Source organism: Aquimarina sp. I32.4 (assembly GCF_002924285.1).
Taxonomy (GTDB): domain Bacteria; phylum Bacteroidota; class Bacteroidia; order Flavobacteriales; family Flavobacteriaceae; genus Aquimarina.
Map to the genome: position 1 here is coordinate 1 of NZ_PGUB01000004.1, position 86,875 is coordinate 86,875.

An 86,875-nucleotide genomic window follows, 5' to 3' on the forward strand; every position below is an offset into this window, starting at 1 on the left:
TAGTTGTGACCGTGTAGGAAATAAGGACTTTAAAGTTGCTACATTAGGACGTATCAGTAAAAAAGACCTAGAAGAAACTTTAGATGGGAAATTAGATAAAGTAGAAACTATTTGTAGTGATAGCCATCGTAGTTACACTGCTTATGCTAAAGGAAAAGAGATTACTCATAAAAAGTTTAATGTTTCTAAAGGTCAAAAGGTTACTGATAAGATATACCATGTTCAGAATGTCAACAATATGGATATGAGACTGAGGAAGTTTATGGATTCTTTTAATGGTGTTGCTACTAAATATTTACAGAATTATCTCAATTGGTTTTTAGTGTTAGAAAAAGTAAAAAATGTAACCACGAAAATGGCAATGGTCACAGCAATTGCGTTCACTTCGAATCAAACTTGGATGAATTTTAAAAATATAGCACTAGATCATATGTATTTTAGAACTTAGCCTTCATAATTAATCCTGCTTCATTTGGAGCGGGATTTTTTTATCTTTAACCAAAACACATTTTTATGCAAAAGAATATTTTTATCATTTTGGTTACACTACTGTTTATCAATTGTAAACAGATGACAGTTGCACAGTCACAGGTAGAATCTGTAAATGACAGTGCTCTTGAAAAGACAAAGGTTTCTGAAGTTGCAGATATTATCAATTTTTTAGCGAGTGATGAATTAGGTGGGCGTGATACAGGAAGTGAAGGGCTAGAGAAGGCAGCACAGTTTATAGAGAATGAATTTAAGAAGTATGGGGTTGTTCCTTATTTTGATACTTATAGAGATGATTTTGATGTAAAAGGAGTAAAGACATACAATGTAGTGGGGTATCTTAAAGGAACAGATGAGAAACTGGCTAAAGAGACCATTATATTGGGAGCGCATTTTGATCATATAGGTACAGCGAAAGAGGTGAATGGAGATACAATTGCAAATGGAGCTAATGATAATGCAGCAGGAAGTTGTGCAGTGATTTCTTTGGCAAAGCAATTTGCTCAGTTAAAAAATAATAAGCGTAGTATCCTTTTTGTATTGTTTGGAGCAGAAGAAGTAGGGTTGCAAGGCTCCATACATTTGGCAGAAGTATTAAAGAAGAAAAATATCAATTTATATACAATGGTTAATTTTGAGATGATAGGGGTGCCATTGAATGATAAACCCTATAAAGCTTATATCACAGGGTATAATATGTCTAATATGGCTAAAAAGATGAATGAATATTCGGGTCAGGAACTTATAGGATACCTTCCAAAAGCTGAAGAGTTTCAGTTGTTTAGAAGAAGTGATAATTATCCTTTTTTCCAGCAATTCAATGTGCCATGCCAAACGATTTCTACATTTGATTTTACGAACTACGAATATTATCATCATGTAGATGATGAAGCATCTGAAATGAATTTTGAATTTATGGCAACCTTTATTAATGAATGTGTTCCTGTAATAACAAAAATAGCTAATACCACAGATAAAGAAATTAAGTTAACCAAATAGCGCTTTTTTATAGTATGAGTAAAAATATTATCATTACAGGAGCGAGTAGAGGAATAGGATATGAATTAGTAAAAATGCTTGCAGGTGAAGGGCATCAGGTTTTGGCTTTATCCAGAAATGAAAAACCTGTTGCAGCACTTCAATACAAAAATGTTCATACATTCCCTTTTGATATTAGCAAAGAGAAAGATTTGCAAAAGATGGTTGATTATGTTTCTTCTACATGGCAACAAGTAGATATTTTAATCAATAATGCAGGGAAACTATTAAATAAACCTTTTGGGGAGATAACTACAAAAGAGTTTGAAGAAGTGTATAAGGTAAATGTCTTTGGGGTTGCAGAGATTACAAGATTAGTTTTACCTTTTATGAAATCTGGGAGTCATGTAGTGACTGTAAGTAGTATGGGAGGGATACAAGGAAGTATGAAGTTTCCTGGTCTAGCGGCATATAGTTCTAGTAAAGGAGCAGTAATAACATTGAGCGAGTTATTGGCAGAGGAATATAAAGAAAGTGGAATAGCTTTTAATGTACTAGCCCTTGGGGCAGTGCAAACAGAGATGCTAGAAGAGGCTTTTCCTGGATACGAAGCTCCGCTCACAGCAATAGAAATGGCTACCTATATTAAAGATTTTTCTACTACAGGGAATAAATATTATAACGGAAAAGTACTTCAGGTATCTAGCAGTACACCTTGATGGATGTTTATCTGGTATAAGAGTTACAAGTTGAAAATAATAAGACTGATAAGATAAACTAGGTTAATTATTTTTTGATAGTATCAAAGGAAACCTTTGTAGTCGTCAATAATTCTCCGTCAATTTCAATTTTTGAAGTATTGATAATCGTCATGATGGTGTCAGTTTTTTGTTCTGTAACGACTTTTATTAGTACTTCTTTGATAGAGTCAGAAGTAGTTTTAATAGGGGTTATAAAATCGAGATATTTAATTTGTGTCCCTTCCGTGGTAAGAATAGAGGTGTTTCTGTCTGTTTCAATAGCAAAATCAGGATTAGATTTAGCTAAAGCTTTCCTGTCAAGATACTCTTGTAATTTTTGTTTAATAATTATCATATAGGCATCGCTATCAGAGAGTGCGGTTGTTTCTTTAGGAATATCAAGAGATACAGTTGTTTCCATTTCCATTCTTCTTGATTCATTATTGGCACAACCTATCAAGAATAAAATCGCTATGATAAATAGTAATCGTCTCATGATTTTATCTTGAATTTAAGTTTTACAATTTGCCCATTTGATCGTTTAGATTCAATAATTTCTACATTTTTTAAGCTCTGTGTTGGTGTAGTAAGTTTGTTGATGAAATCTTTTTTGGTATACATTTCAATACCTAATCGTTGTGGTAATACTTGAAAAATATGAGCATCATTTGCAATCATTTGTGATAACTCTTTCCTTCTGTTTTTCCAATCTTCAACTTTTCCATTCGCATAATAATGCAGTATAAGTGCATAGTCATCAGTTCGCACCTGTAGGTTTTCATTAAAATCAGAAGATGTTATTCTGTATATGGTGTCAGTTTTGTGATAAGGGGATCGTATTACAAAATGAATATAATCATCTTTTGTTTTCCATGCAAAACAGCCAGTACTATCGCTTTTTGAGTAAAAAGGAGATTCTTTGTCATTAAGTATAACAATATCTATAGGTACTTTGGTAATTACTTGATTTCTATCTTGATCTATAAAGCAAAATCTGAAAGTATTGTTAGTGGGGGTTAGAATGAATATTGAGGCAAACAAACTTAGAGTGATACAGGCTACCCATAGCCATAAGTTGTAAGATTTCTTTTTTATAGAAGGTGTTATTTGGGAGGTGCTCTTCATAAAATCATTCCAATTCGTATGCCCACAATATTGAGAAAGCAAATTAAGAATGTCAACACGAGGTAATTTTTCTGAAGAGTTTTTAAAATAACTATAAAAAGATTTTTCGCTTATACTGGTATTGACTTGTTTTTTTAAATCCTCCTGAAACAATATAATATCCTGCCCCTTCCAGTTAGCGATATCATCATTTGAAGCAGAATTACCCTTTAAAAACTGTTGGGTTATTGCTTTTTTAAGAAGATCGAATGCTATTTTTTCTTCGGAATCTATAGTTGTATTATTTTGATAATTAAGTATTTGTAGTTTGTAAAATGTTTTACAAACGTTTTACAAGAGCTTTGCAAAAGATAATGCATGACTCAATCTAAGTTTGTTTTTCAGTGTAACAAGATAAAACTATAAATAATGAAAACAAAGATGGTAAAAAAAAATAGAATACTAATACTAGGAGTATTACTTGTAATAGTAAGTTCATGTAATCAATATCATGATAAGCGCTATGATGTTCAAGAAACTATTGTGGTAGAATCTAAAACAGATGATATGAGTGGTAATGATGAAAGTTATAAGGAGATTATAGAAAATGGTTTTAAGGGGGTGTATACGGCTCCTTTATCTACTTTTTCAATAGATGTAGATAGAGCTTCCTATAGCAATATTCGTAGAATGATCAATAATGGACAAAGAGTGGCTGAAGATGCTGTTAAGGTCGAAGAGATGATTAATTATTTTAAATATGATTACAAATTACCGATTGATGAGCATCCATTAGCCATTCATGCAGAAGAGGGAAACACACCGTGGAACAAAGAAACTAAATTGATAAAAATAGGATTGAAAGGAAAAGAAATACCAACTCAGGATATGTTAGCTTCTAATTTGGTGTTTTTGATAGATGTTTCTGGCTCTATGTCTCAACAAAATAAATTGCCCTTGCTTAAAAAAGCATTTAGGTTATTGGTGGCAAAATTAAGAAAAGAAGATAAGGTATCTATAGTAGTATATGCAGGAGCAGCAGGAGTGGTTCTAGAGGCTACAAGTGGTGGTAATAAAGAAAAAATAATGAGTGCTTTTGATAATCTTACGGCAGGAGGAGGAACTGCAGGAGGAGAAGGTATAGAACTGGCATATAAAATTGCTGAAAACAACTTTATAAGAAATGGTAATAATAGAGTGATTTTGGCTACAGACGGAGATTTTAATATAGGCATGAATAGTGATAAAGAGATGGGGGTATTAATTAAAGAAAAAAGAGAGACAGGAGTATTTCTAACCTGTATGGGTTTCGGTATGGGAAATTATAAGGATAGCAAATTAGAAACTCTTGCAGATTTGGGTAATGGTAATCATGCATATGTAGATACTATGCAAGAAGCTCAAAGAATATTCGGATTAGAGTTTGGAGGGACATTGTTTACGATTGCCAAAGATGTAAAAATTCAGGTAGAATTTAATCCAAAAAAGATTAAAGCATATCGTTTAATAGGGTATGAAAATAGAATGTTGAAAGATGAAGATTTTATAGATGATACCAAAGATGCAGGAGAATTAGGGAGTGGGCATACTGTTACAGCTCTTTATGAAATCATACCAATAGGAGTAAAAAGTAAATATTATAAAGAAATGTCAGATTTGAAATACACAAAAAAAGTAATAAAAGATTCTGATGAGTTGTTTACTGTGAAATTACGATATAAAAAACCAAAAGAAAATCAAAGTAATAAACTGGAGTATGTATTTCTAGGAGATAAAGAAGAGGAGTCAACAGATTTCAAGTTTGCTGCTTCTGTAGCATGGTTTGGTATGAAATTAAGAGGCTCTGAATATATACAATATCAAAACTTAGAGGATATTATAGATTTAGCCAAAAGCAATAAAGGAAAAGATGAACAAGGGTATAGGGCAGAGTTTATAAGATTAATGAATAGTTATAAAGGAATTAGATAATATGAAAAAGGATAATTTAAAAATAAGGAGAATATTGATTCTAATAACATTGATAGTGTTAGGGTATTCTTGTTCTCGAAGAGAAAGAGATCATGTTTTTGAAACAGAGAATATTATGCTCAAAGATACAGAGGAAGCTCCTGTGTTAGCAACTGCCGTAATCGAAGAGGAATCAGCTCTAGATAGTGATGAAGCCAAAATAAGAAATAAGGGTGTTCATACAGTGCAAAAAATTATTAGAAATGCAAATTGCAGAATAAAGGTTAAAAATGTTGAGAAAGCAACAAAATTAGCAAGGAAGGTAGCGTTGAATTATCTTGGATATGTTTCTGATGAGCGATTTACAAATACAAACTATACAAAAGAGAATCATTTTACAATAAGGATTCCTAAGAATGAATTTAACATTGTTTTAGATAGTATTTGTGGATTGGCAGAATTTGTAGACTACAAGAATATAACCACTGTAGATGTGACAGAAGAATATATTGATATATCCTCTCGATTAAAAACAAAGCAAGAAGTAAAAGAGCGATATGAAACTATTTTGAGAAACAAGGCAAAAACGGTAGAGGATATTTTAAAAGCAGAAGAAAAATTAAGTGAGATTCAAGAAGAAATAGAATCAGCTCAAGGTCGATTAAACTATATGAGGAGTAAAGTTTCCTATAGTACAATTCAAATAGATTTGTATGAAACAATAATCCCAAAAGAAGAACCGGATACATATGAGCCAGATTTTTTGAATAAAGCAAAAAAAGGAATGTCCTTTGGTTGGTCTATTATAAAAAACCTGACATTATTGTTGTTTTATATTTGGCCACTTTTGATAGTAGGAACTTTTATTTTTACATACTTTAAATGGATTCGTAAGGCAAAAAAATAATGAATTAAGCGCGTCGTATCGATGCGCTTAATTTTGTATTTTGCGACGATGAAGGAAATACTGGCAAAATACATTCCTGAGCGAGCTTTAGAGCTGGCGTTTGAACTGATCCAGAAATGTAATGTGCATCTCAAAATTGTAAATGAAAGAGTAACTAGACATGGTGATTATCGAAAAATGTCTGATGGGAGTCATCAGATTACTGTAAATGCATCTCTTAATAAATATCGTTTTCTCATAACCTTGATTCACGAGATAGCGCATTTAGTTGCTTTTGAGAAGTATGGACGCTATATAAAACCACATGGAATTGAATGGAAAAAAACTTTTCAGCAATTAATGCTACCCTTTATTAATCCAGAGGTTTTTCCATCTAAAGTGTTACCAGTAGTAGCAAATCATTTTAAAAATCCCAGAGCAAGTAGTGATACTGACGAAAAATTATCAATTGCATTAAAACAATTTGATCCTGCTAATGATAAAAATTATATCTTTGAATTACCCCTCGGAAGTGTCTTCCGGTTATATAATGGAAAAATTTTTAAAAAAGGAAGTAAAAGAGTAAAACGATACGAATGCGTAGAACTCAATACAGGTAAAATTTACCTTTTTAATCCAAACGCAGAAGTCGAACTATTGAATTGATTATGGATAAAAATTATTATGCAATATTGATGGCAGGTGGAGTTGGGTCAAGATTTTGGCCAGTAAGCACCACAGAATTCCCTAAACAGTTTCATGACATGCTAGGAACTGGAGAGACTTTAATTCAACGCACATTTTCGCGTTTAGCTAAAATTATTCCTAAGGAAAATATATTTATTCTTACCAATGAACGATATAATGATTTGGTTTTAGAGCAATTGCCAGAGGCAAAACAAGAACAGGTAGTTACCGAACCAGCAATGCGCAATACAGCACCATGTATTCTCTATGCAGCGTTAAAAATTCAGAAAGATGATCCAGACGCTGTGATGGTAGTTGCACCCAGTGATCATTGGATAGAAGATGAAGATGCTTTTATAGGTAATCTAAAACAAAGTTTTGAGGCATGCGCAGAAAATGATATACTCATGACTCTAGGGATTCAGCCTACGTTTCCAAATACAGGATATGGGTATATACAGTATGATAAAGAGACAAAAGATGCAAGAAAAAAAGTTGCTCAGTTTACAGAGAAACCCAATTACGATACTGCCAAAAAGTTTTTAAGCGAAGGTAATTATTTGTGGAATGCTGGTATTTTTATTTGGAGTGTGAATAGTATTGTATCTGCATTCGAACAGTTTCAGGAAACAATGACTGTGTTATTTAAAAAAGGATCGTTCGTCTATAATACTGTGCAGGAGAACGATTTTATACAAGAAAATTATCCTTTAGCAGAAAATATATCAATTGATTATGCTATTTTGGAAAAAGCAGATAATGTATACGTGCTTCCAGCAACATTTGATTGGAATGATTTAGGAACCTGGGGTTCTTTATATGATAAGCTTGATAAAACACCAATGAATAATGCGGTTGTAAATGCACGAGTATTGCCTGAAAACGCATCAGGGAATATGATAAGAACATCCAATGATAAAATTGTGGTGGTTGATGGATTAAAAGATTACATTATCATAGATAAAGAAGAAGTGCTTTTGATTTATCCAAAACAGAAAGAACAGGATATAAAAAAGGTACTTCAAAAAGTAAAAGAACAATACGGAGAACAATACGGATAATAAACAATGACAGAGAATACAAATCAACAACCTGCTTCTGATAAGGAGGAAATGGCAGAATCAGTAAAAAGAGATGCCAAAGGGCTTTTTGAAAGTGTAAATACATTTATTAGGGAACTTCTGGATATACGATCTGAAACCGATAAAGATCAGACGATAGAAGATGTAAAAAAAGATATTCCCTTTAAGGGGCATAATGCTTGGATTCTTATTTTTTCTGTCTTTGTAGCCTCTATTGGTCTTAATGTAAGTTCTACCGCAGTAGTGATTGGAGCCATGTTAATTTCTCCTTTAATGGGACCTATTGTTGGTATTGGGCTATCAATAGCGATCAATGACATAGATACTTTAAGGAGGTCTCTGGTTAATCTTGGGGTAATGGTTGGGTTAAGTGTTCTTGCGGCAACACTATATTTCTGGGTTTCTCCTCTGACAGAATTAACCCCAGAATTAGAAGCCAGAACAGCACCGACAATACTAGATGTAATGGTAGCTGTTTTTGGAGGACTGGCATTGATTGTAGCTAAGTCTAAAAAAGGAACAATGGCTAATGCTATTGCAGGAGTAGCTATTGCTACCGCCCTGATGCCTCCTCTATGTACAGTAGGGTATGGTATTGCAGAATGGGAGCTAGGATATGCTCTAGGGGCATTGTATTTATTCTCAATCAATGCTACTTTTATAGCATTGTCTACATTTATTGTGTCTAAGTTATTACGTTTCCCGATGTTGCGCTATGCTAATTCAGTAAAAAGAAAACGTACAGCACAATTAGCTTCTTTATTAGCAATATTGGTAATGATACCAGCAAGTTATACTTTTTATGTAACGCTCAATGAGAGTAATGCAGAGAGAGATTATAAGTCTTTTAAGGCTAATGAAATTGATGCTAATGAAAATCTATACCTGAGGAAAGATTTTTATGATTATAACAATGAATCTATAAAGCTTTATTTTGATGGAGAAATTAATGAAGCGACCGTGAGTGATCTTCAAAATGAAATTAAAAAATATACCAGTATTAGTGATTTTACATTAGCTATAAATGGTAATAAATCACGAGGAATTGATCAGATTTCTAAAGCGTATGATAGATCTATTGTACAGCTAAATCGAGTAGAAAAAGAAAATGAAAAACTTCTTGATAAGATAGAAGATCTAAAAATACAAATCACTGGATTAGAAACACAGCTTAAAGAAGCTAGTAAAGTAGTTCCTGTAGCAGTAATACCATACGCTAGTATTGCAAAAGATGCCAAGATACGTTTTCCTGATCTAGCAGAATTAGGATATGGTAAGGTGCAAAGATCAAACTTCTTAAAGGTAGATACTGTACAAGTAATCTTTCCTAAATGGAAATTCCAAGTATCTGATAGCTTAGATAATGTAAGAATACATGCTTTACAAGAATGGATAACCAAAGAAATGAAAGCCGATACACTATATGTAGAATAAGAATTAATTATTGATTTTATCCTCTCTTTCAAAATAGTTCTCAATAAGATTGTTTGAGTGCAATAAAGTAATTTTTGAATCATCTTTGAGTGCGTTGTCATTTATTTTTGATTACAATTTTGTTATGTTTTATCATTAATTCATTAACTATATACTATGATGCGATTACAACTTTTTTTACTATTCTTGATAGGTAACTACTCATTTCTTATAGCTTCTCAGGTAGATACCTTGGCTATTACGAGTGTATCAATGAATAGAAGTGTTAACAACGTAGTGATTTTACCTGATAGTTATACTACTCAACAAAATAAATTCCCAGTACTGTACTTATTACATGGAGCTTATGGGGATTATAGTGATTGGGTAACAAAAGCTCCTATCATAAAAAAATATGCAGACAGTAATAACATTATTATTGTTTGTCCCTCGGGTGATGTAACAAGTTGGTATTTTGATAGCCCTATAGATGAGAAGATGAAATATGAAACCTACATATCAAAAGAATTGGTAAGAGAAATAGATGAAAAATATAGAACTATTTCTCATAGAAAGAGCCGAGCAATTACAGGCTTAAGTATGGGAGGGCATGGAGCGTTGTATCTTGCTTTTAAGCATCAGGATATTTGGGGAGCTGCTGGTAGTATGAGTGGAGGTGTTGATATTAGGCCTTTTCCTAATAATTGGGATATAAGTAAACGATTAGGTAGTTATGCTGAAAATAAAGAAGTCTGGGAACAAAATACAGTTATTAATTTGACTCATTTGTTAAACGGAGATTTGAAACTGATTATTGATTGTGGGTATGATGATTTCTTTTTTGATGCAAATAAAAGATTGCATCAAAAATTAGTGCAGAATAATATAGCTCATGATTATATAGAAAGATCAGGAGAACACAATTGGGTATATTGGGCAAATGCAATAAAATATCAATTGTTATTTTTTAATGATTTTTTTGAGGGAAATAAGAATATAGATAATAATAAATAGAAGGGAGTCATAACTTAATTCTGAAAATATGAAAATAAATAAAGTTTTACTATTGTTTTTGATGTTGGTTTTGTATGCAAAAAGTTATGGTCAAACAAAGACGATTCATGTATATGTTGCATTGTGTGATAATAAATTTCAAGGGATAGTACCTGTTCCTGAAAAAATAGGAAACGGCAAAGATCCTAGGCTTAATTTATATTGGGGAGCAGGATATGGTGTGAAATCATATTTAAAACTAAAAACAAAAGATTGGAAATTTATAAAACAATTAAAATCTTCAAACCCTTATATTTTGGATAGAATATTGTTTAAGCATGCTACAAAAGATGTGTATATATTAGCAGATGCTTATGATGGTGAGCAAATAAAACCATGTATAGAAGATTTTTTGAAAGCATCCAATACTCAAAATCCATTAAAAATAGGAGTAGATTCAAAAGACTTATGTTTTGGAGGAGATGCTGATTTATTAGCTTATATAGGACATGATGGGTTAATGGATTTTGATGTAAATGTGAATTATAAAAGAACGAATGAGAAGCAGAAGGATGTAATAGTTTTGGCATGTTATAGCAGAAACTTTTTCTCTCCTGAAATAAAAAAAGCCAATGCCAATCCAATTTTATGGACAACGCATTTGATGGCACCAGAAGCATATACCTTGAAATCAGCTATTGATGGATGGATCAATAATGAATCAGGAAAGCAAATTGATGAGCGGGCAGCTCAAGTATATAATAAATATCAAAAATGTGGAATAAAAGGAGCTAGGAATTTATTTACAACAGGCTTTAAAAAATAAAAATACTAGATGAAGCGTGTACTTTTTTTGATTGGCATTACAATGCTGATGCAGTCTTGTTTGGTGAGTAGATTAAGTAGACCAAAATTAACTGGGTATATCTATACTAAAAATAGCAACGAACCAATTGAGAAGTGTAAAGTAGGAGAATCATATACAGATGCAAGAGGATATTATGAATTAAGTAAAAAAAGATATAGAGAGGTAACCTTTATAGGATACGAAGCACCTCCTGTATTTGTAAGAGAACTGGTTTTGAAAAATGGGTATATTACAGACACTATAAAAGCATTTAACAAATACGGTGGAGCTGCTAGAAAGAATACACACTGGAAAATGGATACAATATTCCTGAAACCCAAATAATGATATAAGATAATTTCTACTATTTAGAGATTTGAAAAGGAAAGGTTTTTGTTTATTACAACCCTTTTAATTGAGCATCGCGTACTTTTTTGAATAAATTAGAAGAGTATACAAAATCTGTGACCGCGTCATTATCAGTTTTGAAAATTTGTGACTTATTACCTTCCCATTCCAAATGACCACTTTTAAGGAAAATAATTTTTTCTCCTATCTCCATTACCGAGTTCATGTCATGAGTATTAATTACCGTAGTAATATTATTTTCTTCGGTAATTTCTTTGATCAGATTATCGATTACAATAGCAGTTCTGGGGTCTAGTCCAGAGTTAGGTTCATCACAGAATAAATATTTTGGTTGCGTCACTATTGCACGAGCAATAGCTACACGTTTTTGCATTCCTCCACTAATTTCAGAAGGAAGTTTTTTCTCTGCATTTTCAAGATTTACCCGATCCAGCACTTTGTGAACCCTCTCTAGCATTTCTTCTTTTTTCTGTTTGGTAAACATCATCAAAGGAAACATTACATTTTCTTCTACAGTCATAGAGTCAAACAATGCACTACCCTGAAAAACCATTCCCATTTGTTCTCTCAGGTCTCTTTGTTCCTGCTCGTTAAGGTCTGAATATGTGCTACCATCATAACAAATAGTTCCTTTTTCTGGAGTAAAAAGCCCCAATAAACATTTTAAAAAGACCGTTTTACCACTACCACTAGTTCCAATAATAAGATTCGTTTTTCCTCGATCAAAAGTGGTGGTAACCCCTTTTAAAATTTCTTCTCCGTTAAATCCTTTATGTAGGTTTTTTACTTCTATCATTAGCTTAGTAATAATTGGGTGAGAACATAATTAGAGATAACAATAACTACCGTGGTCCACACAAAAGCAGAAGTACTTGCTTTACCTACTTCTAGTGCGCCTCCTTTCATATAATATCCGTGAAATGAAGGGATGGTAGCTAATAAAAAAGAATATAAGAAAGTTTTGATAAAAGCATACACAAGGTGATAAGGCATAAATTCTTCTCTAAGGCCTACCAAAAAATCATCAGTAGATACAAATCCACCATATACTCCAGCTACATATGCTCCAAATACTCCTGTAAACATAGCTATCGCAATTACAAAAGGATAAGTAAGCATTGCTATTATTTTTGGGAAAACTAAATAATTGAGAGAGTTAATCCCCATTACTTCGAGTGCATCAATTTGCTCTGTTACTCTCATTGTACCTATACTCGATGTAATAAATGAGCCCACTTTACCAGCCATTATTACAGAAATAAAAGTAGGTGCAAATTCAAGTATAACTGATTGTCTAGAAGCAAAAGCAATAAGCTTTTTCGGGATCAAAGGATTTGTGAGGTTAAGTGCTGTTTGTATGGCTACAACTGCCCCAATAAAAAAAGCAAGAAATACGGTAATTCCTAAAGAGCCAATAATAAGATCATCGATTTCTTTAAAAATTAGATTTCGTATAACAGATCCTTTAGTCATTCGACTAAAAACTCCTTTCAACATTAAAAAATAGCGACCAATATCGTCTAGATAAAACATTTGTTATAATTAGAAAGGCTAAAATAGAAAAAAAAATAGCCATAGCATTTAACCTTCTATTAAAGTTTTACATTTGCACAAATAGTATTTTAGCTCTTCAAAAGTAAAAAAGAATGATAAAAAAAATATTCTTACTCACATTACTTGTTATGTGTTGCGTGCCATGTAGCTCGCAAAAAGAAATTAAAATTAATAGCTTACCAAAATTGGTAGTTGGTATTGTAGTTGATCAGATGCGATACGATTATATTACTCGTTTTTATAATCGTTTTGAAAACGGAGGGTTTAAGCGTATGATCAATGAAGGTTTTAATTGCAAAAACAATCATTTTAATTATGTACCTACTTATACAGGGCCAGGTCATGCTTCTGTATATACAGGAACGACACCTAAAAATCATGGGATTATATCAAACAATTGGTATGATAAATTTGGTAAAAGAATGGTGTATTGTGCAAGTGACTCTTTGGTGAGTCCTGTAGGATCAGCTAGTCAATCAGAGCGGATGTCACCCCGGCGTATGAAAACCTCTACGGTAGCAGATCAAAATAGATTGCATACACAGTTTAAGGGAAAAACAATTGGTGTTGCGATCAAGGATAGAGGAGCTATTTTACCAGCAGGGCATACAGCAAATGGCGCATACTGGTTTAGAGGTAGGGATGAAGGGAAATGGATAACAACTTCGTATTATAGAAGTGAATTGCCAGATTGGGTAAAAAAGTTTAATGCTTCTGGTAAGGCAGCATCTTATCTAAAAGAATGGAATACACTATATGATATTAACACGTATGTAGAAAGTGGTACGGATAAAAATACATACGAAAGAGGTTTTAAAGGAAAAGAAACAGCTACTTTTCCGTATGATCTGGCGGCATTAAAAGACCAGAATTCTGGATATGATATTATAAAATCGACAGCATATGGTAATAGTTTGACTGCTGATTTTGCTATTGCAGTAATTCAAGGTGAGCAATTAGGGACTGATGATATTACAGATTTTCTTACCGTAAGTTTTTCTAGTACAGATTATGTAGGGCATAATTTTGGAGTAAACTCAAAAGAAATTCAAGATACATACTTGCGATTGGATAAAGATTTAGAACGCCTTTTTAATACGTTGGATAGCAAAGTAGGAAAAGGTAAGTATACAGTCTTTCTTACGGCAGATCATGGTGCAGTTCATGTACCTTCATATTTAAAATCGGTTAAAATTCCTGCAGGTTATTTTGATAGAAATGCATTTATAACGAAGGTTAAAGCATTTGTGAAAAAAGAGTTTGGAGTAGGAGGCTTAATTAAGAATATGTCTAATAATCAGCTGTTTTTTAATTATGAGAAGTTGAAAGAAAACAAAATAGTACCAGAGTTATTGCAGAGAACTATTGCTCATTTTGTACTTCAGGAAAAACAGATTGATAAGGTATTTACTAGGCATCAATTAGAAACGGGTGAATATACTTCTGGAATTGGTGCTTTGATACAAAAAGGATTTAATCAGAAAAGAAGTGGAGATGTGATGATTGTATTGGATCCAGCTACAATATCATATTCAAAAACGGGCTCTACCCATGGGAGTGGATTAACTTATGATACGCATGCACCTTTATTGTTTTTTGGTAACGGAATACAGAAGGGGAGTACAACACAGGAAACCTACATTACAGATATTGCACCTACGATTTCAGCTTTGCTTGGGATTGCTTTCCCTAATGGAGCTACAGGAAAAGTATTATCTTTTGTATTAGAGTAGATAAAAATATATTATAAAAAAGTCTGCTAAACTTAAGTTTAGCAGGCTTTTTTATAAATATTGATGAGGTAATTATATTTTTAATTCGCTAAGAATTTCTTTAAGCCTTGGTTCAGATGGTCTAGGAGCACTCGCGCTTACTATGTTGCCATCAGGATCTATAAGTATAAATCTAGGGATCCCTCGGATACCATAATCAGTAACAAATTGAGAGTTCCAGTTATTATCAGCAAACAGTTGAATTCCTCCTAATTCTTTTTGCTCAACCATTTTTTTCCATGCTTCATATTGCGGTCTTTTATCGATAGATATACTTACAAATTCTATATTCTTGTTATGGTATTCTTTTTCTATTTTTTTAAGATGTGGGATTTCAGCCTTACAAGGGCCACACCAAGTAGCCCAAACATCGATGTATACATATTTTCCTTTGAGATCGCTTAATGAGGTTTTTCCTCCCTTGTAATTCTCGTATTCGCTAAAAGTAGGAGAAACTTTTCCTTTGGTTAAACGTTTGATCTTTTCGAATTTGCTAGTAAGTTCTTTTTTGAATTCCTCATTATCAGAAGCTGCTATGACTAATTTGTATAACTCAGCGGCATCATCATTTCTTGGGGATATCTGAGTAGCTATGTTTTTTATAAAAGCGTCTTTTATGTCTTTGGTTTTAATTTGAGCCAGATTCTCCATTTGCGCTTTACTAAAAGAAATACTGTCTTTTTTAGCTTTTTCACTAGATAAATTGTCAAATATCCTAAGACTTAAATTACGATATTCCTCTGAATTTTTGAATTCTTCTGCATTATCCAGATCAAAATCATTTAATTCACTTGTAAATCCTTCTGGTGTTTTGTACTCTTGTTTTTGAGTATAATACGCATGAGTCATCTTAAAGTCACTAAGAAGAGCAAGATATTGATAATGGTTCTCCTTAGCTTGATTAGTAGCAAACTCAGCATCCATATTTTTGTATTTCTTCAAGAGGTTGTTTTTTGCCTGTTCTTGCTCAGAGATTAGATTCTTAAAGGTATTAGCTTCATTACTAAATAATTCTTTATAACTATTTTGGTCACTAAAGAAGCTTTCTTCTAGTAAAGCTTTTTTAGCCAGATAATTATTAACATCTGCTGCATTGCCAGTATATACAATGCTTTCGTCAAACTGATTAGGATCAATAGATAATTCTAATTGATCTCCTTTGTCTAGGTACATATTAGAGCGTTCTCTACCTATCATAAAGCTATAAATCCCTTTGGATTCAATTTTTAAGGTGTCAGAAAAGGTCCCGTCTTCATTAATTGGGATTGCTTTTTTGAAATTATTAACGTTGCCAAAAACGATAATCTCTGGTGCGGTTGTATTCTTTATTTTTCCTGAGAAAAGTGTGTAATCTACTTTTTCTTTCTTGCTTTCTTTATTACAAGCAGCTATAATAAGTATAGAACTTAGAGCTAAAAGAAGTTGTTTGATTTTCATGAAATGATTTTTTTTGAATGTCAATTAAGGATTCAAGATAAGAATATATTAACATGAATACGTTAAAAAGAAGTTATAGTAAAAAAAGATTGATGAATTCGTAAAACTAGAGAAGCTTTTTTTTTCATTTTATTCCAACGAAGTTTACGAATAAATTGCCCTTCGGTTTTAGATACTAGAAACGGTGTGTTTTGTCTTTGCGCTTTAAAATAGCCAATTAAATAATTTCTTATCAAGCTAGGGCGTTTTTTGAGTAACGCTAATTTTACAGATGCAATTAGAGTAATCCAGAAACCATATCGCATTGTGTAAAAAGCTTCTCCTTGTTTATATTTTGCTTTAGGGTTATAAGTGTTACCTGTTGGTTTAAGGTGTTTGACCTGTAATGATGTATCTGTTTGTATTTTCCAGTTATGATATTGGGCTATTAATTCATCTATGGTGTCCCAACCCATTGCGGATTTAAGGCCATTTATATCATTGAAACATGCTTTGCGATATGCTTTTAATGCACCTCGTATATGATCTTTATTGGTTAAATTTTCTAATACCCATTCTTGGTTTTTTTCTATGTAGCAAAAACCGCCAACCATTCCTGTAGTTTCGTCTTTTTTGAAATGAGCTGTTATTTTTTCAATGTAATTCAAGGGAAAAATAAGATCTGCATCAAATTTACAAAGTATGTCATATGTATCGTCTAATGTGTTTACTCCTTGGTTAAAAGCATTGATGACTTTACTGCCAGGCATGTGATCTACAGAAGAATCGGTATTTACAATAGATATAAAATGATATCTGTTTACAAATTCATTTACTATTTTTTCTGTGTCGTCGGTAGAGTTATCGTTTACCACAACTATTTTTTCAGGAAGTAGTGTTTGCGAAACTAGAGAATTAAGAGTCTTAGCAATAAAGCGCTCTTCATTATGTGCTGGTATGACGATGTATGTTTTCAATACAGGTAGTACGTTTTGAGTATGGATATAATATTATGATTTTTTAACTCGCTCTGCATATATAATGTAATATCTAGGAGTAAAAAAACGTAATAAAGGGCGAAATCCTATTTTTTTTACAGGATGAGTCCATTTATCTCGCGCTTTTATTTGCCATCCAGCTTTTTCAAGGAGCCAGTCAAACTGCCAATCTTCAAATTCATGATAGTGTCTATCCCAAGGATCAGTTTTACTTTGGTATGCAGGAGAAAACCATAGGCGTAATGGTACAGAAGCTACTAATTTATCTGCTTTGATCTCTCTCAAGATATTAAATGGAGAGATGAGGTGTTCAAAAATTTCAAAGGCTGTAACAATTTCTGCATCATTGTTTTCTACAGCTTGTGTGTTGAGATCTAGATCTTCACCAGAAGTATTTGATACAGTATACCCTTCTTTTTCCATGAACTCTACAAACGGATTTCTTACTCCCAAATCAAGAATAGTTCCTGGGGCAGGTATGTGTTTTCTAAGAAATTCTAATGTTTTTTGATATCGCTTATGAGGAAAAGTTCCTTCGTACATATTCTTTTTATTAAACTGATAGTCTTTGCGGGTTAAAGATTGTATTATTTTTTCAAAAAAAAAAGGGATACGGTTAAGTATCCCTATTCTTTATAAAGAAATTTAGACCACTTCAAAAAGAAAATGTGTTAATTACATTCTTTGGTATACTCATAAATATGTTTTGCAAACTCAGACCATTTTGGCTTAGCTCCATACTTCTCTATTAATGCTGGACAGTCTCCAAAAAACATTTTGAATTCTTCATCATAATGTTTTTTCTTAAGTCGGATAGCTACTTCATCTCCTTTTTTTACATAATAAGACTTGGCGATCCCACCAGCTTTAAGTGGGCCAATACCAATACTAGCAGTCTCTTTAGAATATGGATCTTTGAATACCTTTATCTTTTCACAAAAAGAAGGGTTTACCAATTGCACCATTAATGTTCTTGTTTTTTTCTTTATTCGCACTTTTGATTTTTCAAAATATGCATACCCGCTTTTGAACAGGCTTTGATCTAGTTTGTCATTGTTCCATTGATCTGCATCTGTAATAAAATCCTGAAAATTTGCTAATTTGGCAAGACCGCTTGGGGGTAAGTACATAAATGAAATATCTGCAGGTTTTATTTTTACCTTTTTGTCATTTAGGTCTCTGATTTTTACCTCTTCGATTAGACCTTTCTCGTACTTTAATTTCTTGAGATTTCCTTTTGTGATTTCTTCATTATTCATATGAAGATAGGATGTTTTCTTTTTGGAAAACCCATTAAATCCAGGTAGAAAATTTTGCGCTTGAGTTGAGACGCAAATGCAAGTGAATAATGCTAAGGTTGTAAGTAATTGGTTTGTGATTTTCATAAAAATAATTTTTGTATTACGCATACAAATATAGAATTTATTTAAAGATATAGAAGGTAAAATTGTCGCTAAAAGCACCTAATAAGAATGAATTAAGTTTTTATTTGAAGTATTTTTCTTACTTTTTAAGTCAAAATGAAAATCAAATTAATGAGAAGTTACTATTTTTATACGCATCATTGTAATGATAGATAATGCCCTGGTTTTAATTAAGTCTGCTTTTTCTCCTTTGAAGTTGGTGTCCACTGCTTTATGAAATAGTGTTAACCAAGTATCAAAGTGAGTGTTTTCTAATTTTTTTTTGAGATTCAAATCTTTATGGATTTGCATTACATTCTTTCTGTAATTCCTTGTTCTGAATAGTTGTTGTTCCCAAAAATCTGTAATTTCAGGAATGTGTTCTTTGAGATCTATTTTTGCTATTTTAGTAAAAAAAATGCCAATTTTAGGGTCTGCAAAGGCATCTTTGTAAAAAGCATTCATTAAGAATTCTATATCTTTTCTAGAAGAAATGTCTTTCATTTGGTTGTTTTATGATGTACTGAAAAGTAATAAAAAAAAGAGGCAACTATATAGTCGCCTCTCTTATAATTTGTAATGGTAAGCTTTTTAAGCATCAGCTTCCATATATTCTTCAATGGGAGTACAGGTGCAAATTAGGTTTCTATCCCCATAAGCATCATCTACACGACGTACAGATGGCCAAAACTTGTTATCTATAATATAAGGTAATGGGTATGCTGCCTGTTCTCTTGTGTAAGGAAAATCCCAAGTATCAGCTGTAAGCATAGTCATTGTATGCGGAGCATTTTTCATTGGATTGTTAGGGTTGTCTGTAGTAGCCTCTGCTATTTCTTTACGTATAGAGATCATAGCGTCACAAAAACGATCCAGTTCCTCTTTGCTTTCACTCTCTGTAGGTTCGATCATAATTGTTCCTGCTACAGGAAACGAAACAGTAGGAGCGTGGAATCCATAATCCATAAGTCTTTTTGCAATATCTGTCACTTCAATACCATTGGCTTTAAATGGTCTGCAATCGATAATCATTTCGTGTGCAGCTCTTCCTCTTTCGCCAGAGTATAATACGTCATAGTGACCATTGAGGCGCTCCTTGATGTAATTAGCATTCAAAATAGCATAATTCGTTGCCTCTTTTAGGCCTTTTGCACCAAGCATAGTAATATAGCCATATGATATAAGACAGGCTAAAGCAGATCCCCAAGGGGCTGCAGATATTGCTGTAATTGCTTGGTCACCTCCTGTTGCTATGATAGGATTGGTAGGTAAAAAGGGAACTAATTGTTTTGCCACACAAATAGGACCTACACCTGGTCCACCACCACCGTGAGGTATGGCAAAGGTTTTGTGTAGATTAAGGTGGCATACATCTGCCCCGATTACTCCAGGATTGGTTAGGCCAACCTGTGCATTCATATTGGCGCCATCCATATATACCTGTCCGCCATTATCATGTATGATCTTTGTGATCTCTTTAATTGCAGATTCATAAACCCCATGTGTAGATGGATATGTAACCATCAAGGCAGCGAGATTGTCTTTATATTTTATTGCTTTTTCTCTAAGATCTTCTACATCAATATTACCTTCTTCTGTAGCTTTGGTAACGACCACTTTCATTCCTGCCATGACAGCAGATGCGGGGTTAGTACCATGAGCAGATGAAGGGATTAAACAAATATTACGATGGTGATCATTTCTAGATTCGTGATATGCACGGATAACCATAAGTCCAGCAAATTCTCCTTGTGCACCAGAATTAGGTTGTAGTGAGGTTGCAGCAAAACCAGTAATCTCTGTAAGTTGATCTTCTAGCTTTTTTAGTATTTGTTGATATCCTCCAGCTTGTGATACGGGAGCAAAAGGATGAATATTTCCCCATTGCGGATCACTTAGAGGTAGCATTTCTGAAGCAGCATTAAGCTTCATGGTACACGACCCTAATGGAATCATCGAGTGGTTTAATGATAAATCTTTGCGTTCTAACTTTTTGATATATCTCATCAATTCTGTTTCAGAATGATATTTATTGAATACTTCGTTTGTTAAGAATTCTGTAGTACGTTTTAGATTTTTACCAATGTGAGGTGTTGTATCAATTTGATCGATAGGAGTGAAATCTTGATCAGCAACCTTAGCAAAAATTGATACAATAATGTTCAGATCTTCAATAGAAGTAGCTTCGTTCAAAGAAATGGATATTGTATTTGAATCAGGATAGTAAAAGTTTACTTCATGTGCTTCTGCTATTTCTTTTATTTTATTTGTATCCCCTTGAATTCTAATCGTATCAAAATACGTAGTGTTGAGCTGTTTGAATCCAAGATTTTCTAATGTAGTACTTAATGTAACGGCAGATGCATTTACTTTTGAAGCAATATAAGTAAGACCTTCTGGGCCATGATATACACTATACATTCCTGCCATAACAGCTAGTAATACTTGAGCAGTACATATATTAGAAGTTGCTTTATCTCGTTTGATATGCTGTTCACGGGTTTGTAATGCCATACGTAAGGCACGATCTCCATTTAAATCTTGAGTAACTCCAATAATTCTTCCTGGAATATTTCTCTTATAAGCCTCTCTAGTTGCAAAGAATCCAGCATGAGGCCCACCATATCCTAGAGGGATACCAAAGCGTTGAGTAGTTCCTACAACAACATCTGCCTCAAAACTCCCAGGAGATTTAAGAGATACTAAACTTAAGATATCGGCAGCTACAGCAACTTTGATAGCTGCTTGATGTGCTTTTTCTACAAAATCAGCATAATCAAATACTTGCCCTGATTTACCTGGGTATTGTAAGATTGCACCATAAAAGTCTGAAGAGAAATCAAATTCTTGATGATTTCCTACTACTAACTCTATATCAAGAGGGATTGCTCTGGTTTGTAATAGAGATAATGTTTGAGGTAATATTTCTTCAGAAACAAAGAATTTATTTACATTATTTTTTTTCTGATCTCTTGATCGTACAGAAAATAACATAGTCATAGCTTCTGCAGCAGCAGTACTCTCATCTAGTAGAGAAGCATTGGCCAATTCCATACCTGTAAGATCACAGATCATAGTCTGGAAATTCAGTAAAGCTTCGAGTCTACCTTGTGCAATTTCTGCTTGGTACGGAGTATAAGCCGTATACCATCCAGGATTTTCTAGTATATTGCGTTGGATAACGGCAGGTAAACAAGCTTCATGATAACCAAGACCTATATAAGTCTTGAATACTTTATTCTTTGAAGAAAGTTTTTGTATGTGAGCCGAATACTCTTGTTCACTTAATGCAGAAGCAAGATTAAGCGGTTTTTGTAATAAAATATCATCAGGAACAGTTTCATAGATTAATTGCTCTATAGAATCTGCTTTAATTGTGTTTAACATGTCGCCAAGATCCTTTGTTGATGGACCGATGTGACGAAGTTTAAAAGAATCAGTTTTCATAGCGAAAAAACAGTTGAAATTGAGACGCCAAAAATACATATTTAATTGCTAAAACTTTCACAATAAATTAACCTGAATATATGAAGTTTTTAACCAAATTCGAGTTTTGTTAACATAGACCCCTAAAAGTAAGAAGTGAAAATTCTAAAAAGTGTATTCAGATTCTATATCAATGGTAGTATTCATGTAGCATTGGCGATCTGTGCTTTGATACAGGTGACCTTTATGAAGTTTGAAATACCAAACCAACAAACCTTTCTTTTGTTCAATTTTTTTGGATCCATTGCGGCTTATAATTTTGTAAAATATTCAAAAGTTTCAAAGTTATATCATAGAAGATTAACAAAGTCAATGATCGGCATTCGTGTTTTGACCATTTTATCAAGTGTGCTGTTTTTGTATTTTGCCTTTTCTATAGCTATTACCACTTTATTATATATGATGCCTTTTTTTGCGTTGACGATATTGTATGTAGTTCCTGTTTTTCCTAATAAGAAAAATTTGAGAAGTCTTGCTGGCGCCAAGATTTTTATTATTGGGATTATTTGGGCGGGAATTACTGTGCTAGTCCCTTTGTTGTATGTAGGAGAAAGTTTTGGGTTAGATTTTTTGATAGAAATAATTCAACGTTTTCTCTTTGTAGTGGTAATGATGTTGCCTTTTGAGGTGAGAGATTTAGAGTATGATGCAGAAGATTTGGAAACAGTTCCACAAAAAATAGGGATAACGAGAACAAAAGTTTTTGGTAGTATATTACTAGTTGTATTTTTATTACTTACTTATCTGAAAGGGGAAATATTGTATTCGGCAGAGATATTGAGTACAATCTTATTAACCATAATAAGTTTATTCTTTTTATGGGGAACAGAAAAAAAGCAATCAGAGTATTATTGTTCTTTTTGGGTAGAAAGCGTTCCTATTATGTGGTTGATAGTTTTTCTTATCTTAGAAAACTTATTTGGATAACTCTTTTTGTATTTTTTTCTTCATAGCCTCTTTTTCAGAAGGGCTAATGGTTTGAATGTTTGAAGCATTCATTGTTTTGGTAAGTTTTGCATTTTTTTGAGAATAAGCTCTGGTCACTTTGCAATATAGTAATCGAATATTAAGCTTGATTTTTTCAAAAATCGAGGCTTCTCCATATTGATTTTTATCACAAATAGATTGTGCTTCTTCACAAGATACGAATAGCTTTTTAGTAGTTTTCATTGTATAAATAGAGTAATTTTTTTAGTAATAGAGGGGTAGGTGTTCATTATTTTTGCATTTTTTGTTTAAGATGCTCTTTCATCACATTTTTATCAGCTTGGTTAATGCTGATAACCTTAGGATCTTTAACCAATTTGGTTAGTTTCATATTTTTAGAAGTATATTTTCTACATGCTCTACAGTAAATCAAGTGTATATTTAATCTTACCTTTTCCCAAAAGGAAGCTTCTTTATACTGGTTTTTATCACAAAAATGATTTGCCTCTGGACAACTTACAAAAAATATTTTTCCTTTACTCATTACTAAAACCAATTTTTTTCTAGACATTCAGCCATTGCTGTACGTGCTCTATGGATAATAACCCATAGGTTAGACGCTGTAATATCGAATTCATTACAAATTGCTTCTGTATCGAAGCCCTGTATTGTTTTTAGTTTAAAAATAAGAGCTTGTTTTTCAGGTAATTTGCCCAAGCAATTGTGTATAGCTAGTCCTAGTTCTTCGTTTTCGATATCATGATCAGCATTACCATCAAAAGGATCGGCTACACGTTCTTCTAGCCAGTCGCCTTCGGTTTCAGAATCTGAGGAGTAATTCATTCTCACCTCTGCTTTTCCTTTGTTACTATTGATTTTGCGATAATGATCTATGATTTTTCTTTTTAGGATAGAAATAAGCCAAGTACGCTCACTAGCTTCTCCTTTAAAGTTTTTCATAGATTTAAGTCCAGCAAAGAATGTTTCTTGTACCAGATCTTGTGCAATTTCCTTATCATCAACTCTTACAATAGTGTAGTTAAATAGGTAATCACTGTATTTATCTACCCATACGTTTGGGTCTATGGAGTGTGTTGACATTATTCGGTTCTATGGTTATATTCATCAAAAATAGGATAAAAAGTTGAATTTTATTATTTGTAATGATGAATGAATGTATTATAATTAATTAATCATGTTATGATATATTGTGAAAGACTGGTTTAAAATAATTTTGTGTCAGAAAAATATAATTTTTATTAGAAAAGGATTTTATTTAGAGATTAGATGAGATAGCGTCATGTCTAGGTCATAAAAATGAAATTGAAACCCACTGTTTTTTAATTTGGAGGGAATGACGTTTCTGCTTTTTAAGATGAGTTCAGTTTCCGTTTTTATAATTTTTGCTCCAAATTTTAATATAGATGTGGGTAATGGTATTCCTATAGGAGTTCTTGTTATCTTTCTTAGAGTTTTCATAAAAATAGTATTAGTGGTTGGTTCTGGAGATACGATATTGATCGTGCCATTTATTTGTGGAGTATTGATGATGTATTCAATACTTCTTGCAAAATCAATTTCGTGTATCCAACTTATTTTCTGATTCCCTTTGCCTTGTTTTCCACCAATTCCAATTTTGACTAGATTAAGAATAGGAGGTAGGGCTCCTCCTTTTTTACCTAATACAATCGATGTTCGCAAAGCAACCTTTCTAGTATTAGGGGTGTGTTGATTAAAGAATGTTTTTTCCCAAGATTTGGCAACATCTACAGAGAATCCATTGCCAATCTCACCATGTGATTCGTCCATTTTTTTATCTAGAGAATGGCGATATATGGTAGCTGTAGAAGAGTTGAGCCATATTTTTGGTGAATTTTCACATGCTTTGATGGCTTCTCCCAATACCTTGGTAGATGTTATTCTAGAGTTTAGAATAAGTGCTTTGTTTTTTTTGGTATAGCTACAATCTACTGATTTTCCTGTAAGATTAATAATAGCATCAGCATTATTAATCTCTTTTGTCCAGTCGCCAAGGTTTTCGGCATCCCAGTATACAAACTGTACGTTGTTGGTGTCAGTTCTAGGTGTTCCTCTAGTAAGAATAACGATTTGCTCTACTTTTGATTTAAAATACGAAGTAAGGGTTTCTCCTAGAAATCCTGAACCTCCTGCAATGACTATTTTTTTCATAGAATTGGTATATTTATTTTTTTACGGTAATGATGTAATACCCAAAGCTTTTTGTGTGTAAGCCTGATAATAATGCAAATAATGATCCTTTGAGGTTTTTTAAACTTTCGGATTTAAGTGGTTTTTTTTTGAGCAGTTTTTGTATTATAAACCCTGTAATAGCAAACGGTACATGAAGAACAGAAGGAGCTACTCTATATGATATATCCTCAATTATAATATCTCTAAAACCTATTTGTTTTAGTGTGTGTTCTACTTTTTTGATACTTCCTAGTCCATTCAGGCTCCAGCCTTCACAAAGTTGTTCATAACAGTAATTGCTACCTATACATAATTGTTCTGCATCTTTTTTAAGAAAAGCATCAGTTATTACCAACTTAGCATTTGGTTTTAATATCCTGTAAGCCTCTTGCAATGCTTGTTTACTATGGCCAGAATGGCAAAAACTTTCCATAGCATATGCGCCATCAATACTATTACTTGTGAATGAGGTGTGGCAATAATTTTCTTGTAAGATCAATCCGTTTTTACCTTCTAACCTTTTGTTTCCTTCACTAACTTGAAAAGAAGATATGGTTACCCCGATAATATGTAGTAATGGATATTTTCTTAATCCATATTGTATTGTGCCTCCAATGCCACAGCCTAGATCCGCTATAAGGCTATTTTGTTTTGAAACTTGCAAACGATCAAAAACCTGTTGACTCATTTGGTTGAGCATAGAATCTCTTTGAAAAATACTGGTTTTAAAGGGGGTATAATACCCAAAATGCATGTTAAAATCCTTGCTCCAGAACTCATAATCTTCTGTCGCTTCATCATAAAATTGAGTTATTTTTTCTTTTGTAGAAGATCTTTTAAGTTTTAGCTTGTGTAGTATTGCAAGTGTACTCATATTCTTAATTTTAAATTATACTTTTCTAGAAGGATGAATAAATATTATCCTGCTTGTGGACTATGAAAAGGAGGGACTTTTTCTGAAATAGATTTTTTGCGAGCTTTTTTTCTTCCTCTAAAGAATAGAAATAAATTAAGAAAAAGCATTGCGCCCAAGTACATAGAAAAACCACCCACCTTGAAGCTTAAAATTTCAATAAGATTTTGATATGTGTTTTGAAAATGATGAGAATCAATTTTAAGAATAAGTAAAGCCCAACCAATATTTAGTAAGTAAAAGCCAACTTCAAATAGTCGATTTGTAGCCAAAGCAATGTCTTCTTGATTTCTGAAAATATCAATCATAAAAGTTTTACCATTTTTGAATAACGTTTTTGAAACAAAGTAAGTTAGTGTAATAGCAATAGGAAGATAGATGAGGTAACCAATAAAAATTTTAGAATTTTCCATAATGTTAGAATAAGTTATTGTTTTAAGTTTTTGATAAATTTTGTAATCCAAAATAGATTGAAATAATGCAAGCCTGCAAGGGAGCAAATTATGATGGCTATATGGCTGGATAAAATCTCTGTCATTTGGGTTAATGTATGTATTGTGGACCAACCAGATAAAGCGAGTATTGCATAGCCAATGTTTAAAAGGTAATAACCAATTAAAAGAGTATTGTTAACCTTTAAACAAAATTCTGTGTCATCAGGAATAAGGTTGGTCATAAAAATAATTCCGTTTTGATAACAAATGAGCCCTACTTTGATGATTGTGAATCCAGTTACCAATACATAAATACTATATGCAATTATGTTTAGGTTCATAAGTTGTATTTTTAATTTTATAAGTAACATATACAAAGTATCCTGCTATACTCATAGGTACAATGACTAAATATAGAAGCGCCAAATCAGAAGTCGAAATACTAGTTAGAGATAATAGCCCATATAGAACAACTAAGCATGCGTATGTTATTAGGTGTTTCTTTTGCTCCTTATCGAGTTTTTTCCAATAAAAAAGTAATATAGAGGCAAGAATTATTTGTATGCCCCCAAGAAAAATTTGCGCTATTAACCCTAAATAGATAGTAAGGTATAATGCTAGGGTCAGGATAAAACTCCATTTATTTATAAGATGTATTGTTTTTATAATTTTCATAGTTTTGAAATTTTCAGAAAAAATTGAAATTATAATTTGAAATAAAAGAAGGAATGAACCTTCTTTTGTCTAGGTGTACTTTTCATTTAATTAGTTTTACCAATGCTTTGGTAATCCAGTTATGATCTTGACCAATTACTTTGTTCATCATTATGTCCAAGGTTTCTGCCATTTCATGTAATGATTTGGTTTGTTTTATGAGCTCTTCTGTTTTTTGTGTCCCATCTTGTTCGATGTTTGAAACATCTTTTAGTATTTTAATTGTTGGTTTGAGCTCTCTTCTACTTCTTTCTTTAGCGATTTGTCGTGCTAGTTCCTGAACATCTTTCTCAGAAGTAAAATATTCTTTTCGTTCACCCATTTTATTTTCTTTAAAAACAATCCCCCAATCCATTAATTGACGAAGATTTGTACTAGTATTTCCTCGAGAGATTTGTAACTGCTCCATAATATCTTCCATAGTAAGAGGTTCAGGAGAGATTAATAACAGAGCATGAATTTGAGCCATGGCTTTATTGATACCCCATAATGTACCTAGTGACCCCCAGGTAGAAATAAATTTGTTTTTTGCTTCATCATATTTCATGTTACAAATATATGAAAAATTCTGAACTTTCAAAAAATACTGAAAGTTTGTGGTCGCCTTATTGTTTTGTGGAATGTGTATATCTTTCATTTTAAGGGGGTTGCCTTAGTTATTTTATGGGAAAACATGTTCGTTATAATCTTGGCAATGTGTACTTTAGCGAATCAAACACAAATTACAAACTCAACAAATCAAAGTAACATGAAAAAACTAAATTCATTTATTTTAGGGGCGTTATTCAGTACATTGACGATATGTACACAGGCGCAAGAACGATCAGAGATGTTTTATGCAACAATGGATACCCATTCTGCATTACAATTAAAAAAGAATCATCCTAAAGATGTGCTAATCATTAAAACAGTTGGTGATTACAGTGCTGTAATGTTGAATGAAAGTTCTGCAGAAGAATTGCATCATACAGGACTTAAACATGGACCAGGATATTTTTATGAAAACTCTGAGAAGGATGCAATACATGCTATAGAGCAAGTTATTGCGATCAAGAAGGAAAAGAGCAAATCTAGCTCTATAAAAGCAGTTTCTTTTGATATTACTCAAGATCAATTGGTGAACCAAAGTTTAGGTTTGGTTAATAACACAAACATTGATAGGCATATCAAGGAACTAGAGAATTATGGGACTCGCTATCATACAAAAAGTAGTGCAACAAGAGCTTCTAAAGACCTAAAGACAAAATGGGAGAACCTTGCCAGAGGTAGAAGTGATGTATCTGTAAGACTTGTAAATCATTCTAACACATCGATGCCGTCTGTTATTATGACTATTACGGGTACAGAAAAACCTGATGAATACGTGGTTATAGGTGGACATCTGGATTCTACATCTAGAAATGGACAAGATAATGCTCCAGGGGCGGATGATAATGCTTCTGGTATTGCAACAATAACTGAAGTTGCAAGAGTATTATTTAGCATGAACTTTAAGCCTAAGAGAACTATGGAGTTTATGGCTTTTGCTGCAGAAGAAGTAGGGCTGGTAGGGTCTAAAGAAATTGCAAGAGATTATAAAAGGCGTAATGTAAAAATAGTAAGTTATATGCAGTTGGATATGACAAACTATAAAGGTTCTACACAAGATGTTTTTATTACCACAGATTCATATAATAGTACTTCATTAAATAACTTTCTAAAAAGGCTAATGGATCACTATAATGCTTCTGGAGCTCATAGAATTACTTACGGTAATTCTGCTTGTAATTATGGGTGTTCTGATCATCATAGTTTTGCACAACAGGGATATGAAACAGCATTTCCTATAGAGGCAAAATTTAGAGAAAGTAACCCTCATATCCATACTTCTGGTGATACATCATCCAGATTTCCTACCGCTAATGCTACCCATGCAGCTAAATTTGCAAAATTAGCCTTAGAATATCTTATTGAGATAAGCAATGGAGTGTCAGGAGGGGGTAACCCTTCTAGTTATTGTGCTTCTAATGGTAATACTACCTCAGATGAATATATAGGTAAGGTTGCTCTAGGGACTATTAATAAGATGTCTACAGCTGGAAGTGGAGGCTATAGCGATTTTACAGATGAATCTACCAACCTTTCAAAAGGAGGGTCAAATACTATTACGATTACTCCAAAATGGACAGGAAGCACATATAATGAAGCGTATGCAGTATGGATAGATTATAATCAAGATAAGGATTTTGCTGATGCAGGAGAGTTGATTTGGAGTAAAGCTCCTTCAGCAACAACACCAGTAAGTGGTGCTTTTACAGTGCCATCGGGAGCAAAAAATGGAAATACCAGAATGAGGGTTGCTATGAAGTATAATGGTATTCCTACTGCTTGCGAATCTTTTAAGTATGGAGAGGTAGAAGATTATACGGTTGTTATTTCTGCTAGAAATAGTGTAGTAGATTCTACTCCATGCAAAAATGCTACTTCGTATAATTCATCTGTACGTTATAAGACAGGTGATCTTGCAACTCATAAAGGAGGTTTGTTTAAAAGAACAAGTGCTAATGAATGGGAGCGTATTGCTTCTTGTGATGCTGCAGTCAGAAATACTACGATGTCTACTTTGGCGGGTGATGATATGCTATTTGACTTCTATCCTAATCCTGTAGTAGGAGAATTTGTAACAGTAACAGTACGTAATGACTTATGGAAAACGGGTAGTATTCTCGTGATAGATGTAAAAGGGAATATATTGCAAGAGATAAAACTGACACAAAAAACGGCTCAGGTAAATACTTCAAAATTATCAACAGGAACTTATTTTTTGACGTTGTTTGAAGGGGCAAAGAATTATACAAAACAGATGATCATCAAATAGGAGGTATCAAAAATTAAATAATCCATACTGAGTTTATTGAAGTTGTTTTTATAAACTCAGTATGGTATTTATTTCTACTTAATTAAACCTGCTCGTTTTAATAGAGCTTCAGGTTTTGGCTCCTGACCTCTGAAACGTTTGTATAGTATCATTGGGTTTTCTGTACCTCCTTTTGATAATACATGTTCTTTAAATAGACTTGCGATTTCCTTATTAAAGATTCCGTTTTTCTTAAAATATTCAAAAGCATCAGCATCGAGTACTTCTGCCCATTTATAGGAGTAATATCCTGCAGAATATCCTCCCTGAAAAATATGAGAAAAAGCTGTACTCATACAGTTTTCTGCAACATCAGGATATAAAGAAGTTTCAGAAAAAGCTTCTGTTTCATGTTCTTTTACATTTTTGATAGCACTAGGGTCTTGAGCATGCCATGACATATCTAGTAATCCAAAGCTGAGTTGGCGAAGGGTTGCCATACCTTGCATGAAAGTAGAAGATTCTTTAATTTTTTCTACCAATTCCATAGGGATTACTTCTCCTGTTTCATAATGTTTTGCAAATAGCTCAAGAGCTTCTTTTTCATAACACCAATTTTCTAATACTTGGCTAGGTAACTCTACAAAGTCCCAGTATACGTTTGTCCCAGATAAACTAGGGTACGTAGTATCTGCAAGCATACCATGTAATGCATGACCAAATTCATGGAATAACGTTGTTACTTCATTAAATGTTAATAAGGAAGGTTTGCTAGGAGTGGGTTTGGTAAAATTACAAACAATAGAAACATGAGGTCTGATGATTTTATCTTCTTTTCTCATTTGAGATTTGTATGAAGTCATCCATGCACCATTACGCTTACCTGGTCTAGGGTGAAAGTCAGCATAAAATAAAGCAATAGGGTTTCCGTCAGAATTAGTAACATGGTATGTCTTTACTTCATCATGGTATTTATCTACATCATTAGTCTCTGTAAATTTTAAGTCAAATAATCTGGATGCAATCATAAATACACCATTGATGACATTTTCAAGTTTGAAATAAGGTTTTAGTTTCTCATCATCTAGGTCAAAAAGTTTTTGTTTTAGCTTTTCTGAATAATAAGAAGCATCCCATTTTTGTAATTGATCAATACCATCAAGCTCTTTGGCAAAAGATTCTAATTGTTCAAACTCTCTTTGTGCCGCTGGCTTTGCTTTTTCTAGAATTTCATTAAGAAAAGTAAATACAGTATCAGGAGTTTCAGCCATTCGTTCTTCTAATACATAATTTGCGTGAGACGAATATCCTAGAAGTTGTGCTCGCTGATATCTAAGATTTACTATTCTGAGTACGTTTTTTTGATTGTCTAGGTCGTTATTATGAAAGGCTCTTGCTCCAAAAGCTACAGATAACTTTTTACGTAGTTCACGATTTTCAGCATAGGTAACAAAAGGAATATAGCTTGGGTGATCTAGAGTGATTAGCCATCCTTCTTTGTCTTTTGCGGCTGCCATTGCTTTGGCTGCTTCTTTTGCTCCTTCAGGTAATCCTTTTAGATCAGCCTCATTGGTAAGCAGCATCTCAAAACTATTAGTTTCTGCAAGTACATTTTCACCAAACTTCAGGCTTAAGGAGGAGAGTTCTTTATCTATTGATCTAAGTTGTTCCTTTTTTTTATCGGCAAGATTCGCTCCATTTCTAGAGAAAGATTTGTATCTTTTTTCTAGAAGTCTGTTTTGTTCAGTGGTTAGTTCTAGCGTCTCTCTTTGTTTGTATACAGTTTCTATTTTTTGGAATAGTGCTAAATTAAGCGCTATATCATTTCCAAATTCAGAAAGTAACGGAGAGGCTTCTTGTGCTATTTGTTGAATATCTTCATTGGTTTCTGCGCTATTTAAATTAAAAAACACACTAGTAACTCTATCTAATAATTCGCCTGAATATTCTAAAGCCTCTATAGTGTTTGAAAAAGTAGCTTTTTCAGGATTAGAAACAATACTATCTATTTCTTTTTTAGCGATTGATATTCCGTTTTTTATAGCGGGTAAAAAATGACCTGACGTTATTTTTGTGAATGGTGCAGTATCAAATGGTTTTAATAATGGATTGCTCATTGTTGTACTGATAATTTGTTTTTAATTATTACTTATGCCCTGATATCGAAAAAAATAACCTTTTATCGAAAAAGCACCTCTGAATTGCATGACTTTTAATCAAACCAATTTTCATACTAATAAATTTGATTAGGTTTATTAGTATGGTCTGGTATTAGAATTAGGAGGTTATTATTATTAGGGGTATGAATATTAATAATTGTTCTAATGCAAAGGCCAAATATATTGAAAGAGCTGCATTATTGTAGCTCTTTCTTTTTCTATTTTTTTTAAAACACACTTCAGTTTTTTGATAATATTAGGTTATTTATCCTTTTAATGTCTGTTTTTTCAATCAAATAATATAAAAAATCAATCAAAAAGTGTTTTTTGTCGATTAAATATGTATTTCATCGAAATATTGAATATTTTACCGTTACTTTTTTTGTGTAATGGAAGTAAGGTTTTACCTTTGTTTCAGGTTTTAAGAGTAATGGTCTTATGATGAATTTTTTTGTGTAATATATTTAAGTTGGTTAATAAATATTGTTATATTCTTTTATAAGACCTGATATTCAAAAGAGTCGCTGAAAAGCGACTCTTTTTTTTGTGTTATTTTTTGATTTGTTTTGCGCCATCAATTACTTTTTGTTTTAAACCTTCTTTATAAGAGATGATTTTTTCTAAGACAGATAGATCATTTGAGCCTATAATTTGCGCTGCCAATATACCAGCGTTTAAAGCTCCGTCTAATGCTACAGTTGCTACAGGAACTCCACCAGGCATTTGTAGAATTGATAATACAGAATCCCACCCATCAATAGAGTTACGTGATTTTACAGGAACTCCTATTACAGGAAGAGGTGATAAAGATGCTACCATGCCAGGAAGGTGTGCTGCGCCTCCAGCTCCAGCAATGATAGTCTGAATTCCTCTCGTGTGAGCGTTCTTAGCATAATCAAATAGTTTTTCAGGAGTTCTATGTGCAGAAACAATATCTACTTCAACATCGATATCAAAACTTTCTAGTATCTCGACAGCTTTTTCCATTACAGGCAGGTCACTAGTACTGCCCATTATTATTCCAACCTTGCTCATTGTATGTTTTATTATTGTTAGTACTTGGTTTATAATATCCAAAAATAAAAAACGGTTATTTACAAAGAGTAAATAACCGTTTTTTATTTTTTTGAAATTAGTTATTCACTAATAACTTGTATTGTGTTTTTTACTCTTTCGGCTATCTTTCTTGCTTCATTTATATCTTCATGTACTATTGTTACATGTCCCATTTTCCTAAAAGGTCTGGTTTGTTTTTTGCCATAAATATGAGGAGTAACACCTTTCATTTTCATAATGTTTTCTATGTTTTTATAGATAACATTACCGTCATAGCCTTCTTTTCCAACTAGATTAACCATAATACCAGCAACTTTACTTTCTGTAGCTCCTAGGGGTAAATCAAGAATTGCTCTTATTTGTTGTTCAAACTGATTAGTGTAGCTCGCTTCTATACTATAATGACCACTATTATGAGGTCTTGGGGCTACTTCGTTTACAAGAATTTCATTGTCTTGTGTCAAAAACATTTCTACAGCTAGTATCCCTACGTGTTCAAAAGCTCTTGATACACTCTCGGCAACCTTCATTGCTTTTTTAGCAATTTCATTGTCAATTCTTGCAGGGCATATTACATATTCTACTTGGTTAGCTTCTGGGTGAAACTCCATTTCGACCACTGGGTATGTTTTGATTTCTCCGCTAGGAGTACGGGCCACAATTACTGCAAGTTCATTTTTGAAATGAACTAATTCTTCTGCAATACACTCTACATCTGGTAAGCGTACTAAATCAGCTCCAGATTTGATAATTGATACACCTTTACCATCATATCCTCCTTGAGTACTTTTCCAGACAAAAGGAAGTTTGATTTTGTTACTAGTGATGCCTTCTGTAAGGTGTGTTTTATTCGAGAATCTAGTAAATGTTGCAGTGGGGATATTCTTTTCTTTGTAAAACAGCTTTTGCCTTCCTTTGTTTTGTATTTTTTCCAGTGTTTTTGCACTGGGATATACTTTTTTTCCTTCCTCTTCTAGTTTTACTAGCGCTTGAAGATTTACGGATTCAATTTCAAAAGTGAGGACATCTACTTTTTTTCCAAAATTATATACCGTCTCATAGTCCATGAGGTTTCCTTGTTGAAAAAAATCACATGCTATTCTAGAAGGGGCATCTTGATCAGGATCCATAACATAAGTTTGAATATCATACTTACGTGTCTCATATAGCATCATCTTGCCTAGTTGTCCGCCTCCAAGAATTCCTAGTTTGAAGTTTGACGAGAAAAAATTTGTCATTTTAGGGGTTTCAAATTTATCATAAATGGCAAAAATAATTTTTTCAGAAAGAATAACCATAAGAATGTAAGGTAAATGCTATTAGTCGACTACAATCTTTCTTGTTTTATCAGGTTTTTACTTTCTTATTTTTCTCAATATAAATTAATATTAAAGTTTGTAGGCAGTAGGTTGATAGTGTAAATCTTAGTTATGCTCATATCTAATTACTATCTTTGCGCCTTTGTATAAAAAATCAAACCAAAGTCAGTGTCAAATAGTGTTATAAAGTTGCATGATTTACATTTTGTTCCTTTTGTTTCTGAGAATGAGATAGTAAAAGCAATAGATAAAGTGTCTGATGGATTAAATCATGATCTGAAAGATAAAAAACCTTTGTTTATTGCTGTATTGAATGGTGCTTTTATGTTTGCATCAGAAGTTATAAAAAGGTTTGATTATGAGTGTGAGGTTAGTTTTGTAAAACTTGCTTCATATTCTGGAACCGAGACCACTCATAAAGTGAAAGAACTGGTAGGGCTGGATCAAGAAATATCTGGACGTACAGTTGTGATTTTAGAAGATATAGTAGATACTGGTAATACTGTTGAGGTATTGGCAAAAATGTTGGAGGAAAAAGGATGTTCTGATTATAAGATTGCGACTTTATTTTATAAACCAGAAGCATATACCAAAAAGGTTGCAATTACATATACAGGAATTGAAATTGAAAATCGGTTTATTGTAGGTTACGGGCTTGATTATAATGGATTGGGACGTAATCTTACTCAAGTTTATCAACTAAAATCAAATAATATGACAAATTTGGTCTTATTCGGGCCTCCAGGGGCAGGAAAAGGAACGCAAGCAGAAGTTTTGAAACAAAAGTATAACCTAGTGCATATCTCTACAGGAGATGTATTCAGGTATAATATAAAAAATGCTACAGAGTTAGGTACTTTGGCAAAGTCTTATATGGATAAGGGACAATTGGTACCAGATGAGGTAACAATCAATATGCTGAATGCCGAGGTTGATAAAAATCCTAATGCCAAAGGTTTTATTTTTGATGGATTTCCTAGAAATGAAGCTCAGGCAGATTCATTGGCAAAATTCCTGGAAACCAAAGGAACAGAGGTGCGCGCAATGGTTGCTCTAGAGGTAGATGATGAGGTATTGGTACAACGATTATTAGAAAGAGGAAAAACATCAGGACGACCTGATGATGCAGATGAAGGAGTGATACGTAACCGTATCAAAATATATTATGAAGAGACTGCTATTTTAAAAGATTATTATCAAAAACAAGATAAATATTTTGGAATAGATGGAGTAGGTGGTGTTGATGAGATTACTCAAAGATTAAGCAACGTAATAGATACACTGTAAGTTTTATAGGTCTCTCTTGTGAGACAGAACAGAATTACAGATACTAATAATAGAGATTAAATTGAAATGATCCCGATATATGTCGGGATGATACGAAACGAGTTATGACAGAAGGGAATTTTGTAGATTATGTAAAGTTACATGTAACCTCGGGAAAAGGAGGTAAAGGATCTGTTCATTTACATCGCGAAAAATATATTACCAAGGGAGGGCCTGATGGTGGTGATGGAGGACGTGGAGGTCACGTTATTGTTCGTGCAAATCCAAATATGTGGACACTACATCATCTAAAGTTTAGACGTCATTTTAGAGCAGAACATGGTAGTCACGGTAGTAAGAGTAGAAGTACAGGGGCTGATGGAGCAGATGTATATGTTGACGTGCCATTAGGAACAGTGATTCGTGATACAGAAACTCAGGATATTATTCAGGAAATTACCGAGAATGGACAAGAATATATTGCAGTTCGAGGTGGAATGGGTGGTAGAGGAAACTGGCATTTTAAAAACTCTGTAAATCAAACTCCTCGATATGCGCAACCAGGAGTAGAAGGTGAGGAACTAGATATTACGCTAGAGCTTAAGGTATTGGCAGATGTAGGATTGGTAGGGTTTCCTAATGCTGGGAAATCTACTTTGTTGTCTGTTATTACTTCTGCAAAGCCAAAAATTGCTGATTATGAATTTACTACACTGAAACCTAATTTAGGTATTGTAGAATATAGAGATTTCCAGACATTTGTAATGGCAGATATTCCTGGTATTATTGAAGGGGCGGCAGAAGGAAAAGGTATAGGGCATCGTTTTTTAAGACATATTGAGCGTAACTCTAGTTTATTGTTTTTGATTCCTGCGGATGCTCCTGATATAAAAAATCAATATGAAATTCTTTTGGATGAGTTACGTAGATATAATCCTGATTTGTTAGATAAAGAACGCCTAATTGCTATTTCTAAATGTGATATGTTAGATGATGAGCTAAAAGAAGAATTAAAAAAAGAATTAGATCAGCAGATGGATGTTCCTTATTTGTTTATTTCTTCAGTTGCCCAGCAAGGGTTGCAAGAATTAAAAGATACATTATGGAAAATGTTGAATAAATCTATTGATTGATTCTTATAACTAGTATAATTTAAAATCAGTGTAGATATACCTACACTGATTTTTTTTTGTCTCATATCGAGGGTATAGAGTTTGCTGTTTTGTGTTAGCGATTTTTAAAAATGAGTATTTAGTAATTGTTTGTTTTTATGGCTAGTAATAATTCTTGTTAACGATTTATTAACCTTTTTTTACCAAAGCAGAATCCGCTTAAAGCGTTTCTAAGTCAACTTGAAATCTAAATTTCCCCCTAGAAGATGAAAACTAAAAATGTATTAGCCATTTTTGCTTTATCTGGATTGTTGTCTATTGTCGCTTGTAATGAGAAACAAAAGAGCAACTCTACCCAGAATAAAAAAACAATAGCACAAAATGTAACACAATCTAAGAAAGAAAAGAAAAAACAACCAACAATATATGAGTTCACTTCTGTGGATAAAGGTTTTTCTTCTCTTACGTCAACTATTAATACTGTTGGGTTAGTGAAAACATTAAACGGAAGTGGACCTTATACGATATTTGCTCCAGTTAATTTGGCTTTTGATAAATTAGAAGAAGGAGTGATAAAAAAAATGATCGAGTCTAAAAATAAAGAACAATTACGAACTATTTTGGAGTATCATATTGTACCACGTATTATTACTAAAGAAGATATTATGATTGCTGTGAATAGAGGTAGTGGTAGTGTTAAGCTAACAACAATGAATGGGATATTGTTAACAGCTAGAATAAAAGAAGATCAAGTATTTCTTGTGGATGAGAGTGGTAACGGAGGGTATGTAATAGCTACAGACACTAAAGTTTCTAATGGTCTTATTCATAGTATAGATGCAGTAATGATGCCTAAGAAGTAATTTAATGGTGTATTAATATGGTTTAGTCTACGAGTTTATCTAACTTATTGATGCATATTGAGTACCCCAAAATCATAAGGGGTCCATAGACATGCTTTTATATTACTTTTTTTTAAGCCACTATTTACCCAACTATTACATGTTTTAAAACAAGAATAGCTGCCTTTTGCTTCATAAAAATCATCATTTATATAATACCCCAGACCAGGTAATAATACTTTTTTTTGATCAGAATCTAGTTGGAAGGTTTTGTAGATGTATTCATTGATTTTTTTTAGTTGTTTCTTATCTACTTTTAGTTCAATCCAATCATTTTGAATAGAAGAGTATCTTGTTACATGTAATAATGTAGGGGATTCCAGAAATAAGGCTTTGAACCCATTGGTAATAGTAAGATCTGCCCAGTTAGGGGTTTCTATATAAAAACTTTTATCCCCCCATCCAAATGAGAAGTATTGAGTCTTGGTGTTATATATTTGATCTTTTAAAACAGCAGAGATTAAGTCATCTTTCTGAATAATAATATCTAGGTGTACACCGTTGGAGCTTAAATATATGGTGTGAGGTTTATTATGATCATTTTTGATGTTGTTTACTGGAATGTGAGTTAAAACTAATGAGATTATAAGATATAGAAGAGGTGGGGTTAAAATGATTATAAGATATTTTAGTATTCTTTTAATTAATCTCATGCCAATTGTTTTTGTCTCAAAAAAAACTTCACAGGGTATTGTCATATTTTTTATATAATACCCTGTGAAAGCTAAAATAACCAAAATAATTTATTGTCTATTTGATTTCTACCCTAATCCCTTCTGAGTGACTAGAGAACTCAGGAGCATACATGCTTTGTATGGTAGTGATACCATTAGAGAAATCTCCTTTATTGTTTACTCGTAAATCGTATTCAAAAACATATACTCCTTTTGGTAAGTAATCAAAAAAGAAATTGGTTGATGCATCTTTGGTGCTCTCATAATATCCTAAACCATCTTGCCATTTATATTGGGATATAACATTGATTGGTTCCATCCCTGATGCTCGCATATCTTTCATGTGCACAAACTCCATAGCACGATCAGACCTTAGTTCGATTCGTACTCTTACAAGATCACCCAATTCTAATTTTGTATTAGAAGTTATTTCTGTGATTTTTTCACCAGTATCAGTATTTTTTTTCAAGAATAATTTTTTCTTTAATGATAATGGTGTTTTGGCTGTAGTGATCTTATCTAGATCTTCAAAATATTGCCAGTACAATGCTCCCCATGCAATTCCTTTTCCTTTTTTAGAAATTTTGGCTGTAGCCATATCAGATTTAATCTCATTTGTATTCCATGAGGTTTTGAAATATCCTGTTCCAGCCTCAACTTGAATATCTTTCATTGTACTAGGATCAATTTTTTGATCTCCTAATACGATATCTACCATATCTGTTACAGATAACCAATCACTACCATTTAATAATAGTGCATATACGGCATCAGAAGTTGCTTTGGTGGTTTGCCAACGATTTGTTTGTTTGTTTTTGAGCAACCAGATTTTTAGATTATCAACAATCTGTGTCTTTTTGGGTTCAGTTTCTATTTCAGAAAATACCTCGATCATTAACGATTGAGTTTCAATAGGGGCTTGATACCAGAACCAACTAGCAGTGTTTGATTTCCAGTACATACCTAATTCTTCACTAGAGATGCTTTTTTCATCTAACGATCTAATGATTTTATTGGCAGTAGTATCTTTTGCTCGATGTAAAATCAAGGCCAACATTCCTTGTGAATATAGACTCTGGTTTAGCCAGTACTTCTTAGATTGACCTAGATAGTAATTCCACGCCTCGTTGGTGTTGTTGGGTCTTTTGATATCAGTAAAGAAACTACGCATATATAGATAATGAACCTGCGTATAGCTTAAATGGTTTTCATTAATGTCGATTTTGTTCTTTTTACAATATCGTTTCAATTCTTCATATTCTTTTACAAAAGCAGCATCTAGAAAACGAACTGATTTTTGAAGCATATTGGTTGTGCTTTGATCAAATTGAGTAACTCCTAATTTTCTTAGGTGACCAAAACCAGTTGCGATATGTTGTGTGATAAATCGATTTTCTCGCCCTCCTTTGAACCAAGGGAATCCACCAGAATTATATTGCATTTGTTGCAACTTACGTAGCGCCATCTGTAATTCATTATTCATTTTGTTTAGATCAAAAAGTAGAGCTATTCTCTTCTTTTGTTCAGTTTCACTTTGAGCATCACGTAACCATGGGGTTTCTTGAATGATTAATGATTTTAACTCTTGATTTTTTTCAAGATTACTTACAAGTGCATCACTAGATTTCCATTGATTAAATACTTCCTGAATTCTAGGGTTTGAATTAGCAATATGACTGGCTAGTGTATTTGCATAATATCGAGAAAATGTCTGCTCTGCACATTCATAGGGATACTCCATGAGATAAGGGAGTGCCTGTACTGCATACCATGCAGGATTAGAGGTCATCTCTAGGGTAAGTTTATGGTGTTTTAATGTGCTTGAGGTATTGTTTTTTAACTTATTTAGTGTAAAAGTTTTTGTTTGATCAGATCGAATCCACATTGGTAATGTCTCTGTGACAAGCATTCTATTGCTTAAGACAGGTAATACATTTTGCTCGCCATCAGAAAATTCTCCAGCTTTGGCTATAATTTTGTATTGTACCGTTTGTATATTGTCTGGTATAGTAAGCTCCCAAGAAGCATTTGTATTCCCTTTTGCTTTGATATTAAAATTTTGGGAAGCGTTATTATTATGGAGTGCTACATCTATCGCTTTATTTGTTAACGCATCAAATAATTGTAGTTCTACAGTGCCGTTAAGTTCTTTGTTTGCAAGATTAGAAATTTTAGAACTCAATACAATTTTATCTCCTTGACGCAAGAACCTTGGTGGATTAGGTAGCACCATTAGCTCTTTTTGAGTTACAGTTTCTAGAGTGGTGGTGGTAGCTTTTAAATCTTTGGTATGTGCTAGAAGTTGTAGTTTCCATTTGGTTAACGCTTCTGGAGCGGTAAAATTAAAACTAACATTTCCTTCTGCATCAGTTGATAACTGTGGAAAGAAAAAAGCGGTTTCTTGCAAGTTTTTTCGAATCTTTACTCCTTCGGTAGACGCTTGGGGCTGTTCTTTCTTATTGCTCTGTTCATTAGAGAGATCGGTGATTCTTGCAGATGTGTCAGCTTCTTTTGCCTCCATCTCATCATCCATAACGGCTGCGGTTTCCATAGGCATTGCCATAGCAGCTTTTTTAGATTTTGGTGATCGCATCAACATTGGTGCAGGAGAACCGCTCTCCATAACATCACGCATTTTGGTTCTTCCGCCAAAATAAGCTTGACCAAAATACAATCCAAACCAATTTAATTGATCATAGTGTTGATTGCTACTATGATAATCAGGATTACTGCGGTTTTGTAACCTGAATGGTTGTATACCAAAACTTTGTGTTGCATTTCTGGTGCTTTGCGTATGGTATGGCGGACGATTGATGAGATTAAAATACCATTGGTGTGGTTTGAATTGATCTAGAGAGGCATCGTACATGCCAGCAAGTAACTCAGCACTTACCTTGTCTCCTTTATCTCCTTTGATTACAAAACTCCATGTTTCTTGTTGACCTGGGAGTAACTTATCTCTAAATGTTTTGGTTTCTATACTCAGATCTGTAGATTCGTATGGTACAGGAATTATGATTACTCCGCTCTCATAGCCATTATAGTTTAGATAACTGTAATTTATAGAAAAACCACCCATATCATCTTTGTCAACAGGAATTTTGATCGTTTTACTATTATTAGATAGTTTGATAAGCTGGGTTTTGATAATCTTATGGTCTTTTTCTATATCTACGGTAATCGTAATATCTTCTGAGGCAGACCCAAATTTGATTATTGCTTCGTCTCCTGGTTGATATGTGTCTTTATTGGTAGAGATTTCAAATAATTGTTTATCACTAATAGTTTTATCATCATGACTATAGATGGTAATATATTGTATGTCTTTTACGTCTTGCCCAAATCGATCTTTGGCTCTTAGCTCAATAACATATTTTCCTGATTCCCATTTTTTGATATTTCCTAAAGGTAGGTCTTGAGTTCCTTTTTTGTTTTCTTTTGCAGCAGAAGTGTTAAAGGAACTATCAAATACTAGTTTTCCTTTATTCCATTTTCGATAATCATGTTCGTTTTTGAAAGCATCATGAGGAAATATTTTTTTGAATTCTTCTTCTTTGAAGCCGTCATAATCTGGTGCCTTCCATGGGCGAATACGCATAGGCTTTTCTGGAGCTAGTAATTTGTAGACTTTGATTGCTCCAGATACGGCAACAGGTTCATTATTAAGATTAATGGAACTTATTGTAAGTTCGTGATCTTTTTGAGTTTTATCAAGTTTTTCTTTGATAGAAATATTGGCAGTAAGTGCATGGTAGCCTACATTCACAATAGTAGTTGTACTACGGGTTTCACCATTGATGTCGATTACATCTGCAGTAATCTCATAATTAAATATAGGTAGATTTTCTCTGGATACTCCTAGGTCTGGTAGGGCTTTAAAATCAATAAAATACTCTCCTTTGTCATTGGTTTTGGTTTCTCCATGTGTGATTTCTTGAGGTTCTACTGTGTGTGCGGGATACCAATAGCACCAACGAGGATATTGTACTTTGCGATGTATTCGATATATTACTTTGGCATCTGTAATCATACTACCTGCATAAGCAGTTGCAATACCAGTAAGTTTTATTTTATCATTTACTTTATAAATCTCGGTAACTGGATTGAATTTAGTTTCAAATTTTGGTCTTTTATATTCTTCAACAGAAAAAGAAGTGCTATTGTAACTATTGGTTTGTATGGTGTATATACCTGTAAGGCCTGAGGATGGCACTATAAATTCACCATTAAAAGATCCATACTCATTGGTTGTAAAATTTAATGTTTTTACATTTTGACCATTTACATCCTTTAGAGAAGCAAACGTAGGTTGATTAGCAGATACTTTATAATCTTCATCTCCATTAGAAGACATCATGATCCCTTTAAAAAAAACAGTTTGCCCAGGTCTATATATACTACGATCTGTAAATAGAAATGTTGTACTACGATAATTTTTGTTGTTTTCTGGAGTGTAGGATTGATTTAGATAATACCCCTCGAATCGAGCGATGTCTTTTTGGTATGAAACAGTAATATCTACGTCATAGTAATATTTATTTACAGATAAATATGCTTGTCCTTTTTCATCTGTTGTTGCGGTTTTGTCTAATCGATCACCGTACCCTCTTCGGCTATCTGTTTTGAAATGTACTTTTGCATTTGGAATAGGCTTTCCATTATGACGATCTAGGATCTGAAATATTGATTTTTCAGGAGTTTTGTTTTCTATGAGTGCAAGGTTACTAATTTGGGTGTTACCATAAGAGAACATGTTGTTTTTAGTAAGGTCTTTTGAGGTTGAGGCAAGGATAAGATAAGAACCTTGCTCTAACTCGGGTAACAATACTTCTGTAGTATGCTTTTGATAATCATGTTCATTGCAAATCTCAGACTCCCATTCTTTACTTATTTTTAGAGCGTTTAAAAATTTAATCTGCTCTTCAGTTTTATAGAGTCGATTTAAACTATTGAGTTGTTTAGGAGTGATTTTTAATGCCTTAAGGTATAGTTTGTCTAGGTTTTTATATGTAATCAATAACCTGCTTGACGTTTGTATAGGAAGATATTTTTCTATTTTGATATCTAATTCAGGGTTTAGAATCTGACTTTTCAAAGCTTTACAGTGGTTTGCCCCTCTGGAGTTAGGAAATTTTTTGATCGTTGTATCACATATCTCCAATGCCTCTTTTAGTTTCCAACGATAAGTTTTATTTTTTTCAGGGACATAAGCAGCAGCATATTCGTTATATAAGCTTGCGATTTCATAATCGTATAGTGCAGAAGCTTCTTGAGTAGCAAACTTCTTTTTTTCTGATTGTAGAGATTCTAGTAAAATTGTTTTTACGTCATCAAAGACTGCGTTTCCTGCTACAAATTTGATACGTTCTATATTTACTTCTGTCAATGCACCAGGAGTTTTGTCTCTAGAATGAAACTTGATTAAATTCTGAAATAATTTTAAAGCGTTAAACTGTAATGATAGAGAATCTTTGGTATTGATTTTTAAAGATGAAAAAACAGAGTGTTCCTGTAAATATTTTTTTTCATTTATAGAAAAAGCATAGGATGGTTTGGTGATAGAGGTTTCAGAGGTTTTATAGAAATCTAATGCATTGTGGGCTAAAAAGTCATATAATGTAGGTCGGTATTTTTTTGAACCTGAAGCCACTTGTAAAATTTCATCAAATTTATCAAGGCTTGTTTGTTGTGCTAAGACTCCGTTTTGAAGTGATTTTTGGTAATATAAGTGAACCTCTGCAAAAAGTGTTTCGAGATCCCATGTTCTAAAATCTTCCTGATCTACTTTTTGAGCAGTTTGTGTTCTATTATAGAATTTCCATCTGTTTTGTTGAAAATACTGCCAATATAAATTAGCTAAGATACTTTGTAGTATATTCTTTTTAGGAAACTTACTAGTGGTAATCTCCTCTTTTAAGTTTTTTATAATGGTGAGTTGCGCATTTTCTTCAAGAGTAAGCATGTATTTTGCTTTATGAAGCATCGCTTTTATAACCTGATTGTCATTTTTTTCTCTTTGGGCTTTTTCATATATCGATTCTACGACCTCTAAAGCAGATTTTGGTAACCCTTTTTGATTAAAAGTTTCAACTTTTTTCCAGTCGTTTTGGTATTCGTTTTGCCCTTTCATTACATATAGGTTTGATATACAGATTATAATAAGGATGATATGCTTTTTCATCATTTGTGTTTTAAGTTGTGAAACAAACGTAAAGACGAGTTGTATTATTTTATTATGACTAGATCTTATGATTTGTAAATAACGTTATAAAGCTACGTATTTGTTATGAGTCGTGGCTATTTTGTTTATACAAATAAAAAATTATGCCAAATCTATTTAAGCGAGTAAGAAACAACTAAAAACGAATAGATAAAATGATAAATGAGTGAAATGCCTGTTTTGTTTAGCAAACTGTTGGATTTTAGAAGGAAACGATTTGAGTTGCTAGAGTGTTTGTATTTTTTCATGATATCATTGTTTTGAGAGCAGATTGTTAATTGTATATTTACTCTCTGATTTTAAGAGTTTATTATGCGTATACATTTTATAGCTATAGGAGGTAGTGCCATGCATAACCTAGCAATTGCATTACATCAAAAAGGATATGAGGTTACAGGGAGTGATGATACTATTTTTGAACCCTCTAAGTCGAGGTTGGAACGTTATGAATTACTGCCAAATCAATTTGGTTGGTTTGCAGATAAAATCACTTCTGATTTAGATGCTGTTATTTTGGGTATGCATGCCAAAAAAGATAATGAAGAACTTCTTAAAGCACAGGAATTAGGGGTAAAGATATATTCTTATCCTGAGTTTTTGTATGAACAATCAAAAAATAAAACAAGAGTAGTTATTGGGGGGTCTCATGGAAAGACTACTATTACTTCTATGATTTTACATGTTTTGCATTATCATGACAAAGAAGTAGATTATATGGTTGGAGCTCAATTAGAAGGTTTTGATACAATGGTACATCTTACAGAAGAAAATGATTTTATCATTTTGGAAGGAGATGAGTACTTGTCATCACCAATTGATAGAAGGCCAAAATTTCATTTGTATCAACCTAATATTGCTTTGATAAGTGGTATAGAATGGGATCATATTAATGTGTTTCCAACGTTTGATAATTATGTAGATCAATTTCGCATTTTTATTGAATCGATAGTTAATGGGGGAGCTTTGGTGTATAATGAAGAGGACTCAGAAGTGAGAAAGATGGCTGAGTTAACAGAAAACCCAATTCGTAAGTTTCCATATTTTACACCAGTATATAGGATAGAGCAAGGAGAGACTTTATTAAATACTCCTGAAGGAGAAATGCCTGTAGAGGTCTTTGGAGCACATAATCTGAGTAATCTTGCAGGTGCCAAATGGATTTGTCAACATATGGGGATTGATGAAGATGATTTTTATGAAGCAATAGCTTCTTTTAAAGGAGCATCAAAACGATTAGAGAAAATTGTAGAACATAATAATACAGTAGCATTTAAGGATTTTGCACATAGCCCATCCAAGGTGAGAGCAACTACCAAAGCTGTAAAAGAACAGTATAAAGACAGAAAAGTTGTCGCTTGTCTTGAACTACATACATATAGTAGTCTTGATGCGTTGTTTTTGAAAGAATATGAAGGGGCATTAAATACAGCAGACGAAGCAGTTGTGTTTTACTCTCCCGATGCTGTAAAAATTAAGCAACTAGAAGAAGTTTCTGCTGCGCAAATTGAAACAGCTTTTAATCGAGATGATTTGATTATTTATACTAAACCAAAAGATTTTAAAGAATATTTGGCACAAAAAGATTTCGATAACTCTGTATTGTTATTAATGAGTAGTGGTAATTATGGAGGGTTAGATTTTGATGAAGTTAAAAAATGGGTAATTAGAGAATAGATATTATGTGAGCAGCACAATGTTTACTCCTTGTTTTAGACATCAAATTGCTGAAGATGATGATCTAGATGCTTATATTGTAATTGTCCCCATTGCTCGTTTGTGAATTTCCCAAAAATTGGATGGGGTTCCCATTCTTTTTTGTCTCTATGATTAGAGAATTTAGCAACAAGTTCCAAAAGTATTTCTCTTTCAGGGGTAAACTCTTTAGTTTTTACCACTTTTAGTTTAGAGTGAGTTGGTAAATTTTTTCTCCACGGTTTATCATTATACATAGATTTTTTAAAAAATAATTTAGCTAGAAAATTAGGTTTAAGTGTAAGAGGGTTTTTTTTTAGGGCTGTTTTTAGTGGAAATTGACAATGATGTAGCATTTGCGAAACATTCATTTTACCCCATGCGGCAGAACTATCAGTAGAAAGCTTATTGATTCTATTTTCTATTTCATTTAAGACTAAAGGATCAAATAAAGACTTCATAATAGTTGGTTTTATTAAAAAACAAAACAAAAGGCTAATCAATTGATTAGCCTTTTGTTTAATTTATATATGATTTTTTTAACTTACTTCATCAAAGAATAGACTAAGAAACCCATCTAAATCATCGTTACTACCAATATCTTTTGGTGTACCTAGATTAATCATTAAAGGCTGGTCTTTTATTGTCCCCCTTAAAAAATACTGAAAGGTTGTTCCCATCTTAAATTTATATCCTTTTAGTTGAGAACCAAATGAAGTGAATACTACTTCTGTTTTTGAAGTATTACTCTCTGCAAATGCACTTATTGTAGCATCAAATACCGCAGATAACATATCATCAGTATAATAATCCCACTTTATAGATGTTCCATCACAAGCTTGCATTTCATATTCAGATTGTGCTTGACATCCTTTAGGTACTTGTATGTTATTTCCTACTAAATTAAGAAATGATATCTTTTTATCTTGCCCATAAAAACTAATGGTTGCAAGAAGTAAAACGAAAGTAAAAATATTCTTCATAAATAGGTTAATTTGAAGGTGTTAAAATATTCATTTTTAGATTAAGGGTGTTCAAATATAGTAAAACTTTCATTTTCAAACAAATATATGTGGTAAAATAATAGCTTAAGATAACAATTTCTGTACTATTGTTGATATATTTATAGTGTAATAAGTAGTTGTTTTTGAGGTAAGTAGTTTGCTCTTATTGCTTTGGTATTTTAATTATTTTTAATTGTAAATTGAATGTATGAGTGAGATAAGTACTTCGTTTTCGATCAAGGAATGGGATGAAAATGATCGTCCAAGAGAGAAATTAGACGCTAAAGGGAAGAATACACTGACCGATGCAGAGTTGTTGGCTATATTAATAGGTTCTGGTAATCGCGAAGAGAGTGCGGTAGCATTAAGTAAACGTATGTTAGCTAGTGTAGATCATAAGATTAATACATTAGGTAAATTATCAGTTAAACAGTTAATACGTTTCAAGGGAATTGGTAAAGCAAAAGCTATAACTATCGTAGCTGCATTAGAATTAGGAAGAAGAAGAAGGGACGAAATCTCTATGGCGATACCAAAAATTACTTGTAGTAAAGATGCATTTAATCTTTTAAGGCCTGTTATAGGAGACCTTCAACATGAAGAATTTTGGGTGTTGTTTCTGAATAATGCAAACAAAGTGATTCAGAAAAAACAAATCAGTGTAGGTGGTAAGACTGAGACCTCTGTAGATATAAGAATTGTTTATAAATTAGCATTAGAAAGCGGAGCTATAGGAATTATAATTGGTCATAATCATCCTAGTGGGGCACTGCACCCAAGTCAATCAGATAAAATTTTAACCCAAAGATTAAAACAGGCAGGGCAAACTTTGGATATCAAATTATTTGATCACCTTATTATTACAGAAAATAGTTATTTTAGCTTTGCAGATGAATCTATATTATAGAATCTATTTCCTATTTTGATTAATAAAATGAGAAATACAAGCTATAAGATGTAATCCTAGAACACAAAATATGCTATTAGTTCATGTACAAAAAGTTACTCCCAGAGTATTATATACCTTTAAACAAATATGCAAACGTATTTTAGGATTAGATGTAGATTTGGTTTCAAAAATAGAACCGTTTATTGCTCACGATGGACCTAAATTTTCCTATGGTAAGCAGCCATTAGGTAAAGAACTTTATTTTCAAAGTGTAGAGTTGCTTTTTGAGCATGGCTTGAATGATGTAGATGTAGAGGTAACTCATTGGGAGGATACAAAATGCTTTTTTGATGTTAAGCATAGTGAATCAGCATTGCCTTTTGATATTTTTGCTGCGACTTTTTATCTATTAACAAGATATGAAGAGTACTTGCCGCATGTAAAAGATGCTATAGGTCGTTTTCCTGCAATAGAGAGTATTGCTTATACTCATGATTTCTTAAAAGAACCTGTAGTAGATATATGGGCTCATAAATTTAAAAAAGTACTTTTAGAGAAATACCCAGATCTTAAGTTTCAAGAAAAAAAATTCTCGATTAAACCAGTTATTTCTGTAAGTCAAACGTTTGCTTATAGAAATAAAGGAATTCTAAGGTCAATTGGAGGAGGGTTTAGAGATTTATGGCAATTACAATTTGAAGAACTTACAGATAGAATAAAAGTAATTGTGGGATTACAAAAAGACCCATATGATACCTTTGATTTTATAATTAGACTACAAAAAATAAGAAAAAGGAAAACCAAAGTCTTGATTGGATTAGGTGATTACTCAAAGTATGATGAAAATGTTGGATACAACCGTTTGCAGCATCATAAAATTATAAAACATATAGCTGATTACCTTGATGTAGGGTTAAAAGTGTCTTATGCAGCTATTTCTGATATGGTTCTGTTGAAAAAGGAAAAACTACGAATAGAAAATATTGTGAATCGACGACTACAATATTCTCTTTGTTCTTTTTTCAAAATAAAATTACCTGAAGCTTATCGTAACTTTATAGAATTAGAAATTGGTGAGGATTATTCAATGGGATATTCTGGGTATTCTGGGTTTCGTGCAGGTACCTGTTCGCCTTTTATGTTTTATGATTTGGATTACGAAGTGCAAACCCCATTAATAGTGCATTCGTTTTGTTATGCATATTTGGGAGAAGGAGACAGAGCAGATGTAGGGGATGAGATATCAGTAAAAAAAGAAATAGGTGATTATATAAAAAAGATAAAAAAGGTAAACGGAACCTTTATTCCTGTTTTTAGTAATACCTTATATAGTGATTCGCATAATGAACCTTTTTGGAAATCAATTTTAGAATTTATTTGGACTATAGAAGATGAATAATATAATCAAGCATGTTTTTTTTGATCTAGATCATACACTTTGGGACTTTGATAAGAATTCTTCCCTAGCATTTCAAATGATTTTTGAAAAATTTAATATTGATATTCAGTTAGGAGATTTTTTAAAAGTTTATCAACCTATTAATATGCAGTATTGGAAAATGTATAGAGAAGAAAAGGTGAATCAACAAGAACTTAGAAGGGGTCGCCTTTCTGAAACGTTTTCCTTTTTTGAAAAAAAATATCCTGTAGAGACCATAGATGCAATGTCTAGTGGTTATATTGATTTTTTACCACTTCATAATTATTTGATAGATGGAGCAAAAGATTTATTAGATTATCTTACTCCAAGATATGAATTACATATTATTACCAATGGATTTAAAGAAGTTCAGAATAAGAAATTATTAAATTCTGGGATTTTACATTTTTTTAAAACAGTGACAGATAGCGAAGAGGCAGGGGTAAAAAAGCCAAATCCATTTATTTTTGAAAAAGCAATATTAAAATCTGGAGCAGCATCTAATCATAGTGTAATGATAGGAGATAATTATGAAGCAGATATATTGGGAGCAGAAGCGGTTGGATTAAAAACAATATGTTTTAATTATCATAAAGAAAAATTACCTTCACAAAATATTCAAGTTGCTACATTAGAAGATATTAAAAATTACCTTTGATTTTTATATGACTACCTACCTTTTTTGTGATGATTTATAGAGGTGTGTTTTGTGACACCTTTTAGTATGACAAAATTAATTTTTATATTTCGACTTATATTTTAATAGAAAATACTAATCTTGCATAGGTAGTAATGCTAGTTCTTATTTTGAACTTTAATAAATTCAAATGAAGAAATGATATAAGAGTATAACTACGGTTTGATTTTAATGATATAAAATGATTGTATGTTACGTAATTTGTTTTTAGGGGTTGTTTTTATTTCAACATTGAGTATTAGTGCTCAAAAAAGTATTAATGAGTATGAATATATTGTTGTACCAGAGAGTTATAGTTTTCTTAAAAAGAATGATCAGTATCAGCTAAATTCATTGACCAAATTTTTATTTGAGAAATATGGTTTTAAAGCTTTTATGAATATGGCAGAATATCCTGAGGATTTAAAAAATAATGGATGTAAAGCATTGCGAGCGAATGTAGTAAAAAAACCAAGTGTATTTCAGACCAGGCTTATTGTAGAATTGATTGATTGTAATGGTGCAGTTGTGTTTGCTTCTACAGAAGGTAAAAGTAGAGAAAAAGAGTTTAAACCAGCATATCATCAGGCGCTTAGGAATGCTTTTAAAGATGTAAAAACATTAAATTATACTTTTGTGCAGAGTAAGCAGGAAGAGGTGTCAAAGAAAGAACCTGTAACTGTATCAGAGGGTAAAGTAAAAGAAGCGGTGCAATTATCTACACCAACAAATAAGTCGATCGAATATTTGTTTAACGAAGTCAATTTCATCTTTGAAAAACAAGAATATGGATATGAGATGTTTAAAAAAGAACAAGAAAAGATGTCTGTAGGTAAAATCTATAAATCGACTAGTGGAAAAAGTTATATCGTAAAAGCAGGAGAATTAAGCGGTAATGGCTATTTTGATGGATACGGTAATTTTGTCCTAGAGCGCATCAATCCTGTAACTAATAAGTTGGTTACAGATACATTTGCTAGGCAGTAATAAAGTTATGGCTATCTGTTTATAATTAACTAAACTAATTAATAGCCGTATTTGTCACCCCATCTGGATTTAAGAAAAGTTCTTAACGAATGTTCACGCTGATTATCTCCTGGGTCAAATAGTTTAGTGTTTATGATTTCATCAGGAAGAAACTCCTGTTTTGCAAAATTATCCTTGTGGTTATGTGCATATTTATAATCTTCACCATACCCTAATTCTTTCATCAGTTTAGTAGGAGCATTTCTTATATGTAAGGGCACAGATAAATCCCCTGTTTGTTTTACTAATTGTTGTGCATGGTTGATGGCCATATAAGAAGCATTGCTTTTTGGTGAAGAAGCAAGATAAACAGCACATTGGCTCAATATGATTCTAGCTTCTGGATATCCAATAGTATTAACCGCCTGAAAAGAATTATTTGCTAAGATCAAGGCCGTGGGATTTGCATTTCCGATATCTTCAGAGGCTAATATAATTAATCTTCTGGCTATAAATTTTAGATCTTCACCGCCTTCAATCATTCTGGCAAGCCAATAAACAGCAGCATTAGGGTCGCTACCTCTAATTGATTTGATAAATGCAGAAATAATATCATAATGTTGTTCTCCAGTTTTGTCATATCGCACAGTGTTTTGCTGTACTAGTTTTGTCACCACATCATTGGTTATGACTATAGGCTCTTCATCGTGGCTAGAAACGATCAATTCAAAAATATTAAGCAGTTTACGCGCATCTCCACCACTTAGTTTTAATATAGATTCAGTTTCTTTTAGTTCTATTTTTTTTGATTTCAGAAATTCATCTTCTTGCGTTGCTCTTTCTAACAAGGCTTCTAGCTCCTTTTTGCCAAAAGGGTTAAGTGTATATACTTGACAACGCGATAACAATGCAGGAATAACTTCAAAACTAGGATTTTCTGTAGTTGCACCAATAAGAGTAACCCAACCTTTTTCTACGGCACCTAATAGCGAATCTTGTTGTGATTTACTAAAACGATGAATTTCATCAATAAACAAAATAGGATTTTTGGTAGTAAATAAACCTCCGCTTTGTTTGGCCTTATCAATAACCTCTCTTACATCTTTTACACCACTATTGATGGCGCTTAGCGTATAGAAAGGTCTTCCTGATTCGGTAGCAATGATATTTGCCAGTGTTGTTTTTCCTACTCCAGGAGGACCCCAAAGGATAAGAGAAGGAATAATCCCTTTTTTGATTTGCTGGGTTAATGATCCATTAGTGCCAATAAGGTGCTCCTGACTCAAGTACTGCTCCAAAGATAATGGGCGAATTCTTTCTGCTAAAGGCTTGTTTGTATTCATTTACAGTTGCTATTTTAATTTGATTAGTGTTATAGGAGCTATAAGTAATCAAAAGATTGTACAAGATTATTTTGTAAATGTAAAGTTACAAAGCTTCATTGAATTTATTTGTAGGAAATAAATCAATCATAAAAGAAGTTATTATGAGTGTATAGTTACGACTATTAGTTTTAAAGATCCAGTTTATAAATGATAACAACCTGTCATTTTAGCTGAACTTTATATTTTGGACTTTTTTTTGATATGATTTTGATGTTATGCAAGAAGAAAATACTCATTTTGAATTTAGTACAGGTGTAGTAGGATATCCATTATTATTTGTTTTATTAATTTGGGTAGTCTTTTGGTTTGAGATTAGATTTGGTGTTGATTTTAATAGTTTTGGGGTATATCCAAGAACAGTGGTGGGGATGAGAGGTATTATTTTGTCTCCTTTTATTCATTCAGATATAACACATTTATGGCATAATACATTGCCACTTTTAATATTATCAGCTGCATTGTTCTTTTTTTATCAAAAGAATGCATGGAAAGTTTTTTTGATAGGTTTTTTTATGACAGGTTTTTTAACCTGGTTGTTGGGGAGACCTGCAAATCATATAGGAGCAAGTGGTATCATTTATATGCTATTTGGATTTCTTTTTTTTAAAGGGATATTAGCAAAGCACTTTCGGTTGATAGCATTGTCTTTTGTAGTAGTGTTTGTATATGGTAGTATGGTTATGTATGTACTGCCAATTGATCCTAAGATTTCTTGGGAAGGACACTTATCGGGACTTATATCTGGTATCGTATTAGCCTTTGTGATTAAAAAAGGAGTGGTTCAACCTGAACGATACACATGGGAATCTGAAGATTATAACCCTGAGGATGATGAGTTTTTAAAACACTTTGATGAGAATGGTAATTTTATTGAAAACGTCACGCAAGAAAATCCAGAAGAACAAATTACAGTAGTGTATGAATATAAACCGATAGATAAAGAAAGTAAAGATAATGAGTAATCAAAAAACTACTGTCTTTGCCTTATAGTTTCATACAGGAATACGCCACAAGCAACAGACACATTTAGAGAACCAATATCGCCAAACATTGGTAATTTTGCTTGATGATCAACTAGTTTTAGTACCGATTGGGATACGCCTTTGCCTTCACTTCCCATAATAATTGCAGTAGGGGTAGTTAGATTCGTCTCATAAATAGTACTGCTCGTCTTTTCTGTAGCTGCCACCACTTGTATACCAGAACCTTGTAGATAAAATATAGCATCTTTGATATGATCAACTTTACAGATAGGGATTTTGTAAATGGCTCCTGCAGAAGTTTTGACTGTATCTGCACTTACTGGAGCCCCCCCTTTTTTCTGAATAATAATACCATGCACTCCTGTACATTCTGCGGTTCTTATAATAGCACCAAAATTACGAACATCAGATAGTTGGTCTAGCACCAAAAACAAAGGAGTTTCTCCTGATTCTGTAACCTTTATAACAAGATTTTCTAAATCATAGAAATCAATAGGAGAGATGTAGGCAACAGCTCCTTGGTGATTTTTTCTTGTTAAGCGATTTAATTTCTCTATAGGAACATGAGTAATGGTAATGTTTTGTTTTCTTACCAAAGTTACTAATTCCTTAGATAGATCACCTTGTAACCCTTTCTGAAGAAACAATTTGTCAATAGTTTTGCCTGCAGTAATTGCTTCTATTATTGATCTAATACCAAAAATCAAGGATTCATTTTTCATAGTTGGCAAAGATAATGTATTAGGAGTTAGTTCTAGTGATTGATTTTATAAAAAAAATGAGGCTATCATTTTTGATAGCCTCATTAATAATTCAAGTATATAGATTGTTGATTACTCTATAATACTGTTTTCTTTAGCAGATAATGCAATGCTAGTAGTAGCACCTCCATTTACAAGAGTTACGTCTCCTACTAAGATCACACCATAAATATCTTTAAGTACAGGACTAGCTTCGGTTCCAATGTTTCTAACCAGCTTGTATACATATATCTCATCTTTAACCACTTGAGCAGTAGTAACCGCTGCTCCAGCATCAAAGTCTGCTTTTGTTTGCTCTACATCATTGTAAGCATCATATGCTGCAGCTCCTGTGATAGGAGCAGCTAGCTTAACAAATTGAATGTCTACAGTGTAACCAGTATTAGCAATTGCTTTAAATCCTTGTGTACCATCAAATTCAATATCTCCAGAAGGGTCATCATCTATAGAAGTTTCACCTGTCAATAAGCTTAGCTGATTTGTAGTAAGGTCATTACTTATAGTCCCATCAACAGCTGCGTTATGTGGTTGTGGATCAATAGGGATAACTACTTCTGCAGTATCACTAAGTGTTCCACTAGTAACTGTAAATGTATAGATCAATGTATCACCAACAGTAAGACCATAGTCATTGATATATGCTCTGTCTTTTAAATCAATTTCTCCAGATGCTATAGCAAATTCTGAAGAGATATCTGTTTCTGCACCTGCAGGACCATTCTTCCAAGTTACTGTGATACCATCTATAGTAGCACCTGCTGTCTTAGCAACATATTTAATAATGTTATCAGAAGCAGTATCCTTATGTTTTATAGCAGAAACTTCTTCGGTTATATTAATAACCTTATTAACGGTCAAAGTTTGTTCAACTACCGCTGGAGAAATAGAACCTCCTTCATATAAGAAATCAAGAGGGAAACTCCCAGAAAGAGCCGTTGTTCCATCTGTTTTACCAGGGAATACAAAAGGCAATAATGAAGAAGTGTTAAAAGTTGCAACATCTCCAGATACAGTTGCATTTCCAATACTTTCGTCACTTGAAAATGGTGCGTTGTCTTCTGGGTGATTTTGCCCTTTTTTAACAATAGAGATAGTAGTGATTTGAGCATCACCAGTTAAATCCAATGATATTTCTTCATTTATATCAAATGTTGAGATTTCTGTTTCTGCAAGCCTTACAGTTGCTCCCACAGTTGTTCCAGTTGCTCCTGGATCTTCGTCATCAGCACACGACACCATTGATAAAATCAATGAGGTGGCAAATATACTTTTTATTAATGTTTTCATTTATTTTATTTTTTATTACTGAGCAGTTAACACTGCATTTATTTATTTTGTTATGGATGAACTATAATTGTTTTTTTATTGAAAAACAGTAGTCTTACCATCTAATAAATGACTTCCTTGTCTAGATATCGCTTCTTGATATGAATCAGGATTAGATACTCTTTCAGAAATAGGGTATAAGAACCTTCTAGGAATTACTCCTGACGGGTTAAGACCATTTGAACCTTCTGAGTTAGGAGTTAGACGTGGATATCCAGTTCTTTTGTAATCATTCCATACTTCTATTGGAGTATTACCATATAAAGCTTTATACTTCTCAATAATTATAGCTTCGATATCAGCAGCTTCAGAACCTCCTAGAGTTATACCGCTAGTGTAAACTGCTATAGTTGGAGCAGAAATACCTATGTATTCCATATTAGCTGTAACTGCTGCTTTTAAGGCAGAAGTACCATCTTGACCTTTACGTTCAAGAGCTTCAGCTTCTATAAATTTTAATTCTGCATAAGACATAAGAAGGCCTGGAGATTCAAAACGACCCCAGAATAAATCTTGATTATCGTTTTGATAAAATAAATCAGTACTTCCTGATCTTACCATGTATTTGCTTTTTCTTGGATCTCCATCCATGAAAGTAGAAAACTTAGGGTCAATCACCATTGTTTCTGGTCTGTCTACACCAAAAAGAGCTAATGGGTTACCACCATTTACTGTAGCTTCAAAATTAAACTGAGCTTGATCAGCATTGCTTGACATAGCTTTAGCTATTGCAGCTAATGCTTTGTTATGAGCATCAGTGTCTACTTTAGTACGTTGAATATAATAACGAGCTTTTAGTGCATAGGCAACTTTTGCCCATTGATCATTAGTTAAAGTAACAAGACTTCCCTGAATTGGTAGTGCATCTTCAGCCTCTAAATCAACCACAGCTTCATCAAGTAATCTAAAAATTGATTGAAAGATCGATTCTTGAGTGTCATATTTAGGGAATAAGTTTTCTTCACCTTTAAATGCTTCAGTAAATGGAGCATCACCCCAGCAATCTGTTACCATTCCTAGATTAGCTGCTAAGTATATTTTAGCAATACCTCTACTATTTACACCTTCTGTGTCAGAAGTCTTTTCTATGATTTGAACACAATCTCTCATAGAACCAGTATAAATACCAGTATCCCAAAAGTTATCTAAATCACTTTCGTCTATTACATAGGTAGTATAACCAGCCTGTTGCGCATCTGCTCCTATCCATTGTTGTGTAATAATACCAGATAGACGACCTAGTCCAGCAGTAATATTTCTATGAGATTGGGTTTGCATAATTGGCATAATCGCCTTTACAGGAACTATATCTTCTGTCGGGCGTGACGGGTCATTATTTGTGTCGCCATATTCACATGATACTAACATAGCTGCAGTAGCCATCATGAGAACAAAAACTTTGTTGATTTTATATGATATTTTCATTTTTTACTTTTTAAAAGTTAAGTTTAAGTGAAACAGCATAACTTCTTGTATTAGGCTGGTTGAAGTATTCTAAACCAACACCATTAGAATCTCCTGTTAAGTTGGTCTCAGGGTCAACTCCAGGATAAGCAGTGTCTACCCATAAGTTTCTTCCAGATACTGTTAATGAACCAGAAGTAATAGGAGTTCCGTTTAATAATTTATCTCCAAAATTATAAGATAATGAAGCTTCTCTTAAACGTACCCATGAACCATCATATACATTGTCTTCTGATACGCCACCAAAACCATATTTTGTCCATCTGTTTACTCCTGTAGCATTGTCTGCTAGAGCAACAGCACGAGTATTTGGTTGTCCAGTTGATTGTACAACACCATCAAATACATAATCAGTAATTTCTCTTTGATCAGCGGTTTCTTGAGAAACTCCAAAGAAATCTAAAATACCACAAGTTCCACACCAGATATCTCCACCTTCTCTAATATCAAATAAGAAAGATAAAGATAAGTTCTTATAAGATACAGTATTTCTAATACCTGCTTGCCAATCTGGGATTGGATCTCCAATTACACCTGATTGTGGATCAACAATAGGGAAACCTTTGTCATCAATTTGGATATTACCACTATCATCTCTTAACCATTTGTTACCAAAAATAGCACCATAAGATTCTCCTGGTAATACTCTAGAAGATGTAGACGTAAATCCAGCAAGGGTAAATGATTCTACTCCAGGAGCTAATTCAACTACCTCAGTAGTATATGAGGTCCAGTTTACATCAATATTCCATGAGAAATCATCTGTACGAACAGGGTTAAAGTTGGCGCCTATTTCAAAACCTTTGTTTTCAATCTTACCAACATTCGTATTTCGTCCACTAAATCCTGAAGAAGGAGCAACGTCTACTGCAAAAACTTGCCCTGTTGTCTCTTTGGTATAGTAAGTTAAATCTAAACCTACTCTTGAATTAAAAAATTTCAATTCTCCACCAACTTCTAATTCAGTTGTTTCTTCAGGTTGAATTTGACTACTACCAGATTCTCCATCTCTTTCTAAAGCAACAGCTCCAAATAAAGGAAAGGTGTTAGGGCTATTATTGATAAAACCATCACCTCCTGCAGCACCTGCTTCAAAAAATGTTTTTGATGCATAGATAGGAGCATCATTACCAGTTTTACCATAAGAAGCTCTTAACTTGCTATAGTTTACTATATCACTTTCATAAAGTTCGCTAAGTACAAAACTTGCACCAACACTATATGATAAGAAGTCATTGCTATCTACTGGAAGTGTAGAAGACCAGTCATTTCTAGCTCTACCCGTAACAAAGAAAGTATCATTGTAACCAAACTTAAGTTCTCCAAAAACAGCATCTGTTTTCTTTCTGAAAATATCTACATCATTTATTTGAGTAGATGAGTTTGATACATCAAAGAATCCAGGGATAGTTAGACCATCAGCCTGTACATTCCTTCTAAGGTAATCATTAGAGTAGTTTTCATATCCTAATAAACCATTAAATGTTAATTTTTCAGATATGTCTTTATTAAATAGAGCTAAAAAGTTAGCTGTGATATCTTCGTTGAAAACAGCATCGTCAAATACACGACCTGTACGGTTAGAAGCAGAATTTAAATCAAATGCTGATTTTCTAACATCACTATATCTATCATAAGCATATCTACCTTGTAGTGTTAGCCAATCCATTGGTCTATATTCAAAAGAAAGTCTACCTGTAAACCTATTAACATTATCAGTAGCTGGATTTTTAGACACAGTCCAATATGGGTTGTCATATACACCAGCTCTGTAACTTCTTTGTGAACCATCACTAAGCTCATAAACGTCAGTAACTCCTACAGCACTTCTTCCCGTTAATCCATTACCATTGTCAAAAGTTGGTGTAGTTCTTAATAAACCTAACATGATCCCAGATATATTAGAACCTCTTTGGACTCTTACACCACCTGAATTCACAAACGAACCACTTGCAGATATTTCAAATTTTTCAGAAAGATCAGCGGTTATGTCAGCTCTAAAAGAGTTTTTTCCAAATTCTTCTGTTGGAGCAACTCCTGTTTGGTCAAGTTTTCCAGCAGACAGGTAATATCTTACACTTTCTGTCCCACCTCTTACAGATACGTTCAGGTCAGTTAATAAACCTTTTACAAAGAAATCATAATGATCATATGTTTCAGCAGCTCTTCCATTACCATCTCCTGTAGGCACAAGGGTACCAAATCTGTGGAAGGGATAGCTAGAATCTCCATCATACTCTAATGTAGAAACTCTTGGTCCCCAACTAGGACCATTAAAAGATTCAGGTCCTTTGTATACTCCATTTATACCTTGAGCAAATTCTCTCTGAAGCTCTGGTGTTTGTGTTATTTCACTCATCTGAACAGTAGAACTAACCGATACAGTTGGAGCTCCTATTTTACCTTTTTTGGTAGTAATGATTACAACACCATTTGCAGCTCTAAGACCATAAAGGGTTTGCGCTGCAATACCTTTAAGTATAGATATGCTTGCAATATCATTTTGATTGATATCAATAGCTCTATTGGATTGGTCAACACCATTTGTTGCATTACCAACACTAGAGTTATCAATAGGTACACCATCTACAATAAAAAGAGGAGAGTTGCTTCTTGTAATAGAAGTGTTTCCTCGAATTCTGATATTTGCAGATGCACCAACAGAACCAGAAGAACTAACTACAGAAACCCCTGGGGCTTTTGCTGTAAGAGAGCTTACAAGATTTACTTCTCCTGAGTTTTCGATTTCATCATCTGCTACTGTTGCGATAGCGTAACTAAGGGATTTTGGTTTTGCTTTTATCCCCTGAGCAGTAACGACAACTTCTTCTAATTCAGAAGCCGAGGCTGATAATTGAGCGTTTATAGAGGTGTTGTCCCCAATAACGACATCTTTTGTCTCAAAACCAACATAACTAAATGATAATACAGCTCCTCTGTTCGCAGTAAGAGTATAATTACCATCAAAATCGGTTTGAGTTCCGTTTGCTGTAGATTTTACAACAACATTAACTCCAGGAAGAGGTAACCCTTTATCATCGGTTACAGTTCCTGAAATCATTTTTTCTTGTGCAAAAGTGAATTGCACAACAAACGCTAGTAGTAGCGTTAGAATTCCACTAAACTTTGTTCTCATTTTACAATTTATTTGAATTAGCCAGTTCCAAAAATCATAATAATATCTTTATAAAACAACTTTTTGTCATTAAAATTTAAAATTGAAGTATGGCTTTGTGTTTAAATTATAAGGTGTTGAAATGTGTATTAAAGGTTTCTGTTTTTTTTGCTTGAGTAATAGGTAAGTGTCAGATTGTGAATTGTTTCTTTAATTTTTTTTTTGAGATTTTGTTATTACTTATAAAGGACGTAGTTTGGGGTTGAATTTAGGTACAAAAAAAATATTTTTTTCTTGTGAATTTTATGTTAAATTAATAAAATGTTGTTTTTGAGCTGTTGTTTGGGATGTGTTTATGTGTAGTGTCTTTTTGGGGGGAGATGTTTTTAATTGCTTTGAAAAGTTGGTGGTTAGAAGTTGTTTTGGTTGAGATGATGGTTTTTGATGTTTTTTTTGAATGTTTTTGATAAATATGAAGCCTTTTGATCTTATTGATTTAGCGATATTATTTAAATATATAAAAATTAATCTCTTAGGATTTGATTTGCTGGAAAATATTTCTACCTTTGCACCCCCTTTAAAATGGGAAAATTTAAAATTTTTAATATATAGTGTAAAGCAAATTATGCCAACAATTTCACAATTAGTAAGAAAAGGTAGAGCCAAAATAACTAAGAAGAGTAAATCGGCTGCTTTGGATTCGTGCCCGCAACGCCGCGGTGTTTGTACGCGTGTTTACACCACTACACCAAAAAAACCTAACTCAGCTATGCGTAAAGTAGCTCGTGTTAGATTGACAAATGGTAAAGAGGTGAATGCGTATATCGGTGGTGAAGGTCACAATCTACAGGAGCACTCGATAGTATTAGTTAGAGGTGGAAGGGTAAAAGATTTACCAGGAGTTAGATATCACATTGTTCGTGGAGCTTTAGACACCGCAGGTGTTGAAGGAAGAACGCAACGTAGATCTAAGTATGGTGCTAAACGCCCTAAGAAGTAATTAAAAAAACTTTAAGAATAAGACATGAGAAAAAGAAAGGCTAAAAAAAGACCGATTTTGCCAGATCCGCGTTTTAACGATCAGTTAGTGACTCGTTTTGTAAACATGATGATGTGGGATGGAAAGAAATCGACTGCTTTCAAAATATTCTATGATGCAATTGATATTGTAGAAGAGAAAAAACAAAATGAAGAGAAAACAGCTTTAGAAATGTGGAAAGAAGCGTTGTCTAATGTGATGCCTCACGTAGAAGTACGTAGTCGTCGTGTTGGAGGTGCCACTTTTCAGATTCCTAATCCAATTAGACCTGATCGTAAAATATCTACGGCTATGAAGTGGTTGATTCAGTTTTCGCGAAAAAGGAATGAGAAGTCGATGGCTCAAAAACTTGCTGCAGAGATTATTGCTGCAGAAAAAGAAGAAGGAGCTGCTGTTAAGAAAAGAGTCGACACTCATAAAATGGCTGAAGCAAATAAAGCATTCTCACACTTTAGATTTTAATCATTAAGAAATGGCTAGAGATTTAAAATATACTAGAAATATAGGTATTGCTGCACATATTGATGCAGGGAAAACTACAACTACAGAGCGTATTCTTTATTATACAGGTGTAAGTCATAAAATTGGAGAAGTGCATGATGGTGCAGCTACAATGGACTGGATGGAGCAAGAGCAAGAACGTGGTATTACTATTACTTCTGCAGCAACAACCTGTGAATGGAAATTCCCGACAGAAAATGGGAAGCCTGTAGATGACACAAAAGGATATCATTTTAATATTATTGATACACCAGGTCACGTTGATTTTACCGTAGAGGTAAATCGTTCTTTACGTGTGCTTGATGGATTGGTTTTTTTGTTTAGTGCTGTTGATGGTGTAGAGCCACAATCAGAAACTAACTGGAGACTAGCTGATAATTACAAAGTGCCTAGAATTGGATTTGTTAATAAAATGGATCGTCAAGGGTCTAATTTTATGGAAGTATGTCAACAGGTTAAAGATATGCTAGGTTCTAATGCAGTGCCTATCGTGTTGAATATCGGTGATGAGGAAGATTTTAAAGGTATTGTTGACTTGGTAAAGAATCGTGCGATTGTGTGGCATGAAGAAGGACAGGGGTCAACTTTTGATGTTATTGATATTCCTGAGGATCTTAAAGAAGAAGCAAGGATGTTGCGAGGTAAGCTTATTGAAGAAGTTGCTGCCTATGATGAGAATTTGCTTGAAAAATTCATGGAAGATGAAGAATCTATTACAGAAGAAGAAGTGCATGCTGCTCTTCGCGCTGCTGTAATGGATATGTCTATTATCCCTATGATTTGCGGATCTGCATTTAAAAATAAAGGAGTTCAATTCCTATTAGATGCTGTATGTCGTTACTTACCTTCTCCGACTGATAAAGAAGGGATTGTAGGAGTAAATCCAGATACAGAAAAAGAAGAAATACGTAAGCCAGATGTAAAAGAGCCGTTTGCGGCCTTAGCTTTTAAAATCGCAACAGATCCTTTTGTAGGACGATTGGCTTTTTTTAGAGCTTATTCTGGACGTTTGAATGCAGGTTCATATGTGTTAAACAATCGTTCTGGTAAAAAAGAACGTATCTCTCGTATCTATCAAATGCATGCTAATAAGCAAAATGCAATTGAATATATAGAGGCTGGAGATATTGGGGCTGCAGTAGGGTTTAAGTCTATTAAGACTGGTGACACTCTTACTGATGAAAAGAATCCTATTGTTTTGGAATCAATGGACTTTCCTGATCCTGTAATTGGTATTGCGGTTGAGCCAAAGACTAAAGCAGATGTTGATAAACTAGGTATTGGTTTAGGGAAATTAGCAGAAGAGGATCCTACGTTTACTGTACGATCAGATGAGTCTTCAGGGCAGACTATTATATCAGGAATGGGTGAGCTTCACTTAGATGTTATTGTGGATCGTTTAAAGCGTGAGTTTAAAGTAGAGGTAAATCAAGGTCAGCCACAGGTTGAATACAAGGAAGCTATTACTGCTGTGGCAGAACATAGAGAAGTGTATAAAAAGCAATCTGGTGGACGTGGTAAATTTGCAGACATAGTGTTTACAATTGAACCAGCTGATGAAGGTGTGGTTGGACTTGAGTTTGTAAATAAGATCAAAGGTGGAAATGTTCCAAAAGAATTTGTTCCTTCAATAGAGAAAGGTTTCAAAATGGCAATGGTAAATGGGCCTTTGGCTGGTTATGAGGTGGATGCTATTAAAGTAACATTAACTGACGGATCTTATCATGATGTGGATTCTGATCAACTATCTTTCGAATTAGCTGCTAAATTAGGTTTTAAAAATTCAGCAAAAGCTGCTAAAGCCGTAATTATGGAGCCAATTATGAAGTTAGAGGTTATCACTCCTGAGGAAAATATGGGTGATATCGTAGGTGATCTTAACCGACGTAGAGGGCAAGTAAGTGATATGGGGGACCGAGCAGGCGCAAAGACTGTTAAGGCAACCGTTCCACTTTCTGAAATGTTTGGATATGTAACAACATTGAGAACATTGTCATCTGGTAGAGCAACGTCTACAATGGAATTCTCTCACTATGCAGAAACTCCTTCTAATATTTCAGAAGAAGTAATTGCAGCTGCTAAAGGAGTTAACGCTTAATTATTACAGAAATGAGTCAAAAAATTAGAATAAAACTGAAATCTTACGATCATAACTTGGTGGATAAGTCTGCTGAGAAAATCGTAAAGACTGTAAAGAGTACTGGTGCTGTAGTAACTGGGCCAATTCCTTTACCAACACATAAAAAGATCTTTACTGTGCTACGTTCTCCGCACGTAAATAAGAAGTCTAGAGAGCAATTTCAATTAAGCTCTTACAAAAGACTATTGGATATATATAGCTCATCTTCAAAAACGATTGATGCGTTGATGAAGTTAGAGTTACCAAGTGGAGTTGAAGTAGAAATCAAAGTTTAATATGACTTTGAGGTAAGTGGTAAGACTTACGATAAAATGTCCTGCGCTGTATGCAAAGGAAAAACGGCAAAAATACATTCAGGGTTGAACGTGTTTTGACCCTGTTTTTTTTGCAAGTAAATTAAAGTGTATTGAGGAACTGTTTTTTCAATGCAGAATTAATAAATCATTAATAAATAATTAAATATGTCTGGGTTAATAGGAAAAAAGATCGGTATGACCAGCATCTTCGATGAGAATGGAAAAAACATTCCATGTACAGTAATCGAAGCTGGACCATGCGTGGTTACCCAAGTCAGAACTAAAGAAGTTGATGGCTATGAGGCTGTTCAACTTGGTTTCGATGACAAAGCGGACAAAAATGCTACTAAAGCGGCTTTAGGTCACTTTAAGAAAGCAGGAACTGTTGCAAAGCGTAAAGTTGTTGAATTTAAAAGTTTTGAGGAGGAGTACAAATTAGGAGATACAGTAACGGTAGAGCATTTTGCTGAAGGAGAATTTGTTGATGTGTCAGCAACTTCAAAAGGAAAAGGCTTTCAGGGAGTTGTAAAGAGACATAACTTTGCTGGTGTAGGTCAGGCAACTCATGGTCAGCATAACCGTTTAAGAGCTCCTGGTTCTATAGGTGCTGCATCTTATCCTGCAAGAGTTTTCAAAGGAATGAAAATGGCAGGAAGAATGGGTGGAGAAAAAGTAAAAATTCAAAACTTAAGAGTATTAAAAGTAGTTCCTGAAAAGAATTTACTTGTTGTGAAAGGGTGTGTTCCTGGACATAAAAATGCTTATGTAACTATTCAGAAGTAATGAAAGTAGCGGTAATTGATATAAACGGAAAAGAAACAGGAAGAAAGGCAGACCTTTCTGATACTGTTTTTGGTATAGAACCAAATGATCATGCTGTGTACTTAGATGTGAAGCAGTATTTGGCAAATCAACGCCAGGGAACTCACAAGGCTAAGGAGCGTGCAGAAATCACTGGTAGTACTAGAAAAATAAAAAAACAAAAGGGAACAGGTACGGCCAGAGCAGGTAGTATTAAGTCACCTGTGTTTAAAGGTGGAGGTAGAATTTTTGGTCCTAGACCACGCAGCTACTCTTTTAAATTAAATAAGAACTTAAAAAGATTAGCGAGAAAATCTGCTTTAAGTATCAAAGCAAATGATAAGGCAATTACGGTTGTTGAAGATTTTACTTTTGACACTGTAAAGACAAAGAATTTCACAGCAATTTTGAAGTCTTTAGGGCTTGAAAACAAAAAATCTTTGTTTGTGTTGGCAGAGTCGAATAAAAATGTATATTTGTCGTCACGCAATTTGAAAAGTTCAGAAGTTGTAACTAGCTCAGAATTAAGTACTTATAAAATACTTAATGCAGGAAGTTTAGTGCTTTTGGAAAGTTCTTTGAAAGGAATTGAAACGAATTTAAGTAAATAGAAGCCATGAGTATCTTAATAAAACCTATTATTACAGAAAAGGCTACTACAGATAGTGAAGTGTTTAATCGCTATGGTTTTGTAGTAGATAAAAGAGCGAATAAGGTGGAGATCAAGAAAGCAGTAGAAGCTGCTTATGGTGTATCTGTTGCTAAAGTTCGAACAATAAATGTCCGCCCAGATCGTAATACCCGTTATACGAAAACAGGTATGGTTACTGGTAAAACGAATGCTTATAAAAAAGCAATTGTACAGGTGGCGGAAGGTGAAGTAATTGATTTATATAGTAATCTTTAAGACTAAAAAATGTCAGTAAGAAAATTAAAACCAATTACCCCAGGTCAGCGTTTTAGAGTAGTAAATGGATTTGACGCCATTACTGCTGATAAGCCGGAAAAAAGCCTATTGGCTCCGAAAAAAAGGTCTGGAGGTAGAAACAGTCAAGGTAAAATGACCATACGCTACAAAGGTGGTGGTCATAAGAGAAGGTATCGTATCATAGATTTTAAGCGTGATAAACAGGGAATTCCTGCTACCGTTGCTACAATCGAATATGATCCAAACAGAACTGCGTTTATAGCGCTTTTGAACTACCAAGATGGAGAAAAGCGTTATGTTATTGCCCAAAATGGTTTGCAAGTAGGTCAGAATATCGTTTCTGGTAGTAATGTAGCTCCAGAGATAGGTAATGCAATGCCGCTTAGCGATATCCCATTGGGAACAATCATTTCTTGTATAGAATTACACCCTGGACAAGGAGCTGTTATGGCTCGTAGTGCAGGATCATTTGCTCAGCTTATGGCTAGAGATGGTAAGTTTGCTACGGTAAAGTTGCCTTCTGGTGAAGTTAGGCTTGTGTTGGCTAATTGTGTAGCTACTATCGGAGCAGTATCTAATAGTGATCATCAATTGATCGTAGGAGGTAAGGCTGGTAGAACTAGATGGTTAGGTCGTCGTCCACGTACGAGACCAGTAGCAATGAACCCTGTCGATCATCCAATGGGTGGTGGTGAAGGACGTTCTTCTGGAGGTCACCCTCGTTCTAGAAAAGGTCTTCCTGCAAAAGGATTTAGAACCCGATCTAAAACGAAAGCGAGTAATAAATATATTGTAGAACGTAGAAAGAAATAATAAGATATGGCACGTTCATTAAAAAAAGGACCTTACGTTCACTATAAGTTAGAGAAAAAAGTAGCTGCAAATGTAGAAGCTAATAAAAAGTCTGTTATTAAGACTTGGTCTAGAGCATCTATGATTACTCCTGACTTTGTAGGGCAAACAATTGCAGTTCATAATGGTCGCCAATTTGTACCGGTATATGTTACCGAGAACATGGTAGGGCATAAGTTAGGAGAGTTTTCGCCAACACGTTCTTTTAGAGGACATGCAGGTGCTAAAAATAAAGGTAAAAAATAATTTAAGTCATGGGAGTTCGTAAAAGAGAAATGGCAGATAGAATTAAGGAGGAGAAAAAGCAAATTGCTTTTGCTAAACTTAATAACTGCCCTACGTCACCTCGGAAGATGCGTTTAGTTGCGGATTTAGTACGTGGTGAAAAAGTTGAAAAAGCGCTTCAGATTCTTAGATTTAGTCCTAAAGAAGCATCTCGTCGTTTAGAAAAATTATTGCTTTCTGCAATAGCTAACTGGCAGGCGAAAAATGAAGACGCTAGCATCGAAGATGCTGATCTTTTTGTAAAAGAGATTCGTGTTGATGGAGGAAGTATGTTAAAAAGACTTCGTCCTGCTCCACAGGGTCGCGCACACAGAATAAGAAAACGCTCTAACCACGTTACAATTGTGGTTGCAGCAAACAATAATACACAAAGCTAATATAAACTATGGGACAGAAGACAAATCCAATCGGAAATCGCCTTGGTATCATCAGAGGTTGGGAGTCCAACTGGTATGGAGGTAATGACTACGGTGATAAACTTGCCGAAGACGATAAGATTAGAAAGTATGTACACGCACGTTTATCAAAAGCTAGTGTATCAAGAGTAATTATTGAGCGTACGCTTAAACTTGTAACCGTTACTATCACTACTGCTAGACCTGGTATCATTATCGGAAAAGGTGGTCAAGAGGTAGACAAGTTAAAAGAAGAGCTTAAGAAGATTACAGAAAAAGAAGTACAGATCAATATTTTTGAAATCAAGAGACCTGAATTAGACGCATTTTTGGTAGGTTCTAGTGTAGCTAGACAAATCGAGAGTCGTATTTCATATCGCCGTGCTATCAAAATGGCTATTGCAGCAGCGATTAGAATGAATGCAGAAGGAATCAAGATTCAAATTTCAGGACGTTTGAACGGGGCAGAAATGGCACGTACAGAGTCTTATAAAGAAGGTCGTATTCCTTTATCAACATTTAGAGCTGACATAGATTATGCTTTGGTAGAAGCGCATACTACTTATGGTAGATTGGGCGTGAAAGTATGGATCATGAAAGGCGAAGTATATGGTAAAAGAGAACTTTCTCCTTTAGTTGGTTTATCCAAAAAACAAGGAAAAGGTGACAGAGGTGGACGTGGTGGTTCAGGAAACAATAAATCACGTCGTAGAAAGTAATTTTTTAAAGTAAATTAACAATGTTACAGCCTAAAAGAACAAAATTCCGTAAACAACAAAAAGGACGTATGAAAGGTCTTTCTCAAAGAGGGCATACACTTTCTAACGGTACTTTCGGAATCAAATCATTAGATTCAAGTTTTGTTACAGCTAGACAAATTGAAGCAGCTCGTATTTCAGCTACTCGTTATATGAAGAGAGAAGGATCTCTGTGGATTAAAATATTCCCAGATAAGCCTATTACAAAAAAGCCTCTCGAAGTACGTATGGGTAAAGGGAAAGGTGCTGTTGAGTATTGGGCAGCAGTAGTAAAACCAGGAAGAATATTATTCGAAATAAGTGGAGTGCCTTATGATGTTGCTAAAGAAGCATTACGTCTGGCAGCTCAAAAGCTTCCTGTAAAAACTAAGTTTATCGTAGCTAGAGATTATCAAGCTTAATATTTGAGAGATTATGAAACAATCAGAAGTAAAAGAATTATCTACAGCTGAATTACAAGAGGAACTTGGTAAATCTCAAAAAGAGTATTCAGATTTAAGAATGGCTCACGCTATGTCTCCATTAGAGAATCCTTTACAATTACGTAAAGTAAGAAGATTTATAGCGAGAATGGCTACAGAGCTAACAAAAAGAGAATTAAACGGTTAATTCTGCTGAAAGATGGAAAAAAGAAATTTAAGAAAAGAACGTATAGGAGTTGTTACTAGTAACAAAATGCAGAAATCAATTGTGGTTTCTGAAGTTAAAAAAGTAAAACACCCGATGTACGGAAAGTTCGTGTTAAAAACGAAAAGATACGTTGCACACGACGAGAAAAACGATTGCAATATTGGTGATACTGTAAAGATCATGGAAACAAGACCTATGAGTAAAACCAAATGCTGGAGATTAGTAGAAGTAATTGAAAGAGCTAAGTAATTATGGTACAACAAGAGTCTAGATTAAAAGTAGCCGATAACACAGGAGGGAAAGAAGTTTTGGTCATCCGTGTTTTAGGCGGTACAAAAAGAAGATACGCCTCTGTAGGAGACAAAATAGTTGTCAGTGTAAAAGAAGCAACTCCAAATGGAAACATTAAGAAAGGAGCCGTTTCTACTGCAGTTGTAGTTCGTACCAAAAAAGAAGTGCGTAGACCAGACGGTTCTTATATTCGTTTCGATGACAATGCATGTGTTCTTTTGAACCCTACAGGAGAAATGAGAGGAACCCGTGTTTTTGGTCCAGTAGCAAGAGAACTTCGTGATAAGCAGTTCATGAAGATTGTTTCACTAGCGCCAGAAGTGCTTTAATAATAGTTGTGAAAATGACAAAGCTAAAAATAAAATCAGGAGATACGGTACGAGTTATCGCTGGAGACAATAAAGGTCAAGAGGGAATAGTTCAAAAAGTATTGAAAGATAAAAACAAGGCGATTGTAGAAGGTGTTAATTTAGTATCTAAACACAAAAAGCCTAGTGCAGCAAGCCCACAAGGAGGTATTGTAAAGCAAGAAGCTCCTATTCATATTTCTAACTTATCGTTGTTAACTTCAAAAGGAGAAACTACTAGAGTTGGATATAGAGTAGAAGGAGATAAGAAAGTAAGATTTTCTAAAAAATCTAATGAAGTAATATAGTTATGGCTTATATCCCAAGATTAAAACAAGAGTATAAGGGCAAAGTAATGTCAACTCTTACAGAAGAATTCAGCTATGATAATGTAATGCAAGTACCTAAGCTTAAAAAAATAGTTTTGAGTAGAGGTGTTGGAGCAGCAGTAGCTGATAAAAAGTTAATTGACTATGCAGTAGATGAATTAACAACAATCACTGGTCAGAAAGCTATAGCTACGATTTCTAAAAAAGATGTTGCAACTTTCAAGTTACGTAAAGGAATGCCAATTGGTGCAAAAGTTACGTTAAGAGGAGAAAGAATGTATGAGTTTTTAGATCGTTTAATTACTTCTGCATTACCACGTGTTAGAGATTTTAGCGGAATTAAAGCTACAGGATTTGATGGTAGAGGTAATTACTCTTTAGGAATTACTGAACAAATTATTTTTCCAGAAATTGATATTGATAAAGTTAATAAGATTTCAGGAATGAATATTACATTTGAAACTTCAGCTAAGACTGATAAAGAAGCAAAATCATTGTTAACCGAACTAGGATTACCTTTTAAAAAGAATTAATTATGGCTAAAGAATCAATGAAAGCCCGTGAGGTGAAAAGAGCTAAAACTGTAGAGAAATACGCTGAGAAGCGCAAAGCTTTAAAAGAAGCTGGAGATTATGATGCTTTACAGAAATTGCCAAAAAACGCATCACCAGTTCGTAAACATAATAGATGTAAATTAACAGGAAGACCAAAAGGATATATGCGTCAGTTTGGAATTTCTCGTGTTACATTTAGAGAGATGGCTAATAAAGGGTTGATACCTGGAGTAACAAAAGCTAGTTGGTAATAATAAAGTAAATTAATTGGTATAAGGTTCGGACTATTTTCGAAAACCAATATCATAAATTATAGACAATGAATACAGATCCTATAGCAGATTATTTAACCAGAATACGTAATGCAAATAGTGCTCAACACAGAGTTGTTGAGATACCAGCATCAAAGGTTAAAAAAGAGATCACTAAAATATTATTCGATCAAGGATATATTTTAAGTTATAAATTTGAAGATAATACAACACAAGGTACTATCAAGATAGCGCTTAAATACGACAAAATAACCAAAGAACCGGTTATTAAAGAATTACAGAGAATCAGTAAGCCAGGTTTACGTAAGTATGCTGGATCTTCTGAGATACCTAGAATTCTTAACGGATTAGGGATTGCAATAGTATCTACTTCTCATGGAGTAATGACTGGTAAAAAAGCTAGACAAGAGAATGTAGGTGGTGAAGTACTTTGTTACGTATATTAACAGTATAAAAGACAAAAGAAATGTCAAGAATAGGAAAAAATCCAGTAACTATTCCGTCTGGTGTCACTGTAGAGGTGAAAGGTAATGTTGTTACTGTTAAAGGAAAATTAGGAGAACTTTCTCAAGAGATCGATAGTATCGAGGTGAAAGTTGAAGAGAGCCAAGTAGTTTTGGAGAGACCTAGTGAAGTTAAAGATCATAAAGCAAAGCACGGATTGTACAGAGCTTTGATTAATAATATGATTATAGGTGTTTCTGAAGGTTTTACCAAAGAATTAGAATTGGTAGGAGTTGGTTATAGAGCTTCTAATCAAGGTCAAAAATTAGATTTGGCCTTAGGATTCTCTCATAACATAGTGTTAGACTTAGCTCCAGAAGTGAAAGTTGAAACTATTTCAGAAAAAGGTAAAAACCCTATCGTAAAATTAAGTTCTCATGATAAGCAATTGGTGGGTCAGATAGCAGCTAAAATTAGAAGCTTCCGTAAGCCAGAGCCTTATAAAGGGAAAGGAATCAAATTCGTAGGAGAACAATTAAGAAGAAAAGCAGGTAAATCTGCATAATACTAACGTTATGGCATTCTCAAAAGATTTAAGAAGATTAAAGATAAGAAAGCGTATCCGTGGTAGTGTAAACGGAACAGAACAACGTCCTAGATTATCTGTTTTTAGAAGTAACAAAGAAATCTATGCGCAAATCATAGATGATGTATCTGGTAAAACTATCGGTGCAGCTTCTTCAAGAGATAAAGACATTGCTTCAGCAGCAGGAAATAAAATAGAAAAAGCAAACTTGGTTGGAAAAGCGCTTGCAGAAAAAGCTAAGAAAGCTGGTGTAGAAACAGTATCCTTTGATAGAGGAGGGTATTTGTATCACGGTAGAGTAAAATCATTAGCAGACGGTGCTAGAGAAGCAGGACTTAAATTCTAAGAAATTATGTATCAAAAATATAAAAACGCAGAATTAGTAAAACCAAGCGGGCTTGAACTTAAAGATCGTTTAGTAGGAGTACAACGTGTAACTAAAGTAACTAAAGGTGGTAGAGCCTTTGGTTTTTCAGCGATAGTTGTTGTAGGTGACGAGAACGGAGTAGTAGGTCATGGTTTGGGTAAATCTAAAGAAGTAGCAGAGGCTATTGCAAAAGCAGTAGAAGATGCAAAAAAGAATTTGGTTCGCATACCATTGCATAAAGGAACATTACCTCATGAGCAAAAAGGTAAATACGGAGGAGCACGTGTGTTATTAATGCCAGCTGCTACTGGTACTGGAGTAATTGCAGGTGGTGCAATACGTGCGGTATTAGAAGCAGTAGGAGTACATGATGTACTTTCTAAAAACCAAGGATCGTCTAACCCTCATAATGTGGTGAAAGCAACATTTGATGCATTGTTACAATTGCGTAGTGCGCAACAAGTAGCTGTTCAACGTGGTGTTTCATTGGAGAAAGTGTTTAAAGGATAAATTCAGGAACGATGGCAAAGATTAAAATCACAAAAGTAAAAAGTGCGATTAACCGTACTCAAAGACAGAAGAGGACCTTAGAGGCTCTTGGTCTTAAGAAGATCGGCCAGGTTGTGGAGCATGATGATACTCCTAATATCCTTGGGATGGTAAATAAAGTTAAACATTTAGTTTCGATAGAAACAAAATAATATAAGCACATGGATTTAAGTAACTTAAAACCTGCTGCAGGTTCAGTAAAAAATAATACTAAGCGAGTAGGTCGTGGACAAGGCTCTGGAAAAGGAGGGACTGCCACTCGTGGTCACAAAGGAGCAAAGTCACGTTCTGGATATTCTAAAAAGATCGGTTTTGAAGGAGGGCAGATGCCACTTCAGAGACGTGTGCCAAAATTTGGTTTTAAGAACATTAACAGAAAAGAGTATCAAGGGATTAATTTAGACACACTACAGAAATTAGTAGATGATGGAAAAGTTACAGATACTGTAGACTTGGATGTGATTTTAGCTACACGTCTTGCGGGGAAAAATGATTTGGTTAAAATATTGGGAAGAGGTGAACTGAAGGCAAAATTAAAAGTCTCAGCTCATAAATTTACATCCACTGCAAAAGCTGCTATAGAAGCAGCAGGTGGTGAAGCAGTAACCTTATAATTGACGATTCATGAAATTTATTGATACAATAAAAAACATTTGGAAAATCGAAGAACTAAAAAATAGAATCTTAGTAACACTTGGATTGCTATTGGTATATCGATTAGGAGCACAAGTTGTACTTCCAGGAATAGATGCTTCGAAGTTAGCAAGTTTAGGATCTCAAACTCAAGATGGTTTGTTGGGATTGCTTAATGCATTTACAGGAGGGGCGTTTGCTAATGCCTCTGTGTTTGCATTAGGTATTATGCCGTATATATCTGCATCAATTGTAGTGCAGTTAATGGGTATCGCAATTCCTTATTTGCAGAAACTACAAAAAGAAGGAGAAAGTGGTAGAAAAAAGATCAACCAGATTACACGTTGGTTAACTATTGCTATCACCTTGATTCAAGGTCCTGGATATATCTATAATTTGTTTGCAACACTTCCTGCATCGGCATTTAGTACTGAGATAAGTCAAACTGTTTTTGTTGTATCTTCTGTAATCATTATATCGACAGGTTGTGTTTTTGCAATGTGGTTAGGTGAAAAAATTACGGATAAAGGTATTGGTAACGGTATATCTCTATTAATTATGGTGGGTATTATAGCAACGTTGCCGCAATCATTCGTACAAAACTTTTCTTCTAGAGTATCAGGAGAAGGAGGAGATATGATTATGGTGTTGATAGAATTGGTAATATGGTTTGTTATAATATTAGCATCTGTGTTATTAGTTATGGCAGTACGTCAAATACCGGTACAATATGCTAGACGAACTGCAGGTGGAGGATATGAAAAAAATGTTTTCGGTTCTCGCCAGTATATTCCATTAAAACTAAATGCTTCAGGTGTTATGCCAATTATTTTTGCGCAAGCAATAATGTTTGTGCCAGTAGCAGTTGCGGGTCTTTCGGATTCTGAAACTTCTCAAGGAGTAGTAGCAGCGTTTAGTGATATTTTTGGATTTTGGTATAACTTGGTGTTTGCTTTGTTAATTATCATATTTACTTATTTCTATACTGCAATTACGGTGCCTACAAATAAAATGGCAGACGACTTAAAGCGTAGTGGAGGTTTTATTCCAGGGATTCGTCCAGGGAGTGAAACATCTGAATATTTAGATAAAATAATGTCTCAGATTACATTGCCAGGATCTATATTTTTGGCCTTGATAGCGATATTTCCTGCAATTGCAGTAAAGCTATTAAATGTTCAGCAAGGATGGGCATTGTTCTTTGGCGGTACTTCTCTACTAATTATGGTAGGAGTAGCTATAGATACAATGCAACAGGTTAATTCTTACCTTCTAAACAGACATTACGATGGATTAATGAAAACGGGTAAAAACCGAAAAGCAGTAGCATAATGGCAAAACAACCAGCAATAGAACAAGACGGAAGTATAATTGAAGCATTATCAAATGCAATGTTCCGTGTAGAACTAGAAAATGGTCACGTAGTGACAGCGCATATATCTGGTAAAATGCGTATGCATTACATCAAATTATTGCCAGGAGATAAGGTGAAGTTAGAAATGAGTCCTTATGATTTGACCAAGGCTCGTATAACATATAGATACTAAATAAATTAAGAATATTGTATTTTAAGATTTTTTGTGTACTTTTGCAGGCCGAAAAATCTTGTTACTGATTTCGTTCATAAAGCATAAAATGTGTTTTATGAATATAAAAAACAAAAAGATGAAAGTTAGAGCATCAATAAAAAAGAGAAGTGCCGAGTGCAAGATTGTGCGTAGAAAAGGCCGTCTTTACGTAATTAATAAAAAGAATCCTAGATTTAAACAAAGACAAGGGTAATTATGGCAAGAATTGCAGGGGTAGATATACCTAAACAAAAGCGAGGAGTTATAGCGTTAACCTATATCTTCGGAATTGGTAGAAGTAGAGCTAAAGAAATTTTAGAAACTGCCAAAGTAGATGATAGTATAAAAGTTTCTGATTGGGATGATGACCAAATTGGTCGTATTCGTGAAGCCGTTGGAGCCTATACCATAGAAGGAGAATTACGTTCTGAAGTACAGTTGAACATTAAGCGTCTTATGGATATAGGATGCTATAGAGGTATACGTCACAGAGCTGGTTTACCATTAAGAGGACAACGTACTAAGAATAACTCTAGAACACGTAAAGGAAGAAGAAAAACTGTTGCTAATAAGAAAAAAGCGACTAAATAATAAGTAGTATGGCAAAGTCAACTTCAAAAAAGCGTAAAGTAATTGTTGAATCTGTAGGAGAAGCGCATGTAACTGCTTCTTTTAACAACATTATTGTTTCGTTAACAAATAAAAAAGGAGACGTTATTTCTTGGTCTTCTGCTGGTAAAATGGGATTTAGAGGTTCTAAAAAGAATACTCCTTATGCTGCGCAATTAGCTGCAGAAGATGCTGCTAAGGTTGCAATCGAAGCAGGTCTTAAGAAAGTAAAAGTATACGTTAAAGGACCTGGTAACGGTAGAGAATCAGCAATACGTTCTATTCATAATTCTGGAATAGAAGTTTCTGAAATTATCGATGTTACGCCGATGCCACATAATGGATGTCGTCCTCCAAAAAGACGTAGAGTTTAATTCTAATCCTGAACTTGTTTCAGGATCTTTTTTACATACAATAAGTAAATCTAATTGATGAGAGATAAAGATTATCGAAGGAAAGAGACCTTAATTCATAGTCGCTCTCAGTAACTAAATTATTAATAATGGCAAGATATACTGGTCCAAAAACTAAAATCGCTCGTAAATTTGGTGAAGCGATATTCGGAGATGATAAATCATTCGAAAAAAGAAATTACCCACCAGGTCAACACGGGAACAATAGACGTAGAGGAAAGAAAAGTGAGTATGCTATCCAGTTAATGGAAAAGCAAAAAGCTAAATATACATATGGTGTTCTTGAGCGTCAGTTCCGTAATATGTTTGAAAAAGCAACTCGTGCACAAGGTATTACTGGTGAGGTATTACTTCAACTTTGTGAATCTCGTTTGGATAACGTGGTTTTCAGAATGGGATTGTCTAATTCTCGTAGAGGTGCTAGACAGTTAGTTTCTCATAGACATATAACTGTTAATGGAGAGCAAGTGAATATTCCTTCATATCAGTTAAAAGCAGGTGATGTTGTTGGAGTAAGAGAAAAATCAAAGTCATTAGAAGTAATTCAGAATTCATTAGCTAACAATAGTAAGGTGTATGAGTGGATTACATTTAATAATGACACAAAACAGGGGACATTTGTTTCAGTTCCGGCTAGAATTCAAATTCCGGAAAATATTAATGAACAATTCATTGTCGAATTATACTCTAAGTAATAACGCTAAAGAAGAAACAATAACATGGCAATATTAAATTTTCAGAAGCCCGATAAAGTTATCATGATTGACTCTACAGAGTTCAATGGTAAATTTGAGTTTAGACCATTAGAACCTGGATATGGATTAACAGTTGGTAACGCTTTACGAAGAGTTTTGCTATCTTCTTTAGAGGGATTTGCTATAACTTCTCTTAGAATTGAAGGTGTAGATCACGAATTCTCGGCAATATCTGGTGTAGTAGAGGATGTAACAGAAATTATCTTAAATCTTAAGCAAGTACGTTTCAAGCGTCAAATTGAAGATATAGATAATGAGTCTGTGACAATTTCTATTTCTGGACAGGAGCAATTAACAGCGGGAGATTTTCAGAAATTTATTTCTGGATTTCAAGTGCTGAATCCTGATCTAGTTATCTGTAATATGGATAAAAAAGTAGCACTTAATCTTGAGATTACCATTGAAAAAGGTAGAGGTTATGTTCCTGCTGAGGAAAACAAAAAAGCCAATGCTCCTATTGGAACCATTTTTACAGATTCTATTTACACTCCTATTAAGAATGTAAAGTATAGCATAGAGAATTATCGTGTAGAGCAAAAAACAGATTACGAAAAATTAGTTTTCGAAATTGTAACTGATGGATCGATTCATCCAAAAGATGCATTGACAGAAGCAGCTAAGATTTTAATACATCACTTTATGTTATTCTCTGATGAGCGTATTACGCTAGAAGCAGATGAAATAGCACAGACTGAGACTTATGATGAAGAATCACTTCATATGAGACAGTTGTTGAAAACAAAGTTGATCGATATGGATCTTTCTGTAAGAGCGTTAAACTGTTTAAAAGCTGCAGAAGTAGATACATTAGGAGATCTTGTATCTTACAACAAGAATGATTTGATGAAGTTTCGTAATTTTGGTAAGAAATCTTTGACAGAGCTAGAAGAATTAGTGAATGTTAAGGGACTTAACTTTGGAATGGATCTTTCAAAATACAAATTAGATAAAGACTAATTTCATCATAATTTGCTCCCCAAAAAGGGTAGATGCAAGATGATGATTAAATTAAAATGTCATGAGACACGGAAAAAAAGTAAATCACTTAGGTAGAAAAACAGCGCATCGTAAAGCTATGCTTGCGAATATGGCTTGTTCCTTAATTGAACACAAAAGGATTAATACAACTGTAGCAAAAGCAAAAGCTCTTAAGCAGTTTGTAGAACCTTTGGTAACAAAATCTAAGGATGATACAACTCATAATAGACGAATTGTATTTAGTAAATTGCGTAATAAATATGCAGTAACTGAATTGTTTAGAGAAGTAGCATCTAAGGTTGGTGATAGACCAGGTGGGTACACTAGAATTATAAAGTTAGGTAATCGATTAGGAGATAATGCTGATATGGCAATGATCGAATTAGTAGATTATAATGAATTATATAACGCTGGTAAACCTGCTAAGAAAAAATCAAGAAGAAGAGGTAAAGGAGGAAAGAAAACTGAATCTGCACCTGTTGCGCCTGCAGCTGAAACCACTAGTTCTGAAGAAGAATAAATGGGAAATGCGAATCGCACATAATAATCTAAAGGATAGACGTTCATCGTTTATCCTTTTTTTTTGATAGATTTTAAAAAATATCTAGATAAAAAGCTTTTAAAGAAATAAATATCAAATTGAAAAAGGAGAGGTAGGTATAGCAGGACTATTATATCAATTTCACCAAATTATAACAAACAATTATTTAAAACAGATGAAATATCAATCTCGGAAAAAAGCAATTCTTTTATTGGCAGATGGTACAATTTTCCATGGCAAAGCTGTAGGAAGAGAAGGGAGCGCCTTTGGTGAAGTGTGTTTTAATACCGGTATGACAGGGTATCAAGAAATCTTTACAGATCCATCATATTATGGTCAGTTAATGGTAACAACAAATGCTCATATTGGAAACTATGGAACTAATGAGCAGGAAATAGAATCAGACTCTATAAAAATAGCAGGTTTGATAGTTAAAAATTTCAGTTATGAATACTCTAGAGATCTTGCCGATAGTTCTTTACAAGAATTTTTAGAAAAGCATGATCTTCTTGCAATTTCTGATGTTGATACAAGGGCATTGGTGAGTTATATTAGAGATAATGGAGCTATGAACGCTATTATCTCAACAGAAATTGACGATATCGATAAATTAAAAGAAAAATTAGCTGTTGTACCTGATATGAATGGGTTGGAGTTAGCATCTAAGGTGTCTACTAAAGAGCCATATTTTGTGGGAGATTCGAATGCAACTTATAAAATATCTGCATTAGATATCGGAATTAAGAAAAATATTTTACGCAATCTTGTAAAAAGAGATGCTTATGTAAAAGTGTTTCCTTATGATAGTACTTTTGCAGAGATGAGTGAATGGAATCCTGATGGTTACTTCTTGTCAAATGGACCTGGAGATCCAGAACCTTTAACACAGGCTATTGCAACAGCAAAAGAAATTATAGCAAAAGATTTGCCACTATTCGGTATTTGTTTAGGACATCAGGTGGTAGCATTGGCTAACGGGATTGGTACTTATAAAATGCATAATGGGCATAGAGGAATTAATCACCCAGTTAAAAATCTAATAACTCAAAAAGGAGAGATAACATCACAAAACCATGGTTTTGCTATACGAAGAGAAGAAGCAGAAAAGCACCCTGATGTAGAGATTACTCATGTACACCTTAATGATGATACGGTTGCAGGTATAAAAATGAAAAGTAAGAACTGTTTTTCTGTACAATATCACCCAGAAGCGAGTCCAGGTCCAAATGATTCAATATATCTTTTTGACCAATTTATAGAAAATATTAAAAAAGCAAAAGTGTAAGAGGGTATCAGTAGTGTAGTTGTAGGAATTAGAAATGTCTTTTAGATAAGGTTTTGATCTATAACGTTGTAGTTAATAACTTGTTGAAAATAGTATCGTTTCTATACTAAATTATAGTTTTTTGAAAGAGGCTAAAAATTACTGGTTTTGTATATTGCAAATAATTAAAATTATCCAACAAAATAAATTAAAAAAATGAGTGTAATTATTAATATTCACGCTAGACAGATCTTAGATTCACGAGGAAACCCTACAGTAGAAGTAGACGTGATTACCGAAAATGGTATTTTAGGTAGAGCTGCAGTTCCTTCTGGAGCATCTACAGGAGAACATGAAGCTGTAGAATTACGTGATGGAGGAAAAACCTTTATGGGTAAAGGAGTTCTGAAGGCTGTTGAAAATGTTAATACAATAATTGCTGAAGAGTTATTAGGGTATTCTGTATTTGAGCAAAACTTATTAGATCAAACAATGATCGAATTAGATGGTACACCTAATAAATCAAAACTTGGAGCAAATGCCATATTAGGAGTTTCATTGGCAGCCGCGAAAGCAGCAGCAAATGAACTTAATATGCCATTGTATCGATATGTAGGAGGAGTTAGTGCAAATACACTACCAGTACCAATGATGAATATTATTAATGGTGGATCTCATAGTGATGCGCCGATTGCGTTTCAAGAATTTATGGTAATGCCTGTAAAAGCCAAAAATTTTACACATGCAATGCAAATGGGAACCGAGATTTTTCATAACCTTAAAAAAGTATTGCATGACCGAGGTCTGAGTACTGCTGTAGGTGATGAAGGAGGATTTGCTCCAGCATTAGATGGTACAGAAGATGCTTTAGATTCAATTGCTCTTGCAGTAGAGAAAGCAGGATATAAGTTTGGTGATGAAATAATGGTTGCACTAGACTGTGCAGCAGCAGAGTTTTTTGTTGATGGTAAATATGACTATACAAAGTTTGAAGGAGATAAAGGTGTGATTCGTACAAGTGAAGAGCAAGCAGATTATTTGGCAGAATTAGCTGCAAAATATCCAATTATTTCTATAGAGGATGGTATGGATGAAAATGATTGGGATGGTTGGAAATATCTAACAGATAAAATTGGGGATAAAACTCAGTTAGTGGGAGATGATTTGTTTGTAACAAATGTAGAAAGACTTTCTAAGGGAATTCAAAATGGGATCGCAAATTCTATATTAATAAAAGTAAATCAAATAGGGACTCTTACAGAAACTATAGCAGCTGTAAATATGGCTCATAACGCAGGATATACATCTGTAATGTCTCACCGTTCAGGTGAAACAGAAGATAACACTATTGCTGATTTAGCTGTGGCTTTGAATACAGGGCAGATCAAAACGGGATCAGCTTCTCGTAGTGATAGAATGGCAAAATATAACCAATTACTTCGTATAGAAGAAGAATTAGGAACGATAGCATATTATCCAAAAGAAAATGCTTTTAAGGTAAAATAAATACCTTGTAGAAAAGGTGTGAAAAAAGAGGTGTCTTATATAAGACACCTTTTTTTTTTTGATAATGATAAAAATGAATTTTTACCCCAAAATTGATCCTCTGATTAATACTATTTTAACACTATATTTCGTACTTTAGCATTTCTACAATAACAGCAAAATTCTAAAATAATCAAATGTCAAAAAAAGCTACGTTAGAAATCGACGGTAATAAGTACGAGTTTCCAATTATAGAAGGAACAGAGAACGAATTAGGGATTGATATTAAGACACTTAGAAGCGCAACTGGAGGGGTTACTACAATTGACCCAGGGTATAAAAATACTGGAAGTTGTGAGAGTGGTGTCACTTTTCTCGATGGGGAAAAAGGAATCCTGAGATACCGAGGATATTCTATAGAAGAATTAGCAGAAAAAGCTGATTTCTTAGAAGTTGCTTATTTGTTAATTTTTGGAGAATTACCAACAGCAACAGAATTAGAAAAATTTGATAAAGATATAAAAGAAGAATCTCATGTAGATGAAGATATGAAGAAAATCCTTGATGGATTTCCTAAAAGTGCTCATCCAATGGGAGTATTATCATCATTGACCAGTGCATTAATAGCTTTTAACCCAGGGTCGGTAGATGTTGATTCTGAAGAGGAAATGTACGGAGCTATTGTGAAAATATTGGCAAAATTCCCGGTACTTGCAGCTTGGACGATGAGAAAAAGAAAAAGCCTTCCTTTGGATTATGGAGATAACTCATTGGGCTATGTAGAGAATTTACATAAAATGATGTTTGCTAGACCAAACAAGTCATATGAAGCTAATAAGCTAGTTAATGATGCATTGGATAAATTATTAATACTTCATGCAGATCATGAACAAAACTGTTCTACTTCAACAGTTAGAATAGTAGGGTCTTCTCATGCAGGGTTATTTGCATCGTTATCAGCAGGGATTTCTGCATTATGGGGTCCACTTCATGGGGGTGCTAATCAGGCGGTTATAGAGATGCTTGAAGCAATTAAAGCTGATGGAGGTGATACGGCTAAATATATCGCCAAAGCAAAAGATAAGAATGATCCGTTCCGTTTAATGGGATTTGGACATAGAGTATATAAGAATTTTGATCCAAGAGCTAAGATTATAAAAAAATCAGCAGAAGAAGTGTTAGGCAGCTTAGGGATTGAAGATCCTGTTTTGGATATAGCAAAAGGATTAGCAAAAGTAGCTCTTGAAGATGAGTATTTTGTGCAAAGAAAATTGTATCCTAATGTAGATTTTTATTCTGGGATTATATATAGAGCTTTAGGTATTCCTACAGAAATGTTTACTGTGATGTTTGCCCTAGGAAGATTACCAGGTTGGATTGCTCAATGGAGAGAAATGAGACTTCGCAAAGAACCAATAGGTAGACCAAGACAAATATATACTGGAGAGAATGAAAGATCTTTTGTAGCAGTAGAAAAGAGATAAAAGATTCAAGTATAGAATAAAAGCCTTACATTATAAAAAATAGTAGTAAGGCTTTTGTTGTTTTATTACCAGATATTTCAAAATATAGATTGGTAAAACAGAGAAGAAGAAAGGATATAGTAAGTAAATAGAGTAAAAGTTGTTTTGCTTGTTTGTATATTTTTAAAGCAATTAAAACAGGAGTACATAATGAAAGAAATAAAATTAGTAAAAAACAGATCAGATATCGGTGCAGGAACCAGAGGTTCTGACATGGGGATTGATGCAATAGAAATTGCTGCAATAAATCAAAAGGATGATTATTTTAATCTATATGATTTTGAAGATGTAGAAACAGAGAATGAAACTATATACAATAAAGTAAATAATTCATTTGCCAAACGAATAAGTAGTGTATTAAAAGTTTGTACTAGATTAAGTGATAGTGTGTCTGTGAATCTTAAAAACAATACCTATCCTATTGTTTTGTCAGGAGATCATTCCTCTGCTTTAGGGACAATAAGTGGAATAAAAGCAGCGTATCCAACAAAAACATTAGGAGTTGTATGGATAGATGCTCATGCAGATATACACTCACCATATACATCACCGTCAGGAAACATACATGGTATGCCTTTGGCCGCTGCGCTAGCTAGTGATAATATTGATTTGAAAACAAATCAAGTATTAGAAGAGACGGCAGATTTGTGGAATAAAATGAAAAATATAGGTGTTGATGGTCAAAAAGTAGCACATGAACATGTAGTATACTTCGGGGTAAGGGATACAGAGGAAGCAGAGGAAAAAATGATAGCAGATAATAATATTAAAAATTATACTGTAGAAGAAATGCGCTATCGCGGTTTTGAAAAATGCTTGGAAGAAGCCGTTGAAAGACTCGAATCTTGTGATGTTATTTATGTGTCATTTGATGTAGATAGCATGGATTGCGATTTGATATCAAAAGGAACAGGTACTCCTGTATCTAGAGGATTTGATATTGATGAGGCTATTCGTATAATTCAGACATTTATAAAAACTGAGAAAACAGTGTGTTTTGAAGTTGTAGAGGTTAATCCTACTTTAGATAATAAAGGAAATAGGATGGCAGAAGCAGCTTTTGAGGTACTAAAAGCAACAACAGCGACGATTTCTCAAAAAATGATAAATTAATTATTTGAAAACACAAGTAACTAATACTGTAGTAATGATTCGTCCAGTACAATTTAGGATGAATGAGCAAACTGCTGTCAATAATTTTTACCAAAAATCTGTAAGCTTATCTCCTCAGGATATTCTAGAAAAAGTGATACAAGAGTTTGATACTTTTGTAGCAGTGCTAAAAGAGAGCGGGATAGAAGTGATTGTGATTGAAGGTGATAAAAAAAAGGATACACCTGATGCAATTTTTCCTAATAATTGGGTGTCATTTCATCAAAATGGTAATGTAGCGTTGTACCCTATGTTTGCGGAAAACCGAAGAAAAGAAAGAAGGCCAGAAGTTTTAGATCATATTGAAGCTTCTGGTTTTGATATATACAATATAATAGATTATACCGAAGCCGAAAACGAAGAGTTTTTTCTTGAAGGTACTGGTAGTTTGGTATTAGATAGAGTAAATAGAAAAGCATATTGTGCTCTTTCTTCAAGAGCAGATGAAGATTTGTTTATCGAGTTTTGTGAAGATTTTGAGTATTTTCCTGTTATGTTTACGGCCTATCAGACAGTTGACTCAAAAAGGTTACCAATATATCATACCAATGTTATGATGGGGGCAGGAGAAACATTTGCAATAGTATGTTTAGAGTGTATTGATGATAAAAAAGAAAGAAAAAACCTTATTAGCCATTTAAAAAATGATGGTAAAGAGATAATATCAATTACAGAAGACCAAGTGGTTGGATTTGCAGGTAATGTGTTACAGGTTGTAGGATTAAAAGATAAACGTTATCTTGTAATGTCATCATCGGCATTCAAAAGCTTTACAGGGGATCAAATAACCAAAATACAGCAGCATTGTGAAATTCTTTATAGTGATCTTACTACTATCGAAACATTGGGAGGAGGAAGTGCACGTTGTATGATGGCAGAAATTTTTCTTCCAAAGAGGGTATAAGTGAGTTTTGAATTAGGGGTAATCAAAAACTGTAGGATTGTAATCAATTAGAATATGCTTTCAAAAAAAACGAAATATGGCTTAAAAGCACTTACTTATATTGCACGAAAGAAATGTAATGAACCAGTATTGATCTCTGAGATAGCAAAAAGTGAGAATATTTCTCAGAAATTTTTAGAAAGTATTCTTTTAACCTTAAAAAAAACTGGGTTTTTAGGATCCAAGAAAGGAAAAGGAGGAGGATATTATCTTATTAAAGAACCAATCGATATTACCATGGCTTCTGTAATAAGAGTGCTAGAAGGGCCAATAGCTATGGTTCCTTGTGTAAGCCTTAATTTTTATGAAAAATGTGATGATTGTCCCGATGAAGCTTTATGTGCAGTGCATAGTGTTATGATAGAGGTGAGAGATAGTACTTTGAAAGTATTAGAGAATAAAACACTAGCTGATTTTATAGTATAATCTAGTTTGGGAAAAACTAATTATCTACTAGTTTTTTATATTTGAAAGGACCTTTTATATTTCCCCAGACTTGCTTTCCTTTTTTATTGTAGCCTTTGGTCCAAATAGATATTTTATCCCTGCTCACTACATACGAACTAGTAGAGTAATTAAGTTGTTCAGAACTGCAATAACATGATTTTTTACTTGTTTTTCCTGAGTATATTGTAGAAGTCTTTTTCTTAAAATACACATGACATCCAGTTTCTAATTTAAGACGTTCAATAGACAGATTGTCAAAGAATTCAAGGTTGTTAATCATTGATTTTTTATCCCCTATAGAATTAGTATCTGTATTGTTTTTTATGTTTGAAATTTTATAAATAGTTTTCTTAAAAGTAGAAGAATCCATTCGTTCGTAATGAGATATTTTTTGATTGTGAATTTTTTGATTTTCTTTAGCACTATAAACCTCAGAATATATCCAATAACCAGGTCTGTCTTTCCAGATTCTAATATTTACCAGATTAAGGTGAGAAAAGTCCGTGTCGTTTTCAACTTGTTCTTTATTAGAGAACTTGCCAATTAATAGTGTTACCAAGTTATGTAATTCAGCATCTTTTACAGGCTTAGAATTACACGAAGTAAATAGTGTTGGTAGGAAAATAATTAGCAAAAGTTGCCTCATACAGTAATTTTAATAAATATATAAAAAAAACTAAAAAGAAAGCGATTTACCGATAAAACTTAGCGTTTTGTCCTAGTATAATTAGTTTATTAACGTAATTTCACGAACCATGCCTCTGAAAATAAAATAATGAAAAGGAATCATTATATACCAATATAGTCTACCCCAAATACCTTTTGGTCTAAATGTAGCGGTAAGATGTAAGGTGTTTTCTTTATCGATAATGAATTCTAACCAAGCTTCACCGGGAATACGCATTTCGGCAAACAATAATAAACGCATATCTTTTTTATCAGCCACTAATACTCTCCAAAAATGTAAAGAATCACCAGAAAAAATTTCATCAGAATGTGTTCTACCTCTTCGTAAACCAACTCCTCCCATAAGTTTATCAAAATCACCTCTTATTTTCCACATCCAATTTCCGTAATACCAACCAGTGTCCCCTCCAATTGACCAAATGCGGTTAAGTGTTTTTTGAGTGTCTACAACTCGTATCTTTTGCTTATCCGTAAAACAACCACGTTTGGGGACACCAATGTGTCTTTGAATACTTTTTTTAAAGCGTCCACTTACCATAGAATCTTTCCAGCTAGAAACCACTTGATTTTGTTCAATTTTCAAGAAAGCAAGACCCAGCGCTTTACTGTAAGTTATAGGAGTGATTTCTAATATTTGCTGTAAGCGATTGTCGTTTGCAATCACAGGAATACGCATGCTATCTACAAGGTTTAACGCTAATCTGTATGATGTAGATGTTACAAAATATAACCAATAAGATGATAAACGAGGAGTCATAATTGGTAAGATGATTATAGATAGCTTGATCCTTCTCTTTTTTGTATATAATTTTAGCATTTCTCCATAAGTAATACAATTTACGGACATTAACTTCGCATAAATGCGTCTAAGTAGTGATGATTACTTACTATAGATTTTATAAGTTCATTACTCATACTTTCT

At 33.6% G+C, this 86,875-nt stretch carries 94 protein-coding genes; 61 read left to right on the forward strand and 33 right to left on the reverse strand.

Annotation, left to right across the window (positions count from 1 at the left end; translation table 11 throughout):
- The 3 genes from CVD18_RS01215 to CVD18_RS01225 form a co-directional block, all read left to right on the forward strand.
- Positions 1-448 (forward strand): IS1595 family transposase (locus CVD18_RS01215; RefSeq protein WP_146052674.1); only part of this gene is annotated, 448 nt, incomplete at its 5' end.
- 65 nt (positions 449-513) lie between these two features.
- Positions 514-1,488 carry a M20/M25/M40 family metallo-hydrolase gene (locus CVD18_RS01220; RefSeq protein ID WP_103863632.1) on the forward strand — a complete coding sequence of 325 codons (975 nt, stop codon included), beginning with the start codon at positions 514-516 and terminating at the stop codon, positions 1,486-1,488.
- Between the two features lie 14 nt (positions 1,489-1,502).
- Positions 1,503-2,186, forward strand: a complete 684-nt coding sequence (locus tag CVD18_RS01225) for an SDR family oxidoreductase (RefSeq protein ID WP_103863633.1) — start codon at positions 1,503-1,505, stop codon at positions 2,184-2,186.
- A gap of 67 nt (positions 2,187-2,253) precedes the next feature.
- On the opposite strand, the gene CVD18_RS01230 is transcribed toward CVD18_RS01225, so the two are convergent.
- Both CVD18_RS01230 and CVD18_RS01235 read right to left on the reverse strand, forming a co-directional pair.
- Positions 2,254-2,703: a hypothetical protein gene (locus tag CVD18_RS01230; protein ID WP_103863634.1), complete on the reverse strand. Its 450-nt coding sequence runs from the start codon at positions 2,701-2,703 to the stop codon at positions 2,254-2,256.
- Positions 2,700-3,332, reverse strand: a complete 633-nt coding sequence (locus CVD18_RS01235; RefSeq protein ID WP_158250365.1) for a hypothetical protein — start codon at positions 3,330-3,332, stop codon at positions 2,700-2,702. The genes CVD18_RS01230 and CVD18_RS01235 overlap by 4 nt, the downstream gene beginning before the upstream one ends.
- 408 nt (positions 3,333-3,740) lie before the next feature.
- On the opposite strand from CVD18_RS01235, the gene CVD18_RS01240 reads away from it, so the two are divergent.
- From CVD18_RS01240 to CVD18_RS01275, 8 genes are all read left to right on the forward strand, one after another.
- The gene (locus CVD18_RS01240) at positions 3,741-5,282 is read left to right on the forward strand and encodes a VWA domain-containing protein (RefSeq protein ID WP_103863636.1); all 1,542 of its coding nucleotides are present in this window, start codon (positions 3,741-3,743) and stop codon (positions 5,280-5,282) included.
- A 1-nt stretch (position 5,283) separates the two neighbouring features.
- Positions 5,284-6,168, forward strand: a complete 885-nt coding sequence (locus CVD18_RS01245) for a DUF4349 domain-containing protein (RefSeq protein ID WP_103863637.1) — start codon at positions 5,284-5,286, stop codon at positions 6,166-6,168.
- A 48-nt stretch (positions 6,169-6,216) separates the two neighbouring features.
- Positions 6,217-6,813 carry a SprT-like domain-containing protein gene (locus CVD18_RS01250; RefSeq protein WP_103863638.1) on the forward strand — a complete coding sequence of 199 codons (597 nt, stop codon included), beginning with the start codon at positions 6,217-6,219 and terminating at the stop codon, positions 6,811-6,813.
- 2 nt (positions 6,814-6,815) lie between these two features.
- Complete coding sequence (locus CVD18_RS01255) at positions 6,816-7,895, forward strand: mannose-1-phosphate guanylyltransferase (protein WP_103863639.1); 1,080 nt, start codon at positions 6,816-6,818, stop codon at positions 7,893-7,895.
- A 6-nt stretch (positions 7,896-7,901) separates the two neighbouring features.
- A complete protein-coding gene (locus tag CVD18_RS01260) occupies positions 7,902-9,350 on the forward strand; it encodes a DUF389 domain-containing protein (RefSeq protein WP_103863640.1) in 1,449 nt (482 codons plus the stop codon).
- A gap of 156 nt (positions 9,351-9,506) precedes the next feature.
- On the forward strand, positions 9,507-10,343 hold the full coding sequence (locus CVD18_RS01265; protein WP_233194445.1) for an alpha/beta hydrolase family protein: 837 nt from the start codon (positions 9,507-9,509) through the stop codon (positions 10,341-10,343).
- A 28-nt stretch (positions 10,344-10,371) separates the two neighbouring features.
- Positions 10,372-11,148, forward strand: coding sequence for a hypothetical protein (locus tag CVD18_RS01270; protein ID WP_233194446.1), 777 nt, complete (start codon positions 10,372-10,374; stop codon positions 11,146-11,148).
- A gap of 9 nt (positions 11,149-11,157) precedes the next feature.
- Positions 11,158-11,514: a hypothetical protein gene (locus CVD18_RS01275; RefSeq protein ID WP_103863642.1), complete on the forward strand. Its 357-nt coding sequence runs from the start codon at positions 11,158-11,160 to the stop codon at positions 11,512-11,514.
- 55 nt (positions 11,515-11,569) lie between these two features.
- Here the strand turns inward: CVD18_RS01275 and CVD18_RS01280 are convergent, their stop codons facing one another.
- Together CVD18_RS01280 and CVD18_RS01285 are read right to left on the reverse strand one after the other, a co-directional pair.
- The gene (locus CVD18_RS01280) at positions 11,570-12,334 is read right to left on the reverse strand and encodes an ABC transporter ATP-binding protein (protein ID WP_103863643.1); all 765 of its coding nucleotides are present in this window, start codon (positions 12,332-12,334) and stop codon (positions 11,570-11,572) included.
- Positions 12,334-13,071 (reverse strand): ABC transporter permease, encoded by a 738-nt coding sequence (locus tag CVD18_RS01285; RefSeq protein WP_103863644.1) that lies wholly within the window; start codon positions 13,069-13,071, stop codon positions 12,334-12,336. Before CVD18_RS01285 ends, CVD18_RS01280 begins: the two co-directional genes overlap by 1 nt.
- A gap of 113 nt (positions 13,072-13,184) precedes the next feature.
- On the opposite strand from CVD18_RS01285, the gene pafA reads away from it, so the two are divergent.
- Positions 13,185-14,825, forward strand: a complete 1,641-nt coding sequence (gene pafA, locus CVD18_RS01290; RefSeq protein WP_103863645.1) for an alkaline phosphatase PafA — start codon at positions 13,185-13,187, stop codon at positions 14,823-14,825.
- Between the two features lie 72 nt (positions 14,826-14,897).
- Here the strand turns inward: pafA and CVD18_RS01295 are convergent, their stop codons facing one another.
- The 6 genes from CVD18_RS01295 to gcvP all read right to left on the reverse strand — a co-directional run bounded on the left by CVD18_RS01295 (position 14,898) and on the right by gcvP (position 22,128).
- On the reverse strand, positions 14,898-16,301 hold the full coding sequence (locus CVD18_RS01295; protein ID WP_103863646.1) for a TlpA disulfide reductase family protein: 1,404 nt from the start codon (positions 16,299-16,301) through the stop codon (positions 14,898-14,900).
- Positions 16,302-16,363: 62 nt separating this feature from the next.
- Entirely contained in the window at positions 16,364-17,257 is an 894-nt protein-coding gene (locus CVD18_RS01300) for a glycosyltransferase family 2 protein (RefSeq protein WP_103863647.1), read from the reverse strand.
- A gap of 33 nt (positions 17,258-17,290) precedes the next feature.
- On the reverse strand, positions 17,291-17,821 hold the full coding sequence (locus CVD18_RS01305) for a methyltransferase (RefSeq protein WP_103863648.1): 531 nt from the start codon (positions 17,819-17,821) through the stop codon (positions 17,291-17,293).
- Positions 17,822-17,949: 128 nt separating this feature from the next.
- The gene (locus CVD18_RS01310) at positions 17,950-18,663 is read right to left on the reverse strand and encodes a hypothetical protein (RefSeq protein ID WP_103863649.1); all 714 of its coding nucleotides are present in this window, start codon (positions 18,661-18,663) and stop codon (positions 17,950-17,952) included.
- Between the two features lie 147 nt (positions 18,664-18,810).
- The gene (locus CVD18_RS01315) at positions 18,811-19,185 is read right to left on the reverse strand and encodes a group III truncated hemoglobin (protein WP_103863650.1); all 375 of its coding nucleotides are present in this window, start codon (positions 19,183-19,185) and stop codon (positions 18,811-18,813) included.
- Between the two features lie 87 nt (positions 19,186-19,272).
- Positions 19,273-22,128 carry an aminomethyl-transferring glycine dehydrogenase gene (gene gcvP, locus CVD18_RS01320; RefSeq protein WP_103863651.1) on the reverse strand — a complete coding sequence of 952 codons (2,856 nt, stop codon included), beginning with the start codon at positions 22,126-22,128 and terminating at the stop codon, positions 19,273-19,275.
- A 135-nt stretch (positions 22,129-22,263) separates the two neighbouring features.
- On the opposite strand from gcvP, the gene CVD18_RS01325 reads away from it, so the two are divergent.
- On the forward strand, positions 22,264-23,094 hold the full coding sequence (locus tag CVD18_RS01325; RefSeq protein ID WP_103863652.1) for a hypothetical protein: 831 nt from the start codon (positions 22,264-22,266) through the stop codon (positions 23,092-23,094).
- Here the strand turns inward: CVD18_RS01325 and CVD18_RS01330 are convergent.
- From CVD18_RS01330 to CVD18_RS01370, 9 genes are all read right to left on the reverse strand, one after another.
- On the reverse strand, positions 23,083-23,337 hold the full coding sequence (locus tag CVD18_RS01330) for a hypothetical protein (RefSeq protein WP_103863653.1): 255 nt from the start codon (positions 23,335-23,337) through the stop codon (positions 23,083-23,085). The two genes, CVD18_RS01325 and CVD18_RS01330, sit on opposite strands and share 12 nt — an antisense overlap.
- Before the next feature lie 46 nt (positions 23,338-23,383).
- Complete coding sequence (locus CVD18_RS01335; protein WP_103863710.1) at positions 23,384-23,638, reverse strand: hypothetical protein; 255 nt, start codon at positions 23,636-23,638, stop codon at positions 23,384-23,386.
- Between the two features lie 2 nt (positions 23,639-23,640).
- Positions 23,641-24,195 carry a sigma-70 family RNA polymerase sigma factor gene (locus CVD18_RS01340; RefSeq protein WP_103863654.1) on the reverse strand — a complete coding sequence of 185 codons (555 nt, stop codon included), beginning with the start codon at positions 24,193-24,195 and terminating at the stop codon, positions 23,641-23,643.
- A 171-nt stretch (positions 24,196-24,366) separates the two neighbouring features.
- The gene (locus CVD18_RS01345) at positions 24,367-25,284 is read right to left on the reverse strand and encodes a TIGR01777 family oxidoreductase (RefSeq protein ID WP_103863655.1); all 918 of its coding nucleotides are present in this window, start codon (positions 25,282-25,284) and stop codon (positions 24,367-24,369) included.
- Positions 25,285-25,297: 13 nt separating this feature from the next.
- Positions 25,298-26,179, reverse strand: coding sequence for a methyltransferase domain-containing protein (locus CVD18_RS01350; RefSeq protein WP_103863656.1), 882 nt, complete (start codon positions 26,177-26,179; stop codon positions 25,298-25,300).
- Positions 26,180-26,223: 44 nt separating this feature from the next.
- Positions 26,224-26,631: a hypothetical protein gene (locus CVD18_RS01355; protein WP_103863711.1), complete on the reverse strand. Its 408-nt coding sequence runs from the start codon at positions 26,629-26,631 to the stop codon at positions 26,224-26,226.
- Between the two features lie 14 nt (positions 26,632-26,645).
- On the reverse strand, positions 26,646-26,993 hold the full coding sequence (locus tag CVD18_RS01360; RefSeq protein WP_103863657.1) for a hypothetical protein: 348 nt from the start codon (positions 26,991-26,993) through the stop codon (positions 26,646-26,648).
- Positions 26,968-27,327, reverse strand: coding sequence for a hypothetical protein (locus CVD18_RS01365; protein ID WP_103863658.1), 360 nt, complete (start codon positions 27,325-27,327; stop codon positions 26,968-26,970). Before CVD18_RS01365 ends, CVD18_RS01360 begins: the two co-directional genes overlap by 26 nt.
- An 82-nt stretch (positions 27,328-27,409) precedes the next feature.
- Positions 27,410-27,913, reverse strand: a complete 504-nt coding sequence (locus CVD18_RS01370) for a GbsR/MarR family transcriptional regulator (protein ID WP_103863659.1) — start codon at positions 27,911-27,913, stop codon at positions 27,410-27,412.
- Positions 27,914-28,114: 201 nt separating this feature from the next.
- Here CVD18_RS01370 and CVD18_RS01375 point away from each other — a divergent pair, with 201 nt between their 5' ends.
- A complete protein-coding gene (locus CVD18_RS01375) occupies positions 28,115-30,223 on the forward strand; it encodes a M20/M25/M40 family metallo-hydrolase (RefSeq protein WP_158250366.1) in 2,109 nt (702 codons plus the stop codon).
- Between the two features lie 74 nt (positions 30,224-30,297).
- On the opposite strand, the gene CVD18_RS01380 is transcribed toward CVD18_RS01375, so the two are convergent.
- From CVD18_RS01380 to CVD18_RS01390, 3 genes are all read right to left on the reverse strand, one after another.
- Positions 30,298-32,319, reverse strand: coding sequence for a M3 family metallopeptidase (locus CVD18_RS01380; RefSeq protein ID WP_103863661.1), 2,022 nt, complete (start codon positions 32,317-32,319; stop codon positions 30,298-30,300).
- A 591-nt stretch (positions 32,320-32,910) separates the two neighbouring features.
- Positions 32,911-33,396: a 5-(carboxyamino)imidazole ribonucleotide mutase gene (gene purE / locus CVD18_RS01385; RefSeq protein ID WP_103863712.1), complete on the reverse strand. Its 486-nt coding sequence runs from the start codon at positions 33,394-33,396 to the stop codon at positions 32,911-32,913.
- Between the two features lie 101 nt (positions 33,397-33,497).
- Positions 33,498-34,655: a 5-(carboxyamino)imidazole ribonucleotide synthase gene (locus CVD18_RS01390; RefSeq protein WP_103863713.1), complete on the reverse strand. Its 1,158-nt coding sequence runs from the start codon at positions 34,653-34,655 to the stop codon at positions 33,498-33,500.
- Between the two features lie 249 nt (positions 34,656-34,904).
- Here CVD18_RS01390 and CVD18_RS01395 point away from each other — a divergent pair, with 249 nt between their 5' ends.
- From CVD18_RS01395 to CVD18_RS01405, 3 genes are all read left to right on the forward strand, one after another.
- Positions 34,905-36,023, forward strand: a complete 1,119-nt coding sequence (locus CVD18_RS01395; protein WP_103863662.1) for an adenylate kinase — start codon at positions 34,905-34,907, stop codon at positions 36,021-36,023.
- A 104-nt stretch (positions 36,024-36,127) separates the two neighbouring features.
- Complete coding sequence (gene obgE, locus CVD18_RS01400; RefSeq protein ID WP_103863663.1) at positions 36,128-37,135, forward strand: GTPase ObgE; 1,008 nt, start codon at positions 36,128-36,130, stop codon at positions 37,133-37,135.
- 245 nt (positions 37,136-37,380) lie between these two features.
- On the forward strand, positions 37,381-37,977 hold the full coding sequence (locus CVD18_RS01405) for a fasciclin domain-containing protein (protein WP_103863664.1): 597 nt from the start codon (positions 37,381-37,383) through the stop codon (positions 37,975-37,977).
- A 44-nt stretch (positions 37,978-38,021) separates the two neighbouring features.
- Here the strand turns inward: CVD18_RS01405 and CVD18_RS01410 are convergent, their stop codons facing one another.
- Both CVD18_RS01410 and CVD18_RS01415 read right to left on the reverse strand, forming a co-directional pair.
- Complete coding sequence (locus CVD18_RS01410) at positions 38,022-38,669, reverse strand: TIGR02117 family protein (RefSeq protein WP_158250367.1); 648 nt, start codon at positions 38,667-38,669, stop codon at positions 38,022-38,024.
- A 97-nt stretch (positions 38,670-38,766) separates the two neighbouring features.
- Positions 38,767-44,820, reverse strand: a complete 6,054-nt coding sequence (locus CVD18_RS01415) for an alpha-2-macroglobulin (RefSeq protein ID WP_233194447.1) — start codon at positions 44,818-44,820, stop codon at positions 38,767-38,769.
- Between the two features lie 402 nt (positions 44,821-45,222).
- On the opposite strand from CVD18_RS01415, the gene murC reads away from it, so the two are divergent.
- Positions 45,223-46,584 carry a UDP-N-acetylmuramate--L-alanine ligase gene (gene murC, locus CVD18_RS01420; RefSeq protein ID WP_103863667.1) on the forward strand — a complete coding sequence of 454 codons (1,362 nt, stop codon included), beginning with the start codon at positions 45,223-45,225 and terminating at the stop codon, positions 46,582-46,584.
- Positions 46,585-46,619: 35 nt separating this feature from the next.
- Here murC and CVD18_RS01425 read toward each other — a convergent pair whose 3' ends face one another.
- Positions 46,620-47,063: a DUF1569 domain-containing protein gene (locus tag CVD18_RS01425; RefSeq protein ID WP_103863668.1), complete on the reverse strand. Its 444-nt coding sequence runs from the start codon at positions 47,061-47,063 to the stop codon at positions 46,620-46,622.
- A gap of 78 nt (positions 47,064-47,141) precedes the next feature.
- Positions 47,142-47,585, reverse strand: a complete 444-nt coding sequence (locus CVD18_RS01430; RefSeq protein ID WP_103863669.1) for a hypothetical protein — start codon at positions 47,583-47,585, stop codon at positions 47,142-47,144.
- 229 nt (positions 47,586-47,814) lie between these two features.
- On the opposite strand from CVD18_RS01430, the gene radC reads away from it, so the two are divergent.
- The 4 genes from radC (at position 47,815) to CVD18_RS01450 (ending at position 51,578) form a co-directional block, all read left to right on the forward strand.
- Positions 47,815-48,513, forward strand: a complete 699-nt coding sequence (gene radC, locus CVD18_RS01435) for a DNA repair protein RadC (RefSeq protein ID WP_103863670.1) — start codon at positions 47,815-47,817, stop codon at positions 48,511-48,513.
- A 70-nt stretch (positions 48,514-48,583) separates the two neighbouring features.
- Positions 48,584-49,894: a hypothetical protein gene (locus CVD18_RS01440; protein ID WP_103863671.1), complete on the forward strand. Its 1,311-nt coding sequence runs from the start codon at positions 48,584-48,586 to the stop codon at positions 49,892-49,894.
- Positions 49,887-50,573: a YjjG family noncanonical pyrimidine nucleotidase gene (locus tag CVD18_RS01445; protein ID WP_103863672.1), complete on the forward strand. Its 687-nt coding sequence runs from the start codon at positions 49,887-49,889 to the stop codon at positions 50,571-50,573. The genes CVD18_RS01440 and CVD18_RS01445 overlap by 8 nt, the downstream gene beginning before the upstream one ends.
- A 228-nt stretch (positions 50,574-50,801) precedes the next feature.
- Positions 50,802-51,578: a hypothetical protein gene (locus CVD18_RS01450; RefSeq protein ID WP_103863673.1), complete on the forward strand. Its 777-nt coding sequence runs from the start codon at positions 50,802-50,804 to the stop codon at positions 51,576-51,578.
- A gap of 38 nt (positions 51,579-51,616) precedes the next feature.
- Here CVD18_RS01450 and CVD18_RS01455 read toward each other — a convergent pair whose 3' ends face one another.
- A complete protein-coding gene (locus CVD18_RS01455) occupies positions 51,617-52,900 on the reverse strand; it encodes a replication-associated recombination protein A (protein ID WP_103863674.1) in 1,284 nt (427 codons plus the stop codon).
- Positions 52,901-53,157: 257 nt separating this feature from the next.
- Here CVD18_RS01455 and CVD18_RS01460 point away from each other — a divergent pair, with 257 nt between their 5' ends.
- On the forward strand, positions 53,158-53,904 hold the full coding sequence (locus tag CVD18_RS01460) for a rhomboid family intramembrane serine protease (RefSeq protein WP_103863675.1): 747 nt from the start codon (positions 53,158-53,160) through the stop codon (positions 53,902-53,904).
- Positions 53,905-53,912: 8 nt separating this feature from the next.
- Here the strand turns inward: CVD18_RS01460 and rlmB are convergent, their stop codons facing one another.
- The 4 genes from rlmB to CVD18_RS01480 form a co-directional block, all read right to left on the reverse strand.
- Positions 53,913-54,647 (reverse strand): 23S rRNA (guanosine(2251)-2'-O)-methyltransferase RlmB, encoded by a 735-nt coding sequence (gene rlmB / locus CVD18_RS01465; protein ID WP_103863676.1) that lies wholly within the window; start codon positions 54,645-54,647, stop codon positions 53,913-53,915.
- A gap of 111 nt (positions 54,648-54,758) precedes the next feature.
- Positions 54,759-55,973, reverse strand: coding sequence for a hypothetical protein (locus tag CVD18_RS01470; protein ID WP_103863677.1), 1,215 nt, complete (start codon positions 55,971-55,973; stop codon positions 54,759-54,761).
- 75 nt (positions 55,974-56,048) lie between these two features.
- The gene (locus CVD18_RS01475; RefSeq protein ID WP_103863678.1) at positions 56,049-57,437 is read right to left on the reverse strand and encodes a SusD/RagB family nutrient-binding outer membrane lipoprotein; all 1,389 of its coding nucleotides are present in this window, start codon (positions 57,435-57,437) and stop codon (positions 56,049-56,051) included.
- 10 nt (positions 57,438-57,447) lie between these two features.
- Positions 57,448-60,612 (reverse strand): SusC/RagA family TonB-linked outer membrane protein, encoded by a 3,165-nt coding sequence (locus CVD18_RS01480; RefSeq protein WP_103863679.1) that lies wholly within the window; start codon positions 60,610-60,612, stop codon positions 57,448-57,450.
- Positions 60,613-61,216: 604 nt separating this feature from the next.
- Between CVD18_RS01480 and rpsL the strand changes: the two genes are divergently transcribed.
- From rpsL to CVD18_RS01670, 38 genes are all read left to right on the forward strand, one after another.
- On the forward strand, positions 61,217-61,591 hold the full coding sequence (rpsL, locus tag CVD18_RS01485) for a 30S ribosomal protein S12 (protein WP_024770883.1): 375 nt from the start codon (positions 61,217-61,219) through the stop codon (positions 61,589-61,591).
- A gap of 24 nt (positions 61,592-61,615) precedes the next feature.
- A complete protein-coding gene (gene rpsG / locus CVD18_RS01490; RefSeq protein WP_103863680.1) occupies positions 61,616-62,092 on the forward strand; it encodes a 30S ribosomal protein S7 in 477 nt (158 codons plus the stop codon).
- Between the two features lie 10 nt (positions 62,093-62,102).
- Positions 62,103-64,229 (forward strand): elongation factor G, encoded by a 2,127-nt coding sequence (fusA, locus tag CVD18_RS01495; protein ID WP_103863681.1) that lies wholly within the window; start codon positions 62,103-62,105, stop codon positions 64,227-64,229.
- Between the two features lie 11 nt (positions 64,230-64,240).
- Positions 64,241-64,546: a 30S ribosomal protein S10 gene (rpsJ, locus tag CVD18_RS01500; RefSeq protein WP_010181931.1), complete on the forward strand. Its 306-nt coding sequence runs from the start codon at positions 64,241-64,243 to the stop codon at positions 64,544-64,546.
- 186 nt (positions 64,547-64,732) lie between these two features.
- Positions 64,733-65,350, forward strand: a complete 618-nt coding sequence (gene rplC, locus CVD18_RS01505; protein ID WP_103863682.1) for a 50S ribosomal protein L3 — start codon at positions 64,733-64,735, stop codon at positions 65,348-65,350.
- Positions 65,350-65,979, forward strand: coding sequence for a 50S ribosomal protein L4 (gene rplD, locus CVD18_RS01510; RefSeq protein WP_103863683.1), 630 nt, complete (start codon positions 65,350-65,352; stop codon positions 65,977-65,979). Before rplC ends, rplD begins: the two co-directional genes overlap by 1 nt.
- Before the next feature lie 5 nt (positions 65,980-65,984).
- A complete protein-coding gene (gene rplW / locus CVD18_RS01515) occupies positions 65,985-66,275 on the forward strand; it encodes a 50S ribosomal protein L23 (RefSeq protein ID WP_103863684.1) in 291 nt (96 codons plus the stop codon).
- Positions 66,276-66,284: 9 nt separating this feature from the next.
- A complete protein-coding gene (rplB, locus tag CVD18_RS01520; protein ID WP_103863685.1) occupies positions 66,285-67,109 on the forward strand; it encodes a 50S ribosomal protein L2 in 825 nt (274 codons plus the stop codon).
- Between the two features lie 6 nt (positions 67,110-67,115).
- Complete coding sequence (gene rpsS, locus CVD18_RS01525) at positions 67,116-67,394, forward strand: 30S ribosomal protein S19 (RefSeq protein WP_019386271.1); 279 nt, start codon at positions 67,116-67,118, stop codon at positions 67,392-67,394.
- An 8-nt stretch (positions 67,395-67,402) separates the two neighbouring features.
- Positions 67,403-67,810: a 50S ribosomal protein L22 gene (rplV, locus tag CVD18_RS01530; RefSeq protein ID WP_103863686.1), complete on the forward strand. Its 408-nt coding sequence runs from the start codon at positions 67,403-67,405 to the stop codon at positions 67,808-67,810.
- A gap of 8 nt (positions 67,811-67,818) precedes the next feature.
- Positions 67,819-68,547 (forward strand): 30S ribosomal protein S3, encoded by a 729-nt coding sequence (gene rpsC, locus CVD18_RS01535; protein WP_103863687.1) that lies wholly within the window; start codon positions 67,819-67,821, stop codon positions 68,545-68,547.
- 20 nt (positions 68,548-68,567) lie between these two features.
- Positions 68,568-68,987, forward strand: a complete 420-nt coding sequence (gene rplP, locus CVD18_RS01540; protein ID WP_025666451.1) for a 50S ribosomal protein L16 — start codon at positions 68,568-68,570, stop codon at positions 68,985-68,987.
- Positions 68,988-69,000: 13 nt separating this feature from the next.
- Positions 69,001-69,195, forward strand: coding sequence for a 50S ribosomal protein L29 (rpmC, locus tag CVD18_RS01545; RefSeq protein WP_103863688.1), 195 nt, complete (start codon positions 69,001-69,003; stop codon positions 69,193-69,195).
- 12 nt (positions 69,196-69,207) lie between these two features.
- On the forward strand, positions 69,208-69,465 hold the full coding sequence (gene rpsQ / locus CVD18_RS01550) for a 30S ribosomal protein S17 (protein WP_103863689.1): 258 nt from the start codon (positions 69,208-69,210) through the stop codon (positions 69,463-69,465).
- A gap of 2 nt (positions 69,466-69,467) precedes the next feature.
- A complete protein-coding gene (gene rplN, locus CVD18_RS01555) occupies positions 69,468-69,836 on the forward strand; it encodes a 50S ribosomal protein L14 (RefSeq protein ID WP_025741865.1) in 369 nt (122 codons plus the stop codon).
- Between the two features lie 14 nt (positions 69,837-69,850).
- Positions 69,851-70,162, forward strand: coding sequence for a 50S ribosomal protein L24 (rplX, locus tag CVD18_RS01560; protein WP_103863690.1), 312 nt, complete (start codon positions 69,851-69,853; stop codon positions 70,160-70,162).
- 2 nt (positions 70,163-70,164) lie between these two features.
- On the forward strand, positions 70,165-70,716 hold the full coding sequence (gene rplE, locus CVD18_RS01565) for a 50S ribosomal protein L5 (RefSeq protein WP_103863691.1): 552 nt from the start codon (positions 70,165-70,167) through the stop codon (positions 70,714-70,716).
- A gap of 2 nt (positions 70,717-70,718) precedes the next feature.
- The gene (rpsN, locus tag CVD18_RS01570; RefSeq protein WP_024770867.1) at positions 70,719-70,988 is read left to right on the forward strand and encodes a 30S ribosomal protein S14; all 270 of its coding nucleotides are present in this window, start codon (positions 70,719-70,721) and stop codon (positions 70,986-70,988) included.
- A 68-nt stretch (positions 70,989-71,056) separates the two neighbouring features.
- Positions 71,057-71,455 carry a 30S ribosomal protein S8 gene (gene rpsH, locus CVD18_RS01575; RefSeq protein ID WP_103863692.1) on the forward strand — a complete coding sequence of 133 codons (399 nt, stop codon included), beginning with the start codon at positions 71,057-71,059 and terminating at the stop codon, positions 71,453-71,455.
- A gap of 20 nt (positions 71,456-71,475) precedes the next feature.
- On the forward strand, positions 71,476-72,018 hold the full coding sequence (gene rplF, locus CVD18_RS01580) for a 50S ribosomal protein L6 (RefSeq protein ID WP_103863693.1): 543 nt from the start codon (positions 71,476-71,478) through the stop codon (positions 72,016-72,018).
- A gap of 10 nt (positions 72,019-72,028) precedes the next feature.
- Complete coding sequence (gene rplR, locus CVD18_RS01585) at positions 72,029-72,385, forward strand: 50S ribosomal protein L18 (protein WP_103863694.1); 357 nt, start codon at positions 72,029-72,031, stop codon at positions 72,383-72,385.
- Between the two features lie 6 nt (positions 72,386-72,391).
- The gene (rpsE, locus tag CVD18_RS01590) at positions 72,392-72,916 is read left to right on the forward strand and encodes a 30S ribosomal protein S5 (protein WP_103863695.1); all 525 of its coding nucleotides are present in this window, start codon (positions 72,392-72,394) and stop codon (positions 72,914-72,916) included.
- Positions 72,917-72,927: 11 nt separating this feature from the next.
- Positions 72,928-73,107 carry a 50S ribosomal protein L30 gene (rpmD, locus tag CVD18_RS01595; protein WP_103863696.1) on the forward strand — a complete coding sequence of 60 codons (180 nt, stop codon included), beginning with the start codon at positions 72,928-72,930 and terminating at the stop codon, positions 73,105-73,107.
- 9 nt (positions 73,108-73,116) lie between these two features.
- Positions 73,117-73,569, forward strand: coding sequence for a 50S ribosomal protein L15 (gene rplO, locus CVD18_RS01600; RefSeq protein WP_103863697.1), 453 nt, complete (start codon positions 73,117-73,119; stop codon positions 73,567-73,569).
- Positions 73,570-73,579: 10 nt separating this feature from the next.
- Positions 73,580-74,920: a preprotein translocase subunit SecY gene (gene secY, locus CVD18_RS01605; RefSeq protein ID WP_103863698.1), complete on the forward strand. Its 1,341-nt coding sequence runs from the start codon at positions 73,580-73,582 to the stop codon at positions 74,918-74,920.
- Positions 74,920-75,135 (forward strand): translation initiation factor IF-1, encoded by a 216-nt coding sequence (infA, locus tag CVD18_RS01610; RefSeq protein ID WP_008613577.1) that lies wholly within the window; start codon positions 74,920-74,922, stop codon positions 75,133-75,135. Before secY ends, infA begins: the two co-directional genes overlap by 1 nt.
- Before the next feature lie 118 nt (positions 75,136-75,253).
- Positions 75,254-75,370, forward strand: a complete 117-nt coding sequence (gene ykgO / locus CVD18_RS01615) for a type B 50S ribosomal protein L36 (protein ID WP_013621733.1) — start codon at positions 75,254-75,256, stop codon at positions 75,368-75,370.
- Between the two features lie 2 nt (positions 75,371-75,372).
- A complete protein-coding gene (gene rpsM / locus CVD18_RS01620) occupies positions 75,373-75,747 on the forward strand; it encodes a 30S ribosomal protein S13 (RefSeq protein ID WP_103863699.1) in 375 nt (124 codons plus the stop codon).
- A gap of 8 nt (positions 75,748-75,755) precedes the next feature.
- Entirely contained in the window at positions 75,756-76,139 is a 384-nt protein-coding gene (gene rpsK / locus CVD18_RS01625) for a 30S ribosomal protein S11 (protein ID WP_027392532.1), read from the forward strand.
- A 128-nt stretch (positions 76,140-76,267) separates the two neighbouring features.
- On the forward strand, positions 76,268-76,873 hold the full coding sequence (gene rpsD / locus CVD18_RS01630) for a 30S ribosomal protein S4 (protein WP_103863700.1): 606 nt from the start codon (positions 76,268-76,270) through the stop codon (positions 76,871-76,873).
- Positions 76,874-76,897: 24 nt separating this feature from the next.
- A complete protein-coding gene (locus tag CVD18_RS01635; RefSeq protein ID WP_103863701.1) occupies positions 76,898-77,890 on the forward strand; it encodes a DNA-directed RNA polymerase subunit alpha in 993 nt (330 codons plus the stop codon).
- A 61-nt stretch (positions 77,891-77,951) separates the two neighbouring features.
- Positions 77,952-78,431: a 50S ribosomal protein L17 gene (gene rplQ / locus CVD18_RS01640; protein ID WP_103863702.1), complete on the forward strand. Its 480-nt coding sequence runs from the start codon at positions 77,952-77,954 to the stop codon at positions 78,429-78,431.
- A gap of 196 nt (positions 78,432-78,627) precedes the next feature.
- Positions 78,628-79,737, forward strand: a complete 1,110-nt coding sequence (carA, locus tag CVD18_RS01645) for a glutamine-hydrolyzing carbamoyl-phosphate synthase small subunit (RefSeq protein WP_103863703.1) — start codon at positions 78,628-78,630, stop codon at positions 79,735-79,737.
- Positions 79,738-79,932: 195 nt separating this feature from the next.
- Entirely contained in the window at positions 79,933-81,222 is a 1,290-nt protein-coding gene (eno, locus tag CVD18_RS01650; protein WP_103863704.1) for a phosphopyruvate hydratase, read from the forward strand.
- A 176-nt stretch (positions 81,223-81,398) separates the two neighbouring features.
- Positions 81,399-82,685 (forward strand): citrate synthase, encoded by a 1,287-nt coding sequence (locus tag CVD18_RS01655; protein ID WP_103863705.1) that lies wholly within the window; start codon positions 81,399-81,401, stop codon positions 82,683-82,685.
- Between the two features lie 189 nt (positions 82,686-82,874).
- Positions 82,875-83,837 carry an arginase gene (gene rocF / locus CVD18_RS01660; RefSeq protein WP_233194448.1) on the forward strand — a complete coding sequence of 321 codons (963 nt, stop codon included), beginning with the start codon at positions 82,875-82,877 and terminating at the stop codon, positions 83,835-83,837.
- Between the two features lie 34 nt (positions 83,838-83,871).
- Positions 83,872-84,780 (forward strand): citrulline utilization hydrolase CtlX, encoded by a 909-nt coding sequence (gene ctlX / locus CVD18_RS01665; RefSeq protein WP_103863715.1) that lies wholly within the window; start codon positions 83,872-83,874, stop codon positions 84,778-84,780.
- A gap of 54 nt (positions 84,781-84,834) precedes the next feature.
- Positions 84,835-85,245 carry an Rrf2 family transcriptional regulator gene (locus CVD18_RS01670; RefSeq protein ID WP_103863706.1) on the forward strand — a complete coding sequence of 137 codons (411 nt, stop codon included), beginning with the start codon at positions 84,835-84,837 and terminating at the stop codon, positions 85,243-85,245.
- Between the two features lie 16 nt (positions 85,246-85,261).
- Here CVD18_RS01670 and CVD18_RS01675 read toward each other — a convergent pair whose 3' ends face one another.
- Positions 85,262-85,912, reverse strand: a complete 651-nt coding sequence (locus CVD18_RS01675) for a chromophore lyase CpcT/CpeT (protein ID WP_103863707.1) — start codon at positions 85,910-85,912, stop codon at positions 85,262-85,264.
- A gap of 81 nt (positions 85,913-85,993) precedes the next feature.
- The gene (locus CVD18_RS01680) at positions 85,994-86,800 is read right to left on the reverse strand and encodes an SDR family oxidoreductase (protein ID WP_103863708.1); all 807 of its coding nucleotides are present in this window, start codon (positions 86,798-86,800) and stop codon (positions 85,994-85,996) included.
- Positions 86,801-86,875 lie beyond the last annotated feature (75 nt).

What these genes read in the sequence shown, in the direction of transcription:
- CVD18_RS01220 (WP_103863632.1), top strand. Translation starts at nt 514, where the DNA reads ATGCAAAAGAATATTTTTATCATTTTGGTTACACTACTGTTTATCAAT.
- CVD18_RS01225 (WP_103863633.1), top strand. Translation starts at nt 1,503, where the DNA reads ATGAGTAAAAATATTATCATTACAGGAGCGAGTAGAGGAATAGGATAT.
- CVD18_RS01230 (WP_103863634.1), bottom strand. Translation starts at nt 2,703, where the DNA reads ATGAGACGATTACTATTTATCATAGCGATTTTATTCTTGATAGGTTGT.
- CVD18_RS01235 (WP_158250365.1), bottom strand. Translation starts at nt 3,332, where the DNA reads ATGAAGAGCACCTCCCAAATAACACCTTCTATAAAAAAGAAATCTTAC.
- CVD18_RS01240 (WP_103863636.1), top strand. Translation starts at nt 3,741, where the DNA reads ATGAAAACAAAGATGGTAAAAAAAAATAGAATACTAATACTAGGAGTA.
- CVD18_RS01245 (WP_103863637.1), top strand. Translation starts at nt 5,284, where the DNA reads ATGAAAAAGGATAATTTAAAAATAAGGAGAATATTGATTCTAATAACA.
- CVD18_RS01250 (WP_103863638.1), top strand. Translation starts at nt 6,217, where the DNA reads ATGAAGGAAATACTGGCAAAATACATTCCTGAGCGAGCTTTAGAGCTG.
- CVD18_RS01255 (WP_103863639.1), top strand. Translation starts at nt 6,816, where the DNA reads ATGGATAAAAATTATTATGCAATATTGATGGCAGGTGGAGTTGGGTCA.
- CVD18_RS01260 (WP_103863640.1), top strand. Translation starts at nt 7,902, where the DNA reads ATGACAGAGAATACAAATCAACAACCTGCTTCTGATAAGGAGGAAATG.
- CVD18_RS01265 (WP_233194445.1), top strand. Translation starts at nt 9,507, where the DNA reads ATGATGCGATTACAACTTTTTTTACTATTCTTGATAGGTAACTACTCA.
- CVD18_RS01270 (WP_233194446.1), top strand. Translation starts at nt 10,372, where the DNA reads ATGAAAATAAATAAAGTTTTACTATTGTTTTTGATGTTGGTTTTGTAT.
- CVD18_RS01275 (WP_103863642.1), top strand. Translation starts at nt 11,158, where the DNA reads ATGAAGCGTGTACTTTTTTTGATTGGCATTACAATGCTGATGCAGTCT.
- CVD18_RS01280 (WP_103863643.1), bottom strand. Translation starts at nt 12,334, where the DNA reads ATGATAGAAGTAAAAAACCTACATAAAGGATTTAACGGAGAAGAAATT.
- CVD18_RS01285 (WP_103863644.1), bottom strand. Translation starts at nt 13,071, where the DNA reads ATGTTTTATCTAGACGATATTGGTCGCTATTTTTTAATGTTGAAAGGA.
- pafA (WP_103863645.1), top strand. Translation starts at nt 13,185, where the DNA reads ATGATAAAAAAAATATTCTTACTCACATTACTTGTTATGTGTTGCGTG.
- CVD18_RS01295 (WP_103863646.1), bottom strand. Translation starts at nt 16,301, where the DNA reads ATGAAAATCAAACAACTTCTTTTAGCTCTAAGTTCTATACTTATTATA.
- CVD18_RS01305 (WP_103863648.1), bottom strand. Translation starts at nt 17,821, where the DNA reads ATGTACGAAGGAACTTTTCCTCATAAGCGATATCAAAAAACATTAGAA.
- CVD18_RS01310 (WP_103863649.1), bottom strand. Translation starts at nt 18,663, where the DNA reads ATGAAAATCACAAACCAATTACTTACAACCTTAGCATTATTCACTTGC.
- CVD18_RS01315 (WP_103863650.1), bottom strand. Translation starts at nt 19,185, where the DNA reads ATGAAAGACATTTCTTCTAGAAAAGATATAGAATTCTTAATGAATGCT.
- gcvP (WP_103863651.1), bottom strand. Translation starts at nt 22,128, where the DNA reads ATGAAAACTGATTCTTTTAAACTTCGTCACATCGGTCCATCAACAAAG.
- CVD18_RS01330 (WP_103863653.1), bottom strand. Translation starts at nt 23,337, where the DNA reads ATGAAAACTACTAAAAAGCTATTCGTATCTTGTGAAGAAGCACAATCT.
- CVD18_RS01335 (WP_103863710.1), bottom strand. Translation starts at nt 23,638, where the DNA reads ATGAGTAAAGGAAAAATATTTTTTGTAAGTTGTCCAGAGGCAAATCAT.
- CVD18_RS01340 (WP_103863654.1), bottom strand. Translation starts at nt 24,195, where the DNA reads ATGTCAACACACTCCATAGACCCAAACGTATGGGTAGATAAATACAGT.
- CVD18_RS01345 (WP_103863655.1), bottom strand. Translation starts at nt 25,284, where the DNA reads ATGAAAAAAATAGTCATTGCAGGAGGTTCAGGATTTCTAGGAGAAACC.
- CVD18_RS01350 (WP_103863656.1), bottom strand. Translation starts at nt 26,179, where the DNA reads ATGAGTACACTTGCAATACTACACAAGCTAAAACTTAAAAGATCTTCT.
- CVD18_RS01355 (WP_103863711.1), bottom strand. Translation starts at nt 26,631, where the DNA reads ATGGAAAATTCTAAAATTTTTATTGGTTACCTCATCTATCTTCCTATT.
- CVD18_RS01360 (WP_103863657.1), bottom strand. Translation starts at nt 26,993, where the DNA reads ATGAACCTAAACATAATTGCATATAGTATTTATGTATTGGTAACTGGA.
- CVD18_RS01365 (WP_103863658.1), bottom strand. Translation starts at nt 27,327, where the DNA reads ATGAAAATTATAAAAACAATACATCTTATAAATAAATGGAGTTTTATC.
- CVD18_RS01370 (WP_103863659.1), bottom strand. Translation starts at nt 27,913, where the DNA reads ATGAAATATGATGAAGCAAAAAACAAATTTATTTCTACCTGGGGGTCA.
- CVD18_RS01375 (WP_158250366.1), top strand. Translation starts at nt 28,115, where the DNA reads ATGAAAAAACTAAATTCATTTATTTTAGGGGCGTTATTCAGTACATTG.
- CVD18_RS01380 (WP_103863661.1), bottom strand. Translation starts at nt 32,319, where the DNA reads ATGAGCAATCCATTATTAAAACCATTTGATACTGCACCATTCACAAAA.
- purE (WP_103863712.1), bottom strand. Translation starts at nt 33,396, where the DNA reads ATGAGCAAGGTTGGAATAATAATGGGCAGTACTAGTGACCTGCCTGTA.
- CVD18_RS01390 (WP_103863713.1), bottom strand. Translation starts at nt 34,655, where the DNA reads ATGACAAATTTTTTCTCGTCAAACTTCAAACTAGGAATTCTTGGAGGC.
- obgE (WP_103863663.1), top strand. Translation starts at nt 36,128, where the DNA reads ATGACAGAAGGGAATTTTGTAGATTATGTAAAGTTACATGTAACCTCG.
- CVD18_RS01405 (WP_103863664.1), top strand. Translation starts at nt 37,381, where the DNA reads ATGAAAACTAAAAATGTATTAGCCATTTTTGCTTTATCTGGATTGTTG.
- CVD18_RS01410 (WP_158250367.1), bottom strand. Translation starts at nt 38,669, where the DNA reads ATGAGATTAATTAAAAGAATACTAAAATATCTTATAATCATTTTAACC.
- CVD18_RS01415 (WP_233194447.1), bottom strand. Translation starts at nt 44,820, where the DNA reads ATGAAAGGGCAAAACGAATACCAAAACGACTGGAAAAAAGTTGAAACT.
- murC (WP_103863667.1), top strand. Translation starts at nt 45,223, where the DNA reads ATGCGTATACATTTTATAGCTATAGGAGGTAGTGCCATGCATAACCTA.
- CVD18_RS01425 (WP_103863668.1), bottom strand. Translation starts at nt 47,063, where the DNA reads ATGAAGTCTTTATTTGATCCTTTAGTCTTAAATGAAATAGAAAATAGA.
- CVD18_RS01430 (WP_103863669.1), bottom strand. Translation starts at nt 47,585, where the DNA reads ATGAAGAATATTTTTACTTTCGTTTTACTTCTTGCAACCATTAGTTTT.
- radC (WP_103863670.1), top strand. Translation starts at nt 47,815, where the DNA reads ATGAGTGAGATAAGTACTTCGTTTTCGATCAAGGAATGGGATGAAAAT.
- CVD18_RS01440 (WP_103863671.1), top strand. Translation starts at nt 48,584, where the DNA reads ATGCTATTAGTTCATGTACAAAAAGTTACTCCCAGAGTATTATATACC.
- CVD18_RS01445 (WP_103863672.1), top strand. Translation starts at nt 49,887, where the DNA reads ATGAATAATATAATCAAGCATGTTTTTTTTGATCTAGATCATACACTT.
- CVD18_RS01450 (WP_103863673.1), top strand. Translation starts at nt 50,802, where the DNA reads ATGTTACGTAATTTGTTTTTAGGGGTTGTTTTTATTTCAACATTGAGT.
- CVD18_RS01455 (WP_103863674.1), bottom strand. Translation starts at nt 52,900, where the DNA reads ATGAATACAAACAAGCCTTTAGCAGAAAGAATTCGCCCATTATCTTTG.
- CVD18_RS01460 (WP_103863675.1), top strand. Translation starts at nt 53,158, where the DNA reads ATGCAAGAAGAAAATACTCATTTTGAATTTAGTACAGGTGTAGTAGGA.
- rlmB (WP_103863676.1), bottom strand. Translation starts at nt 54,647, where the DNA reads ATGAAAAATGAATCCTTGATTTTTGGTATTAGATCAATAATAGAAGCA.
- CVD18_RS01470 (WP_103863677.1), bottom strand. Translation starts at nt 55,973, where the DNA reads ATGAAAACATTAATAAAAAGTATATTTGCCACCTCATTGATTTTATCA.
- CVD18_RS01475 (WP_103863678.1), bottom strand. Translation starts at nt 57,437, where the DNA reads ATGAAAATATCATATAAAATCAACAAAGTTTTTGTTCTCATGATGGCT.
- CVD18_RS01480 (WP_103863679.1), bottom strand. Translation starts at nt 60,612, where the DNA reads ATGAGAACAAAGTTTAGTGGAATTCTAACGCTACTACTAGCGTTTGTT.
- rpsL (WP_024770883.1), top strand. Translation starts at nt 61,217, where the DNA reads ATGCCAACAATTTCACAATTAGTAAGAAAAGGTAGAGCCAAAATAACT.
- rpsG (WP_103863680.1), top strand. Translation starts at nt 61,616, where the DNA reads ATGAGAAAAAGAAAGGCTAAAAAAAGACCGATTTTGCCAGATCCGCGT.
- fusA (WP_103863681.1), top strand. Translation starts at nt 62,103, where the DNA reads ATGGCTAGAGATTTAAAATATACTAGAAATATAGGTATTGCTGCACAT.
- rpsJ (WP_010181931.1), top strand. Translation starts at nt 64,241, where the DNA reads ATGAGTCAAAAAATTAGAATAAAACTGAAATCTTACGATCATAACTTG.
- rplC (WP_103863682.1), top strand. Translation starts at nt 64,733, where the DNA reads ATGTCTGGGTTAATAGGAAAAAAGATCGGTATGACCAGCATCTTCGAT.
- rplD (WP_103863683.1), top strand. Translation starts at nt 65,350, where the DNA reads ATGAAAGTAGCGGTAATTGATATAAACGGAAAAGAAACAGGAAGAAAG.
- rplW (WP_103863684.1), top strand. Translation starts at nt 65,985, where the DNA reads ATGAGTATCTTAATAAAACCTATTATTACAGAAAAGGCTACTACAGAT.
- rplB (WP_103863685.1), top strand. Translation starts at nt 66,285, where the DNA reads ATGTCAGTAAGAAAATTAAAACCAATTACCCCAGGTCAGCGTTTTAGA.
- rpsS (WP_019386271.1), top strand. Translation starts at nt 67,116, where the DNA reads ATGGCACGTTCATTAAAAAAAGGACCTTACGTTCACTATAAGTTAGAG.
- rplV (WP_103863686.1), top strand. Translation starts at nt 67,403, where the DNA reads ATGGGAGTTCGTAAAAGAGAAATGGCAGATAGAATTAAGGAGGAGAAA.
- rpsC (WP_103863687.1), top strand. Translation starts at nt 67,819, where the DNA reads ATGGGACAGAAGACAAATCCAATCGGAAATCGCCTTGGTATCATCAGA.
- rplP (WP_025666451.1), top strand. Translation starts at nt 68,568, where the DNA reads ATGTTACAGCCTAAAAGAACAAAATTCCGTAAACAACAAAAAGGACGT.
- rpmC (WP_103863688.1), top strand. Translation starts at nt 69,001, where the DNA reads ATGAAACAATCAGAAGTAAAAGAATTATCTACAGCTGAATTACAAGAG.
- rpsQ (WP_103863689.1), top strand. Translation starts at nt 69,208, where the DNA reads ATGGAAAAAAGAAATTTAAGAAAAGAACGTATAGGAGTTGTTACTAGT.
- rplN (WP_025741865.1), top strand. Translation starts at nt 69,468, where the DNA reads ATGGTACAACAAGAGTCTAGATTAAAAGTAGCCGATAACACAGGAGGG.
- rplX (WP_103863690.1), top strand. Translation starts at nt 69,851, where the DNA reads ATGACAAAGCTAAAAATAAAATCAGGAGATACGGTACGAGTTATCGCT.
- rplE (WP_103863691.1), top strand. Translation starts at nt 70,165, where the DNA reads ATGGCTTATATCCCAAGATTAAAACAAGAGTATAAGGGCAAAGTAATG.
- rpsN (WP_024770867.1), top strand. Translation starts at nt 70,719, where the DNA reads ATGGCTAAAGAATCAATGAAAGCCCGTGAGGTGAAAAGAGCTAAAACT.
- rpsH (WP_103863692.1), top strand. Translation starts at nt 71,057, where the DNA reads ATGAATACAGATCCTATAGCAGATTATTTAACCAGAATACGTAATGCA.
- rplF (WP_103863693.1), top strand. Translation starts at nt 71,476, where the DNA reads ATGTCAAGAATAGGAAAAAATCCAGTAACTATTCCGTCTGGTGTCACT.
- rplR (WP_103863694.1), top strand. Translation starts at nt 72,029, where the DNA reads ATGGCATTCTCAAAAGATTTAAGAAGATTAAAGATAAGAAAGCGTATC.
- rpsE (WP_103863695.1), top strand. Translation starts at nt 72,392, where the DNA reads ATGTATCAAAAATATAAAAACGCAGAATTAGTAAAACCAAGCGGGCTT.
- rpmD (WP_103863696.1), top strand. Translation starts at nt 72,928, where the DNA reads ATGGCAAAGATTAAAATCACAAAAGTAAAAAGTGCGATTAACCGTACT.
- rplO (WP_103863697.1), top strand. Translation starts at nt 73,117, where the DNA reads ATGGATTTAAGTAACTTAAAACCTGCTGCAGGTTCAGTAAAAAATAAT.
- secY (WP_103863698.1), top strand. Translation starts at nt 73,580, where the DNA reads ATGAAATTTATTGATACAATAAAAAACATTTGGAAAATCGAAGAACTA.
- infA (WP_008613577.1), top strand. Translation starts at nt 74,920, where the DNA reads ATGGCAAAACAACCAGCAATAGAACAAGACGGAAGTATAATTGAAGCA.
- ykgO (WP_013621733.1), top strand. Translation starts at nt 75,254, where the DNA reads ATGAAAGTTAGAGCATCAATAAAAAAGAGAAGTGCCGAGTGCAAGATT.
- rpsM (WP_103863699.1), top strand. Translation starts at nt 75,373, where the DNA reads ATGGCAAGAATTGCAGGGGTAGATATACCTAAACAAAAGCGAGGAGTT.
- rpsK (WP_027392532.1), top strand. Translation starts at nt 75,756, where the DNA reads ATGGCAAAGTCAACTTCAAAAAAGCGTAAAGTAATTGTTGAATCTGTA.
- rpsD (WP_103863700.1), top strand. Translation starts at nt 76,268, where the DNA reads ATGGCAAGATATACTGGTCCAAAAACTAAAATCGCTCGTAAATTTGGT.
- CVD18_RS01635 (WP_103863701.1), top strand. Translation starts at nt 76,898, where the DNA reads ATGGCAATATTAAATTTTCAGAAGCCCGATAAAGTTATCATGATTGAC.
- rplQ (WP_103863702.1), top strand. Translation starts at nt 77,952, where the DNA reads ATGAGACACGGAAAAAAAGTAAATCACTTAGGTAGAAAAACAGCGCAT.
- carA (WP_103863703.1), top strand. Translation starts at nt 78,628, where the DNA reads ATGAAATATCAATCTCGGAAAAAAGCAATTCTTTTATTGGCAGATGGT.
- eno (WP_103863704.1), top strand. Translation starts at nt 79,933, where the DNA reads ATGAGTGTAATTATTAATATTCACGCTAGACAGATCTTAGATTCACGA.
- CVD18_RS01655 (WP_103863705.1), top strand. Translation starts at nt 81,399, where the DNA reads ATGTCAAAAAAAGCTACGTTAGAAATCGACGGTAATAAGTACGAGTTT.
- rocF (WP_233194448.1), top strand. Translation starts at nt 82,875, where the DNA reads ATGAAAGAAATAAAATTAGTAAAAAACAGATCAGATATCGGTGCAGGA.
- ctlX (WP_103863715.1), top strand. Translation starts at nt 83,872, where the DNA reads ATGATTCGTCCAGTACAATTTAGGATGAATGAGCAAACTGCTGTCAAT.
- CVD18_RS01670 (WP_103863706.1), top strand. Translation starts at nt 84,835, where the DNA reads ATGCTTTCAAAAAAAACGAAATATGGCTTAAAAGCACTTACTTATATT.
- CVD18_RS01675 (WP_103863707.1), bottom strand. Translation starts at nt 85,912, where the DNA reads ATGAGGCAACTTTTGCTAATTATTTTCCTACCAACACTATTTACTTCG.
- CVD18_RS01680 (WP_103863708.1), bottom strand. Translation starts at nt 86,800, where the DNA reads ATGTCCGTAAATTGTATTACTTATGGAGAAATGCTAAAATTATATACA.